Annotated in this window: 104 protein-coding genes and 1 pseudogene; 51 read left to right on the top strand and 54 right to left on the bottom strand. The window is 75.2% G+C overall.

The window, feature by feature from the left end:
• The 4 genes from ACI78Z_RS09375 to ACI78Z_RS09360 all read left to right on the top strand — a co-directional run.
• The coding region (locus ACI78Z_RS09375) for a hypothetical protein (RefSeq protein ID WP_457036254.1) at positions 1-603 on the top strand (603 nt) is incomplete at its 5' end.
• Positions 600-1,229 (top strand): signal peptidase I, encoded by a 630-nt coding sequence (gene lepB, locus ACI78Z_RS09370; protein WP_457036253.1) that lies wholly within the window; start codon positions 600-602, stop codon positions 1,227-1,229. The genes ACI78Z_RS09375 and lepB, both read left to right, overlap by 4 nt.
• 62 nt (positions 1,230-1,291) lie before the next feature.
• On the top strand, positions 1,292-2,422 hold the full coding sequence (locus ACI78Z_RS09365; RefSeq protein WP_457036252.1) for a spore photoproduct lyase family protein: 1,131 nt from the start codon (positions 1,292-1,294) through the stop codon (positions 2,420-2,422).
• Between the two features lie 102 nt (positions 2,423-2,524).
• On the top strand, positions 2,525-4,201 hold the full coding sequence (locus ACI78Z_RS09360) for a SpoIIE family protein phosphatase (protein WP_457036251.1): 1,677 nt from the start codon (positions 2,525-2,527) through the stop codon (positions 4,199-4,201).
• 21 nt (positions 4,202-4,222) lie between these two features.
• Here the strand turns inward: ACI78Z_RS09360 and ACI78Z_RS09355 are convergent, their stop codons facing one another.
• Both ACI78Z_RS09355 and ACI78Z_RS09350 read right to left on the bottom strand, forming a co-directional pair.
• Positions 4,223-4,909: a DUF6766 family protein gene (locus ACI78Z_RS09355; protein WP_457036250.1), complete on the bottom strand. Its 687-nt coding sequence runs from the start codon at positions 4,907-4,909 to the stop codon at positions 4,223-4,225.
• Positions 4,910-4,994: 85 nt separating this feature from the next.
• Positions 4,995-5,393, bottom strand: coding sequence for a hypothetical protein (locus ACI78Z_RS09350; protein WP_457036249.1), 399 nt, complete (start codon positions 5,391-5,393; stop codon positions 4,995-4,997).
• 153 nt (positions 5,394-5,546) lie between these two features.
• Between ACI78Z_RS09350 and ACI78Z_RS09345 the strand changes: the two genes are divergently transcribed.
• The gene (locus tag ACI78Z_RS09345) at positions 5,547-7,049 is read left to right on the top strand and encodes a phytoene desaturase family protein (RefSeq protein WP_457036248.1); all 1,503 of its coding nucleotides are present in this window, start codon (positions 5,547-5,549) and stop codon (positions 7,047-7,049) included.
• Between the two features lie 183 nt (positions 7,050-7,232).
• Here ACI78Z_RS09345 and ACI78Z_RS09340 read toward each other — a convergent pair whose 3' ends face one another.
• The 6 genes from ACI78Z_RS09340 to ACI78Z_RS09315 form a co-directional block, all read right to left on the bottom strand.
• A complete protein-coding gene (locus ACI78Z_RS09340; protein ID WP_457036258.1) occupies positions 7,233-8,183 on the bottom strand; it encodes a methyltransferase domain-containing protein in 951 nt (316 codons plus the stop codon).
• Positions 8,184-8,365: 182 nt separating this feature from the next.
• Positions 8,366-9,811 carry a hypothetical protein gene (locus tag ACI78Z_RS09335; RefSeq protein ID WP_457036247.1) on the bottom strand — a complete coding sequence of 482 codons (1,446 nt, stop codon included), beginning with the start codon at positions 9,809-9,811 and terminating at the stop codon, positions 8,366-8,368.
• Positions 9,808-11,322 carry a leucyl aminopeptidase family protein gene (locus tag ACI78Z_RS09330; RefSeq protein WP_457036246.1) on the bottom strand — a complete coding sequence of 505 codons (1,515 nt, stop codon included), beginning with the start codon at positions 11,320-11,322 and terminating at the stop codon, positions 9,808-9,810. Before ACI78Z_RS09330 ends, ACI78Z_RS09335 begins: the two co-directional genes overlap by 4 nt.
• Positions 11,323-11,411: 89 nt before the next feature.
• On the bottom strand, positions 11,412-11,579 hold the full coding sequence (locus ACI78Z_RS09325; RefSeq protein WP_012947303.1) for a DUF3117 domain-containing protein: 168 nt from the start codon (positions 11,577-11,579) through the stop codon (positions 11,412-11,414).
• A gap of 117 nt (positions 11,580-11,696) precedes the next feature.
• The gene (locus tag ACI78Z_RS09320; RefSeq protein WP_457036245.1) at positions 11,697-12,248 is read right to left on the bottom strand and encodes a DNA-3-methyladenine glycosylase I; all 552 of its coding nucleotides are present in this window, start codon (positions 12,246-12,248) and stop codon (positions 11,697-11,699) included.
• Between the two features lie 30 nt (positions 12,249-12,278).
• Complete coding sequence (locus ACI78Z_RS09315) at positions 12,279-13,184, bottom strand: DMT family transporter (protein ID WP_457036244.1); 906 nt, start codon at positions 13,182-13,184, stop codon at positions 12,279-12,281.
• 79 nt (positions 13,185-13,263) lie between these two features.
• Between ACI78Z_RS09315 and ACI78Z_RS09310 the strand changes: the two genes are divergently transcribed.
• The 3 genes from ACI78Z_RS09310 to ACI78Z_RS09300 are packed head-to-tail and all read left to right on the top strand — an operon-like array spanning position 13,264 to position 14,781.
• The gene (locus ACI78Z_RS09310) at positions 13,264-13,704 is read left to right on the top strand and encodes a DUF2243 domain-containing protein (RefSeq protein WP_457036243.1); all 441 of its coding nucleotides are present in this window, start codon (positions 13,264-13,266) and stop codon (positions 13,702-13,704) included.
• Positions 13,701-14,438, top strand: coding sequence for a cytochrome c oxidase assembly protein (locus ACI78Z_RS09305; protein WP_457036242.1), 738 nt, complete (start codon positions 13,701-13,703; stop codon positions 14,436-14,438). Before ACI78Z_RS09310 ends, ACI78Z_RS09305 begins: the two co-directional genes overlap by 4 nt.
• A 4-nt stretch (positions 14,439-14,442) precedes the next feature.
• A complete protein-coding gene (locus ACI78Z_RS09300) occupies positions 14,443-14,781 on the top strand; it encodes a hypothetical protein (protein WP_457036241.1) in 339 nt (112 codons plus the stop codon).
• 84 nt (positions 14,782-14,865) lie between these two features.
• On the opposite strand, the gene ACI78Z_RS09295 is transcribed toward ACI78Z_RS09300, so the two are convergent.
• The 4 genes from ACI78Z_RS09295 to dapE are packed head-to-tail and all read right to left on the bottom strand — an operon-like array spanning position 14,866 to position 17,664.
• Positions 14,866-15,333 (bottom strand): CoxG family protein, encoded by a 468-nt coding sequence (locus ACI78Z_RS09295; protein WP_457036240.1) that lies wholly within the window; start codon positions 15,331-15,333, stop codon positions 14,866-14,868.
• The gene (locus ACI78Z_RS09290; RefSeq protein WP_457036239.1) at positions 15,326-15,688 is read right to left on the bottom strand and encodes a DivIVA domain-containing protein; all 363 of its coding nucleotides are present in this window, start codon (positions 15,686-15,688) and stop codon (positions 15,326-15,328) included. Before ACI78Z_RS09290 ends, ACI78Z_RS09295 begins: the two co-directional genes overlap by 8 nt.
• Positions 15,689-15,703: 15 nt before the next feature.
• On the bottom strand, positions 15,704-16,543 hold the full coding sequence (locus ACI78Z_RS09285) for an LOG family protein (RefSeq protein WP_457036238.1): 840 nt from the start codon (positions 16,541-16,543) through the stop codon (positions 15,704-15,706).
• Positions 16,540-17,664, bottom strand: coding sequence for a succinyl-diaminopimelate desuccinylase (dapE, locus tag ACI78Z_RS09280; protein WP_457036237.1), 1,125 nt, complete (start codon positions 17,662-17,664; stop codon positions 16,540-16,542). Before dapE ends, ACI78Z_RS09285 begins: the two co-directional genes overlap by 4 nt.
• 231 nt (positions 17,665-17,895) lie before the next feature.
• On the opposite strand from dapE, the gene dapD reads away from it, so the two are divergent.
• Entirely contained in the window at positions 17,896-18,873 is a 978-nt protein-coding gene (gene dapD, locus ACI78Z_RS09275) for a 2,3,4,5-tetrahydropyridine-2,6-dicarboxylate N-succinyltransferase (protein WP_457036236.1), read from the top strand.
• Between the two features lie 93 nt (positions 18,874-18,966).
• Here dapD and ACI78Z_RS09270 read toward each other — a convergent pair whose 3' ends face one another.
• Positions 18,967-20,070 (bottom strand): alpha/beta fold hydrolase, encoded by a 1,104-nt coding sequence (locus tag ACI78Z_RS09270; protein WP_457036235.1) that lies wholly within the window; start codon positions 20,068-20,070, stop codon positions 18,967-18,969.
• 98 nt (positions 20,071-20,168) lie between these two features.
• Between ACI78Z_RS09270 and ACI78Z_RS09265 the strand changes: the two genes are divergently transcribed.
• Positions 20,169-21,101, top strand: a complete 933-nt coding sequence (locus ACI78Z_RS09265) for a hypothetical protein (protein ID WP_457036234.1) — start codon at positions 20,169-20,171, stop codon at positions 21,099-21,101.
• 13 nt (positions 21,102-21,114) lie between these two features.
• On the opposite strand, the gene dapC is transcribed toward ACI78Z_RS09265, so the two are convergent.
• Entirely contained in the window at positions 21,115-22,200 is a 1,086-nt protein-coding gene (gene dapC, locus ACI78Z_RS09260; protein WP_457036257.1) for a succinyldiaminopimelate transaminase, read from the bottom strand.
• A 32-nt stretch (positions 22,201-22,232) separates the two neighbouring features.
• Positions 22,233-22,559 carry a ferredoxin gene (fdxA, locus tag ACI78Z_RS09255; RefSeq protein WP_012947287.1) on the bottom strand — a complete coding sequence of 109 codons (327 nt, stop codon included), beginning with the start codon at positions 22,557-22,559 and terminating at the stop codon, positions 22,233-22,235.
• 157 nt (positions 22,560-22,716) lie between these two features.
• On the opposite strand from fdxA, the gene ACI78Z_RS09250 reads away from it, so the two are divergent.
• Positions 22,717-23,469: a GNAT family N-acetyltransferase gene (locus ACI78Z_RS09250; RefSeq protein ID WP_457036233.1), complete on the top strand. Its 753-nt coding sequence runs from the start codon at positions 22,717-22,719 to the stop codon at positions 23,467-23,469.
• Here the strand turns inward: ACI78Z_RS09250 and ACI78Z_RS09245 are convergent.
• The 7 genes from ACI78Z_RS09245 to ACI78Z_RS09215 form a co-directional block, all read right to left on the bottom strand.
• On the bottom strand, positions 23,426-23,839 hold the full coding sequence (locus tag ACI78Z_RS09245) for a hypothetical protein (RefSeq protein WP_457036232.1): 414 nt from the start codon (positions 23,837-23,839) through the stop codon (positions 23,426-23,428). The two genes, ACI78Z_RS09250 and ACI78Z_RS09245, sit on opposite strands and share 44 nt — an antisense overlap.
• Positions 23,836-24,720, bottom strand: a complete 885-nt coding sequence (mshB, locus tag ACI78Z_RS09240) for an N-acetyl-1-D-myo-inositol-2-amino-2-deoxy-alpha-D-glucopyranoside deacetylase (protein ID WP_457036231.1) — start codon at positions 24,718-24,720, stop codon at positions 23,836-23,838. Before mshB ends, ACI78Z_RS09245 begins: the two co-directional genes overlap by 4 nt.
• Before the next feature lie 42 nt (positions 24,721-24,762).
• Positions 24,763-25,908, bottom strand: a complete 1,146-nt coding sequence (locus ACI78Z_RS09235; protein ID WP_457036230.1) for an ABC transporter ATP-binding protein — start codon at positions 25,906-25,908, stop codon at positions 24,763-24,765.
• Positions 25,901-26,953, bottom strand: coding sequence for an ABC transporter ATP-binding protein (locus tag ACI78Z_RS09230; RefSeq protein WP_457036229.1), 1,053 nt, complete (start codon positions 26,951-26,953; stop codon positions 25,901-25,903). The genes ACI78Z_RS09235 and ACI78Z_RS09230 overlap by 8 nt, the downstream gene beginning before the upstream one ends.
• Complete coding sequence (locus ACI78Z_RS09225; RefSeq protein WP_457036228.1) at positions 26,950-27,900, bottom strand: ABC transporter permease; 951 nt, start codon at positions 27,898-27,900, stop codon at positions 26,950-26,952. Before ACI78Z_RS09225 ends, ACI78Z_RS09230 begins: the two co-directional genes overlap by 4 nt.
• Positions 27,893-28,816, bottom strand: a complete 924-nt coding sequence (locus tag ACI78Z_RS09220; RefSeq protein WP_457036227.1) for an ABC transporter permease — start codon at positions 28,814-28,816, stop codon at positions 27,893-27,895. The genes ACI78Z_RS09225 and ACI78Z_RS09220 overlap by 8 nt, the downstream gene beginning before the upstream one ends.
• 143 nt (positions 28,817-28,959) lie before the next feature.
• Positions 28,960-30,621, bottom strand: coding sequence for a peptide ABC transporter substrate-binding protein (locus ACI78Z_RS09215; RefSeq protein WP_457036226.1), 1,662 nt, complete (start codon positions 30,619-30,621; stop codon positions 28,960-28,962).
• Positions 30,622-30,969: 348 nt separating this feature from the next.
• Between ACI78Z_RS09215 and ACI78Z_RS09210 the strand changes: the two genes are divergently transcribed.
• The gene (locus ACI78Z_RS09210; RefSeq protein WP_457036225.1) at positions 30,970-31,140 is read left to right on the top strand and encodes a CsbD family protein; all 171 of its coding nucleotides are present in this window, start codon (positions 30,970-30,972) and stop codon (positions 31,138-31,140) included.
• Positions 31,141-31,193: 53 nt separating this feature from the next.
• On the opposite strand, the gene ACI78Z_RS09205 is transcribed toward ACI78Z_RS09210, so the two are convergent.
• On the bottom strand, positions 31,194-31,955 hold the full coding sequence (locus ACI78Z_RS09205; RefSeq protein ID WP_457036224.1) for a (deoxy)nucleoside triphosphate pyrophosphohydrolase: 762 nt from the start codon (positions 31,953-31,955) through the stop codon (positions 31,194-31,196).
• A 35-nt stretch (positions 31,956-31,990) separates the two neighbouring features.
• Here ACI78Z_RS09205 and ACI78Z_RS09200 point away from each other — a divergent pair, with 35 nt between their 5' ends.
• The 5 genes from ACI78Z_RS09200 to ACI78Z_RS09180 all read left to right on the top strand — a co-directional run bounded on the left by ACI78Z_RS09200 (position 31,991) and on the right by ACI78Z_RS09180 (position 36,232).
• Positions 31,991-32,473: an RrF2 family transcriptional regulator gene (locus ACI78Z_RS09200; protein ID WP_457036223.1), complete on the top strand. Its 483-nt coding sequence runs from the start codon at positions 31,991-31,993 to the stop codon at positions 32,471-32,473.
• A gap of 34 nt (positions 32,474-32,507) precedes the next feature.
• On the top strand, positions 32,508-33,059 hold the full coding sequence (gene cysC / locus ACI78Z_RS09195; RefSeq protein WP_457036222.1) for an adenylyl-sulfate kinase: 552 nt from the start codon (positions 32,508-32,510) through the stop codon (positions 33,057-33,059).
• A gap of 228 nt (positions 33,060-33,287) precedes the next feature.
• Positions 33,288-34,958 (top strand): nitrite/sulfite reductase, encoded by a 1,671-nt coding sequence (locus tag ACI78Z_RS09190; RefSeq protein WP_457036221.1) that lies wholly within the window; start codon positions 33,288-33,290, stop codon positions 34,956-34,958.
• A gap of 169 nt (positions 34,959-35,127) precedes the next feature.
• Positions 35,128-35,853, top strand: coding sequence for a phosphoadenylyl-sulfate reductase (locus ACI78Z_RS09185; protein ID WP_457036220.1), 726 nt, complete (start codon positions 35,128-35,130; stop codon positions 35,851-35,853).
• A gap of 76 nt (positions 35,854-35,929) precedes the next feature.
• Positions 35,930-36,232, top strand: coding sequence for a 4a-hydroxytetrahydrobiopterin dehydratase (locus ACI78Z_RS09180; RefSeq protein WP_457036219.1), 303 nt, complete (start codon positions 35,930-35,932; stop codon positions 36,230-36,232).
• A 67-nt stretch (positions 36,233-36,299) separates the two neighbouring features.
• On the opposite strand, the gene ACI78Z_RS09175 is transcribed toward ACI78Z_RS09180, so the two are convergent.
• From ACI78Z_RS09175 to ACI78Z_RS09160, 4 genes are all read right to left on the bottom strand, one after another.
• Positions 36,300-38,534 carry a PhoX family protein gene (locus tag ACI78Z_RS09175; RefSeq protein ID WP_457036218.1) on the bottom strand — a complete coding sequence of 745 codons (2,235 nt, stop codon included), beginning with the start codon at positions 38,532-38,534 and terminating at the stop codon, positions 36,300-36,302.
• Positions 38,535-38,677: 143 nt separating this feature from the next.
• Positions 38,678-40,852 carry a PhoX family protein gene (locus ACI78Z_RS09170; RefSeq protein WP_457036217.1) on the bottom strand — a complete coding sequence of 725 codons (2,175 nt, stop codon included), beginning with the start codon at positions 40,850-40,852 and terminating at the stop codon, positions 38,678-38,680.
• Positions 40,853-40,984: 132 nt separating this feature from the next.
• A complete protein-coding gene (locus ACI78Z_RS09165; RefSeq protein WP_457036216.1) occupies positions 40,985-41,377 on the bottom strand; it encodes a DUF3037 domain-containing protein in 393 nt (130 codons plus the stop codon).
• Entirely contained in the window at positions 41,374-42,228 is an 855-nt protein-coding gene (locus ACI78Z_RS09160) for a HipA family kinase (protein ID WP_457036215.1), read from the bottom strand. Before ACI78Z_RS09160 ends, ACI78Z_RS09165 begins: the two co-directional genes overlap by 4 nt.
• 36 nt (positions 42,229-42,264) lie before the next feature.
• Here ACI78Z_RS09160 and ACI78Z_RS09155 point away from each other — a divergent pair, with 36 nt between their 5' ends.
• Complete coding sequence (locus ACI78Z_RS09155; protein ID WP_457036214.1) at positions 42,265-42,810, top strand: DUF1990 family protein; 546 nt, start codon at positions 42,265-42,267, stop codon at positions 42,808-42,810.
• Here ACI78Z_RS09155 and ACI78Z_RS09150 read toward each other — a convergent pair.
• Entirely contained in the window at positions 42,774-43,289 is a 516-nt protein-coding gene (locus ACI78Z_RS09150) for an anthrone oxygenase family protein (RefSeq protein ID WP_457036213.1), read from the bottom strand. The two genes, ACI78Z_RS09155 and ACI78Z_RS09150, sit on opposite strands and share 37 nt — an antisense overlap.
• Before the next feature lie 205 nt (positions 43,290-43,494).
• Here ACI78Z_RS09150 and ACI78Z_RS09145 point away from each other — a divergent pair, with 205 nt between their 5' ends.
• On the top strand, positions 43,495-44,193 hold the full coding sequence (locus ACI78Z_RS09145; protein WP_457036212.1) for a monooxygenase: 699 nt from the start codon (positions 43,495-43,497) through the stop codon (positions 44,191-44,193).
• Between the two features lie 61 nt (positions 44,194-44,254).
• Here ACI78Z_RS09145 and ACI78Z_RS09140 read toward each other — a convergent pair whose 3' ends face one another.
• From ACI78Z_RS09140 to ACI78Z_RS09130, 3 genes are read right to left on the bottom strand one after another with little or no spacing between them, the layout of a single operon-like run.
• Positions 44,255-44,770, bottom strand: coding sequence for a GNAT family N-acetyltransferase (locus ACI78Z_RS09140; RefSeq protein WP_457036211.1), 516 nt, complete (start codon positions 44,768-44,770; stop codon positions 44,255-44,257).
• 47 nt (positions 44,771-44,817) lie between these two features.
• Positions 44,818-45,534 (bottom strand): FAD-binding oxidoreductase, encoded by a 717-nt coding sequence (locus tag ACI78Z_RS09135; protein WP_457036210.1) that lies wholly within the window; start codon positions 45,532-45,534, stop codon positions 44,818-44,820.
• Positions 45,535-45,554: 20 nt separating this feature from the next.
• On the bottom strand, positions 45,555-46,163 hold the full coding sequence (locus tag ACI78Z_RS09130; protein ID WP_457036209.1) for a sulfite oxidase-like oxidoreductase: 609 nt from the start codon (positions 46,161-46,163) through the stop codon (positions 45,555-45,557).
• 171 nt (positions 46,164-46,334) lie between these two features.
• Here ACI78Z_RS09130 and ACI78Z_RS09125 point away from each other — a divergent pair, with 171 nt between their 5' ends.
• The 3 genes from ACI78Z_RS09125 to ACI78Z_RS09115 are packed head-to-tail and all read left to right on the top strand — an operon-like array spanning position 46,335 to position 49,857.
• Positions 46,335-47,039: a succinate dehydrogenase cytochrome b subunit gene (locus ACI78Z_RS09125; RefSeq protein WP_457036208.1), complete on the top strand. Its 705-nt coding sequence runs from the start codon at positions 46,335-46,337 to the stop codon at positions 47,037-47,039.
• Between the two features lie 9 nt (positions 47,040-47,048).
• The gene (locus ACI78Z_RS09120; protein WP_457036207.1) at positions 47,049-48,995 is read left to right on the top strand and encodes a fumarate reductase/succinate dehydrogenase flavoprotein subunit; all 1,947 of its coding nucleotides are present in this window, start codon (positions 47,049-47,051) and stop codon (positions 48,993-48,995) included.
• Between the two features lie 22 nt (positions 48,996-49,017).
• Positions 49,018-49,857, top strand: a complete 840-nt coding sequence (locus ACI78Z_RS09115) for a succinate dehydrogenase/fumarate reductase iron-sulfur subunit (protein ID WP_457036206.1) — start codon at positions 49,018-49,020, stop codon at positions 49,855-49,857.
• A 135-nt stretch (positions 49,858-49,992) separates the two neighbouring features.
• Here ACI78Z_RS09115 and ACI78Z_RS09110 read toward each other — a convergent pair whose 3' ends face one another.
• Positions 49,993-52,188, bottom strand: a complete 2,196-nt coding sequence (locus ACI78Z_RS09110; protein WP_457036205.1) for a putative bifunctional diguanylate cyclase/phosphodiesterase — start codon at positions 52,186-52,188, stop codon at positions 49,993-49,995.
• Positions 52,189-52,534: 346 nt separating this feature from the next.
• On the opposite strand from ACI78Z_RS09110, the gene ACI78Z_RS09105 reads away from it, so the two are divergent.
• Positions 52,535-52,867: an ANTAR domain-containing protein gene (locus tag ACI78Z_RS09105; protein WP_457036204.1), complete on the top strand. Its 333-nt coding sequence runs from the start codon at positions 52,535-52,537 to the stop codon at positions 52,865-52,867.
• A gap of 10 nt (positions 52,868-52,877) precedes the next feature.
• On the opposite strand, the gene ACI78Z_RS09100 is transcribed toward ACI78Z_RS09105, so the two are convergent.
• The 3 genes from ACI78Z_RS09100 to ACI78Z_RS09090 form a co-directional block, all read right to left on the bottom strand.
• Complete coding sequence (locus ACI78Z_RS09100) at positions 52,878-53,498, bottom strand: hypothetical protein (RefSeq protein WP_457036203.1); 621 nt, start codon at positions 53,496-53,498, stop codon at positions 52,878-52,880.
• Between the two features lie 91 nt (positions 53,499-53,589).
• The gene (locus ACI78Z_RS09095; RefSeq protein WP_457036202.1) at positions 53,590-53,916 is read right to left on the bottom strand and encodes a PspC domain-containing protein; all 327 of its coding nucleotides are present in this window, start codon (positions 53,914-53,916) and stop codon (positions 53,590-53,592) included.
• A gap of 107 nt (positions 53,917-54,023) precedes the next feature.
• On the bottom strand, positions 54,024-55,055 hold the full coding sequence (locus ACI78Z_RS09090) for an aldo/keto reductase (protein WP_457036201.1): 1,032 nt from the start codon (positions 55,053-55,055) through the stop codon (positions 54,024-54,026).
• A gap of 121 nt (positions 55,056-55,176) precedes the next feature.
• Between ACI78Z_RS09090 and ACI78Z_RS09085 the strand changes: the two genes are divergently transcribed.
• Both ACI78Z_RS09085 and ACI78Z_RS09080 read left to right on the top strand, forming a co-directional pair.
• Positions 55,177-55,575 carry a DUF1761 domain-containing protein gene (locus ACI78Z_RS09085; RefSeq protein WP_457036200.1) on the top strand — a complete coding sequence of 133 codons (399 nt, stop codon included), beginning with the start codon at positions 55,177-55,179 and terminating at the stop codon, positions 55,573-55,575.
• A gap of 18 nt (positions 55,576-55,593) precedes the next feature.
• Positions 55,594-56,562 carry a zinc-binding dehydrogenase gene (locus tag ACI78Z_RS09080; protein ID WP_457036199.1) on the top strand — a complete coding sequence of 323 codons (969 nt, stop codon included), beginning with the start codon at positions 55,594-55,596 and terminating at the stop codon, positions 56,560-56,562.
• On the opposite strand, the gene ACI78Z_RS09075 is transcribed toward ACI78Z_RS09080, so the two are convergent.
• On the bottom strand, positions 56,563-57,531 hold the full coding sequence (locus ACI78Z_RS09075; protein ID WP_457036256.1) for a patatin-like phospholipase family protein: 969 nt from the start codon (positions 57,529-57,531) through the stop codon (positions 56,563-56,565).
• 76 nt (positions 57,532-57,607) lie between these two features.
• On the opposite strand from ACI78Z_RS09075, the gene ACI78Z_RS09070 reads away from it, so the two are divergent.
• Positions 57,608-58,117: a SixA phosphatase family protein gene (locus tag ACI78Z_RS09070; RefSeq protein WP_457036198.1), complete on the top strand. Its 510-nt coding sequence runs from the start codon at positions 57,608-57,610 to the stop codon at positions 58,115-58,117.
• A 50-nt stretch (positions 58,118-58,167) separates the two neighbouring features.
• Here the strand turns inward: ACI78Z_RS09070 and ACI78Z_RS09065 are convergent, their stop codons facing one another.
• From ACI78Z_RS09065 to ACI78Z_RS09055, 3 genes are all read right to left on the bottom strand, one after another.
• On the bottom strand, positions 58,168-58,995 hold the full coding sequence (locus tag ACI78Z_RS09065; protein WP_457036197.1) for an SRPBCC family protein: 828 nt from the start codon (positions 58,993-58,995) through the stop codon (positions 58,168-58,170).
• Positions 58,996-59,089: 94 nt separating this feature from the next.
• On the bottom strand, positions 59,090-63,142 hold the full coding sequence (locus ACI78Z_RS09060; RefSeq protein ID WP_457036196.1) for an nSTAND1 domain-containing NTPase: 4,053 nt from the start codon (positions 63,140-63,142) through the stop codon (positions 59,090-59,092).
• A 93-nt stretch (positions 63,143-63,235) separates the two neighbouring features.
• On the bottom strand, positions 63,236-64,687 hold the full coding sequence (locus ACI78Z_RS09055) for a hypothetical protein (RefSeq protein WP_457036195.1): 1,452 nt from the start codon (positions 64,685-64,687) through the stop codon (positions 63,236-63,238).
• A 607-nt stretch (positions 64,688-65,294) separates the two neighbouring features.
• Between ACI78Z_RS09055 and ACI78Z_RS09050 the strand changes: the two genes are divergently transcribed.
• The 5 genes and pseudogenes from ACI78Z_RS09050 to ACI78Z_RS09030 all read left to right on the top strand — a co-directional run bounded on the left by ACI78Z_RS09050 (position 65,295) and on the right by ACI78Z_RS09030 (position 69,679).
• A complete protein-coding gene (locus ACI78Z_RS09050; RefSeq protein WP_457036194.1) occupies positions 65,295-66,233 on the top strand; it encodes a patatin-like phospholipase family protein in 939 nt (312 codons plus the stop codon).
• Positions 66,234-66,403: 170 nt separating this feature from the next.
• Complete coding sequence (locus ACI78Z_RS09045) at positions 66,404-67,831, top strand: hypothetical protein (protein ID WP_457036193.1); 1,428 nt, start codon at positions 66,404-66,406, stop codon at positions 67,829-67,831.
• 387 nt (positions 67,832-68,218) lie between these two features.
• Positions 68,219-68,812 (top strand): carboxymuconolactone decarboxylase family protein, encoded by a 594-nt coding sequence (locus tag ACI78Z_RS09040; protein ID WP_457036192.1) that lies wholly within the window; start codon positions 68,219-68,221, stop codon positions 68,810-68,812.
• Positions 68,809-68,943 (top strand): annotated as a pseudogene (locus tag ACI78Z_RS09035) (sigma factor); the annotation flags it as partial. The gene ACI78Z_RS09040 and the pseudogene ACI78Z_RS09035, both read left to right, overlap by 4 nt.
• A gap of 67 nt (positions 68,944-69,010) precedes the next feature.
• Positions 69,011-69,679, top strand: coding sequence for a sigma factor-like helix-turn-helix DNA-binding protein (locus ACI78Z_RS09030; protein WP_457036191.1), 669 nt, complete (start codon positions 69,011-69,013; stop codon positions 69,677-69,679).
• A gap of 115 nt (positions 69,680-69,794) precedes the next feature.
• Here the strand turns inward: ACI78Z_RS09030 and ychF are convergent, their stop codons facing one another.
• The 6 genes from ychF to ACI78Z_RS09000 all read right to left on the bottom strand — a co-directional run bounded on the left by ychF (position 69,795) and on the right by ACI78Z_RS09000 (position 75,012).
• A complete protein-coding gene (gene ychF / locus ACI78Z_RS09025; protein WP_457036190.1) occupies positions 69,795-70,868 on the bottom strand; it encodes a redox-regulated ATPase YchF in 1,074 nt (357 codons plus the stop codon).
• 46 nt (positions 70,869-70,914) lie between these two features.
• A complete protein-coding gene (locus ACI78Z_RS09020) occupies positions 70,915-71,322 on the bottom strand; it encodes a nuclear transport factor 2 family protein (RefSeq protein WP_457036189.1) in 408 nt (135 codons plus the stop codon).
• 87 nt (positions 71,323-71,409) lie between these two features.
• Positions 71,410-72,045, bottom strand: a complete 636-nt coding sequence (locus tag ACI78Z_RS09015) for a response regulator (protein ID WP_457036188.1) — start codon at positions 72,043-72,045, stop codon at positions 71,410-71,412.
• A complete protein-coding gene (locus tag ACI78Z_RS09010; protein ID WP_457036187.1) occupies positions 72,042-73,283 on the bottom strand; it encodes a sensor histidine kinase in 1,242 nt (413 codons plus the stop codon). Before ACI78Z_RS09010 ends, ACI78Z_RS09015 begins: the two co-directional genes overlap by 4 nt.
• Positions 73,280-74,107: an ABC transporter permease gene (locus tag ACI78Z_RS09005; protein ID WP_457036186.1), complete on the bottom strand. Its 828-nt coding sequence runs from the start codon at positions 74,105-74,107 to the stop codon at positions 73,280-73,282. Before ACI78Z_RS09005 ends, ACI78Z_RS09010 begins: the two co-directional genes overlap by 4 nt.
• On the bottom strand, positions 74,104-75,012 hold the full coding sequence (locus ACI78Z_RS09000; RefSeq protein ID WP_457036185.1) for an ABC transporter ATP-binding protein: 909 nt from the start codon (positions 75,010-75,012) through the stop codon (positions 74,104-74,106). The genes ACI78Z_RS09005 and ACI78Z_RS09000 overlap by 4 nt, the downstream gene beginning before the upstream one ends.
• 186 nt (positions 75,013-75,198) lie before the next feature.
• Between ACI78Z_RS09000 and ACI78Z_RS08995 the strand changes: the two genes are divergently transcribed.
• The 7 genes from ACI78Z_RS08995 to ACI78Z_RS08965 all read left to right on the top strand — a co-directional run bounded on the left by ACI78Z_RS08995 (position 75,199) and on the right by ACI78Z_RS08965 (position 80,739).
• Positions 75,199-75,501 (top strand): hypothetical protein, encoded by a 303-nt coding sequence (locus ACI78Z_RS08995; protein ID WP_457036259.1) that lies wholly within the window; start codon positions 75,199-75,201, stop codon positions 75,499-75,501.
• On the top strand, positions 75,423-76,013 hold the full coding sequence (locus tag ACI78Z_RS08990) for an inositol-3-phosphate synthase (RefSeq protein WP_457036255.1): 591 nt from the start codon (positions 75,423-75,425) through the stop codon (positions 76,011-76,013). Before ACI78Z_RS08995 ends, ACI78Z_RS08990 begins: the two co-directional genes overlap by 79 nt.
• A gap of 63 nt (positions 76,014-76,076) precedes the next feature.
• Positions 76,077-76,379, top strand: a complete 303-nt coding sequence (locus ACI78Z_RS08985) for a hypothetical protein (protein ID WP_457036184.1) — start codon at positions 76,077-76,079, stop codon at positions 76,377-76,379.
• A 102-nt stretch (positions 76,380-76,481) separates the two neighbouring features.
• Positions 76,482-77,987: an AlkA N-terminal domain-containing protein gene (locus tag ACI78Z_RS08980; RefSeq protein WP_457036183.1), complete on the top strand. Its 1,506-nt coding sequence runs from the start codon at positions 76,482-76,484 to the stop codon at positions 77,985-77,987.
• Complete coding sequence (locus ACI78Z_RS08975; RefSeq protein ID WP_457036182.1) at positions 77,984-78,505, top strand: methylated-DNA--[protein]-cysteine S-methyltransferase; 522 nt, start codon at positions 77,984-77,986, stop codon at positions 78,503-78,505. Before ACI78Z_RS08980 ends, ACI78Z_RS08975 begins: the two co-directional genes overlap by 4 nt.
• A gap of 107 nt (positions 78,506-78,612) precedes the next feature.
• Positions 78,613-79,731: a DNA recombination protein RmuC gene (locus ACI78Z_RS08970; protein ID WP_457036181.1), complete on the top strand. Its 1,119-nt coding sequence runs from the start codon at positions 78,613-78,615 to the stop codon at positions 79,729-79,731.
• A 225-nt stretch (positions 79,732-79,956) separates the two neighbouring features.
• Positions 79,957-80,739: a DUF6542 domain-containing protein gene (locus ACI78Z_RS08965; RefSeq protein ID WP_457036180.1), complete on the top strand. Its 783-nt coding sequence runs from the start codon at positions 79,957-79,959 to the stop codon at positions 80,737-80,739.
• A gap of 78 nt (positions 80,740-80,817) precedes the next feature.
• On the opposite strand, the gene ACI78Z_RS08960 is transcribed toward ACI78Z_RS08965, so the two are convergent.
• The gene (locus tag ACI78Z_RS08960) at positions 80,818-81,780 is read right to left on the bottom strand and encodes a 4-hydroxy-3-methylbut-2-enyl diphosphate reductase (protein WP_457036179.1); all 963 of its coding nucleotides are present in this window, start codon (positions 81,778-81,780) and stop codon (positions 80,818-80,820) included.
• A gap of 117 nt (positions 81,781-81,897) precedes the next feature.
• Here ACI78Z_RS08960 and ACI78Z_RS08955 point away from each other — a divergent pair, with 117 nt between their 5' ends.
• The 4 genes from ACI78Z_RS08955 to ACI78Z_RS08940 all read left to right on the top strand — a co-directional run bounded on the left by ACI78Z_RS08955 (position 81,898) and on the right by ACI78Z_RS08940 (position 86,164).
• On the top strand, positions 81,898-83,358 hold the full coding sequence (locus tag ACI78Z_RS08955; protein ID WP_457036178.1) for a hypothetical protein: 1,461 nt from the start codon (positions 81,898-81,900) through the stop codon (positions 83,356-83,358).
• 213 nt (positions 83,359-83,571) lie between these two features.
• The gene (locus ACI78Z_RS08950) at positions 83,572-84,714 is read left to right on the top strand and encodes a DegT/DnrJ/EryC1/StrS family aminotransferase (RefSeq protein ID WP_457036177.1); all 1,143 of its coding nucleotides are present in this window, start codon (positions 83,572-83,574) and stop codon (positions 84,712-84,714) included.
• A 32-nt stretch (positions 84,715-84,746) separates the two neighbouring features.
• The gene (locus ACI78Z_RS08945) at positions 84,747-85,682 is read left to right on the top strand and encodes an NAD-dependent epimerase/dehydratase family protein (RefSeq protein ID WP_457036176.1); all 936 of its coding nucleotides are present in this window, start codon (positions 84,747-84,749) and stop codon (positions 85,680-85,682) included.
• A 5-nt stretch (positions 85,683-85,687) separates the two neighbouring features.
• On the top strand, positions 85,688-86,164 hold the full coding sequence (locus ACI78Z_RS08940; protein WP_457036175.1) for an acyltransferase: 477 nt from the start codon (positions 85,688-85,690) through the stop codon (positions 86,162-86,164).
• 9 nt (positions 86,165-86,173) lie between these two features.
• Here ACI78Z_RS08940 and ACI78Z_RS08935 read toward each other — a convergent pair whose 3' ends face one another.
• A complete protein-coding gene (locus ACI78Z_RS08935) occupies positions 86,174-87,265 on the bottom strand; it encodes a DegT/DnrJ/EryC1/StrS family aminotransferase (protein WP_457036174.1) in 1,092 nt (363 codons plus the stop codon).
• 159 nt (positions 87,266-87,424) lie between these two features.
• Here ACI78Z_RS08935 and xseA point away from each other — a divergent pair, with 159 nt between their 5' ends.
• Both xseA and ACI78Z_RS08925 read left to right on the top strand, forming a co-directional pair.
• Positions 87,425-88,645, top strand: coding sequence for an exodeoxyribonuclease VII large subunit (gene xseA, locus ACI78Z_RS08930; RefSeq protein WP_457036173.1), 1,221 nt, complete (start codon positions 87,425-87,427; stop codon positions 88,643-88,645).
• Positions 88,642-88,860: an exodeoxyribonuclease VII small subunit gene (locus ACI78Z_RS08925; RefSeq protein ID WP_457036172.1), complete on the top strand. Its 219-nt coding sequence runs from the start codon at positions 88,642-88,644 to the stop codon at positions 88,858-88,860. Before xseA ends, ACI78Z_RS08925 begins: the two co-directional genes overlap by 4 nt.
• Here the strand turns inward: ACI78Z_RS08925 and ACI78Z_RS08920 are convergent.
• Positions 88,848-89,441, bottom strand: a complete 594-nt coding sequence (locus ACI78Z_RS08920) for a DUF4245 domain-containing protein (RefSeq protein ID WP_457036171.1) — start codon at positions 89,439-89,441, stop codon at positions 88,848-88,850. The genes ACI78Z_RS08925 and ACI78Z_RS08920 overlap by 13 nt on opposite strands.
• A 121-nt stretch (positions 89,442-89,562) precedes the next feature.
• Here ACI78Z_RS08920 and glpX point away from each other — a divergent pair, with 121 nt between their 5' ends.
• A complete protein-coding gene (gene glpX, locus ACI78Z_RS08915; RefSeq protein WP_457036170.1) occupies positions 89,563-90,621 on the top strand; it encodes a class II fructose-bisphosphatase in 1,059 nt (352 codons plus the stop codon).
• On the opposite strand, the gene ACI78Z_RS08910 is transcribed toward glpX, so the two are convergent.
• Positions 90,614-91,282: a DUF1707 domain-containing protein gene (locus ACI78Z_RS08910; RefSeq protein ID WP_457036169.1), complete on the bottom strand. Its 669-nt coding sequence runs from the start codon at positions 91,280-91,282 to the stop codon at positions 90,614-90,616. The two genes, glpX and ACI78Z_RS08910, sit on opposite strands and share 8 nt — an antisense overlap.
• A 340-nt stretch (positions 91,283-91,622) precedes the next feature.
• On the opposite strand from ACI78Z_RS08910, the gene ACI78Z_RS08905 reads away from it, so the two are divergent.
• The 6 genes from ACI78Z_RS08905 (at position 91,623) to ACI78Z_RS08880 (ending at position 100,838) form a co-directional block, all read left to right on the top strand.
• The gene (locus tag ACI78Z_RS08905; RefSeq protein ID WP_457036168.1) at positions 91,623-93,041 is read left to right on the top strand and encodes a class II fumarate hydratase; all 1,419 of its coding nucleotides are present in this window, start codon (positions 91,623-91,625) and stop codon (positions 93,039-93,041) included.
• A gap of 102 nt (positions 93,042-93,143) precedes the next feature.
• Complete coding sequence (locus ACI78Z_RS08900) at positions 93,144-95,036, top strand: glycosyltransferase (RefSeq protein ID WP_457036167.1); 1,893 nt, start codon at positions 93,144-93,146, stop codon at positions 95,034-95,036.
• Between the two features lie 55 nt (positions 95,037-95,091).
• On the top strand, positions 95,092-96,408 hold the full coding sequence (locus ACI78Z_RS08895) for a citrate synthase (RefSeq protein WP_457036166.1): 1,317 nt from the start codon (positions 95,092-95,094) through the stop codon (positions 96,406-96,408).
• A 140-nt stretch (positions 96,409-96,548) separates the two neighbouring features.
• The gene (locus tag ACI78Z_RS08890) at positions 96,549-96,809 is read left to right on the top strand and encodes a hypothetical protein (protein ID WP_457036165.1); all 261 of its coding nucleotides are present in this window, start codon (positions 96,549-96,551) and stop codon (positions 96,807-96,809) included.
• Between the two features lie 115 nt (positions 96,810-96,924).
• The gene (locus tag ACI78Z_RS08885) at positions 96,925-98,904 is read left to right on the top strand and encodes an NlpC/P60 family protein (protein WP_457036164.1); all 1,980 of its coding nucleotides are present in this window, start codon (positions 96,925-96,927) and stop codon (positions 98,902-98,904) included.
• Between the two features lie 182 nt (positions 98,905-99,086).
• A complete protein-coding gene (locus tag ACI78Z_RS08880; RefSeq protein ID WP_457036163.1) occupies positions 99,087-100,838 on the top strand; it encodes a DUF222 domain-containing protein in 1,752 nt (583 codons plus the stop codon).
• 73 nt (positions 100,839-100,911) lie between these two features.
• On the opposite strand, the gene ACI78Z_RS08875 is transcribed toward ACI78Z_RS08880, so the two are convergent.
• The 5 genes from ACI78Z_RS08875 to csrA form a co-directional block, all read right to left on the bottom strand.
• Entirely contained in the window at positions 100,912-101,670 is a 759-nt protein-coding gene (locus ACI78Z_RS08875; protein WP_457036162.1) for a hypothetical protein, read from the bottom strand.
• Positions 101,667-102,011, bottom strand: coding sequence for a hypothetical protein (locus ACI78Z_RS08870; RefSeq protein ID WP_457036161.1), 345 nt, complete (start codon positions 102,009-102,011; stop codon positions 101,667-101,669). Before ACI78Z_RS08870 ends, ACI78Z_RS08875 begins: the two co-directional genes overlap by 4 nt.
• 140 nt (positions 102,012-102,151) lie before the next feature.
• The gene (locus ACI78Z_RS08865; protein ID WP_457036160.1) at positions 102,152-103,252 is read right to left on the bottom strand and encodes a flagellar biosynthesis protein FliA; all 1,101 of its coding nucleotides are present in this window, start codon (positions 103,250-103,252) and stop codon (positions 102,152-102,154) included.
• A 105-nt stretch (positions 103,253-103,357) separates the two neighbouring features.
• Positions 103,358-103,816: a hypothetical protein gene (locus ACI78Z_RS08860; RefSeq protein ID WP_457036159.1), complete on the bottom strand. Its 459-nt coding sequence runs from the start codon at positions 103,814-103,816 to the stop codon at positions 103,358-103,360.
• Positions 103,817-104,017: 201 nt separating this feature from the next.
• Entirely contained in the window at positions 104,018-104,353 is a 336-nt protein-coding gene (gene csrA / locus ACI78Z_RS08855; protein ID WP_457036158.1) for a carbon storage regulator CsrA, read from the bottom strand.
• Positions 104,354-104,407: the final 54 nt, after the last annotated feature.

Raw genomic sequence — 104,407 nt, 5'->3', positions numbered from 1 at the left:
GGCGCCGCGGCGTGGCAGCTGGCCGCGGCGCTGGGCCTGGCCGCGGCCGGCGGGCTGCACGTGGCCGCGGCGGTCGACCACCTCTCCTCCGGGGACCTGGCCGTCGGGTTCTTCCTGCTCACCGCCCTGGCCCAGGCCGGCCTGGCCGCCTGGCTGGTCCTCGGCGCCTGGGCCGGCACCCGCGCGAGCCGGCGGCTGGTGGCCATGGCACTGCTCGGCACGGTCGGGCTGCTGACCCTCTACGTCGTCGCGCACACCACCGGGCTGCTGGACTCCTTCGCGGTCCACGACGCCGCGCCGGCCGGCCACGAGCACGACGTCCCCGGCCGGGAGACCGTGGCGGTCGACCCGGTGACCGGCGTCGAGTTCGCCCAGGGCATGCCGCTGGGTTCCTCCGGGCCGGTGGCGATGGACGGGCTCATGGCGTCGTCCGGCGGGCACGGGCCCGAGGCGGTCGGCACCGCGGTGGTCGCCGCCGAGCTGCTGACCGTGGCCGCCCTGGCCGCCCTGCTGCCGGCGTCCTGGCGGGGTCGCGCGCTCGACGCCCTGCTGGTCCTGGGCGGGTCCGCGTGGGCGCTGTGGCTCACCGGCGTCCTCGGGTGAGGACCGCCCCTCGAACGGCCGCCGCGGTTCCCGGTGACCCCCGCACCGGGGACCGCGGCGGCGCCTCCCGGCACCGCGCCGTCCGTGCCGGCCTCACCCGCGGGGCGTGGCGCCGGCTGCGCGGCGCCGCCCTGTGGATCGCGGCCGGGGCGGCGCTGCTGATGGTGGCGGCGACGTCCGGCCTGCTCCCCCTGCAGCCGATGCGGGTCGACTCCGACAGCATGACGCCGACCGTCGCCCCGGGTGACCTGCTGCTCGTGCACCGCGGGCAGGGGCCGGTGCAGCGCGGCGACGTCGTCGCCGTGACCGACCCGCAGGGCGACGGGCTGCTGGTCAAGCGGGCCGTCGGCGTGGGCGGCGACGAGGTGGCCATCGAGGACGGCGTCCTGGTCGTCGACGGGACGCCGGTCTGCGAGCCGGCGATCGACCCGGCCCGGCTCGACGGCGTCTGGTTCGGCCCGGTCCCCGTGCCCGACGGTCACCTGTTCCTGCTCAGCGACTCCCGCGACGGGTCGGTCGACTCACGCGCCTTCGGGCCGGTGCCGGCCTCCTCGCTCGTCGGCACGGTGACCGCCCGGATGTGGCCCGACCCGGGCGCGCTGCCCTCCCCGTCGGCCGGCTGCTGAGGACCCGCTCCGACGCGCCGACCTGCGGGAACACCCGGTGGCGGGCCGGTGCTGCACCGGCCGTGGGAACCCCCGCCCTCTCCCCGTCCCCCGCCCTCTCGCCGTCCCCCGCCCGGCCCGTCTCCCCCGGCGACCTGTCCCGCCTGCTGCAGGTGCGCCAGGTCTATGCCGAGCCCGCCGCCCTCGCCTCACCCCGCGGGCAGCAGGTGCTGGCCCGCTTCGCCGGCGCCGAGGTGGTGGAGGTCCCCTCGCACTGGAAGATCCCCGACCTGCACGGGAACGAGGGGAACGTCGAGCGCTGGGTGCGGGTCAAGTCCGAGACGCTGGTGCTGGGCGTCAAGAAGTCGCTCACCGCCCGCCCCAACGGCCGCTCGGCGAACTGGATCGCCCCCTCGACGGCCAACGGCTGCGCGATGGCCTGCGCCTACTGCTACGTGCCGCGGCAGAAGGGCTACGCCAACCCGATCACCGTCTTCACCAACATCGAGCAGATCACCGGGTACCTGCGCCGCCACGTCGCGCGGCAGGGCCCCAAGACCGAGCCCGACCAGTGCGATCCCGCCGCCTGGGTCTACGACCTCGGCGAGAACAGCGACTGCTCGGTCGACGCGCTGGTCAGCGACAACGTCGCCGACCTCGTCGCGACCTTCGCCGAGCTGCCGACGGCGAAGGCCTCCTTCGCCACCAAGTACGTCAACCGGCAGCTGCTCGAGCTCGACCCGCGCGGCCGGACCCGCGTCCGCTTCTCGGTCATGCCCGAGGACGACGCCAAGGTGCTCGACATCCGCACCAGCCGGGTCGCCGAGCGGATCGCCGCGGTCGACGACTTCGTCGAGGCCGGCTACGAGGTGCACCTCAACCTCTCCCCCGTCGTGCTGCGCGAGGGGTGGGAGGCCGACTGGGCCGAGCTGCTCGACCGGCTGGACGACGAGCTCTCGCCGGCGGCCAAGGCGCAGGCGGCGGCCGAGGTCATCCTGCTGACCCACAACCGGGACCTGCACCAGGTCAACCTGGGCTGGCACCCGAAGGCCGAGGAGCTGCTCTGGCGGCCGGACCTGCAGCAGCCCAAGCGCAGCCAGAACGGCAGCTGGAACGTCCGCTACCGCAACGACGTCAAGCGTGCCGGGGTCACGCGGGTGCACGAGCTGGTCGCCGCCCACGCGCCGTGGCTGCGCATCCGCTACGCGTTCTGAGCCGCCGACCACATGTCGACATGTCGACATGTCGACGGCCCGTGCCGGGCCGCTGACGCAACGTGTGGTTTCCTGGAGGCCGGCCCAGCGGGAGGTGAGGGCGTGGCACTCGATCACGAGGTCGCCGTGACAGCGCCGTCCCTGCTGACCGCGCTGCCCGACACCGTGGTCGTCGCCGACGCCCGGGGCCGCATCACCTACGTCAACCCGCACGTACGGGTGCTCCTGGGGTACGAGCCGACCGCCGTGCTCGGCCAGCCCCTCGAGGTGCTCATGCCCGAGCGCTTCCGCCACGGGCACGGCACCGACTACTCCCGCTTCCTGGCCACCGGGCGCGGGGAGCTGGCGGGGCGCACCACCCAGCTGCCGGCGCTGCACGCCGACGGCCACGAGGTGACCGTCGACGTCACGCTGGCGATGGTGCCGCCGCCCGAGGGCGCCGGGCCGGAGCAGGCCGGGGTGGTCGCCGTCCTCCGCGACGCCAGCACCACGATCCTGCTCGAGCGGCAGCTGTTGGTCAGCCGCTACCTGACGGCCACGCTGCGGGTGACCGCGGCGCTCACCGAGGCGCCCGACGCCGACGTCGCCTTCCGCGATCTGCTGCCGACGCTGTGCACCGAGCTGGACTGGGACACCGCCACCCTCTGGGAGCCCGACGGGCACACCGGGCGGCTCGCCCACGCCGGCACCTGGACCGCACCGGGCGAGCGGCCCGGGGCGCTGCACGAGGCCTCCCGGCGGTACCGCTTCGCCCGCGGCGAGGGGCTGCCGGGGCGGACCTGGGCGCAGCGGACCCCGACGGTGATCGAGGACCTGTGGAGCGACCCGCGGTTCGTCCGCACCGAGGCCGCCCGCGCCGACGGCATCCGCACCGGTGTGGCCTTCCCCGTCGTCCGCGGGGACGAGCTGCTCGCCGTCTGCGAGCTGTTCTCCCGCGAGGAGCGGCCGGTGCCGGCCGAGCTGGTCGACGTGCTGGCCCACGCCGGCCGCCAGATCGGCCAGTTCCTCGGCCGGCTGCGCGCCGAGTCCGAGGTCCGCCAGCTCGCCGACACCCTGCAGCGCAGCCTGCTCCCCTCGCACCTGCCGGCCATCCGCGGCGTCGAGCTGGCCGCCCGCTACCGGCCCGGCGGCGGTGCCGGGCTGGTCGGCGGCGACACCTACGACGTCATGCCGCTGCACGACGGCCGCTGGATGGTGCTCATCGCCGACGTCTGCGGCACCGGCGCCGAGGCGGCCGCCGTCACCGCGCTGACCCGGCACACCGCCCGCGCGGCGGCCAGTCCCGCGATCGAGACCAGCGCCGGTCCGGCCGACGTGCTGCGCGCGGTGAACGCGGCGCTGCTGCGGGCGCAGACCGACGGGCCGCTGCGCTTCGTCACGGCCGTCTGCCTGGTCCTCTCCCCCGGTCCCGGCGGCGTGTGCGCGACCGTCGGCGTGGCCGGCCACCCGCTGCCGGTCCTCGCCTGCCCGGACGGGCCGCGGGAGGTCGGGGTGCCCGGCCGCCCGCTGGGCATCGCCCCCGACCTCGACGTCCCGGTGGTGGAGGTCGCGCTGCCCCCGGGGACGACGATGGTGCTCTACACCGACGGGGTGACCGAGGCCCGCGACGACACCGGTGCGCAGTTCGGCGAGGACGGGCTGCTGGAGGTGCTGCGGCGGGTGCGCGGCGGTGCCGAGGCCACGGTCGAGGCGATCACCGCCGCGGTCGAGGAGCGGCTGGACGCCTCCCGCTACGAGGCCGACGACCTCGCCGTCCTGGCCCTCGCCGTGCCGTACTGAGTGTGCCGCCGGGTGTCCCCGTCACCCTGTCTGGCCGGTGTCGGCGTGCGCGGCGCCCACCGGCTTGGACTCCGGTGAGCCGCGCTGCCGCAGGTAGACGGCGAAGATCGCCATCGAGCCGACGGCGAGCATCTCGGACTGCCAGTTCTGGAAGGACCGGTTCCAGAAGTCGGCCTCGCCGAGGTACCCCACCCAGCTGACCGGGTCCTGGCGCTGGCCGAGCTGCTCGGCGTTGTAGGCCGCCCAGCCGGCCACCGAGCTCGCCGCCCAGGTGAGCAGGAACAGCACCCCCATCAGCAGGCCGAGGGAGCGGGAGAACACCGCCGTCCGCCAGCCACCGGTGCGCGCCCAGGCCGGCGACTCCTCGGCGGCGTGCGCGCCGACCTGCTGCTCCCGGTCGGACTCCGTGCCCTCCTTGCCCGGCTCCTTGGACTCCGACGAGCCCCGCTGCACCAGCCAGACGGTGGCGAAGACGTAGAGGAAGAACTGCAGGTACTCCGACTGCCAGTTCTCCATGACGTCGACGCCGAAGGACGACGAGGTGACGTAGTCGAGGAAGGACACCGGGGGCAGCCCGTCGGCCACCTGCCGGGCGTTGAAGTCCGCCGTCCCGGCGACCGCCTGACCGGCGAGGGTGACGAGGAAGAGCCCGCCGAACACCAGGCTCAGCGCGTTGGCGCGGAGGAAGCCGTAGCGGGGCGCGGTCATCGGCCCGTCAGCCCCAGCGCCACGACGTAGGCGATCCCGAGCAGGATGACCGCCAGGTAGCCCAGGAAGACCCCGCGGACGCCCCTCACGGCCCCTCCACCTCGCAGTCGTAGGGCAGCTCGCCGCGCGGCTCGCAGGCCGCGGCGGTGACCCGCCAGCCGGCCGGGGTGTCGGTCAGGAACAGCGTGTCGCCGCTGAGCCGGACCTGCGCGTCGTTGCCCCAGACCTCCACCGCCTCGACCGCGCCCCCGGGCAGCGGGAGCCGGCCGATGACGTCGGGGCAGGGGGCCGACTCGTCGGACTCGAGGGTCTGCAGCGTCGACGGCGCGAGCAGCGCGCACCGGTCGCCGGGGGGTGCGGCGGGGTCCTCGAAGGCGCCGGCCACCCGGGCGACGTCGTCCTCCTCGAGGTCGGCACAACCCGTCAGCAGGGCCGTCACCGCGAGGCCCAGCCCGACCAGTCCTCGCCTCGTCGGGGTCGCCACGTGCGTCCTCCGTCCTCCCCCCTCGGCCTCCGGCAGTGCTCACCGGGACGACCGCCTACCCCCGCCCGCTCCGGCGGCAAACGGCCGTCACCCGAGCGGAGTAACGGGGAGTTGCCCCAGGGCTCGTCGGCTCGGTCGCCGTACCGTGGCGGCGTGGCACGGGTGGCGGTGGTGGGCGCCGGCCTCGGGGCCCTGGCGGCCGCCGCCCGGCTGGCCGCGCTCGGCCACGCGGTGACCGTGCTGGAGCAGGCGCCCCAGGTCGGCGGCAAGGTCGGCTGGTACGCCAGCGACGGGCACGGCTTCGACACCGGGCCGAGCCTGGTCACCCTCCCCCAGCTCTACCGGGACCTGTTCGCGGCCACCGGCGGGCCGCTCGAGGACGCCGTCGACCTGGTCCGCCTGGACCCCGCCGTCGTCTACCGCTTCGCCGACGGGACGCGGCTGGCCGTGCCCGGCGAGGCCACCGCTGTGCCCGGCGCGCTGGACGCGGCGCTCGGCCCGGGCACAGGCGCCCAGTGGGCGGCGCTCATGGGGCGGGCCGCGGAGATGTGGCGGGTCACCGAGCAGCCGTTCCTGCGCTCCCCGCTGGCCGGCGCGGCGACGCTGGCCCGGCTGGCCCGCAGCGGTTCCGACGTCGCGACGGTCGCCCCGTGGCGCACGCTGCGCGGCCTGGGGACGGCGTACCTGCGCGATCCGCGGCTGCGCACGCTGCTCGACCGCTACGCCACCTACTCCGGCTCCGACCCGCGGCGCGCCCCGGCGGTGCTCGCGACCGTGCCGTACGTCGAGCAGGCCTTCGGCTCCTGGTACGTGCGCGGCGGGCTGCGCCGGCTCGCCGAGGCGGTGGCCGGGCGGGCGGTCGAGCGGGGCGCCGTCGTCCGCACCGGGTGTCCCGTCGAGCGGGTGCTGGTGGAGGGGGGCCGGGCCGCCGGGGTGCGGCTCGCCGACGGCGAGGTGCGGCGGACCGACGTCGTGGTGTCCGGGGCGGACGCCGCGACGCTGTACGCCGACCTGCTGCCGGCCGCCCGCCCGACCCGGCGGGTCCGCCGCGACCTGGCCCGCAGCACGCCGTCCCTCTCGGGGTTCGTGCTGCTGCTGGCCCTGCGCGGGCGGACGCCGGGTCTGGCGCACCACACCGTCCTGTTCCCCGCCGACTACGACGCCGAGTTCGACGCGGTCTTCGGCGTGGGCCGGCACTGCGGGGCACCCCAGCCGGTGGCCGACCCGACGATCTACGTCAGCGCGCCCGACGACCCGGCCACCCGTCCCGACGACGACAGCGAGTCCTGGTTCGTGCTGGTCAACGCTCCCCGGCACGACCCCGTCGGCGGGGTGGACTGGAACGCCCCGGGGTTGGCCGACCGCTACGCGCAGCAGGTGCTCGACGTGATGGCCCGCCGGGGCCTGGACGTCCGCGACCGGGTGCGCTGGTGCGTCGTCCGGACGCCGGCCGACCTCGAGCGCGACACCCGCAGCGCCGGCGGCTCGATCTACGGGACGTCGAGCAACGGCGCCCGCGCGGCCTTCCTCCGCCCGGGCAACGCCGCGCCCGTGCCGGGGCTGTTCCTCGTCGGCGGCTCGTCACACCCCGGCGGCGGCCTGCCGCTGGTCGCCCTGTCCGCGGAGATCGTCGCCGGCCTCGTCGGCCCGGCCTGACCCTCCTCGCCGGGCTGCACCGCACCACCGGCGGTCAGGAAGGCGGTGGATCGGGCAAGGCCCGAGTCCTGCGGTGCTGTCGCCGCTCCTGCGGCGCTGCAGCCGCAGGCGCGCGCAGGAGACCGCGAGGACGGCGTCGGTCGGTGCCGGCGTGCGCAGGACGTGGGCCAGCGCGGCTCCCCTTCACGCGGGGCGGACGGCGGACACGGCGACCAGCGGCGTGCCGGGCGCGACGCGCCGCGGCGCGGCCGGCTCGAGCCCCGCCTCGGCGAGCTGGGCCACCAGGACGTCGGTGTCCGGGAGCTCCATGGCCCCCTCCTGCGCCCGGAGCAGCAGGTCGAAGTGGCGGCTGGTCAGCTGCGGCGTCACCGCGCTCGTGACGACCAGGAGGGTGCCGCCGCGCGCGAGCAGCTCGGCGAGGGAACGCAGCAGGGCGACCCGCTCCCCGACCGGCACGTAGTAGACGACGTTGGCGAGCAGCACGAGCTCGAACGGGTCCTCCGCGCCACCCGCCAGGTCCCGGACGTCGCCGCGGAGGACCCGCGCCCGCCCGGCCAGGCCCCGCTCGGCCAGGGTGCGCCGGGCCAGGTCGACCGCGTCGGCGTCGGCGTCGACCCCCACGCCCTCCGCGCCCGGCGCCGCCACCAGCGCCGTGGCGAGCTGCAGGCCGGCGCCACAGCCGACGTCGAGCACCCGCCGCGGGGCGACTGCGGCCACCGTCTCCCGGAGGACCTCGTCGACGAACGGCTCGAACGCCGTGGACACCCGGGCGATGACCCCGCCCTGCTCGACGACGTCCCGCCGTCGCGGGCCGCCGGCCAGCAGCGGCCCCAGCTCCCGGTACAGCTCGGTGTGGAACCCGGCGAACGCCTCGTGCGACGCCCGCACCAGGTCGTCGTCCACCACCGCGCGTCCCCGGGCGGTCAGCGGCCACCGCCCGCCGTCGTCCCGCACCAGGCCGGCCGCGGCGAGGACCCGGAGGAAGGCCGCCAGCAGGCCCTCCTCGGTCACGTCCAGCCGCCGGGCGAGGTCCGGCGTGGCCACCGCTCCCCCGGCCAGCGCGTCGAGCACGCCGGTGCGCAGCGCTGCCGCGCCGACGTTCAGCCGGACGGCGGCCTGCGCGTCGCGGGTCACCCGCAGCCGGGCACGCGCGTTCCCCGTCCGCAGGAGCGTGAGCAGGGTGCGCGCGAGAGACGGCCGGGCCACGGGTCCTCCTCGGAGTCGGCGGGTGCCCACTCTGGCGCACCGGCGGCTCCCGGGGGCCGCCCAGAGGCTCACCGTGAGCGTGCGAACGGTGAGGAGGACAGGGCGCTCCTTCAGCCGCGAGCGGCGCCGTAGCCGAGCAGCGCGGCCAGGCCGAGCGCGCTCCGGGGGGCGTACGCCGTCCGCCAGAGCCCGCCGTGCACCGCCGCGTGCGCCTCGTCCTGCCACGGGTGCTCGTGCGCCGGGCCGCCGCCGGTGTGCAGGTCGTGCACCAGCAGCGCGGCCATGAGCACGTTGGAGGTCGCCGGCTCGAACACCTCGACGCCGAACCGGTGCGCCCCCGCGTAGGCCGCCGCCAGGGCACGGTTCTTCACCACCGAGCGGGTGCGGGTGGGCGGGGCGACGTTCATCGACACCGTCGTCCCGGCGGCGCGGGCGACCGTCGCCCGCCACCGCTGCAGCCGCTTGGCCAGCGCGTAGTTCGGCCCCTGCTGGGGCACCAGGCTGTCGACGACGCCGGGGTCGCTCCCGGGCAGGTACGCCCGCTGCAGCAGCCGCCCGGCCGACAGCGTCCGCAGCGGCCGGCCCAGCAGCTTCGCCGCCCGCGAGCGCCGGGCGTAGGCGCGCACCGACTGCGCGACCGCGTCCGGCGGGACGGCGAAGACGTCGGTCGGCGTGGCGAGGAAGGCCAGCGCGACGTCGTCCCGGGCCGCGGCCACCCGGACGGTGAGCACGTCGACCGCCGTCGACACCCGGACGTTGGTGGCGCCGTCGGCGTACACGTAGTCGCCGAGCACCGGGCGCCCCGGCAGGTCGGTCACCCAGTCGGCGACGGCGGGTACCTCGGTGATCAGGTCGGCCCCCGCGCCGGCGTCACCGCCGACCGGGTACAGCAGCGTGCCGGCGCCGCGCCGGGCGGTGTCGAGCACCCGTTCCCAGAGCAGGGCACGCGGCAGGTCGACGCCCGCCACCCGCGCGCCCCAGCGCAGCAGCGCCGTCAGCGGGCCCATCTCCGCACCGGCGCCGAGCACGACGACGGTGCTGCCCGGGAGCGCCAGCCACTCCGGGTGCGCGGCGACGGTGCGCACCGCCTCGGCGGCCGAGGGCTCCACGATGCCGCCCTCGACCCAGGCGTCGAGCCGGCGCAGCAGCGCGTCGCCGCGCAGCCGCTCGCCGTGGAAGGGCAGCGACAGCTCCCGCTCGGGCTCGGCGGTGCCGGTGACCTCCGCCGTGGCGAGGGCCCGGCCGGCGGGCGCGGCCACCAGGTCGGTCAGGCCGGTCTCCGCGCCGTCCGGGCCGGCCACCCGCATCCGCCGGTGCAGGGCGCCCAGCCCCGCGTCGGCGATGGCGAGCGCCGCCTCCCGCGAGGTGAGCCCGGCCTCCACCAGCCGGCGGAAGTGCGGCAGGTACCCGGCCCGCCAGTTGGTCTCCCGCTCGGCGGCACCGGCGCCGGCCGGGTCGACCGGGCGCAGCGCGTCGGCGACCACGGACCGGCCGAGGGCCGCGGTGCTGCGCCGCCCGTCGGGACCGGCCGGGAAGACGACCCCGGCGTCGGTCACCGGTCGACCACCGAGGACCCGTCCACCGGCGCGCCGGCCTCCAGCCACCGCAGCAGGATGCGGGCGCCGAAGCCGGTGCCGCCCTTGACCACGTCGCCGTCGTCGGACCCGGCGCGGGCGGGCCCGGCGACGTCGAGGTGCGCCCACGGCAGGTCCCCGGCGAAGGGCCGCAGGAACAGCGCGGCGGTGGTGCCGCCGGGGTTGCCCGGCGCGTTGTTCGCGTCGGCGACCGTGCTCTCCAGCAGGTCGGCGTGCTCCTCGGCCAGCGGCATCCGCCACACCGGCTCGCCGGCGTGGCCGGCGGCGGTGCGCAGCGCGTCGGCCAGCCCGTCGGTGGTCGCGTACAGCCCCGCGGTGCGGGTACCGAGCGCGACCTTCATCGCCCCGGTCAGCGTGGCGACGTCGACCAGCACCGTGGCGCCCAGCTCCAGCCGCGCCCACGCCAGCCCGTCGGCGAGCACCATGCGGCCCTCGGCGTCGGTGTTGAGCACCTCGGTGGTCCGGCCGCCGACGTGCCGCACCACGTCGGCCGGGCGGTAGGACGAGCCCGAGACGGCGTTCTCCGCGGCCGGGACGACGGCGGTGACCGCGACCGGCAGCTCCAGCCGGGCCGCGGCGTCCACCACGGCGAGGACAGCGGCACCCCCGGCCATGTCGGTCTTCATCTCCCGCATGCCGGCGTTGGGCTTGATCGAGATGCCGCCGGTGTCGAAGGTGATGCCCTTGCCGACCAGCACGGGGTGCCCCCGGCGGGGACGCGGCGGCCGGTAGCTCGCCACCACGACCCGCGGCGGGGAGGCCGAGCCGCCGCCGACGGCGAGCACCCCCCCGAAGCCGCCGGCCCGCAGCTCCTCCGGGCCGAGCACGGTGACCGTCACGTGCCGCAGCCGGCCCAGCCGCTCGACGGCCCGGTCGGCCAGCCAGGCCGGGTCCTTGGTGTTGCTGGGGGTGTTGACCAGGTCGCGGGCCCAGGCGACCGCGCGGCCGGTGACCTCGCCCGCGCGCGCGGCGGAGGTGACCGCCGGGTCCGCGCCGTCGGCGGCGACCACCGCGACCGTCGCCAGCCGCGGCGGGTGGGGTGAGGAGGTCTCGCGGAAGCGGTACCCCGCCAGCAGCGCGGCCTCGACCGCGATGCGCACCTCCTCGGCGCCCGCCGGGGCGGCCGCGTCGTCCAGCGGCAGCACCAGGCGGCGCGCGCCGTGCTCGGCGAGGGTCTGCGCGCGGCGGACGGCGGTGGCCACGTAGCCGCGCAGGTCCGGCAGCGTCGCGTCGCCGACCCCGACGGCGACCACGCTGCGGGGGCGGCGGCCGGGCACCGGCAGGTTCGTGACGTTCCCCGGCCGGCCGGTGTTGCCGGTGTCGGCCAGCGCGCCGGCGAGCAGCCGGGCGTCGACCGGCGCACCCGGCGCGGTCAGCCACCCGGGCAGCGCGGCGCCGCTGCCGACCGGCACGGCGAGGACGTCGTCCTCACCGAGGTCGGGGAGCTCGGCGAGGACCTCGACCCGCGGCAACGGCGCGGCCCCGGTCGCCGGCGTGCTGCCGGCGGCCGGGGCCGTGTCGCCCTGCGCGGGGCTGCCCGGGGGCAGCTGCGCTGCGGTGTTCAGCTGGTCGCGCCCTTCAGTGCCTCGGAGAGGGCCGCGGCCTCGTCGGGCGACAGCTCGACGACGAGGCGGCCGCCGCCTTCGAGCGGCACGCGCATGACCAGGCCGCGCCCTTCCTTGGTGACCTCGAGGGGACCTTCACCCGTGCGCGGCTTCATGGCCGCCATGCGTGCCTCCTTCGTCGGCCGTGCGCGGCCCGTGGGCTGCGCACGGCGTCGTCGATGCTGTGAGCTCCACCGCCCATGATCCCGTATCCCCGGCGCAGGTCCAACCCGAGCCCCCGTTCAGGTGCCTGCGCGGAAGCAGGTGGCGACGTGGTCGTCGACCATCCCGGTGGCCTGCATCAGGGCGTAGGCGGTCGTCGGGCCGACGAAGACGAAGCCGCGGCGCTTGAGCTCGCGGGCCATCGCGGTCGACTCCGGGCTGGTCGCCGGGACGTCGGCGAGGGTGGCCGGGCGGGGCCGCGGGCCGGTGGGTGCGAAGGACCACAGCAGCGCGGAGAGCCCCTCCGGGACCTCCTGCGCGGCCCGGGCGTTGCCGATCGCGGCGGCGATCTTGGCGCGGTTCCGGACGATGCCGGCGTCGGCCAGCAGCCGCACCTCGTCGTCGGCACCGAACCCCGCCACCGCGTCGATCGAGAAGCCGGCGAACGCGGCCCGGAACGCCGCGCGCTTGCGCAGGATGGTGATCCAGGACAGCCCGGACTGGAACGCCTCCAGGCAGAGCCGCTCGAAGAGGGCGTCGTCCCCGTGCAGCGGCGTCCCCCACTCCTCGTCGTGGTAGGTGACGTACTCGGGCGCGCTGTTCCCCCAGTCGCAACGGATGCGCTCGTCCACGGCCGGGACGGTAGCCGCGGCCACCGACACTCAGGGGACGGCGACGTCCACGTCCCCCAGCTCCGACCGCTCGGGGCGCACCCGGCTGCGGCGGGTGGCCAGCACGCAGCCGACGACGATCACCGGCAGCCCGACGGCGAGGCCGAGGGTGAGGGGCTCGTCGAGCAGCAGCACGCCGAGCAGCACCGCCACCGCGGGGTTGAGGAAGGTGATGACCAGCGCGCGCTGCGGGCCGACCTCGCGGATCAGCGCGAAGAACAGCGCCAGCGCGACCGCGGTGCACACGACCCCGAGGACGAGCACGGCCAGCAGCGCGTCGCCGGGCGCCCGCGCCGCGTCGTCCAGCCGGGGGACGGCGAACGGCGCGTAGACCGCCGCCGTCACGGTGAGCGCGATCGCGCTGGCGGCCACCCCGGGCACGTCCGGCAGCGCGCGGCTGACGACGAGCGGGGCGGTGGCGTACCCGACGACGACCAGCCCGACCGCGAGCAGCGGCAGCGGCGCGATCCCCTCGACGTCGAGGCCGAGCAGCACCGCGATGCCGGCGACGCCCAGGGCCATGCCGAGCAGCCGCACGCGGCCCAGGCGTTCCTCCTCGCCGCTCAGCCGGCCGGCCAGCGCGGCGACGAACGGCACCCCGGCGACGAGCAGACCGGTGAGCGAGCTGGACAGCGTCTGCTCGGCGTAGGCCAGCAGCAGCCACGGGCCGGCCATCTCCAGCACGGTGAAGGCCAGCAGCGGGCGCCAGCGCCGCAGCGCGGGGCGCAGCTGCCCGCGGGCGACGGTCCACGGCAGCAGCAGCGCCGCGCCGAGCACGCACCGGCCGAAGACCACGACCACCGGCGGGAGGTCCTCGACGGCCACCTTGATGAGCAGGTACGGCACGCCCCAGATCAGGGACATCGCCAGGAACAGCACCCAGCCCCGTCGGCTCACCGCCGTCCCCCGCCGCACTGGCTCACCCCGCCATCCTGCACGGGCGTTTCCCGGCCCCGGCAGCGGGCACCGGTCGGCGGTGACCCCCGGACGACGCCTGGCGGCCTCGGGGCTGCTGCTCGGCGCCGGCCTCATGGGCTCGGTCGACGAGATCGTCTTCCACCAGCTCCTGGCCTGGCACTCCTTCTACGACCGCGCGAGCGGGACGGTGGGCCTGGTCTCCGACGGCCTGCTGCACGCGGCGACGCTCTCCGCGGTGGTCGCCGGGCTGGCGCTGCTGGCCGACCTGCGCCGCCGCGGTGCGTTCCCCGCCCTCCGGTGGTGGGCGTTCGTGCTGCTGGGCGCCGGGGCCTTCCAGCTGTGGGACGGCGTGGTCGACCACAAGCTGCTGCGGGTGCACCAGGTCCGCTACGGCGTCGACCTCACCGGCTACGACCTGGCCTGGAACGCCTCCGCCGTGCTGATGCTGGTCGCGGGCGCGGCGCTGCTGCTGCGCGCCCGCCGCCGTCCGGCCCGGTGAGCGCCCTGGTCGCCGCGCTGCTGGTCGCCGGCGCGCTGTACGTGGCGGCCGGGTGGCGCACACCCTGGCCGCTGCGGCGGACGGCGGCCTGGCTGGCCGGCCTGGCCGCGGCCGTTCCCGGCGTCGTCCTGACCGCCACCCACGGCGACCTGCGGGCGCACATGGCCGGGCACCTGCTGCTGGGCATGGTGGCGCCGCTGCTGCTGGTGCTGGCCGCCCCGGTCACGCTGGCGCTGCGGGCGCTCCCGGTCACGGCGGCCCGGCGGCTGGCCGGCCTGCTGCGGAGCGCGCCGCTGCGCTGGGCGACCGACCCGCTGGTCGCTGTCCCGGTCAACGCCGCCGGGCTGTGGCTGCTCTACGGCACCGGGCTGCACGCAGCGGCCGCCCACCGCCCGGCCCTGGGTGCGGCGGTGGCGCTGCACGTGCTGGTCAGCGGGTACCTCGCCACCGCCGCGGTGCTGGCCGTCGACCCGGCGCCGCACCGCCGCGGGGTCGGGGTGCGTGCCGCCGCGCTGGCCGCCGGGGCGGCCGCCCACGACGTCCTGGCGACGTGGCTCTACACCGCTCCCCCGCCCGGGATGGCGCACGCCGCGGAGGGCGCCCGGCTCATGTGGGACGGCGGCAGCGTCGTCACGCTGGTCGTCGCCGCGGTGCTGTGGCGCCGCTGGTACACCAGCCGGGACGCCGTCCGCGCCGCGGGAGCGCCCGCGGTGGCCGCCGCCGGGCCAGGCTGAGCGGGTGGACGCCGCCGACCGCCTCGCCGCCCTCGTCGACAGCCTCGCCGCCGAGCCCGACGTGACGCCGCCCGACCCCACCGCCCCGCGCCGGTTCGGCTCCCGGGCGCTCAAGGTCGACGGCGCGGCCTTCGCGATGGTGGTGCGCGGCGCGCTGGTGCTCACGCTGCCCGAGGACCGCGTCGCCGCGCTGCTGGCCGACGGGCGTGGCGCACCGTTCGGCGGCCGCGGCCGGCCCTACCGCGAGTGGGTCGCGCTGGCCGACGGTGAGCCGGCGACGGACCTGCCGCTGGCCCGCGAGGCACTGGCCTTCGTCCGAGCCCGGCGCGACGCGGTTCCCTGATCGGCCGGCACCGAGTGGCGGGTTGCCGTGGTCACCCGCCGCGGATGACCACGGCAGGTCACCACTCGGCGGCCGGCCCGGACCTCAGCGGATCGTGCGGCCGGTGTAGCGGCGGGCGAAGTCGGCGAAGCGCTTGAGCGAGAGGCGGACGCCGGCCACCGCGGCCGGCTTGACCAGCGGCCAGCCCAGCCGGCCGAGCGGCCCGAACGGCAGCCACAGCTGCTCGGTCCAGGTCACGAGGGAGCCCGCGCCCTGGGGGGTGACCTCGAAGGTGCCCGGCCCGCGCACGATCCGGCCGGTGTGCTGGACGACGGCGCGCCGGGGCGGGTCCCACTCGGTGATCACCATCGTGTCCAGCACGCCGCGGCGCCGTCCCCCGACGGGCAGCCCGGTGCGTGCCGCCATCCGCCCGCCGACCGCGTGCGGGTCGCCGCCGGTGACCTCGACGTCGGTCAGCAGCATCCACTCGCCCTGCCGGGTCCAGTCGGTGAGCGCCGCCCACACCTGCTGCGGCGGCGCGTCCACGACCACCGTCTCCACCAGTTCACGCATCGGGTCGTGCTCCGTTCCCGCCCGCCGGGGCGTCGTCCGCACCGGGCGCGCGCCCGGCCTCCTCCAGCCGGGCGCGCAGCGCCTCGACCTCCCCCTCGCGCTCCTCGAGCGCCCGGGCCAGCTGCTCGAGCAGCCAGTCGACCTCGGTCATCCGGTAACCCCGGACGGTCACCGACATGCGCACCCCGCGGACGTCGTCCGCGGTCACCGGCCGGTCCTCGGGCAGCTCCAGCGGCGAGCGGTCGGGGTCGGCCGGCGGCTGGGTCTCCCCGCGGCCGAGCAGCACCGAGCCGCCGAGGAACAGCAGCCCGCCGACCACCGCGACGGTGAGGACGAAGACGACCGCCTCGAGCACCCCGACCTCAGGCCCTCACGCGTCGCTCGGCGCGTCGTCGACCGGGAAGGCGCGCATCCCGCCGCCGTTGTCCCCGGCCTGCCGCGCCTTCTCGGCCTCCTGGACGATCCGCACGACCTCGTCGACGTCGTCGGTCACCGTGAACAGGTCCAGGTCGGTGTCCCTGATCGTGGCGGCGGGCACCATCGTCGTCCGCAGCCAGTCGACCAGCCCGGACCAGTACTCCGAGCCGAACAGCACCACCGGGAAGCGGGTCACCTTGCGTGTCTGCACCAGGGTGAGCGCCTCGAACAGCTCGTCGAGGGTGCCGAAGCCGCCGGGGAGGATGACGAAGGCCTGCGCGTACTTCACGAACATCGTCTTGCGCACGAAGAAGTAGCGGAACGCGATGCCGACGTCGACCCACTCGTTGAGCTCCTGCTCGAACGGCAGCTCGATGCCCAGGCCCACCGAGAGCCCCCCGGCCTCCGACGCGCCGCGGTTGGCCGCCTCCATCGCGCCCGGGCCGCCGCCGGTGATGACCGCGTATCCGGCGTCGGCCAGCGCCGCGCCGATCGCCACGCCGGCGGCGTAGTGCGGCGAGTCCTGCGGGGTGCGGGCGCTGCCGAAGACGCTCACCGCACGCGGCAGCTCGGCCAGCAGCCCGAAGCCCTCGACGAACTCGCTCTGGATGCGGAGCACCCGCCACGGGTCGGTGTGCACCCAGTCGGTGGGACCGCGGCGGTCGAGCAGCCGCTGGTCGGTCGTCGTCCCCTGGTCGCGGGGGTCCGGCTCGCCGCCGCGCAGCATCACCGGACCGCGGTGGCGGGTGGGCCGCGGCTTGCGGGCGTTGGCGGGCTCGGGGGTGGTCGTCATGCGCGCTCCTGGCTGGTGGGCGTCGACAGGTAGGCGACGAGTGCGTCCTCGGCCGGCTGCAGCCGGTCGACGAGGACGTGCTCCTCGCGGGTGTGGGCCAACTGGGGGTCGCCGGGCCCGTAGTTGACGGCGGGGATGCCGAAGGCGGCGAACCGGGCGACGTCGGTCCAGCCGAGCTTGGCCCGCGCCGGGCGGCCGACGGCCGCGACGAAGGCCGCGGCCGCGGGCTCGGACAGGCCCGGCAGCGCGCCCCCGGCGTTGTCGGTGACCGTCAGGGTGGCGCCCGCGGCGATCGCCTCGGCGAACACCTCGCGGACGTGCGCCTCGGCGGCGTCCTCGTCGCGGTCCGGCGCGTACCGGAAGTTGACCGTCAGCGCGGCCTCGTCCGGGATGACGTTGCCGGCCACGCCCCCGGAGATGCCGACGGCGTTGAGGCCCTCGCGGTAGCGGCAGCCGTCGATCTCCACCTCGCGGGGCCGGTACGCGGCCAGCGTGGCGAGCGCCCCCGCGAGTCCGTGGACGGCGTTGACGCCCAGCCAGCTCCGCGCGCTGTGCGCACGGCGGCCCGTGGTCTCCAGCCGGGCCCGCAGGGTGCCCTGGCAGCCGGCCTCGATCTCGCCGTCGGTGGGCTCGAGCAGGATCGCGAGGTCGCCGTACAGCCAGCCGCGGCGCTCGCGGGCGACCCGGCCGAGGCCGTTCTTGACCGCCTCGACCTCCTCGTTGTCGTAGAGGACGAACGTGAGGTCGTGCGCGGGCTCGGCCCCCGGGACGCCGAAGCGCCCGGCCAGCCGCAGCACCACCGCGTCGCCGGCCTTCATGTCGCTGGTGCCGCAGCCGTAGAGCCGGCCGGTGGCCTCGTCCAGCCGACTGGGGACGTTGTCGGCGATCGGCACGGTGTCGAGGTGGCCGGCGAGGACCACCCGGGTGGGCCGGCCCAGGTTGGTCCGGGCGAGGACGGCGTCGCCGACCCGCTCGACCTCGAGACCGCCGAGCGCCCGCAGCGCCGCCTCGACGGCGTCGGCCAGGGGGCCCTCGCTGCCCGACACCGACGGGGCGTCCACCAGCGCGCGGGTGAGCGTCAGGACGTCGGCGGCGGGGTCGATCGGGGGCAGGTCGGTCACGGCGTCCGAGCCTACGGGCGGCGTCGGGGCCGAGCCGCCGCAGCGCGCGGACACCCCCGGCCCGTCGCCCGCCGTTCACCGGAGCGGGGGACGGACCGCCAGGTGCGTCCCCCGGACGTCGACCCCTGCCCCGCCTGGTGGGCAGCGGCGGAGCGACGCGAGGGCGACACGGCGCCGGGCGCCCCGACCGAGTCGGCAGGCCGCCACCGGCGCTCGGTAGCGTCGTCCCCCGTGACCGCTCCTGCTCCGTCCTCCGCCGTCGCCGCCGGTCTGGCCACCATCACCCGTGCCGGGACGGTGCTCGACACCTGGTACCCCGAGCCGCGGCTGGGCGCGCCCGAGGGGGCGCCGGCCGGCACCACCCGGCTGGGGGCGCTCGAGATCTCCGGGGAGCTCGGCCCGGACTACGGCGGCCTGGTGCGCAGCGACGAGTCCCGCGGCGTCGAGGTGGTCGCCGTCCGCACGGTCATCGCGGACCTGTCCGCACCGCCGGCCGACACCCACGACGTCTGGCTGCGGCTGCACCTGCTCTCGCACCGCCTGGTGACGCCGCGCAGCATCAACATGGACGGCGTCTTCGGCCTGCTCACCAACGTCGCCTGGACCAGCGCCGGCCCGGTCGAGGCCGCGTCGTTCAACCCGCACCGGCTGCGCGCCGCGCACGGGCAGGTCACCGTCTACGGCGTCGACAAGTTCCCGCGGATGGTCGACTACGTGATCCCCTCCGGCGTCCGCGTGGCCGACGGCGACCGCGTGCGGCTGGGCGCGCACCTCGCCGAGGGGACCACGGTCATGCACGAGGGCTTCGTGAACTTCAACGCCGGCACCCTGGGGCCGTCGATGGTCGAGGGCCGGATCAGCGCCGGCGTCGTCGTCGGCGCGGACAGCGACATCGGCGGCGGCGCGTCGATCATGGGCACCCTCTCCGGCGGCGGGAAACAGGTCGTCTCGGTCGGCTCGGGCTGCCTGCTGGGCGCCAACGCCGGCATCGGCATCTCGCTGGGCGACGACTGCGTCGTCGAGGCCGGCTGCTACGTGACCGCCGGATCGCGGGTGACCCTGCCCGACGGCTCGGTGGTCAAGGCCGCCGAGCTCTCCGGCCGCGACGGGCTGCTGTTCCGCCGCAACTCGGTCTCCGGGGCGCTCGAGGCGCTGCCCCGCACCGGCACCTGGGGCGAGCTCAACGCCCAACTGCACGCCAACACCTGAGAGGACCACCCTTTCCCCACCGCTCGGCCCCCTCCCGAGTCCCGCCGCGTGGGTAGGAGGACCCCCTCCTCCCCTCCAGAGGGCCGAGCGCGCTCAGGCGTCCCCCGGCACGGCTGCCGGGACGTCGAGGTGCTCCAGCAGGGCGACGACGAACTCCTGCGGCCGCTCGACGTGCGGGGAGTGCCCGACATCCGGCAGCACGACCTCCCGGTAGGTCCCGCCGCCAGCGGCGTAGCGGTCCAGGACGGCGCGGGTCTGGGCGACCATCGGCTGCGGTGGGCAGACGTCGGCGCCCGGCCAGCCCGGCACCGCGCCCAGCGCGCCCAGGTGCGCCAGGTCGAACATCGACGCGTCGGAGACGATGGGGTCGGCGTCCCCGCGGATCCACAGGATCGGCGGCTTGCCCGGCAGGTCGGTGATCCGGGAGAGGTCGAACACCGTCGGTGCCACCGTGTTGAGCACTCCCCGCTCCCCCGGCGCCACGCCCGGCCAGGTGACCGAGGTGGCGGCGTCCCCCGGGTAGTTGTCCTCGCCGGTGCGGGTGGAGAGCATCGAGGCGACGAACACGTCCTCCAGCTGCGGGTCGATGGGCAGCGACCCGGGCGCCACGTAGAAGGCGCGCAGGATCGACCGCGGGCTGGTCGGGCGGTCGGCCGTGGTGTCGCCGGCGGCGATCGCGGCCACGAACTCCGGGTTGGCCGCGCCCGCCCCGGAGCCCGCGCCGTCCTCCGACAGCAGCCGCCCCTCCGGCCCGGTGGTCCCGCCGAAACCGTATGGGGAGATCGGCGCGACCAGCGCCACCGACGCGACCCGCTCGGGCCGGTCGAGCAGGTACTGCAGCACCACGCCGGCACCCATGCTCCAGCCGACCAGGTGCACCCGGTCGAGGCCGAGGGCCTCGACGAGCGCGGCGACGTCGTCCGCCCAGTCCCGCACCCCGCGCCGCGCGTCGATCGGCAGCGGGTCGGTGTCGCCGTAGCCCCGCAGATCGACCGCGAGCGGTCGCACCCGACCGGTCTCTGCCAGGGCGAGCACGGGTTGCTGCCAGAACAGCGCCGAGCTGACGTTGCCGTGCACGAAGAGCACGGCCTCCCCGGGCCCGGCCGGGTGGACGCCCTCGGGGTGCAGCACATTCTGGGTCAGCCGGGCGGTGGGCACCCGGGTCGCGGTGGTGCCGGGCAGCAGCGTGTCGCTCATGCGGTCTCCTCGCAGGTGGCTGGGCGGGACACCGTAGCGACGGACACCTCCCCGCGGCAGCACCGAGTTGCCAGGAACCGCACATACAGTCGCCGGCGATGAGCAGCACACGCGGCGCGACGGCGCGACGGACGCCGACCGCCCGACGGCCGCCGGCGCGCCGCCCGACCACCCGACGCCGGCCCGCCGCCAAGCGCGGGAGCCAGGGGGCGCCGGCGGGGACGTGGCGCTCCTGGCTGCCGCTGGGGCTGGTCGGGCTCGTGGTCCTGGGGGTGGTCGCGCTGGTGCGCAGCATCGAGGGTCCGGAGCCGGTGGTCCTCACCGGGTCCTGCACCGTGGCCGGCACCGACCTGACGCTGACCGCCGAGCAGGCCTCCTCTGCTGCGACGATCGCCGCGGTCGGCCGCGCCCGCGGCCTGCCGGAGCGGGCCGTCGTCATCGCCCTGGCGACGGCGCAGCAGGAGTCGACGATGCGCAACCTCGACTACGGCGACCGCGACTCCCTGGGCCTGTTCCAGCAGCGCCCCTCGCAGGGCTGGGGCACCCCCGAGCAGGTCCGGGACCCGGTCTACTCGGCGGGGAAGTTCTACGACGGCCTCGTCCGGGTCCGGAACTGGGAGTCCCTGCGGCTGACCGACGCCGCCCAGCGCGTGCAGCGCAGCGGCTTCCCGGAGGCCTACCAGAAGCACGAGCCCCTGGCCCAGCAGCTCACCGCGGCGTTCTCAGCGCCGGAGCCGGGCCGGCTGACCTGCCGCTACGAGGCCCCGGTCCGCGGTGGGCGCCTGAGCGCGCGGGTCACCGCCGCCGCAGCGGTCGTGGAGGCCGAGCTGGGCGCGACGACCACCGAGCGCTTCGGCGCGGTCGAGGTCGACCCGGCGGCCGGCTGGCCGACGGCGACCTGGGCGGTCGCGCACGCCGAGCGGTTGGGGCTGCGGTCGGTGTCCTTCGCCGGGTCGCAGTGGACCCCCGGCGGCGGGTGGGCGCCCTCGGACGCCGGTGACGGCGCGGTGCGCCTGGAACTGGCCCGCTGACCCCGGCGTCCGCTCAGCCGGCCAGGCGCTCCACGGCGGCGTCCACCCGCTCGTCGGTGGCGGTGAGCGCCATGCGCACGTGCCGCCCGCCGGCCGGGCCGTAGAACGAGCCCGGGGCGGCGACGATGCCGCTGTCGGCCAGCCAGTCGATCGTCGTCCAGCAGTCCTCGTCGCGGGTGACCCACAGGTACAGCCCGGCCTCGGAGTGGTCGATGCGGGCACCGGCGGCCCGGACGGCGGCGGCCAGCCGGTCGCGGCGGGCGCGGTAGCGCTCACGCTGCTCGTCGACGTGCGCGTCGTCGGCCAGCGCGGCGGCCATGGCGGCCTGCACCGGCGTGGGCACCAGCAGGCCCAGGTGCCGGCGCACCTCCCACACCTGGCGGACCAGCGCCGGGTCGCCCGACAGCAGTCCGCCCCGGTAGCCGGCCGCGGTGGACTGCTTGGACAGCGAGTGCACCGCGAGCAGCCCGGTGTGGTCCTCGCCGGCGATCTGCGGGTGCAGCAGCGACCGCGGCTCGACGTCCCAGCCCAGGGTGACGTAGCACTCGTCAGCGACCACCGGCACGCCGTGCGCCCGGCCCCACGCAACCCAGGCGCGCAGCTCGTCGTCGGTCAGCACCCGGCCGTGCGGGTTGCCCGGGGAGTTCAGCCACACCAGGACCACACCGGCGGCGTCGTCCGGCGGCGTGTCGGTCCGCCGCACGCCGAGACCGGCCAGCACCGCGCCGACCTCGTAGGTCGGGTAGGCGACCTCGGGGATGAGCACCGTGCCGGCGCCGCGGAGGCCCAGCATGGTGGGCAGCAGCGCGACGAGCTCCTTGGAGCCGACGGTGGGGACCACCGAGGGGACGGCGCCCAGCGGGTCGGTCAGCCGCACGCCGAGCCGGCGCTGCAGCCAGCCGGCCGCGGCGCTGCGCAGCTCGGGCGTGCCCAGCGCCGTCGGGTAGCCGGGCGCGTTGCCCGCGGCGGCCAGGGCGCCGGCCAGCACCTCGGGGGTGTCGTCGACCGGCGTCCCGATGGAGAGGTCGACGACCCCGCCGGGGTGGCGGGCCGCCTTGGCCCGCGCGCCGGCGAGGGAGTCCCAGGGGAAGTCCGGCAGCCGGCCGGCCGCCGTCCCCGTGGCCGTGGTCGTCAGTGCCCTTCGCCCTGCGGCGGGAGGGCGGCCACCAGCGGGTGGTCCTTGCCGATCTTGCCGGTCTTGGCCGCGCCACCGGGGCTGCCCAGGTCGGAGAAGAACTCCACGTTGGCGTTGTAGAAGTCCTTCCACTTGTCCGGGACGTCGTCCTCGTAGTAGATGGCCTCCACGGGGCAGACCGGCTCGCAGGCACCGCAGTCGACGCACTCGTCCGGGTGGATGTAGAGCATCCGGTCGCCCTCGTAGATGCAGTCCACCGGGCACTCGTCGATGCACGCCTTGTCGAGGACGTCGACGCAGGCCTGGGTGATGACGTAGGTCACAGTGGTTCCCTCCCGGGGACGTGCGGGGCTGCTCCGCCGGCTCTGCGGCCGGTCGTACCGACCTTGAGTATGGCCCGTGCGGCTCCCGTGAAACGGAACGGGTGGCCCGGTGGCCCCCACCGGGTGGTGCCCGTCCCGGCCACGCAGGATCGCAGGCGTGGGACAGCGCCGGTCACCCCTGGACGTCGCAGGCCTCGAGCTCCTGGCCGCGCGCGGCTGGCGCGGCACGGAGGAGGGCGCGCTCGGCGACTGGCTGCTGCGGGCCGGGGGCGGCTTCACCGGTCGCGCCAACTCGGCGCTCGTCGTGGGCGACGCCGGCCGGCCGTTGCCGGAGGCGGTGGACGGCGTCACCAGCTGGTACGCCGACCGCGACCTGCGGCCCTGCGCCGTGCTGCCCGGCCGCCAGGCCCGTGACGCCGACGCCGCCCTCGCCGCGGCCGGCTGGGAGCGGGACGAGGACGTGCTGGTCCTGACCGCCCCGGTGACGCTGGCCGCGGCCGACGGCGTCCCCGTCGCCCTCTCCCCCGAGCCGGACGACGCCTGGCTGGCCGGCTACCGGTACCGCGGCCGGCCGCTGCCACCGTCCGCCCGGGCGGTGCTCACCAACGCCGAGGACGTCGTCTTCGCCTCCGTGCGCCGCGACCCGCCGCTGGCTCCGCCGGCCGCCGTGGCCCGGGGGGTGGTCACCGACGGGTGGCTCGGGGTCGCCGCCGTCACCGTCGAGGAGCGGTACCGCCGGCAGGGCCTCGCGACCGCTGTCATGGCCGCGGTGCAGCGCTGGGGCGCCGAGCGCGGCGCGCGGTGGCTCTACCGGCAGGTGGCCGCCTCCAACGCCCCGGCGCGGGCGCTCTACCGGGCGGCGGGCCTCATCGAGCACCACCGCTACCACCACCGGTACGCACCGGTCTGACGCCGTCCCGCGGCGCGGCGAGCACCTTGCCGACGGCGAAGGCCGCGGCCACCACGCCGGCGATCAGGAAGGCCAGGGACAGGAGGCCGAGGACGCCGCTGCCGACCAGCAGCAGGTCGCCCTCCGGCCGGCGCAGGCTCGCCCCCACCGCCACGACGAGCCACACCAGCGCCGGCAGCACGGCCGCCGGCCGTGAGCCGGTCAGCCGCGCGGCCAGGGCGACCAGCAGCAGGTTGCCGGCGACGGCGGCCGCCACCGACACCGGCAGGGGGACGCCGAACACCCGCAGCGGCAGCCAGAACACCTCGACCAGCGCCAGCCACGCCGCCAGCACGGTGACCAGCAGGGCCGCCGACAGCTGCCGGATCACGCGTCCAGGCCGGCGAACAGGTCGTCCTCCCAGCCGTCGGCCGTGCCGCGCTCCCCCTTCACCAGCCGGTAGTACTCGGTGCCGAGGACCTCCTGGCCCAGGTTGTTCGACAGGGCGAAGAAGGGGCCGTCGACGGTGATCTGGGTGGCGTGCGCGCGCATCGCGGCGTCCTTGCGGCCGGCGTGCGCCCGCCCGTCGACGGCCGCGGCGACCAGCTCGTCGGGGACGACGAACGGCACGTCGTCCACCTCGCCCAGCGAGTCGAACGGCGAGGCCTCCCCCAGCGCGGCCATGGCCTCGATGCCCTGGTGCATCACCGAGCGCGGCACGCAGCACCAGTAGACCTTGGCCACCTCCCACGCCGCGCCGAGCTCCGGGCGGTAGGCGGGGTCCGCGGCGGCGGCCACGGCGCCCATCGCGACCCGGTGCGCCTGGATGTGGTCGGGGTGGCCGTAGCCGCCGTGCTCGTCGTAGGTGACCAGCACCTGCGGCCGGACCTCCCGGACGACGGCGACCGCGTGCGCCACCGCCTCGGCGAGGTCGGCGTTCCAGAAGGCGCGGGGCTTGGCGTTGGCCGGCGTCCCCATCATCCCGGAGTCCCGGTAGCGGCCCGGGCCGCCGAGGAAGCGCCAGTCGGTGACGCCGAGCGCCTCCATCGCCGCCCGCAGCTCGCCGATCCGGTAGCCGCCCAGCTGGTCGGCGTGCTCGGGGGCCAGGAGGGCGAGCTCGGGGACGAGGACCTCGCCCTCCTCACCCAGCGTGCAGGTGAGCAGGGTGACCTGGGCCCCCTCGGCGACGTAGCGGGCCATCGTGGCGCCGTTGTTGATCGTCTCGTCGTCGGGGTGGGCGTGCACCAGGAGCAGGCGGCGGGAGGGAGTCACGGGAGGATTCTCCCCGGACTCCCTCGACGGGCCGCGAGTCCGTCACTCGGTCGGGACGACCGTGCGGGCCTCGGCGAAGTGGCAGGCCGAGGGGTGGCCCTGGCCGCGGTCGACCAGTGCCGGGGCCTCCTGGGCGCAGATGTCCTGGGCCTTCCAGCAGCGGGTGCGGAACCGGCAGCCCGACGGCGGGTTGGCCGGGCTCGGCACGTCGCCCTGGAGCAGGATCCGGTCCTTCTGGCCGCGCAGGTGCGGCTCGTGCAGCGGCACCGAGGACAGCAGCGCCTGGGTGTAGGGGTGCGACGGCGAGCCGTAGACCTGGTCGTCGGTGCCCTCCTCCACCACGCTGCCGAGGTACATGACCGCGACCCGGTCGGAGATGTGCCGGACCACCGACAGGTCGTGGGCGATGAACAGGTAGGACAGGCCGAACTCGTCCTGCAGGTCCTCGAGCAGGTTCACGACCTGCGCCTGCACCGAGACGTCGAGGGCCGACACCGGCTCGTCGCAGACGATGACCTCGGGCCGCAGGGCCAGTGCCCGCGCGATGCCGATGCGCTGCCGCTGCCCGCCGGAGAACTGGTGCGGGTAGCGGTTGACGTAGTCTGGGTTGAGGCCGACGCGGTCGAGCAGTTCCTGGGTGCGCTGCAGCCGGCCCTTCTTCGGGGCGACGTCGGAGTGCACCGCCCAGCCCTCGGAGACGATGTCGCCGACGGTCATCCGGGGGTTCAGCGAGGCGTACGGGTCCTGGAAGATGATCTGGACCTCGCGCCGGTAGGCCTTGAGCGCGCGGCCGCTCATCCTCGCGACGTCGCGGCCCTTGTAGAGGATCTGCCCGTCGGTCGGCTTCTCCAGTGCCACCAGCAGCTTGGACACCGTCGACTTGCCGCAGCCGGACTCGCCGACCAGGCCCACGGTCTCGCCACGGCGCATGGTCAGGTCGACGCCGTCCACGGCCCGGACGTGGCCGACGGTGCGCTTGAAGACGATCCCCTGGGTCAGCGGGAAGTGCTTCTTCAGGCCTCGGATCTCCAGCAGCGTCTCGCCGGGCGTGGCCGACGGGGACGCGGTGCGGGACGCGGCGGTCGCCCCCGTCGCGGCCTCAGGCAGCGCCGACCGGTCCGACTCCGCGCTCCGGTCCGCTCCTCGCTCGTTCCTCGCTGCGGTGCTCCCGGAGCTGTCGTCAGACACCGAGGACCTCCTCGCTGTAGTGGCAGGCCGCCTCGCGGCCCGGGACGACCAGGCGCAGCGGCGGGTCGTCGGTGGCGCACTCGCGGCCGGGCGCCGCCGCGGCACCGAGCCGGCGGCGCGAGCACCGCGGGTGGAAGGGGCAGCCGCTGGGGATCGCCGCCAGGTTCGGCGGCTGGCCGACGATCGGCTGCAGCCGGCCGCCCTTGGCCTCCACCTGGGGCACCGAGCTCATCAGACCGTCGGTGTAGGGGTGCGCCGGGGCGCTGAAGACGTCGTCCACGGTGCCGCGCTCGACGATCCGCCCGGCGTACATGACCGCCACGTTGTCGGCGACCTCGTTCACCACGCCCAGGTCGTGGGTGATGAGGATCAGGCCCATCCCGGTGTCGCGCTGCAGGTCCTTGAGCAGGTCCATCACCTGCGCCTGCACCGTGACGTCGAGGGCGGTGGTGGGCTCGTCGGCGATGAGCACGCGCGGGTCGAGGGCGATCGCCATGGCGATCATGACCCGCTGGCGCATGCCGCCGGAGAACTGGTGCGGGTAGTCGTTCACCCGGGACGCGGCCCCGGGGATCCGCACCCGGTCCATCAGCTCGATCGCCCGCTTCTTGGCGTCCCGCCGCGACATCCCACGGTGGGCGCGGAACATCTCGCCGATCTGGAAGCCGACGCTGTAGACGGGGTTCAGCGAGGACAGCGCGTCCTGGAAGATCATCGAGATGCCCGGGCCGCGGACCTTCCGCTGCTCCTCCCGCGACATGGCCAGCAGGTCGCGGCCCTCGAAGTGGATCCCGCCGCCGGTGATGACCGCGGGGGGGCTGTCGAGGATCCCCATGATCGCCTGCGCCGAGACCGACTTGCCCGAGCCGGACTCGCCGAGGATGGCCAGCGTCTCGCCCTCGGCCAGGCTGTAGCTGATGCCGTTGACGGCGTTGACCACACCGGAGCGGGTGCGGAACTCGACGTGCAGGTCGTCGACCTCGAGCACGGGCGTCCCCACGCCGGTGCCGAGCAGGACGGATGCGGACGGTTCGGGTCGGGTCATGCGCGCTGCCTCGGGTCGAGGGCGTCCCGGAGGGCGTCGCCCATCATGATGAAGGCCATCACGGTCAGGGTCAGGACGAGGCTCGGGAAGAGCACCAGGTGAGGTGCGGTCCGCAGCAGGTTCTGCCCGGCGTCGATCTGCAGCCCCCACGAGATCGCCGGGCGCTGCAGGCCCACGCCGAGGTAGGTCAGCGTCGCCTCGGCGGCGATCAGGACCCCGATGGTGATCGTCGCGTAGACCAGCACCGGCGCGACCGCGTTGGGCAGGATGTGCCGGATGAGGATCCGCGGGCTGGAAGCCCCCATCGCCCGGGCCGCCGCGACGTAGTCGGAGCTCTTCACCGCGATGACCTGGGAGCGGACCAGCCGCATCGCGGTCATCCAGCCGAACGCCGCCAGCGCGATCGCGACGGCGAGGACGCCGCGGCCGAGGATCCCGCTGCGCAGGACCACCAGCGCACCGAGGATCAGCGGCAGCCCGTAGAAGATGTCCGCCACGCGGGAGAGCAGGCCGTCGGCGAAGCCGCCGGAGTAGCCGGCGACGGCGCCCACGACCACTCCCAGCACCAGCACGACCAGCACCGCGGTGACACCGATGACCAGCGAGCTCCGGGCGCCGTAGACGACGTTGGCCAGGTAGTCGCAACCCTGCTGGTCGAAGCCGAACCAGTGCTCGGCCGAGGGGGTCGCCCGCGAGTTGGCCAGGTCGCAGTCGCGCGGGTCCGCGCCACGCGCGAACAGCTGCGGGAAGACCGCCATCAGGGTGAAGACCAGGCCGAGCACGGCACCGATCCAGAAGAGCGGGTTGCGCCTGAGCTCGCCCCAGGCGTCGCTCCACAGGCTGTTCTGCCGGCTGCTGGTGACGTCGACCGAGGGGCTGGCCAGGCCGGTCTGCGTGCCTGCTTCCACCTCGTCGCGGCGCAGGTCCAACTGCTGCTGGTCAGTCATAGCGGATCCTCGGGTCGAGGACGGCGTAGAGCACGTCCACCACCAGGTTGAAGAAGATGTAGAAGAACACCAGCAGGGTCACGATGCCGACGACCACCGCGCCCTCCTGGGCGCGGACGGCGTCGTAGATCTCCCGGCCCACGCCCGGCAGGTTGAAGACCGACTCGGTGACGATCGCGCCGCCCATCAGCGTGCCGATGTCGGCCCCGATGAAGGTGATGACCGGGATCAGGCTGTTGCGCAGCGTGTGCCGGACGACCACGGTACGGCCGGGCAGGCCCTTGGCCCGCGCCGTCCGGACGTAGTCGGCGCGCAGGTTCTCCGCGAGGCTGGTCCGGGTCAGGCGGGCGACGTAGGCCAGCGATCCGGAGGCGAGCACCAGGCCCGGCAGGAGGTAGCTGTACCAGCCCTCCCGGGTGCCGGCGATGGGGAACCAGCCGAGCTTGAGTCCGAACAGGTACTGCGAGACGAAGGCCAGCACCAGGATCGGGATGGAGACGACCAGGGTCGAGGAGACCAGGACCAGGTTGTCGAAGAAGCTGTTGCGCCGGATCCCGGCCAGGACGCCGGCGACCAGGCCGATGAGCACCTCGAAGGCGATCGCGACGAGGGCCAGTCGGATAGTGACCGGCAGGACGCGGGCGATCGTCTCGCTCACCGGCCGGCCGGAGAAGTCGGTACCCAGGTCGCCCTGCAGCAGGTCGCCCACGTACTTGACGTACTGGACACCCAGCGGGTCGTTGAGGTTGAAGTCGTCGCGCAGCTGCGCGACCACCGCCGGGGACAGCGGGCGGTCACCGGCCAGGGCGCGGATGGGGTCGCCCGGCAGGGCGTAGACGAGCGCGAAGATTAGGAAGGAGGCGCCGATCAGGACCGGGATGGCGAGCAAGAGGCGGCGCGCGACGTAGCGGCCCATGTTCCCCCTCGGGTGTGTGCGCGGCCGCGCGGGCACGGCGGCGCCGGTTACATCGTGCGCGGTGGGGGCCGCTCGTGCCGCCGGGGGCGACTGTCCTGGACCGGACGGCGCCCCCGGCGGGTGGTGCGGGCCCTACGGGTGGATCAGTTGACGGTGACCGCGGCGACGTCGATGCGCTGGAACAGGTCCAGCGCCACGTTGCTGACGTTCTCCGAGTGGACCGTCTGGATCTCGGTGAAGAACATCGGGGCCATCGGCATGTCCTGGAGGAGGATGTCCTCGGCCTGCTGGTAGAAGGCCACGGCCTCCTCCGGCGTCCCCGCCTGGTCGCCCTGGGTCAGCAGCTGCGTGACCTGGGGGTTCTCGTAGAACGTGTAGTTCGAGCCGGCCGGCGGCTGGGCCGCGGCGGTGAACAGCGGGGTCAGGTAGCTGTCCGCGCTCGGGTAGTCGAAGCTCCAGCCGTACCGGAACGGCCCGGTGAAACCGCGGGACTCACCCAGGGGCAGGTACTCGGCGAAGTCCAGGTTGCCCTGCAGGGTGTACTCGACGCCGAGGTTGTCGCGCAGCTGGTTGCCCACGGCCTCCATCCACGCGTCGTGGCCGGCGCCGGCGTTGAACCACAGGTCGATCGGCTGGCTCCGGTCGAAGCCGGCCTCGTCGAGCAGCTGGTTGGCCTGGTCGACGTCCAGCGTGCAGTAGGTGCAGATGCCCTCGCGGTAGCCCTCGACCACCGGGCCGATGAAGGAGTCGGCCGGCGCGCGGGTGCCCTCGAAGATCGCCTGCGAGATGGCCTCCCGGTCGACGGCCATCGAGATCGCCTGCCGGACGCGCGGGTCGGCGAAGCGCTGGTCGTAGGTCGGGAAGCCCAGGTAGGTGATCTGCGACGAGGTGGTCTCGATGAAGCGCTCACCGAACTCGGACTCGGCGGTGGCGATGGCGTCCGGCGGGATGACGTCGACGATGTCGAGGTTGCCGTCCTGGACGTCGGTGTAGGCGGTGTCCACCTCGGCGTAGACGCGGTACTCGACGCCTTCGGCCTGCGCGGCCTGCTCGCCCGCGTAGTCCTCGTAGCGGGTCAGGGTGATGCCCTCACCGGGGACGAACTCCTCCTCGGCCTGGAACGGGCCGTTGCCGACCGGCTGGCGGCCGAAGGCCTCCGGGTCCTCGAAGAAGGAGTCCGGCAGCGGGTAGAAGGGGTTGTACCCGGTGATGGTCGGGAACTGCGAGAACGGCGAGCTGAGCGTCACCGTGAAGGTGGTCTCGTCCACGACCTGGAGGCCGCTCATCTCCGTGGCGGCGGGCTCACCGGCCGGCTCGCCGGTCGCCTCGTCCACGGGGGCCTGCAGGTCCTCGTAGCCGGCGATCCGGGACAGGTAGCCGGCACCGCCCTGGGCGTTCGGGCTGTACGCGGTGTAGTTCCACGCGTCGACGAAGGACTCCGCGTCGACAGGGGTGCCGTCGTGGAAGGTCCAGCCGTCCTTCAGGGTCACGGTCCAGGTGGTGTTGTCCGTGGACTCGATGGACTCGGCGACGCCGGTGGAGTAGTCCACCTCGCCCTCGGCCGTGTAGCGCACCAGACCGGTCCACAGCGAGTTGACGACCTGGTCGCCCTCGCTCTCGGTGGTGTTGCCCGGGATCAGCGGGTTCTGCGGCTCACCGATGTACATGCTGAAGGTGCCGCCACCCTCGCCGCCACCGCCGCCTTCGCCGGACGCGCTGTCGTCGCCGCCGCCACAGGCGGACAGCGCCATCGCGCCGGACACACCGGTCGCGATGAGCGCAGCAGAGCGCTTGCTCAACCTCACGTGCAATGCCTCCCTCGTCCCGCTCTGCGGGGGGAACGGACTGGTTCGCCGGCAGCCGGGCGTCCGTGGACGGGCGGCCGGGGTCGTGCGGACAGTGACCGGGCCAACCCGGTACGCGGGGACCCTAGGCGCGCTCCGCGAAGGCCGTCCACGACCGTCACCGACTTGTGACCTCGGCTCAGGATCTCACAGGGTGGAATGACACTTGCGTGCGCCCGGGGGTGCACGTCTACTGCAGGACCTCCGCCGAATTCCGCCGGAAACCGGACGTCTTCCGCTCCTGGGCGGCCGCACGTGTCAGCTCGACCGTTCCCGGGTACCTCGCCAGGACCGACGAGAGGAGTCGACATGAGCGGCATCGACAAGATGAAGAACAAGGCCGAGGAGGTCTCCGGCAAGGGCAAGGAAGCCGTCGGCGACGCCACCGGCGACCGCGACCTCAAGGCCGAGGGCCAGGCCGACCAGGCGTCGGGCAACCTGAAGCAGGCCGGCGAGAAGGTCAAGGACGTCTTCAAGTAGAGGACCCCGCGCCGTGGGCGCCGTCCCTGCCCCGGGACGGCGCCCACGGCGCGTCAGAGCCGGGCGAGCAGGGTGCGGACAGCGGGCAGCAGCGGCCGGTCCGCGGGGATCCAGTCCAGCGACTCCAGCTCGTCGGCGGCGAGCCAGCGCAGCTCGCTGTGCTCGTGGGCGGTGACCTCGCTCCCTGGCTCGACGCGGGCCCACCACACCCGCAGGGTCGAGGCGCCGGGCAGCCCGCCGGCGACGACGCCGTCGAGCACCACCTCACCCAGGAACGCCTGCGGGACGACGGTCACGCCGAGCTCCTCGCCGATCTCCCGGACCAGCGCGGCGAGCTCGTCCTCCCCCGGCTCCACCTTGCCGCCGGGGAACTCCCAGCAGCCGTCGTAGGGACCGCCCGACCGCTGGGCGACGAGCACCCGGTCGCCGTCCACCAGCGCGGCGCCGACCACCTGGACGACGTCGAGGGCGGCCCGTGCCGCCGCGGCGGCGTAGCCGTCGAGGTGGGCCCGCATCGCGCGGCGCACCCGTCGGCGCAGCAGGGGGTCCACCAGCCGCCCGAGCGGGCGCGGCAGCGCGGTCGCCCAGTCGACCTCCTCCTCGACGAGGGTGCCGGCGCCGGTGGCGGTGAAACGGCGGGAGTGGGTGAGCCAGCGCCAGCCACGGCCGGGCCCCGCGGCGTACACGTCCCGCAGCGGCCGGACGGACACGAGCTCGTCCAGCGGCGCCGGCCAGGGGCGGCCGAGGGCGCGCGCGACGTCGAAGGCCACGGTCAGCGGCGCCTCCACCAAGGTGGTGAAACGCAGCCGGGACACCCTGCCACCCTCGCAGACGGGGCAGACTGGCCGGCGTGCGCATCACCGCCCGGGTCGACTACGCCGTCCGTGCCGCCGTGGAACTGGCCGCCGCGGCACCGGGGGCCCTGACCTGCGACCGCATCGCCGCGGCCCAGGGCATCCCCTCCCGGTTCCTCCAGTCGATCCTCAGCGACCTGCAGCACGCCCGCCTGGTCACCAGCCAGCGCGGCCGGGAGGGCGGCTACCGGCTGGCCCTGCCGCCGTCGGAGGTCTCCATCGCCCGGGTCATGCGGGTGGAGCAGGGGTTCCTCGCCGAGGTCCACGGCCAGCGTCCGGAGGACGTCGAGTACTCCGGCACCGCCGTCCCGCTGGCCTCGGTGTGGGTGGCCGCCCGCGAGGCCTACCGCCGGGTGCTCGAACGGGTCACCCTGGCCGACGTCGTCGCAGGCTCGCTGCCCGCGGAGGTCGCGGAGCTGGCCGCGCTCGAGGAGGCCTGGCGCTCCTTCAGCGACGCGGCCGTCGGGCAGGGTCGGTAGCCGCCCCGGCTGCGCGCTGGGCGAGACTGGCCGCATGTCAGCTGCGCAGCGACCCGGCGTCACCGTGTTCCTCACCGGCCTCTCCGGGGCGGGCAAGTCCACGATCGCCGACGCGCTGGTCGCGGACCTGGAGGCCGAGGGCCGGCCGGTGACCGTCCTGGACGGCGACGTGGTGCGCACCCACCTGTCCAGCGAGCTGTCCTTCTCACGCGAGGACCGCGACCTCAACATCCGCCGGATCGGCTTCGTCGCCGGTGAGGTGGTCAAGCACGGCGGCACGGCCGTGGTCGCCGCGATCGCGCCGTACGAGGCCGCCCGCGAGGAGGCCCGCGCGCTGGTCGAGCGGCACGGCCGGTTCGTGCTGGTGCACCTGTCCACGCCACTGGAGGTGTGCGAGGGCCGCGACGTCAAGGGCCTGTACGCCCGGGCCCGCGCCGGGCAGATCACCGGGTTCACCGGCATCGACGACCCCTACGAGCCGCCGGCGCGCGCCGAGGTCGTCATCGACACCTCGCGGACCCCGCTCCCCGAGTCGGTCGCGCGCATCCGGACGGCCATGGACGGGGTCTCGGCGCCTGTTACCTGAGTCACACCCCTGCGATCCGGCCGGGTGTGGGACCATGGGAGCGTGACCGGTCGCGCCCTGCTCCTCGTCGCGCGCCGTCACATCGACCTCGCGCTGGTCAGCAGCGCGGTCTGTCGCCCTGCGCGCTGACCTCGGTCCCCCGCAGCGGCCGCTGCGCCTCCCGATCTGGCAGCGCCCATCCCGTCCGGTCTCGGCGCCGCGGCGGACGGCGCAGAAGGAAGTGCCACCGTGACGACCCCCCGCACCAGCAGCAGGCCCCAGCGTGGCCAGGGCCAGTGGGCGCTGGGCTACCGGGAGCCGCTCAACCCCAACGAGCGGATGAAGAAGGACGCCGACGGCCTCACGGTGCGTCAGCGGGTCCTCGACATCTACGCGCACACCGGCTTCGGCGGCATCGACCCCTCCGACCTGCGCGGCCGGATGCGGTGGATGGGCCTCTACACCCAGCGGGCCCAGGGCATCCCCGGCGGCAAGACCGCCGTGCTGGAGCCCGAGGAGCTCGAGGACTCGTACTTCATGATGCGCGTGCGGACCGACGGCGGGTCGCTGACCAGCGCCCAGCTGCGGACCATCGGCGGCATCAGCACCGAGTTCGGGCGCGACGTCGCCGACGTCACCGACCGGCAGAACATCCAGTACCACTGGATCCGCATCGAGGACGTCCCCGAGATCTGGCGCCGGCTCGAGGAGGTCGGCCTCACCACGACGGAGGCCTGCGGCGACACCCCGCGCGGCATGCTCAACTGCCCGCTGGCCGGCGTCCTGGAGGACGAGGTCCTCGACGCCACCGAGGTCATGGCGCAGACGGTGGCGAAGTACGTCGGCAGCCCCGAGTTCAGCAACCTGCCGCGCAAGTGGAAGACGTCGATGTCCGGCTGCGTCGACCACTGCACCGAGCCGGAGATCGACGACGTCTCCTTCGTCGGCGTGCGCAACGCCGAGGGCGAGGCCGGCTACGACCTGTGGGTCGGCGGCGGCCTGTCGACCAACCCGATGTTCGCGCAGCGCGTCGGCGTCTTCGTGCGGCCCGACCAGGTGACCGAGGTCTGGGCGGCCTGCACGTCGATCTTCCGCGACTATGGCTACCGCCGACAGCGCAACCGGGCCCGCATCAAGTTCCTCATGGCCGACTGGGGCCCGGAGAAGTTCCGCCAGGTGCTGGAGGAGGAGTACCTGCACGTGGAGCTCCCCGACGGCCCCGCCGCGGCCCCGCCGAAGCACGAGTCCCGCGACCACGTCGGCGTCGCCCGGCAGAAGGACGGCACCAACGCCGTCGGCTTCGCGCTGCGCACCGGCCGGATCACCGGCAGCCTGCTCACCCGGATCGCCGACCTCGCCGACGAGTACGGGCAGGGGCGCACCCGGACGACGACGCAGCAGAAGATGGTCATCCTCGACGTCCCCGACGAGCGGGTCGAGGACCTCGTCGCCGCGCTGGCCGAGCACGACCTGCTGGTGCGGCCGAGCGCCTTCCGCCGCGGCACGATGGCCTGCACGGGGCTGGAGTTCTGCAAGCTCGCGATCGTCGAGACCAAGCAGCACGCCCAGGACCTCTACGCCGAGCTGGAGAAGCGGCTCCCGGACTTCGACGAGCCGATCGGCATCAACGTCAACGGCTGCCCGAACAGCTGCGCCCGCTTCCAGACCGCCGACATCGGCTTCAAGGGCTCGATGGTGCGCGACGACAGCGGCGAGATGGTCGAGGGCTTCCAGGTGCACCTGGGCGGCCACCTCGGTACCGAGGCCGCCTTCGGCCGCAAGTTCCGCGGCCACAAGGTGACCAAGGCCGAGTCCGCCGACTACTGCGAGCGGGTGCTGCGCGGCTACCTCGAGCGCCGGGAGCCGGGCGAGCGGTTCGCCGCCTACGTGGCGCGGGCCGAGGAGTCCTGGCTGCTGTGACCGACGAACCCGCAGGTCCGAGCGGAAGAACGCGGGACCTGCCCGTGTTCTTCTGCCCGTACTGCGGGGACGAGGAACTGACCCCGCACGGGGACGGGAGCGAGTGGCACTGCGCCGCTTGCCTGCGGACCTTCACCGTCCGGCTCACCGGGACAGGAGTGCACCAGCCATGACGACCGCCGTCCGGCCCACGCCGGAGCTCGCCACTCCGGAGGTGGCAGCCGCGGCCGACGCCCGCTTCGAGGGCATCGCCGACCCCGTCGAGCAGGCGCTCGCCGTCCTGCGCTGGGCCGGCGAGACCTTCGGGGACGACTTCGCGGTCACCTCCTCCATGGCCGACGGCCTGCTCGCGCACCTGGCGTCGCGGGCGGTTCCCGGCGTCAACGTCGTCTTCCTCGACACCGGCTACCACTTCGCCGAGACCATCGGCACCCGCGACTGGATCAGCGGGGTCATGCCGATCACGCTGGTCAACGTGCGGCCCGAGCAGACCGTCGCCGAGCAGGACGCCGAGCACGGCGCCGAGCTGCACCAACGCGACCCCGACCTGTGCTGCTCGCTGCGCAAGGTGCAGCCGCTGGCCGAGGCGCTGTCCGGCTACGTGGCCTGGGGCTCGGGCGTCCGCCGCGACGAGTCGCCCACCCGCGCCGGCACGAAGGTCGTCGACTGGGACGCCAAGCGCGGCATGGTGAAGGTCAACCCGCTGGCCGCGTGGACGCAGGAGCACGTCGACGCCTACATCGCCGAGCACCAGGTGCCGGTCAACCCGCTGCAGGAGATCGGCTACGCCTCCATCGGCTGCGCGCCGTGCACCCGCCCGGTGGCGCCCGGCGAGGACCCGCGCGCCGGTCGCTGGGCAGGCCGCGGCAAGACCGAGTGCGGCCTGCACCTCTGATGAAGGACCTCGTGCCACCCCGCGACGCGCTCCGCGCGCCGCGGGGAGCTGGGACGACGCCGTCGAACGCGGCAGGATGACCGCCGTGCCGCGACCGCCCCGCCTCTCCGCCGACGAACTCGCCGCCGCGCTGTCCGGGCTGACGTCGTGGTCAGGGGACGGCGCGGGCATCCGGCGCGCCGTCCAGCTACCCGGGTTCCCGGACGCCGTCGCCGCGCTCGTGCGGATCGCGTTCGTCGCCGAGCAGATGGACCACCACCCCGACGTCGACCTGCGCTGGCGCACCCTCCACCTGACGCTGGTCACCCACTCCGCGGGCGGGGTCACCGAGCTCGACGTCGAGCTGGCCCGCCGGATCGACGCCCTGTTCCCGGCCTGACCGGCGGTTTCCCCGGAAACCGCCGGCCGTCAGGCGTCGGTTTCCGCGGAAATCGCCGACCCGGTGCTCAGCTGCCGATGCGGCCGCCGTCCTCGCGGGCCACCACCACCACGCTGGGCCTCGGGAACGGCCGCTCGGGCAGCCGGTCGGGCCAGGTGCTCGACGGGGTGTCCCGCGTCGAGCCGGTGGTCTCCCCCGGGTGCTGCACCGACACGAACACCGACCGTCCGTCCCGGGGGATCATCGGGCCGCTGCACTCGGCACCGATCGGCACGGTCAGGAACGCCTTGAGGTGCCCGCGCTCGGGCCCCTCGGTCGGGACGGCGAAGAGCCCGTCGTTGGTCCCCCCGATGGTGCCCGCCTCCTGGTTGCGGGTGGACAGCACGGTGCCGTCCGTGGAGATCCACAGGTTCCCGGCCGGGTCGAACTCCAGGTTGTCCGGGCAGGACATCGCACTGACCTGCGACTTGTCATAGCCGGCGAAGTACGTCCCGGGGTCCTCCGGGTTGCCGGCCAGGATGAAGACCCGCCAGGCGAAGGTGTCCCCGGCGATCGAGCCGGTCTCCTCCCACTCGATGACGTGGCCGTTGCGGTTGCCCGGGCGCTCCTCGTAGGTGCCGTCCTCGGGGTCGAAGGCGAACGACCGGCTCACCGGGTTCGCCTCGTCCGCCCCGGGCCGGCCGTCCTGGCCGGTCCGGTTCGAGTTGTTCGTGAGGGCCGCGTAGACGCGCCCGTTGACCGGGTTGACCTGGATGTCCTCGGGCCGGTCCATCTTCGTGGCCACCTGCCCGGGGTCGACCACCACCGGGTTGGCCGGGTCGGGGAAGTCCCCGTCGGCGTCCAGCTGCTTGCCCACGCGGTCGGCGGCCAGCCGGGTGAAGGTCAGGACCCAGGCGACGTCCTTGCCGGGGATCATCGAGCGGCCGTCCTTGACCAGCGGGACCCAGGTGCCGGTGCCGTCGAACTCCCCGTCGCCGGGCAGGGTGCCGCTGCCGTCGATCTCGGCCGCCGGCGAGTCACCGGAGAAGTGGGCGACGTAGAGGTCACCCTCCTCGAGCAGCGTCATGTTGTGCGCCCGGGCCTCGCAGCCGTCCCCCTCCCGGTACGTCCCCTTCGACACGAACTTGTAGATGTAGTCGAACCGCTCGTCGTCGCCGGAGTAGGCGACGACCCGGCCGTCCTCGGCGATGCGGACGTTGGCGCCCTCGTGCTTGAAGCGCCCCAGCGCGGTGTGCTTGCGCGGGGTCGACGTGGGGTCGTGGGGGTCGACCTCGACGATCCAGCCGAAGCGGTTGACCTCGTTGGGCTCCTGGGCCAGGTCGAACCGCGGGTCGACGGCCTCCCACCGCCGGCCGGCAGCGTCCTCGGCGCTGACGCTGTAGCGCCCCAGACGGGGCTCCCGCGGGTCCTCGGGAATGGGGACCGACGTCCCGAAGTACTGGTTGAAGTTCTCCTCGCCGTGCAGCGTGGTGCCCCAGGGGGTGATGCCGCCGGCGCAGTTGTTGAGCGTGCCCAGGACGGTGCGGCCCTCCGGGTCGGCGGTCGTCCGCAGGTACTCCGACCCCGCGGCGGGACCGGTGACCCGGAAGGGCGTCGCGGCGGTGATCCGGCGGTTGCGGTCGCGCTCGGGGGTCGGCAGCCACACGCCCGAGTCGCCCTGCCGCTCGATCTGCACCACGGAGATGCCGTGGGCCATCATCGCGACGCGCTTCTGCTCGTCGGTGGTGGGCGCCTCCTCCTCGGGGACGCCCGAGAACATCAGCTGCTCGTTGGTGTACTCGTGGTTGACCACGAGCAGTGCGCGCCGGCGTCCGAGCGGCAGGAAGCCGATGAAGTCGCAGTTGTAGCCGAACTGCGTGGCCTGGGCCTCGGCGGTCTGGGCCTCGACGTCGAAGTCCGGCGCGCCCTCCTCGACCGGGTCGCCCCAGCGGATCACGACGGCCGAGCGGTACCCGGCGGCGACGACGAGCTCGTCGAGGAAGTTCTGCTCGACCGGCTGGAAGGTGAGGGCGCCGTCCCCGGTCGTCCCCTGGCGTCCCGGCGTGGCCGCCGTCGGTTCCGGGAACAGCGGGGTCGCCGCCACGACCAGGGCCCCCGTCCCGGCCACCTTGAGCAGGGCACGCCGGCTGATGACCGTTTGGACGACGGACTCGAACGTGGGGTTGTCGGTCCGGTTCGGCACGGCCGCGTCGCAGGCGTTGCCGCACTTGTAGTAGCAGGTCGCGTGGCTGCGACTGCCGTGGCGGACCGAGTGCAGGAGGGGCAGGAAGAGGCGGCGGCGGGGGGTGGACGGCTCCGTCATCGGGGTCCCTCGGCTCTGGTGGACGTCGATGCCCGGACGCTAGTGGGCCGGGCCGACGCCCGCAGAGCGCGGGCGCCGGCCCCGTCGGCCGCCCTGCGGGGCCCATCGCGCGCTCGCGAAGGGCCGGGGCAGAGCGGTCCTGATCAGCTGCCGACGCGGCCGCCGTCCTCCCGGTACACGACCGCCACGCTGGGCCGCGGGAACGGCCGCTGCTGGAGGCGGTCCGGCCAGGTGCTGGCCGGGTCGTCCCGCGTCGAGCCGTCCAGCTCACCGGGGTGCTGCACCGCGACGAACACCGAGCGGGCGTCGGTGGTGATCATCGGGCCGCTGCACTCGGCACCGATCGGCACGGTCAGGAACGCCTTGACGAAGCCGCGCTCGCGGCCCTCGGTGGGGACGGCGAACAGCCCGTCGTTCGTCCCCGCCGCGGTGCCCGACTGCTGGTTGACCCGGGAGAGCGCGGTGCCGTCGGTGGAGATCCACAGGTTGCCCGCCGGGTCGAACTCCAGGTTGTCCGGGCAGGAGATCGCGCTGACCCTCGACTTGTCGAAACCGGCGAAGTACGTCTCGGGCTTCTCCGGGTCGCCGCAGACGAGGAAGACCCGCCAGGCGAACGTCTGCCCGGCGATCCCGTCGGTCTCCTCCCACTCGATCACGTGGCCGTTGCGGTTGCCCGTGCGCAGCTCGTAGACGCCCGTGTCCGAGTTGAACGCCCAGGACCCCGTCAGCGGGTTCGCCTCGTCGGCTCCCGTCGTCCGGTTGGAGTTGTTGGTCAGCGCGGCGTACACCCGGCCGTTGGCGGGGTTGACCTGGATGTCCTCGGGGCGGTCCATCCGGGTGGGCGCGAGCGAGGCGTCGGCCGTGCCGACCTCGTCGGCGGCCAGCCGGGTGAAGGTCAGCACCCAGGCGACGTCGCGGCCCGGGACCTTCGACTGCCCGTCCACGACCAGCGGGATCCAGCGGCCGGTGCCGTCGAACTCCCCGTCGGAGGGCAGCCGCCCGCTGCCGTCGATCTCGACGGCCGGCGAGTCGCCGGTGAAGCGGGCGACGTAGAGGTCGCCGTCGTCCAGGAGCGTCAGGTTGTGCGCCCGCGTGGCCTTGTCGGGGCCCTCCCGGTACTCCTTCCGCGAGACGAACTTGTAGATGTAGTCGAACCGCTCGTCGTCGCCGGAGTAGGCGACGACCCGGCCGTCCTCGGCGATCCGCACGTTGGCGCCCTCGTGCTTGAACCGGCCCAGCGCGGTGCGCTTCTTCGGCGTCGACCGCGGGTCGTACGGGTCGACCTCGACGACCCAGCCGAACCGGTTCGCCTCGTTGGGCTCCTGGGCCAGGTCGAACCGCGGGTCGACGGTCTCCCAGCGGCGGCTGGCCGGTCCGGTCGTGCCGATCCCGTAGCGCTTGTACCGGCCCTCGGGGTCGGTCACCGGCCCCGTGGCGCCGAAGTACTGGTTGAAGTTCTCCTCGCCGTGCAGCGTGGTGCCCCACGGGGTCATGCCGCCAGCGCAGTTGTTCAGCGTGCCGAGCACGCGGCGCCCGGAGGGGTCGGCCGTCGTGCGCAGGTACTCCGAGCCAGCCGCCGGGCCGGTGAGCTCCATCGGCGTCGACGTGGTGATCCGGCGGTTGCGGTGTCCGGTGCGCACCGGACGCCACTCGCCGCCCGTGCCCGCGCGCTGCACCTCCACGACCGAGATGCCGTGGGCCATCATCGCGATCCGCTTCTGGTCCGGCGTGAGCGCCTCGAGGCTGGTGAAGCCGGAGAACATCAGCTCCTCGTTGGTGTACTCGTGGTTCACCACCAGGAGGGCCCGCTGGTCGCCGTCCAGCGGCAGGAAGCCGATGTAGTCGCAGTTGTAGCCGAACTGCGTCGCCTGCGCGTCCGGGCTCTGCCGGTCGACGTCGAAGTCGCGGGCGCCGCGCTCGACCGGGTCGCCCCAGCGCATGACGACCGAGTACCGGTAGCCCGCGGCGGTGACGAGTTCGTCCTCGAGGTTCTGCTCGACGGGCGCGAAGGTCAGCGCCCCGCCGGTGCCACCACTCCCGGGGCGGCCGGGGCGGGTCCGGTCGCCCGCGGCGGCCGCGCCGACCGGTCCGGCGACGACGACCAGCGCGCTCGCGCCGGCGGCCTTGAGCACGCTGCGGCGGCTGAACGCGGTCTGGACGACGTCGGCGAACGTCGGGTGGTCCGTCTGGTTGGGGATCGCGGAGTCGCAGGCGTTCCCGCACTTGTAGAAGCAGGTGGTGTGGCTGCGGCTGCCGTGCCGCTTGCGGTCCAGGAACGGCAGCAGCGCGCGACGGGGGGAGTTCGGGGTGTCCAGCATCGGGTCCCTCGGTTCGAGCGGGCGGGGCGCGCGCGACGCTAGGTAGCCGAAGCGACCCGGGTGTGGCCGGCGGTGGACCTGCGCGTGAAGCCGCAGGTCACCTGCCGTTCACCGCGGCGGGGTAGGTGCCCCTCAGGCCTCGACGGGGAGGACGAGCAGCCGCAGCAGCCGGTCGGCCTCGGCGTCGGGGTCGTCGGTCAGCCCGGTGTGCACGGGCCCGGCCTGGACGACGGTGCTGCGCGGCGCGGTGAGCCAGCGGAACCGCGAGCCCAGCGCCTCCCGGCCGGCCGCGCCCGAGGCGGGGTCCGCGGCACACACGTCGGCCGCGGCCTGCAGCGCCCGCCGGATGGCGTCGGCGTCGGCGGTCGGGTCGAGGGCGTGCAGCCGGTCGGCGTCCAGGTGCACCCGTGAGCCGAGGTAGTCCCGCTGCCGGCAGTACACGAGGACACCGGCGTTCAGCGACTCCCCGCGCTCCACCCGCGGCACCACCCGCAGGACGGCGTACTCGAAGGTGTCCCGGCTCACCGTTGGGTGACCCCCTCCGGCGGCGGGGGGCCCAGCCACGCCGGCCGGTTCTCCCCGCGCGGGGCCTTCCGGCGGGCCCCGCCCTCGGCCGCGAGGGCCACCAGCGGCGGCAGCCAGGCGTCGCGGGCGGCCAGCCGGGCCCGCAACTGGTCGACGTAGCGCCCGCGGACGTCGTCGGGGGCGTCGTCCGCCGACGGGCCTTCCAGCCAGTCGTCGGGCACCTGGCGCAGGACCTCCTCGAGCAGCGGCCGGGTGACCCGCCCGCCGAGGGCGGCGTCGGCGGCCCGCACGTCGGGCGAGCACTCCACCAGCGCGTGCTGGGCGGCGTCGTAGGGCCGGGTCACCGCGGCCGGGGCACCGGGCCAGTTGTGGTGGAAGGTCAGCGTGGCCCCGTGGTCGATCAGCTGCAGCCGGCCGTGCCAGAACAGCATGTTGGGGTTGCGCCAGGAGCGGTCGACGTTGCCCACGAGGGCGTCGAACCAGAGCACCCGGCCGGCCAGCTCGGCGTCCACCTCGGCGACGCCGGCCTCGAAGTCCAGCGCTCCGGGCAGGTAGTCCAGCCCGAGGTTGACCCCGGCCGAGCGCTGCAGCAGCTCCTGCACCTCGACGTCGGGCTCCCCCACCGCCAGCTCCGGCGCCACGTCGACGGTGACCAGCGCGGGCACCGGCAGCGACAGCGCCCGGGCCAGCTCACCGCAGACCACCTCGGCGACCAGCACCTTCACGCCCTGCCCGGCGGCCCGCCACTTGACCACGTAGGTGCCCAGGTCGTCGGCCTCCATCAGGCCGGGGAGCGAGCCACCCTCGCGCAGGGGGGTCACGTAGCGGGTGGCGGTGACGGCGGGCAGCACAGTGGCCGCGACACTACCGGCGGGCAGACTGGCGACGTGGGCCTCCTCCGTGCGACCGACCCCGCCGCCCTCGCCGGTGTCCCGTTCACCTACGCCGAGGTGGGGGCCACGCGGGACGCCGAGCTGCCCGCCGGCTACGACACCGTGGAGCGCTCGGTCGTCGTCGGCTCCGGGACGGCGGACCTCGAGCGGGCCGCGGCAGCGGTGTTCGACTGGCGGATGCAGCGCGGCGTGGGCCTGCGGGTGCGCGCCACCGGGCCGGCGAGCGAGCCGGGGACCGTCGTCGTCCTCACGGCGGGGCTGCCACGGCTGGGCTACGACATCCCCTGCCGGGTGGTGTGGGCGCAGCCGACCGGCGACGAGCGCGGCTTCGCCTACGGCACGCTGCCGGGCCACCCGGAGAGCGGCGAGGAGGCGTTCGTCGTCCGGCTGGAGCCCGGCGGGGACGTCGTCTTCACGCTGCGGGTGTTCGCCCGGCTGGCCTCGCCGCTGGCGCGCCTCGGCGGGCCGGCGAGCACGCTGGTCCAGCGGCTGGCGACCGCGCGCTACCTGACCACCATCCGCCGGGCCGCCCGCGGCTGAGGCCGCCCGCCGAGGGCCGACGCCGCGGCCACGGTGGCGAGGATCCCGAGGGCGACGCGGAGGTGGTGCCAGCGCGCCCAGGTGCCCAGCAGGTCCCTGGTCTCGGCATCGGTCAGCGTCCCTCCGGTGAACCGGGCGTTGGCCGGCTCGTTCACCGTGACGGTGACGGTCACGACCCCCACCGTGGCTGCGGCCGCGAGCGAGGCCGGGCCGGGACGGCGGGAGGCGGACGCCTCCGCGACCGCCGCGGCGACGCCGGCCGTCGCGGCGCCGGCCCCCAGCGGCACCATGAGCGCGCGGATGCGGGGCGCGTTCGCCGTGAACCAGCGGCGGAACTCCTCCGGCGGGACGCTGCGCCAGAACGGCAGGAGCACCACCTCGATCAGGACCATCCCCCCGGCGAGGAGGCCGACGAGCACCGCGGTGAGGAGCGCGAGCGGCCGGGCACGTCCGGCCGGGGTGTGCTGCAGCGATCCCATGGAGGCCCCTCCTCGGTCGTGCCGACGGCAGCCTAGCCAGCGCCGCCGCCCTCCGGGCCGGATCCGGCACCCGCCCGCGCGAGCGCCACTGCCCAGCCGGTCGGGACGGCGGGGTACGGGTCCTCCCCCACCCGTAGGGCGGGCAGTGCCCGGGAGAGTGCCGGGGCCCGCGGCGCGGCCTGCCTCCGCCGGGGAGGATCGGCCCGTGACCACACGACGGCTGGCGACCCTGCACGTCTGGGGCGTGCCCGGCCGGTCGGTGCCCGCCGCGCTGCTGCGGATGGCGGCCGGCCGGCGTCCGCTGCGCCGCACCCCCGGGCTGCGGTTCGCCAAGCTGCTGGGCACCGGCAGCGGGCGGACCTTCACCGTGCGCGACGCCGACCCCCGCCGCTGGGCGCTGCTGGCCGTGTGGGACGACGAGCGGTCGGCCGCCGCCTTCGAGACGGGGGAGGTCGTGCGCGGGTGGCAGCGGATCGCCGAGGAGCAGTGGAGCGCCCGGATGCGGCCGCTCGCCGCCCGCGGCCGGTGGTCACGGGAGGAGCCGTTCGGCCGGCCCTGGCCGCAGCGTTGGGACGGCCCGGTCGCCGCGGTCACCCGCGCCCGGCTGACCCCGCGCAAGGCGGTGACGTTCTGGCGCGCCGTCCCGCCGGTCTCGGCCGACCTGCACGAGAGCCCGGGGCTGCGCCTGGCCCTGGGCATCGGCGAGGCGCCGCTCGGGCTGCAGGGCACCTTCAGCGTGTGGGACTCCGGGGCCGCGCTGAACTCGTTCGCCTACGACCGAGCCCCGCACGCCGCCGTGGTCACCCGGACGGCACAGGAGGGCTGGTACGCCGAGGAGCTGTTCGCCCGCCTGGCGCTGCTGTCGGCCGAGGGCACCGTGGGCGGCCGCGACCCGCTCACCTGACCGGCCCCGTCCAGGGCACCGCCCCGAGCGTGCGAGGGGTGGGGAGGACGGGGTGCTCTTCCTACAGCCGGCAGGTCAGGTGCAGCTCGTCGCGGTCGTCGCCCGGAGCCACCCGGATCGCCCCCGGCATCCGGCCGAACTCGCGGTACCCGAGCCGGGCGTAGAACGCCTCCAGGCCGGTGCCGCCCCGCGCGGTGAGGTGCAGGAACTCCAGTCCCCGCGCACGGGCGATGTCGTGCACGCCGGCCATCAGCACCCGGCCGAGGCCCCGGCCCTGCTGCTCGGGGCGCACCTGCACGCGCAGCACCGTGGCCCAGTGCCGCCGCAGCGGGCTCACCGACAGGGACAGCACGGCGAACCCGGCGACCTCGCCGTCCACCCGCAGCAGGGCGATCACCTCGCGCCCCTGGCGCACCCGCTCGACGACCGCGTCCAGGTAGGGCGCGAGCTGGGCCTGCGTCACCGGCGGGACGAAGCCGACGGACCCGCCGGCGTTGGTCACGTCGGTCCAGCAGGCGAGCAGCTGGGCCCGCAGCCCGTCGTCGACGGCCTCGACCGCGCTGACCTCGGTGTGCACGGCCCCATCCTCCCGGGGCGCCCGCTGCTGTCCCACGTCGGCCGGGCTCACCCGCTGGGGCCGAAGCGCTCGATCCGGACGTCGGTCGCCGGGGTCCCCAGCTCCAGCAGCAGCTGGCTGGCGGCCTCGGCGAACCCGGCCGACCCGCACACGTAGCCGGTCCGGCCCGGCTCCCACAGCGGCACGAGGTCGGCGGCGGTGAGCCGGCCGGCACTCCGGGCGCCGCGCGGCTCGCGGGTGGTGACCACCAGGGCACCGGCTGCCAGCAGCTCGTCGGCGTACGGCAGCTCGGCGAGGGTGCGGGTGGAGACGGCGATCCGCAGCAGGTCGGTGCGGCCGAGCTCGCGGGCGGTGCGCAGCATGGCCACCAGCGGGACGACGCCGGTGCCGCCGCCGACCAGCAGCGCCGGCCGCTCGCCGTCCCACACGAACCAGCCGCCGATCGGCCCGCGCACCTCGAGCTCGTCGCCGGGCTCGACGACGTCGGCGAGGTGGGGGGAGACCTCGCCGTCGGCCAGGCGCTCGACGAACAGCTCGACCTGCGGGTCCCCCGGCGGGGAGGCCACCGAGTAGGACCGCTGGGCGCGGTAGCCGTCCTCGGCGGTCAGCCGGACGACGTAGTGCTGGCCGGCCAGGTGCGGCACCCGGTCGGCGACGTCGAGCCGCAGCTGGACGGCGTCCTCGACGGGGTGCCGCACGTCGGTCACGGTCGCCGTCCGCCAGCCGCCGCTGGGCGCCAGGGGCCGGTGGGGCAGCTCGGTCACCACAGCTCGGTCACCACCGCTCAGTCACCCTGGTACCGCTGCTCGCGCCAGGGGTCCCCGCGGTCGTGGTAGCCGTTCTGCTCCCAGAACCCGGGCTGGTCGCGCTGCAGGAGGGTCAGCCGGGTGACCCACTTGGCGCTCTTCCAGAAGTAGAGGTGCGGCACGAGCAGCCGCACCGGGCCGCCGTGCTCGACCGGCAGCGGCCCGCCGTCGTACTCCCAGACCACCCACGCCTTCCCCCCGGTGACGTCCTCGAGCGGCAGGTTGGTGGTGTAGCCGGTCTTCGACGTCGCGACGACGAACTGCGCCTCGGGCGTCGGGCGGGCCGCCTCGAACAGGGTGTCGACGCTGACCCCGGCGAACCAGGTGTCGAACTTCGACCACGTGGTGACGCAGTGAATGTCGCCGCGGAACTCCGAGCGGGGCAGCCGGTGGGCCTCGTCCCAGGTCCACGTCGTCGGGGTCTCCACCCGGCCGTCGACGGTGATGCTCCACGTCTCGGGCGTGATCCGCGGCGTCGGCTCGGCGGTCAGAACCGGCCAGTCACGACCGACGTCGTACTGCCCGGGGGGCAGCCGCGGGTCGCGCTCGCGGCGCCGGCCGAGGAATCCTCGTGTGGGTCCAGCCATGCCGTGCTCCTCCCCCACCGGGGCGCCCCCCAACCCCGCGGAGGGTGTCGCGCCGCCCACGCGGGCGCGCACCATAACCGCTCCGACCGGTAAGGGCACCCTTACGAGAGCTGAGTCACCCCGCGTTCACTTGGTCGCAAACCTCGGGGAGGCCTACCTTCGGTGGCTGTGGTGACGGCGACGACGCAACCCGGCCAGCGCAGAGCGCCCAAGGCCGCGAAGACGAGTTCGGTCTTCAAGAAGGTCGTGATGGCGGTCAGCGGCATCATCCTGGTGCTGTACCTGATCGCGCACATGATCGGGAACCTGAAGGTCTTCGCGGGCCGCGAGTCCTTCAACAGCTACTCCCACTGGATCCGCACGATCGGTGAGCCCGCGGTCCCCGCGCAGACGACCCTCACCATCATCCGCATCGTGCTGCTGGTCGCCGTGATCGCCCACATCTGGGCGGCCATCGCGCTCTGGCGGCAGGCCAAGCGGGCGCGGCCGAACGGCTACGTCACCAAGAAGGCGGTGGCCCAGAGCTACGCCTCGCGGACCATGCGCTGGGGCGGCGTGATCGTCGGCCTGTTCGTCGTCTACCACATCCTCGACCTCACGATGGGCGTGGCGAACCCCGAGGGCCCCGGCAGCACGCCCTACGACCGCCTGGTCGCCGGCTTCTCCAACCCGTTCATCACGGCGGTCTACGTGATCGCCCTGGTCCTGCTCGGCATGCACCTGCGACACGGCATCTGGAGCGCCACGCAGACGCTGGGGCAGAGCAACAAGCGCCGGGAGAAGACGGTCAACCTCTTCGCCCTGGTCTTCTCCGTGGTGCTGATCGGCGGGTTCCTGCTCGTCCCCTTCAGCGTCCTCCTCGGGCTCGTGGACTAAGGAGCTCCCATGCCTCTCGACCTCTTCACCGTCGGCGACCCGATCGCCGACACCAAGGCGCCGACCGACGTCCCGATCGCCGAGCGGTGGAGCACCCGCCGGTTCCGGGCCCGCCTGGTCAACCCCGCCAACCGCCGCAAGCGGACCGTGATCGTCGTCGGCACCGGCCTGGCCGGCGGCTCGGCGGCCGCGACGCTGGGTGAGGCCGGCTACCGGGTCCAGTCCTTCTGGTTCCACGACAGCCCCCGCCGGGCGCACAGCGTCGCGGCGCAGGGCGGCATCAACGCCGCGAAGAACTACCGCAACGACGGCGACAGCGTGCACCGGCTGTTCTACGACACGGTCAAGGGCGGCGACTTCCGCTCGCGGGAGAACAACGTCCACCGCCTGGCCGAGGTCAGCGTCAACATCATCGACCAGTGCGTCGCCCAGGGCGTGCCGTTCGCCCGCGAGTACGGCGGCCTGCTGGACAACCGCTCCTTCGGCGGCGCGCAGGTGTCGCGCACCTTCTACGCCCGCGGCCAGACGGGCCAGCAGCTGCTCTACGGCGCCTACCAGGCGCTGGAGCGGCAGATGGCGGCCGGCACGGTCGAGCAGCACGCCCGGCACGAGATGCTGGACCTGATCGTCGTCGACGGCCGCGCCCGCGGCATCGTGGCGCGCAACCTCATCACCGGCGAGGTCAGCACCCACTTCGCCGACGCCGTCGTCCTCGCCACCGGCGGGTACAGCAACGTCTTCTACCTCTCCACCAACGCCAAGGGTTCCAACGCGACGGCGATCTGGCGGGCGCACAAGCGGGGCGCGTACTTCGCCAACCCCTGCTACACGCAGATCCACCCGACCTGCATCCCGGTCAAGGGCGACTACCAGTCCAAGCTCACGCTGATGAGCGAGTCGCTGCGCAACGACGGCCGGGTCTGGGTGCCCAAGGAGCGCGGCGACACCCGCGACCCGCGGGACATCCCCGAGTCCGAGCGCGACTACTACCTCGAGCGGATCTACCCCTCGTTCGGCAACCTGGTGCCCCGCGACATCGCCTCGCGGCAGGCGAAGAACGTCTGCGACGAGGGCCGCGGGGTGGGCCCGGGCGGGCTCGGCGTCTACCTGGACTTCGGCGACGCCATGGAGCGGCTGGGCCGCCCGGCGATCGAGGCCAAGTACGGCAACCTCTTCGACATGTACGCCCAGATCACGGGCGAGGACCCCTACGAGACGCCGATGCGCATCTACCCGGCGGTCCACTACACGATGGGCGGCCTGTGGGTCGACTACGACCTGCAGTCGACGATCCCGGGCCTGTTCGTCATCGGCGAGGCCAACTTCTCCGACCACGGCGCCAACCGCCTGGGCGCCAGCGCGCTGATGCAGGGCCTGGCCGACGGCTACTTCGTGCTGCCGAACACGATCGGCGACTACCTCGCCGACGGCCCGTTCCCGGCACTGGACGACAGCCACCCGGCCGTCGCCGAGGCGCTGCAGAGCACGCAGACGCAGGTGCAGAGGCTGCTGTCCATCGACGGCAACCGCACCCCGGCCTCCTTCCACCGCGAGCTCGGCCGGCTCATGTGGGACCTCTGCGGCATGGAGCGCTCCGAGGAGAGCCTGCGCAAGGCCCTGGACCGGATCCCGGAGATCCGCCAGGAGTTCTGGACCAACCTCAAGGTCTCCGGCGACGCGGACACGATCAACCCGACGCTGGAGCACGCCGGCCGGGTGGCCGACTTCATCGAGCTCGCCGAGCTCATGTGCGTGGACGCCCTGCACCGCGCCGAGAGCTGCGGCGGCCACTTCCGGGCCGAGAGCCAGACCCCCGAGGGGGAGGCGCTGCGCGACGACGACAACTTCGCCTACGTCGCCGCGTGGGAGTGGACGCCGGAGGGCGCTCCCCCCGTCCTGCACCGGGAAGACCTCGAGTACGAGTACGTCCACCTCGCCCAGCGCAGCTACAAGTGACGACGACCCAGCGGAGCTACGAGTGACAGCCACACGTGAGGGCGCGAGCTTCGCGTCCGGCACGGCGACCGACCCCGCCATGGCCCCCCACGGCATGACGCTGACGCTGCGCATCTGGCGCCAGAAGTCCGCGGCCGACAAGGGCCGCATGGTGACCTACCAGGTCGAGGACATCTCCCCGGACATGTCGTTCCTGGAGATGCTCGACGTCCTGAACGAGAAGCTGATCCTCGCCGGTGACGACCCGGTCGTCTTCGACCACGACTGCCGCGAGGGCATCTGCGGCAGCTGCGGCCTGATGATCAACGGCACCGCGCACGGCCGGGGGATGTCCGACGTCCCCACGACCACGTGCCAGCTGCACATGCGCAAGTTCAAGGACGGCGACACGATCGACATCGAGCCGTGGCGCGCCACCGCGTTCCCGGTGATCAAGGACCTGTCGGTCGACCGCGGCGCCCTGGACCGGATCATCCAGTCCGGCGGCTACATCAGCGCCCCCACCGGCACCGCGCCGGAGGCCCACTCGATCCTGGTGCCGAAGAAGGACTCCGACGCGGCCTTCGACGCGGCCACCTGCATCGGCTGCGGCGCCTGCGTGGCGGCCTGCCCGAACGCCTCCTCGATGCTGTTCACCGCGGCCAAGGTCAGCCACCTGGGCCTCCTGCCCCAGGGCCAGCCCGAGCGCAACGAGCGGGTGGTCAACATGGTCGCCCAGCAGGACCGCGAGGGCTTCGGCGGCTGCACCAACATCGGCGAGTGCTCGGCGGCCTGCCCCAAGGGCATCTCGATGGAGAACATCTCCCGGCTCAACCACGACCTGCTCGGCGCGCTGCGCGCCGGCGCCCGGCCGAAGAGCTGACGAAGGACCCCAGCACACCGAACGACCGCCGGAGGGCGGGGACCCGCGACCCGGGTCCCCGCCCTCCGGCGCGTCGGGGGACGGGCCGACGGCGCCGACCCGCGCCGGCCCCGCTGCGCGGGCCGGGGGCGCGCCTCAGCCGACGGGGATCGCCGCCGTCCTGGCCTGCAGCCACCGCTCCAGCTGCCCGGGCGGCAGCGCGCGGCTGAGGTGGTGCCCCTGGACGACGTCGCAGCCGAGCGCGGCGAGCGCGTCGACGGTCGCCTGGTCCTCCGCGCCCTCGGCGACGAAGACCAGGCCCAGGGCGTGCGCGAGCTGCAGCGTCGAGGTCACGATGACCGCTGACCGGGCGCTGCCGGTCATCGCGCTGACGAACGTGCGGTCGAGCTTAAGCTCGGTCACCGGGAGGCTGGCCAGGTACGCCAGGCTGGAGTACCCGGTGCCGTAGTCGTCGATGGAGACGCCGACGCCGGTCTCCCGCAGCCCGGCGAGCACGCGGACGGCGCGCTCCCGGTCGGCCATCAGCAGGCTCTCGGTCACCTCGAGGACCAGCGCGCACGCCGGGACCCCGTGCCGGGCCAGCAGCCCGGCCACCTCGTCCGGGAAGCCCTCGTCCACCAGGTTCGACGGGCTGACGTTGACCGCGACGACCAGCTCCCGGCCCCCGTCGGCCCACGCCCGCCGCTGGGCCAGGGCGGCGTCGAGCACCCGGCCGGTCAGGGAGGCCATGAGCCCCGCGGACTCGGCCAGCTCGATGAACGCGTCGGGGAACAGCAGGCCGCGCTCGGGGTGCTGCCAGCGCACGAGCGCCTCGACCCCGTCGACCCGGCCGGTCGGCAGGCTGAGCTTGGGCTGGTAGTGCAGCACCAGCTCGCCGTCGTCGACGGCCCGGCGCAGCTGGGCGATCGCCTCGAGGCGGTGCCGGCCGGAGCCGTGCTGCGCCTCGTCGTAGACGACGGGGCCGCTGCGGCCGGCCTTGGCCGCGTACATCGCGAGGTCGGCCATCTGCAGCAGCTCCTCGGCGTGCCGGGAGTGCCGCGGGCCGAGCGCGATGCCGACGCTGGCGTCCACGCTGAGCTCCAGACCGCCGAGCCGGAAGGGTCGCTCGAGGGTGGCGCACAGCCGCTGCGCGAGGGCGAGCGCCCCGTCGTCCCCCAGGCCGGCGGCGAGGACGACGAACTCGTCGCCCCCCAGACGGGCCAGCAGGTCGCCGGACCGCAGGTGGGCCGCCAGCCGCGGCCCCACCTCGCGGAGCAGGGCGTCGCCGACGCCGTGGCCGAGGGAGTCGTTGATCTCCTTGAACCGGTCGAGGTCCAGGACGAGCACCGCGGTGGCGCCCCCGGCGGCCATCCGCGCGTCGGCGGCGCGGAAGGACTCGAAGACCTGCCGGCGGTTGGGCAGGCCGGTGAGCTCGTCGGTCCGCGCCTGGTGCCGGCTGTCGGCGAGCGCCCGCACCTCGGAGAAGGTCAGCGTGCCGCGGGCGAGGGCAGCCACCACGGCGGCGAAGGCCAGCCCCCCGGCCACCGGGTCGCCCTCCTCCGCGTAGCCCACCAGCAGCAGGACCAGCGCGGCGAGCGCGCACAGCCCCGGGACGACGAGCGCCCGGACGCCGCGCAGCTCGTCGGAGGTCCGCGGCCGGGGCCCCCGGCAGGCGGCCAGGCCGTAGCAGAGGAAGGCCAGCCCCCAGCCGATGTCGAGCGGGCCGCCGACGGCGTAGGTGCCGTGCGCGACCTGGTAGGCGTACAGCGTGTCGGTCAGCACGAACAGCGCCGTCCCGGCGGTGAGCCACCACCACGCGGCCCCGGCCCCGCGGCCGATGACGACCAGGGCGCCGGCGATGAGCACGAGCAGCAGCAGGTCGGCGATCGGGTAGACGGCGATGAGCACCGCGCCGCGCAGTGCGGTGTGGAGATGAGCCCCGATGGCGAAGGCCGCCGCGAAGGCTGCGGCGGTGAGCCCGGTGACGACGGCGTCGAGCCACATGCTGGAGGTCAGCCGCCGCACCCGTGTGCGGAGCATGCGGTACAGCGCGGCGCAGGCCAGCGGGTGGAAGCCGACGAAGGCCAGGTCGAACCAGGCAGGCCGGACGACGGGGCCCGGCGCCGCGTCGGCGAGGGCGTAGCCCAGGGAGCCCACGGTGTAGGACCCCACGGCGCCGGCGAACAGCAGCCAGACGCCCCGGTCCTCGCGGACGGTGACCGCCCGCAGGACCAGCAGCCCGGTCAGGCCGACGATGAACACCCACTTGCCGCCGACGGCGAGGGTGGCGAGGACGCCGTCGACGCCCAGCCCGTGGGCGGCCAGCGACAGCACGTAGACCGACGCCAGCACGGCAGCGCACCCGCGGACGCCCCGCAGCGACCGGTCGGCCGGCCGCCGGGTGCGTGCGCGGCGCGCGGCGCGCGGCGCGCGTGAGCATCCGGACCACGGGGACAGCATCGGCCAGCCGCCTGCGGGGCTTCAGCCCACCGGCCCGAGGCCCGGTCCTGCCTCACCCGGCGGAGGGCAACGGTCACGCGGCGTCGATGTGCTGCCACTCCACCCGATGACGGACGCCGTAGCCGTGCCGCGGCGCCACGCGACCGGCTGGTTATGCTCCTCCGCGACCCAGTCGGGCGTCGAACAGTCGGCACCGGGCGACGGGAGCCGACGAGCGGCGACTGGTCCTGGGGGATCGATGACGACCGGCACGCCGACGCCGGGGCACGACGTGTCCGCAGCGCCCGTCCCGCGGGACCCGGGGCTGCGGCACGGGGACGCGGTGCGCTCCCTCAGCGCCGAGGTCGACCGGCTGCAGCGCAACCTGGACAGCGTCCGCGAGCACTCGGAGAACCTGCAGGCGGCGCTGGAGAGCAACCGGCGGATCGGCATGGCCATCGGCATCCTCATGGTCACCCGCCGGCTCACCGACGAGGCCGCTCTCGAGTGCCTGCGTCACGCCAGCAACACGCGCAACCGGAAGCTGCGCGAGGTGGCCGAGGAGGTCATCTACCAGGGCACGCTGGACTGACCGCCGGCGCTCAGCGGCTCTGCAGCGCGTCCAGCGCGACGGCCATGGACGCCGCGACACGGAAGTCCAGCCGCGGGTCGGGCACCGTGACGGTGTACCGGTCCCGGACCGCCTTCTGCCGCTCGCTGGTCATCACCGGCGCGCCGGTCGCGGTATCGACGAAGTCGAAGTGGAAGACGAACGGCACCCACACGTCGCCGAGGTAGGGGATGAAGTCCCAGACCCGGCGCAGGATCGCGATCGACTGCCGGCGCTCCCGGCCGACGGCGTTGATGCCCGGGGCCGACAGGTCCCAGGTCGAACGCAGCAGGCTGGCGCCGAACTGCTTGCGGAAGTACCCGAGCGGGTTGCCGTACTCGTCGAAGACGTCGTGCTCGGCGGCGACGTCGAGCCGCTGCCGGGCCTTGAAGCTGAAGACCGGGCGGCTCCGGGAGGGGTCGGCGTAGAAGACGACCTCCTCCCGGAGCTTCATCCGCTTCTGCTCGGCGAACGCCAGCAGCGGCCCCTCGGAGCCGTCGGGGTTCATCCCGATGACCTCGTAGCGGTTGACCATCACGGTGATCCGCTGCTTGACGTAGAAGGCCGGCACCACCATCGAGGCGGGCTGCTGCGGTCCGGGCGCGTAGGTCACGTCGGGTCTCCCGTGCTGGTCGGCGGTGGGGGCTGGAGCGCCATCGTGGCCCATCGGGACGCCGTCGGTGCGGCCCGACGGCACCGGGCCCTCAGACACGGTCGGTCGGCGCCGGGCCGGACCGGGTGCCGACCAGGGCGGCGTGCAGCCGGTCGACCAGCCCGTCCAGCACCGAGGGACGGCGGTCGGCGGGCAGCGGCGCGGAGGGCAGGAGGACCCACAGCAGCAGGTAGACGACGACACCGGCGCCGCCGGCGAGGGTGAGGCCGATGGCGCCGACCCGCCAGAGCACGGCGTCGATGCCGCTGTACTCGGCGAGGCCGCCGCAGACTCCGCCGAGCCAGCGGTCGGTGCCGCTGCGGCGCAGCTCCGGGCGGACCGGCGGAGGGGTGGGCTGGTTCGGGATCGCGTTGGTCATGGGGACGAGCGTGGTCCTCCCCGGGCGCCGCGGGAACCGGGGAACGCCCGGATCGCTCCCCCGTTCCCGCGGTCAGGGTCGTCCCTAGTCACGGCTCCGGGGGGAGGTCAGGAGCCGGCGGGCGTCCGGCTGCGCTGCTCGGCGCCGACGTCCCCGTAGGGGTAGTCGGCGCGGCCGGGATCGCTGACCGCGTCCAGCCGGGCGAGGTCGTCCGGCTCCAGGGTCACGTCCACGACGCCGAGGTTGTCCCGGAGCTGGTCGGTGGTGCGGGCGCCGAGGATGACCGAGGTGACGGCGGGCCGGGCGGCCAGCCAGGCGAGCGCGACCTGCGGCATCGACACCCCGCGTGCCTCGGCGACGCCCTGGACGACCTCGAGCACGTCCCAGGTGCGCTGCCGGGAGCCGACCCGGTCGTAGGCCTCCATGCCGCGGCCGGGGTCCTCCCCCAGCCGGGTCGCGCCCTCGGGACGCTGGTCGCGGGTGTACTTGCCCGACAGCCATCCGCCGCCGAGCGGGCCCCACGGCAGCAGGCCCAGCCCGTTGTGCCGGCAGGCGGGGACGATCTCGAACTCGACGTCCCGCACGAGCAGGCTGTAGCTCGGCTGCAGGGTCACCGGGACGGCGAGGTGCCGGTGCTCGGCGAGGTCCACGGCCTTCTGCACCTGCCAGGCGGTGAAGTTGGACAGGCCCGGGTAGCCGATCTTCCCGGCGGAGACGGCGTCGTCGAGGAAGCGCAGCGTCTCCTCCAGCGGGGTCAGCGGGTCCCAGGCGTGCAGCTGGTAGAGGTCGACGTGGTCGACGCCGAGCCGGCGCAGGGAGTCGTCGAGGGCGCGGCGGAGGTGGCGGCGGGAGGTGCCGAGGGCGTTGGGCTCCCCGCCCATCGGGAAGCGCGCCTTGGTGGCGAGGACGACGCGGTCGCGGACGTCGGCCGGGCGGGCGGACAGCCAGCGCCCGGTGATCTCCTCGGCCGCGCCCGCGGAGTAGACGTCGGCGAGGTCGACCAGCGTGCCGCCGGCCTCGACGAAGAGGTCGAGCTGCTCGTGCGCGCCCGCCTCGTCGGTCTCGGCGCCGAAGGTCATCGTGCCGAGGGCGAGGGCCGAGACCGAGCAGCCGCTGCGGCCGAGCGTGCGGTACTCCACGACGGTGCTCCTTGTCCCCGGGGTCCTGGGCGACGGTGCCGCAGGACGCCGGTGATCACCACCGGAGGCCGGGTCGCCTGGTCTACTGCTGGGCCTCCGGCGCGCTCATCGAGGAGGAGCCGTGCGCATCGTCGAGGACCTGCCCGCGATCGGTCTCGCCACCGCAGCAGCCGTCGCCACGAGCGGAGGGTGGTACGCGGCGTTCTCCCGCCGGCTGGCGCGGCTGGACGACGCCTACGCGGAGGACACCGCGGCGGCCGGCTGGATCGTGCCCGTCGAGCTGGCACGGAGCGGTACCGTGGCGGTCACCGTCTCCGCCCTCGCCGCCCGCACCGGGGTGAGCCGCCCGGGCGAGGCGGTGCGGCTCGGCCTGGCGCTGTGGGTGGCGTTCCCGGTCGTGCTGCTCACCGGGTCCGTCGTCCACGAGAAGGTGCCCTGGCGGCTGGCCGCGATCCACGCCGGCGACTGGCTGGCCAAGCTGCTGCTGGTGTCGCTGGTCGTCAGCGCCCGCCGGCGCTGACGTCCGGGAGGGGGCCGCGTGCGACGCATCGTGTGCCGGGAGTTCGGCCCGGTCGACCGGCTGGCGCTGGTGGTGGAACCGGACCCCGCCCCCGGTCCCGGCGAGGTCGTCGTGGCCGTCGAGGTGGCCGCCGTCAGCTTCGTCGACGGCCTGATCGTGCAGGGCCGCTACCAGCTGCGGCCCCCGCTCCCCCACACGCCGGGGTCCGCGGTGGCCGGCCGGGTGCGCGCGATCGGCGTGGACGTCGACACCGTGTCGGTGGGCGACCGGGTCGTCGTCCTCTCGATGGGCGGCGGCGGGTACGCGACCGACCTGGTGGCACCGGCCTCGGCGGTGTCACCGCTGCCGGACGGCGTCCCCGCGGCCGTGGCCGCCACCGCGGTCGAGAGCTACAGCACGCTGGCCTTCGCCCTCTCGCGCCGGGTGCAGGTGCGTCCGGGCGAGTGGGTCCTGGTGCTGGGCGCGGGCGGCGGCATCGGCCTGGCCGCGGTGGACGTCGCCCGGGCAGCCGGTGCCCGCGTGGTCGCGGCCGCGTCGACCGAGGCCAAGCGGGCCGCGGCGCGCGCGGCCGGCGCCGAGGTGACCGTCGACTACACCGACCTCAAGGACCGGGTCCGCGAGCTGACCGGCGGCGGGGCGGACGTCGTCGTCGACCCGGTGGGCGGCCCGGTGGCCGAGGCGGGGCTGCGGTCGCTGACCGCCTACGGGCGGTTCTGCGTGGTCGGCTTCGCCGGCGGGGAGATCCCCCGGCTCCCGGCCAACGTCGTGCTGCTGCGCAACCGCACGGTCGTCGGCGTCGACTGGGGCGACTGGGCGCGGACCGAGCCCGAGGCGGCGACCGCGCTGGTGTCCGAGGTCCTCGGCCGGATCGCCCGCGGTGAGCTCCGGCCGCCGGAGCCGACCTGCCTCCCGCTCGAGCGGGCGGCCGACGCCCTCACCCGGCTGGCCGGCCGCGACGTCGTCGGGAAGCTCGCGCTGGTCCCCTGATCAGCGGCCGGCGGCCGCCCGGATGAGGTCGGCGACCTCCGGGGTGGCGGCGTGCGCGCCGGCCGCGAGGAAGGACTGCGAGATGACCTCGTTGAGGTTGCGCCGCGACATCATGTCGTTGCCCATGGCCCGCTGCTCGGCCGCACCGGGCGCGAAGACGACCGTGCGGACGCCCGCGCGCTGCAGCGCCCTGACCTCGTACCCCAGCAGGCGGGCGGCGTGCCGGCGGGACGCGGCGTAGACGTCCGGGAACCACCCCGCGGGGCCGCTCATCGGGGAGATGACGATGACGAGGTCCAGTCCGCGACCGCGGAGGACTGCGGCGTTGGTCGGCGAGTGCACGCCGCCGTCGACGTAGGCGTGCCGACCGATCTGGACCGGGGCGAAGTACCCGGGCACGGCGCAGGACGCCGCGATCGCCTGGTGGACCGGGACCTCCGGCGTGCCCGGTCGGCCGAACACGATCCGGCGCCCGTCGCGGCGGCGGACGGCGCAGACCCACAGGTCGGGCTCCGGCCACCGCGGCCCCTCCAGCTCGCGGAGGGCGGCCAGCTGCTCGGCGATGTCGTGCCGGCCGGGGGCGATGAGGGCCATGCCGGCCGCCAGCGGCCGGAACTGCCACGGTCGGGTCAGTGCCCGCTGGATCATGTGCCGCCCCGGCGGCCGCAGGGGCCGGCGCAGCACGTGCAGCGGGTTGAAGGGGGCGAGCTCGGGGACGGGGACGCCGGCCACGTGCCGCAGGACGTCGCCCTCGTCCGACAGCGGGGCCTTCACCGTCCAGGCGGCCAGGTCCTCGGCCGAGACGCCCAGCCGCAGCAGCGTGCCGGTGATGGACCCCGCCGAGGTCCCGACGATGACGTCGGCCCTGCGCGCGTCGAAGCCGAGGTCGTGCTCGAGCACCGCGAGCACGGCCGAGTGGTACGCCTGCCCCACGACGCCGCCACCGCCCAGCACCACGCCGACGCGCATCACGCGGCGAGCCTGCCAGGCGCCCGGCCGGGTCCGCGACCAGCCCTCGACGCGCGCCCGGTGCCACACTCGGCCGGTGCAGCGCCGACTCCTGCTGGTCCGCCACGCCGAGGCCGCCGCGGGCCCGGTCGACGCCGACCGGCCGCTGACCGGGCAGGGCGCACGGGACGCCGCGGCGATCGGCGCCTGGCTCGCGCAGGCCGGGCCGGTGCCCGACCGGGTCGTCGTCTCCCCCGCCCTCCGGGCGGGCCAGACCTGGGAGCAGGCGCGCGCGGTCCTGGACCCCGGCACCCCGCCCGTCGTCGACGCGCGGGTCTACGACAACACCGTCGAGGCGCTGCTCGCGGTGGTCCGGGAGACGCCCGACGAGGTGCGGACCCTGGTCGTCGTCGGCCACAACCCGTCGGTCCGGGACCTGACGGGCGTCCTCGACGACGGGCGCGGCGGTCCGGCGGCCCGGCGGCACGTCGAGTCGGGGTTCCCGGCCGGCGCCGTGGCGGTGTTCGACCTCGCGACCCCGTTCGCCGCGGTGGGTCCCGGCACAGCGACGCTGAGCGACGTCAGGGTGCCCGGGTCGCGCGGTTGAGCTCGGCCGGTGGAGGCGCCCCCCGGTGCCGCCTCCACCGGCCGGCGTCCTCAGGTGCGGCTGCCGCCGCCGATCATCGGGTCGTCGCCGCCGTCCCGCACGCCCTGCTCGACGCCCTCCGTGGACGACGGAGCCGTGTACCCCGCCGGGTCCGACTCCTGGGTCAGCGCGTCGTCCCGCACCACGTCGGCGGGCGGCTGCGGGACGACGGTCACCTCTTCGGGCTGGCGCACGCCGCCCTCGGGCTGCTGCGGCGTCTCGTCGCTGCCCGTCGACGAGGACGCCACGGCCGCGCCCGCGGCTGCCGCGGCACCGGCCACGGCCGCGACACCGGCGGCGACGGCCTTGCCCGACACCCCCGCCTTGCCGCTGTCGCCGTGCGAGCCGACGGCGTCCCCGACACCGGGCGTACCGACGTCGAGGCCCTCGTTGATCGTCCCCCGCCAGGCACCGGTGGCGTAGCCCTCGCTCTCGATGAGCCGCTTGAACCGCTCGAGGTCGGAGGTGACCTGCCGCTCGACGATCCCCAGCTTGTCGCCGACCTGCTCCACGGCGCCCTCGGGCTCGTACTCCAGGGTCAGGTACACGATCGTCGAGCTCGGCCCGGCCGCCTCGAAGCGGACCGCACCGGCGTTCGTGGCCCCGCTGGTGGCCGCCCAGGCGACCTTGCGGTCCGGCTCCTGCTCCAGGATCGCGGCGTCCCACTCCCGCCGGACGCCGGCGATCTCGGCGATCCAGTGCAGGTGCCGGTCGTCGAGCTGGCGGACCTCCTTGACCCCGCCCATGAAGTGCGGGAAGTCCTCGAACTGCGTCCACTGGTTGTAGGCCTGGTTCACCGGGACGTCGACCTGGACTGACTTCTCGACCTTGGTGGTCACCGCTGGTCCTCCTCGTCGCAGACAGCCGCTTGCTACGGAGCACCCGCGCTACCCCGGGTGGCAACGGGTGATGCACGTGCCCGGGCTCCGGTGGTCAGCGGGCACACGTGTCGAGGTGGTCCAGGTCCTCGATGTAGCGGTCCCACTCCTCCGGGTCGAGTCCGCGGCCGGTGATGGCGCAGGCCCTCTCGGCCGGCCGGTCCCGCAGCTCCCGGAGCGGGCCGAGGTCCCACAGCCTGACCGCTTGGTCCCAGCTCCCGCTCACCAGCGTCGCGTCGTCGGCGAAGGCCACCGCGTTCACCGATCCCCCGTGCCCGTCCAGCGGCCGGCCGAGCGGACGGGGCCGGTCCCGGTCGGTGAGGTCCCACAGGGCGACCGCGCCGTCGGCGCTCCCGCTGGCCAGGGTCCGCCCGTCCGGGGCGAACGCCACCGAGGACACCCGGCTGGTGTGCGCGGTCAGCACTTGCCCCAGCCGACCGGGGCGGTCCGGGTCCGCGACGTCCCACAGCAGGACCGTGTGGTCGGCACCCCCGGCCGCCAGGGTGCGCCCGTCGGGGGCGAAGGCCACGGAGGTGACCGGCCCGGCGTGGTCGGTCAGGGCGGGACCCAGCCGGCGCGGCCCGGTCCGGTCGGTGAGGTCCCAGAGGAAGACCGCGTTCTCCGAGCCGCCGCTGGCCAACAGCCGTCCCTCCGGCGCGAACGCCACGGAGGACACCTGGCCGGTGTGCCCCTCCAGGGGGTCGGCGAGCGCCCGCGGGCGGGCGGGGTCGGCGACGTCCCACAGGCGGACCGTCCCGTCGGCACCGGCGCTGGCGAGCAGGTCCCCGCCGGAGCTGAAGGTCACCGCGTTCACCGGCCCGAAGTGACCGGACAGCGGCTCCCCGGACGGCCGTGGCCGGGACGGGTCGGTGAGGTCCCACAGGGCCACCGCCCCGTCCGGGCCGGCGGTGGCCAGCGTCCGGCCCTCCGGGGTGAGGGCCACCGGGCGCGCCCCACCGTCCGGGTGGGCGGGGATCCGGCCGGCCTCCCCTGGTCGGGCGCCGTCGCGCGCCGCCCACACCCGGACGGTCCCGTCGGTCGCGCCGCCGGCGAGCACCTGCCCCTCCCGGGCGGAGGACACCGCGTACACGTCGTCGGTGAGCCCGGTCAGGGGCTCGCCGAGCGGCCGTGGCCGGACGGGGTCGGCGAGGTCCCACAGGACCACCGTGTGGTCCGCGCTCCCGCTGGCCAGCGTCCGCCCGTCCGGGGCGAAGGCCACCGCGTACACGTAGCCGGTGTGCCCGGTGAGGGGCTCGCCGAGCGGCTGCGGGTCGGCCGGGTCGGCGACGTCCCACAGGCGGACGGTCCGGTCGGCGCTCGCGGTGGCCAGGGTGCGGCCGTCGAGGGCGAACGCCAGGGAGTACATCTGGCTGACGTGGCCGGCGAGGGGCTGCCCGAGCCGCCGGGGCCGGGCCGGGTCGGCGACGTCCCACAGCAGGGCCGTGCCGTCGGCGCTCGCCGTGGCCAGGACGAGGCTCCCGGGGGCGAACGCCACCTCCCACACTGCGTTCCGGTGTCCGGTCAGGGGTTCGCCGATCGGCCGTGGGGCGGCCCGGTCGGCGACGTCCCACAGCCTGACCGCGCCGTCGAACCCGGCGGAGGCGAGCGTGCGCCCGTCCGGGGAGAAGTCCACCGTGGTCACGCGGTCGCTGTCGGCGGGCAGCGGGTCCCCGAGCCGCCGGGGCCGGGCCGGGTCGGCGACGTCCCACAGCAGGACCGTGCCGTCGGCGCTCCCGGTGGCGAGCGTGCGCCCGTCGGGTGAGAACACCGCCGCGTGCACCTGGTCGGTGTGGCCGGCCAGCGGTCCCCCGAGCACCTGCGCCCGGGCCGGGTCGGTGACGTCCCAGAGGACCACGGTCCCGTCCGCGCTGCCCGAGGCCAGGACGTGCCCGTCCGGGGAGTACGCGACCGAGTAGACGTAGGTGCGGTGCCCGTTCAGCGGCCGGCCGGCCGGGCGGGGGTGGGCCGGGTCGACGACGTCCCACAGCACGACGCTCCCGTCCATCCCCCCGGTGGCGAGGGCGCGCCCGTCCTCCGTGAAGGCCACGGACACCACGTCGTCGTCGTGCGGCAGGGTCCGGGCGTACAGCGTGTGCGTCAGGGTCTCCACCAGGCCGGACCGGGCCTCCGGACCGGGACGGACGGCCTCCGCCGCGATGCCGAGCAGCATGGCCGTGCGCGGGGCGGTCGTCCGCGCCGCGTCCGCCTGCGCGACGAGCTGGCGGGCCACCGCCTCCCGCTGGTTCCGCTCCGCAGCGTCCCGCTGGACCATCGCCACGGCCGCCCCGGCGAGCGCGAGGACCAGCAGCACCGAGAGGACGACCGTGCTGCGCCGGCGCCGGTGCCGGTCACGCCGGATGCTGGACCGCAGGAACTCGCGGGCCCGCGCGCTGAGCTCGACCCGGTCGGCTACCAGTGTCCCGTGCGGGCGCCCCCGCTGCAGGCGCGCCCCCGTGTCGGCGAGCGCAGCGGCCAGTTGACCGCGTTCCCACAGCCGGGACGGCGGCTCGTCGGCGGCCGCCCACTCCGCGGCGGCCTGCTCGACCGCGCGCCGTGCCCGCAGCGCGGTGGACGCGGCGTCGATGGCTGCGTGCAGCGGCGGCCAGGCGGTGAGGAAGGCCTCGTGGGCGACGCCGACGACCACGCGGTCGTCCTCGCGGTCGGTGGTCAGCAGCCGCCGCGCGACGAACGCGTCGAGCTCGGTGGCCACCTGGTCGGGCAGCTCGTCGCGGGGGACGCGCCACCGGGTGGGGCGGCCGTGTTCGTCCACGGTGACCAGGCGGAGCAGCTCCTTGACCACCTGGTCGCGGCTGCGGCCGGTGGCGGCCGTCGCGTCGGCGAGAGCGCCCTCGGCCTGGCGGGTGAGGGCCCCCTGGACACCGCCGAGCTGCTCGTAGCGGCTGGTGGGCAACCGGCCGCCGCGACCGATGCCCTCCGCGAGCTCGGCGAGGGTGTAGGCCAGCAGCGGCAGCGCCTCGCCGCTGTCGGTGTCGGCCACCAGCCGGGTGACGAGGTCGTCGTCCACCTCGATGCCGGCCAGCCGGGCGGGCTCCTCGACCACCGCACGCAGCGCCTCCCGGCGCAGGGGCTGCACGGGGTGGATCCGCTTGGGCAACGCGGTGAGCTCGGGGTCGGTCAGCAGCGGCTCGAGGAACTCCGGCCGCAGGGTGGCGACCAGCTGCACCGGCCCGGTCAGCGCCGGCCGCAGGAGAGCGGCGAAACGGGACCGCTCGGACGGCGCCGTCTGGGTCAGCACCTCCTCGAACTGGTCGGCGACGACGAGCAGCCGGCGCCGGCGGTGTCCGGGGACGGCCAGGAGCAGCTCGTCGGCCAGCTCGGTCAGGCCCCCCTCGTCGAGCCGCCGGCGGACGTCGGCCAGCGACCAGTCCCGGCCGAGCAGCCGTGCCGCGGCCGAGATCTCCCGCGTCAGCGCGCCGACCGGATCGGTGCCGGGCAGGAACGGCGACAGCGTCCACCACTCGGGCTCCTCGGCCACCACCGGCAGCAGGCCGGCCCTGACCAGCGAGGACTTGCCGCACCCCGAGGGACCCACCACGAGCAGCGCGCTCCCGTCGGCCCGCTCGGCCGGTGACCTCAGCAGCGCGGCCAGCTGCTCGACGTCACGCTCCCGGCCGAAGAAGACCCGGTGCTGGTCGACGTCGAAGGGCCGCAGCCCCGGGAACGGCGAGCGGTCGTCCGGCCAACCCCGACCGCCGGCCGCATCCAGCCGGACCAGCGCTCCGGCGAGCCCGGCCCGCGCCCTGTCCTCGTCCTCCGTGGCGTCGACGTGCTGGAGGGCCGTCAGCAGCGGGTGCCGGACGCCGGGCTCGGCCAGGACCGGGACCAGACGGCTGCCCCGTGACCGCGCGAAGACGACCTCGGCGGTGCACCACACCGACCGGGTGTAGGCGGACGTGACGACGCAGACCACCGCGTCGGCCCGGCGGAGCTGTGTGAGCAGCCGCTGCTCCCACTCCTCGCCGGCGGCGATGCCGTCCTGCAGGTCCTGGTCGAGGAAGACGTCGTGCCCGGCGGCGCGCAGCCACCCGTGCACCGTGGCGGCCAGCCCGCCGTCCGCGCTGGCGTGACTGAGGAAGACCCTGGCCACTCCTCCCCCTCACCGGCTCAGCGCTCACGCTGCGAGGTCGCGCCGGCCGCGGACCGCCACGACCCCGTGTGCGGGATCGTCACAGCCGCGCGCTCACGGGGTGCCCTGCTCCTCGGGCACGGTCTCGTCGTCCGTATCCGTCGTGTCCGTGTCCGTCGAGTCGGAGTCGGTGCTGTCCGAGTCCGCCGTGTCCGGATCCGCCGTGTCGGAGTCGGTGGTGTCCGAGTCCGTCGAGTCCGTGTCGGTGGAATCCGTGTCGGTGGAGTCCGAGTCCGTCGAGTCCGTGTCGGTGGAGTCCGAGTCCGTCGAGTCCGTGTCGGTGGAGTCCGAGTCGGTGTCGGAGTCCGTCGAGTCCGTGTCGGTGGAGTCCGAGTCGGTGTCGGAGTCCGCCGAGTCCGTGTCGGTGGTGCCCGAGTCGGTCGAGTCCGTGTCGGTGGAGTCCGAGTCCGCCGTGTCCGTGTCGGTGGAGTCCGAGTCGGTGTCGGAGTCCGTCGAGTCCGTGTCGGTGGAGTCCGAGTCCGCCGTGTCCGAGTCGTCGGTGTCCGAGTCCGTCGTGCCGTCGGTCGCCGCCCCGGATGCGTTGTACGGCGGTCGTTGGCCCTCGGGCGTCGGTGGGAGCGTCTTGGCGAGTTCCTCCCGGCAGGCAGCGACGTCGTCGGAGGCCTCGTCCTCCTCCGCGCACTCGGCGACGGCTTCGAACTCGTCCTCCACCACGTCGGTCCCTCGCGGCAGGGGGACCTCCGTCTCCCCGGTATCCCGGTTCTCGGTCGCCGCCCGGATCTCCTCATCGGTGAGGAACTCACCTCGCGAGTTCTTGAGGAGGAAGGCGCTCCCGCAGCCGCTCCCTCGGAGCACGAGTCGCGGGGGGACGGCCGCGTCGTCCCAGTCGGCCTCACACGCCCCGTCGCCCGTGGGCTCCTCCGTGCTGTAGACCGCCCTCTGCAGTGCTGCGGCGAGGAACTCACGGGCGATCCTCTTGCACTCCTCGACGTCCTGGACGGGCTTCGTCGCCTCCGGGTTCTCGGGGTCGGGGCGGTCGGGGTCCTGACAGTCCATGTAGAGCCCTCGGAGGGCCGCTTCCAGGTTCTGCGTCCCCTCGAACTTGTTGAAGTCCGGGTCGTTGGGGGATGGCGGCGGAGGGAACTGCTCGGCCGGCTGCTCCCCGTCCGTCGGCCCACCTCGGGGTGACGACGGTTCCCCGGGGGGATCGACCGTCCTCGGGTCGATGCCGGCGCTGTCGGGCAGCAGTCCGTCCGGTGGCAGGACCGCCGGATCGAGAGGCCGATCGTCCGCGTCGACCAGGTGGAAGGTGCTCACGCAGTCCGCACCGGCCAGGACGAGGTGGCCCGCTTCCCAGTCGGCGCGACATCCGGCGTTGCCGTGGTCGACCAGCCGGACCGGTGCCGATGCGAAGAACTGCTGGACGGCGTCCCTGCAGCCTGCCCGGTCCGTCGTGGCGGGGTCGTCGCACCGCTCGTAGAGGATGGCGGCGGCCGCCTCCGCGGTCCCGGCACCCGAGATCGACTCGAGGAACTCGTCGTCCAACGGATGGGCACCCGCACCCGGCGAGCCCGCATCGGGTTGCGGCAGAGCCGGCGCACCCTCGGCCGACCCGGGACTGGACGCGCACGCCGCCACCACCAGCGAGGCGGTGATGAGGGCCAGTGCGGGGCGGGTTCGCTCAGACCTCAGCATCGCTGGTCCCCCCGGAACGGAGACGGTGTATGAAGCGACAGACGCTCCTCCGCCAGGGCTGATACGTCCACGGGCCGACCGCCCCGCGGCGCGGCGGTGCACGGGCAGGGGGCGTCCTGCCCGTGCCCGTCAGCGGTCGTGGACCAGCAGACGCGCACGTCAGCGGGCGGGTCCACCCGCCGAGTCAGGTGCCGCCGTCCGTCGGACGCGCACGAGAGTGCTCGTGACCCGGTGACGCGACGGTGACGCGACGGTGACGGCTCGCGCCCGAGTCTCCGTTCGCTCCCCTGGCTCACCGATCGCCCCGGACCGGCGGTCGGCCGACGTCGTGGGCAGCTCCCGTGTCCCGGACGCCACGGCAGCGGAGGAGGTGCGCCCCGGGACCGGACGACGGTCGTTCCCGCTCGGCCGGGGTACGGCAGGAGGACCGAGGGACGGGTGGACGGAGGGGCCGGCGGTGGCTGAGGTCGCGATCGCGTGTCAGGGCGGGGGCAGTCACACCGCCTTCACCGCCGGTGTGCTCCAGCGTCTGCTGGCCGCCGGGAACCACTCGGTCGTCGGGTTGTCCGGCACCTCCGGTGGGGCCGTCTGCGCGCTCCTCGCCTGGTACGGCCTGCTGACGGGCGGCGCGGCCGAGGCCGGCCGGCTGCTCGAGCGCTTCTGGGACGCCAACAAGGCGACGACGCTGCGGGACAGGGCCGCCAACGCGTGGCTGGTCGGCCTGGCCCGGCTGGAGGGCCGGGTGGTGACACCACCGCTGGTCAGCCCCTATGCGTACCCGGAGTACGCGAAGGCCGCGCTCACCGAGCTGCTGACCCGGCACGTCGACTTCGACCGCGTGGCCCGGCTGCAGGAGGAGCACGGTGCGGACGGACCGCTCCTGCTGGTGGGCGCCGTCGACGTCCTCACCGGCGAGCACCGGGCGTTCTCCAGCCGGGCCCGGGAGATCACCCTGGACGCCGTCCTGGCCTCGGCCGCCGTGCCGCCGCTGTTCCGGGCCGTGCGCGTGGGAGGCAGCTACTACTGGGACGGCCTGTTCAGCCAGAACCCGCCGGTGCACCAGCTCCCCGACGCCCGCCCGGAGGAGATCTGGGTGATCCGGATCAACCCGCGCGCCCGTGCGCGGGAGCCGAAGACCGTCGCCGACATCGCCGACCGCCGCAACGAACTGGCCGGCAACCTGTCGCTGCAGCAGGAGCTGCGCTTCATCGAGAAGGTCAACGAGTGGGCGGAGCGCCTGGGCGACCCGTACCGGCACATCGAGGTCCGGGAGATCGACCTGGACCTCGACCTCGACCTCGCCAGCAAGCTCGACCGCAGCCCCGCGTTCATCAGCCGGCTCGTCGAGGAGGGGCAGCGGGAGGCGGCGCGCTTCCTCGCCACCGTGCCCGGCTGAGGTCCGGTCCCGGCCCGGCACGTCACGACCGCCGGCGCGGTGAGCGGCGGGCCGGGGATGGTGCCCGGAGCGGCTGGACGGGTTGGCACGCCACCGGCTGGGTAGCTGCGGGCGACGGCCGTCGACGCGGCGGCCCGGTCGCCCGGGCCGCTCACGACAGGGAGCAACCAATGACACTGCCCGATCGGGACGCGGCGAGGGACTGGGTCGGCAGGACGGTGGTCGACCGCGACGGGGCCGAGATCGGCGTGTGCGCCGCCCTGTTGGCCGACGAGGCGACCGGGCGGCCGGAGTGGTTGTACGCCGAACGTGACGAGGCCACCGTGGTGGTCCCGCTGCTCGACGCGACCGGGAGCGGGGACCGGGTGCAGGTCGCGGTCACCCGGGCCGACGCCGAGGGGGCACCCCGGTTCGGTCCCACGCGCGAGCTGTCCCAGGACCAGGAGGCGGCGCTCTACCGGCACTACGGGATCGAGTACTCGACGGCCACCTCGGACAGCCTGCTGCCGGCCGCCGACGCCGAGTCGACCACGGCCCAGCCGACGGGGCCCGAGCCGACGGAGCCCCAGCCGACGGAGCCCCAGCCGACCGCGCCGAGCGGGCCGGAGCCGACCGGGCCCGCACCGGACGCCGCCGTGGGGCAGCCCCTCGCGAGCGCCCCCGCACGACGCGGTCGCGGGGTGGCAGGCGCCGTGGCCGTGCTCGCGGGCCTGGCGGCAGCCGTCGTCGCGGCCGTGCGCCTGCGCCGGGGGGCGCCGTTCGGGTGGGAGCGCCTCCTGCGACGCGGCGCTCCCCCGCCCAGGCCGGCCGCGCGCCGTGCCCTCGACAGCGCAGCCGCCGCCGGCGCTCGGGCCGTGCAGGCCGCAGCGGCGGCGGGACCCGTGCTGGAGGCCTCGGGCCGTACGGCGGCGGCAGCAGCGTCCGCGGGCGCCCGGGCAGCGAGGACCTACACCGACGTGGCCGCGGCCCGGCTCGCGCCGCTGCTGGCCACGACCGGGCAGGCGGCCTGGCGCGCCGCCCGCACCGGCACGGACGCGGCCGTGCGGGCCACCGACGCAGCCCTCCTCGCGGTCGGCGCAGCCGTGCCGCGGGTCGCCGAGGGCGCCGTCCACGCCGGACGGACGGGGCTGCATGCCGCGCTCACGGCGGGCACTGCGGTCCAGGCGGTGCCCCACGTGGCCGCCGAGACCGGGGAACGACTGGAGAAGGGCTGGAGGAGACTCATGGGCAGGTTGTCGTTGGGGCTCGGCTTCGGGGTGGGGTACGTGCTCGGCGCGCGCGCCGGACGGGCCCGGTACGAGCAGATCAAGCAGGCCGCGGCCGAGGTCGTGGAGCGGCCGGAGGTCCAGCAGGCACTGGAGCAGGTGAGGGCCGCCGCCCCGGCTCCGCTGCAGAGCAGCATCGACAAGCTGTCCGGGGGTGGATCCGGCCGCCCGAGCAGCCGCACCGGCACGGTGGACGTCGGGGCGGTCGACGACACCGTGACCGCACCCCCGCCGGTGCCGGGCACGGGCGGGCCCGCCGGGACGGACGCGCCGCTGCCGGACCCGCTCATCCCACCCACCAAGTCGGACAACGGCCCCACCGGACGACCGTGACCCGGGCGCAGCCGTAGCGGCCGCTCGGTCCCGACCGCCGTCGCGCCGGCCGCACCGGTCGAGGACCGTGACGCCGTCGTCCTGCCCTTCCCCCGCCCGGTGGTCGAGCAGCCGGCGGCGCCGGTCCGCTGCGACGCAACGGTGGCCTGACCAGGGCGGGGGCGCCGTGCGGCGCCTGCGCCACCGCCGGCGGCCGCTGCCACCACCCGCTGGCGGCCTGACCCCGTCGCCGTCCACGTTCCCGCAGGAACGTCCCCCGCCCGGAACGGCTGCCGTGCGCGTGCTCCGGTGGCACGAGGCTGCCCCCGGCTGGACCCCGCCGCGGGTGTCACACCCGGGTCGCGGCCGGTGTCTCCATGTCGACACCAGCAGACACCTGGAGGAGACATGGCGAGCAGCACGCGGGTTCCCCCGACCAACATCACCGGCATCTACGGGACCTTGCTGAAGAAGATCAGCCGGAAGGTGTTCGGCCAGGTACCGGAGGGTGCCGCGGTGATGTGGCACCACCCGGCCGTGCTCAAGGACTCGATGTCCTTCGGTCGCAAGGTCGACTCGTGGAACCGGCTGGACCCGAACCTCGCGTCGTTCGCGGCGATGGCCGCGGCTGGGGCGATCGGGTGCAGCTTCTGCCTCGACCTCCACTACTTCATGACGCACAACCGCGGGCTCAACGAGGCCAAGGCGCGGGAGGTGCCACGGTGGCGGCAGTCCACCGCCTTCACCCCCCTGGAGCGGAGGGTGATGCAGTATGCCGAGGCGATGAGCCAGACGCCGCCGGCCGTGACCGACGAGATGTCGTCCGCTCTGCTGGAGGAACTGGGGGCGCCGGCGCTCGTCGAGCTGACCGCCAGGATCGCCTTCATGAACTCGAGCGCCCGCGGCAACGTCGCGCTCGGCATCCGTTCGCAGGAGTTCTCGGCGTCCTGCGGACTGCCGCCGCTCGCGGTCCGGACGGCGGACGACGTCGCCTCGGCATGACCGACGACCCGTTCCTCGCCCACCGCAGCCTGCTGTTCACCGTCGCCTACGAGGTGCTCGGCTCGGCCGCCGACGCCGACGACGTGGTGCAGGAGACCTGGCTGCGGTGGGCGGACGCGGATCGGACGGCGGTGCGCGACCCTCGGGCGTACCTGGTGCGGATCGTGACCCGCCAGGCGCTCAACCGGGCTGCGCACCATGGCCCGCCGCCGCGAGGACTACGTCGGCGAGTGGCTGCCCGAGCCGTTGCTGACCAGTCCGGACGTCGCCGAGGACGTCGAACTGGCCGAGAGCGTCTCGATCGCCATGCTGACCGTGCTGGAGACCCTGGCGCCCACCGAGCGCGCGGTCCTGGTGCTGCACGAGGTGTTCGACGTGCCGTACGACGAGATCGCCGCGGCCGTCGGCAAGTCAGCAGCGGCGGTCCGGCAGATCGCACACCGGGCGCGAGCGCACGTGGCCGCGAGGCGTCCGCGGATGGCCGTGAGCCGCAGCGAGCAGCAACAGGTCGTGGAGCGGTTCCTCGCCGCGCTCACCGCCGGTGACCTGCAGGGCCTCATGGACGTGCTCGCGCCCGACGTGGTCGCAGTGGCGGACGGCGGAGGCCTTGCACCCGCCGCCAAGCGCCCGATCACGGGGCGGAAGCGGGTCGCCGCGGCCCTCTCCCACTTCGCCGAGCTGGTGCCCCCCGTGGAGATCACCACGCCGCTGGTCAATGGCGCGGTCGCCGCGCGGATCGACCCGGGCGGCGAGTTCGACACGGCGATCACCTTCGTCGTCGAGGACGCCCGGATCACCCGCATGTACGCCGTGCGCAACCCGCGCAAGCTGGGCAGGCTGGACACGGTGGCCGAGCTGCGGCGGTGACGGGCATCCGTGGCCTGTCCCTCGGGGAGCGGGCGTGGAGCGTCACGGGGTGCTGATCATCGGCGGCGGCAACGCCGGCATCTCACTGCGCCGCGCGACCGGTCCACGGCGCGGCTCACACGTTGAAGCGGAACTCCACGACGTCGCCGTCCTGCATGACGTAGTCCTTGCCCTCCATGCGCACCCAGCCACGGGCCTTCGCCTCGGCCATCGAGCCCGCCTCGACCAGCTGGTCGAAGGAGACGATCTCGGCCTTGATGAAGCCGCGCTGGAAGTCGGTGTGGATGACGCCGGCGGCCTGCGGGGCGGTCGCGCCGACCGGGATGGTCCAGGCGCGGGCCTCCTTGGGGCCGGCGGTCAGGTAGGTCTGGAGGCCGAGGGTGGCGAAGCCGATGCGGGCCAGCTGGTGCAGGCCGGGCTCGTCCTGGCCGATGCCGGCGAGCAGCTCGGCGGCCTCGTCCTCGGGCAGCTCGGCGAGCTCGGCCTCGATCTTGGCGTCCATGAGGATGGCCTCGGCCGGGGCGACGAGCCCGCGCAGCTCGGCGATGAGCTGGTCGTTGGCCAGCTCCTCCTCGTCGACGTTGAAGACGTAGAGGAACGGCTTGGTGGTCAGCAGGGTCAGCTCGCGCAGCGGCTCGGGATCGACACCGGCAGAGAACAGCGTCTTGCCCTCGTCGAGCACCTTCTGCGCGTCGAGGGCGGCGGCCAGCAGCGCCGCCCGCTCCTTGTCCTTGCGGGACTCCTTCTCCAGCCGCGGGATCGCCTTCTCCAGCGTCTGCATGTCGGCGAGGACGAGCTCGGTGTTGATCGTCTCGATGTCGTCGGCGGGGCTGACCTTGCCCTCGACGTGCACGACGTCGGGGTCGGTGAAGACCCGGATCACCTGGCAGATCGCGTCGCTCTCGCGGATGTTGGCGAGGAACTTGTTGCCCAGCCCCTGCCCCTCGCTGGCGCCGCGCACGATGCCGGCGATGTCGACGAACGACACCGTCGCCGGGATCGTCTTCTGCGAGGAGAACAGCTCCGCGAGCCGGCCCAGGCGGGGGTCCGGCACGCCGACCACGCCGACGTTGGGCTCGATCGTGGCGAACGGGTAGTTCGCCGCCAGGACGTCGTTCTTGGTCAACGCGTTGAACAGCGTCGACTTGCCGACGTTGGGCAGCCCGACGATGCCGATGGTGAGACTCACGGGCGTCCAGCCTACGGGGCGGCCGGATCGCGGTGCCGCCCGTCGGTCAGTCCGGCTGGGACCACCGCTGCTGCAGCGCGACCACTTCGTCGTCAGGGACGCCGACGGAGAAGTGCGCGTGGACGATGCGCCACCTGTCGTCCTCCCTGCGGACGACGGCGGTCACCCGGCAGTCCATGCCGCTCCCGTCCGGGAAGCCGAAGCGAGGCTCGTCGACCACCCATCCCAGGGTGCCCTCCTCCCAGCCCCGCGCGTCCCGGCTCTGGAGCGTGACTCCTTCGGTCTCGAAGCCGAAGCGCATCGCGGCACGGTCGGTGATGTTCTCCCCCGGCGCGGTGCCGATCACGAGCTCCGCCTCGGTCGAGACGACGTCGTCGAACCGGTCGACGTCCCCTCGGGTGACGCCGTCGCAGAACGCGCGCCACGCATCGACGGCAGCCGGCGACTCCTGCATGCCACTCGCCTCCCTGGTCGGCACGGACGAGGCCCCAGCAGTCGAGGCGGCCAGTCAACACCCCCACCGGCCCGCGCAGGCCGCCCGTCAGCCGCCGGGCGGGGGCAGCAGGCCGCGCTCGACGGCGACCATCACCGCCCGCGTGCGGTCGTCGACGCCGAGCTTGGCGAACACCCGCAGCAGGTGGGTCTTCACGGTCGCCTCGCCGATGAACAGCTCGCGGCCGATCTCGGCGTTGGTCAGCCCGCGCGCCACCCCGGCCAGCACCTCCAGCTCCCGCGCGGTGGGCGCCTCGACCGCGGGCGCCCGCAGGTGCGACACCAGCCGGGCGGCCACCGGTGGGGCGAGCACCGTCTCCCCCCGGGCGGCGGCGCGGACGGCGTCGGCCAGCTGGGGCAGCGGCGCGTCCTTGAGCAGGTAGCCGGTCGCGCCGGCGGCGACGGCGCGCACGATGTCGGCGTCGGTGTCGTAGGTGGTGAGCACCAGCACCCGGACGCCGGGGTGCGTGCCCGCCAGCTTCTCGGTCGCCGTCACGCCGTCCATCCGCGGCATCCGCAGGTCCATCAGGACGACGTCGGGCTCCAGCGACGCCACGAGCGCGAGCGCCTCGAGGCCGTCGCCGGCCTCGCCGACCACGGTGAGGTCCGGCTGGGCGTCGAGCCAGCCGACCAGGCCGCCCCGCACCACCGGGTGGTCGTCGACCACCAGCACCCGCGTGCTCACGTGCCCGGCACCCGCACGGTCACCCGCGTGCCCGCGCCCGGCAGCGACGCGACGTCGACCTCACCGCCGACCTGCGCCACCCGGTCACGCAGCCCCTCGAGGCCGGAGACGGACACCGCGGTGGGGTCGAAGCCCACGCCGTCGTCCTCCACGTGCACCGACACCTGCCCGCCGACCCGCGACAGCCGCAGCACCACCGCCGTCGCCCCGGCGTGCCGGCGGACGTTGGTCAGCGCCTCCTGCGCACCGCGCAGCAGCACCACCTCCTCGTCGCGCCGCAGGCCCGGCCCCTCCCCCAGCGCCCCGGTGTCCACCCGCACCGCCAGCCCGGTCTCCCGCGCGAACCGCTCGGCCAGCCGCTGCAGCGCCTCCACCAGCGTGGACCCGTCGAGCGCCACCGGCCGGAACGCGGCCACCACCGCGCGGGCCTCGGCGAGGTTGTCCCGGGCCACCTCCTCGATGACGGCCAGCCGCTCGCGGGCGGCCTCCGGGTCCGCGGGGAGCAGGGCGTCGGCGGTCTGCGCCAGGACGACGATCGAGGTGTAGCCCTGCGCCAGGGTGTCGTGCACCTCCTGCGCCAGCCGCTCCCGCTCGGCCAGCACCCCCCGCTCGCGCTCGGCGGCCGCCAGTTCCGACCGGGTGGCCTCCAGCTGCGCGATCAACGAGGCCCGCTCGGCGCTCTCGCGCAGCACGCGGCTGATCCACACGCCCAGCGCCAGGCTGAACGCGATGCCGATGCCGGTCTCGAGCACCACGTCGCCGGCGTCGCGGCCGGACTCCGCCGTGGCCCGCAGCACCGGCCCCGCGGCGCTGGCCAGCCCGAGCAGCAGGGTCCACGAGATGCCGGTGAGGTTGCCCTGGACGGCGAACCAGACCTGCGGGTAGGCGAGGAAGAGCAGGAACAGCAGCCCCGGGGCCAGCCAGCCGAGCAGGCCGAACGCGGCGACGAGCACGACGAGGTAGGCCACCGCCCTCCACCGGGCCCCGGCCCTGATGGCCGGCACGCCGAGGACGGCGTACGCGACGGCCAGCGCGGCCAGCACCGCGAGGGCGGGCGCCCGCCGCGCGCCGTCGACGGCGTCCCCCACCGCCGCGGAGACCACCGCCAGGCCCCAGACGACGGCGGAGATGACGTGCACGCCGACGACCGTGGTCCGCCACCCGCGCTCGGGCAGCGGCTCGCCGCCGTCGTCCTCGGGCGGGACGACGGCGGCGGCCAGCCGGCGGGTCAGGCTCATGCCGCCCGGCGCCAGCGGAACGCGCGGCTGCAGACCGCGAGACCGACGACCACCCACACCGCGAGCACGAGGGCGATCATCCCGTGCTCCCAGCTGCCGGCGGGCTCCGCGGCGGCCGCGGCGTCGGGGAGGAACACCGAGCGCATCCCCTGCACCATCCACTTCAGCGGGAAGACCGCCGCCACCTCCTGCATCCACGCGGGCAGCTCCGAGAAGACGAAGAAGACCCCGGAGAAGAACTGCAGGACGACGGCGAACGCGCTGATGCCGTTGCCCACCGCGCGGCTGCTGCCCGTCGAGGCGACCGCGATGCCGAGCACCGTGCCCGCCAGCGCGCCGCCGAGTGCCACCCAGGCGAAGGTCAGCCAGCGGCCGGCCCCGTCGGGCATCGGCACGTCGTAGGCGGTCGCCGCCACGGCCAGCAGCACCGTGAGCTGCAGCACCGTCGTCACGAGCACCTGACCGGCCTTGCCGAGGAAGTAGCCGAGCGGCGGCGTGCCGATGACCTGCAGCCGGGCCAGGTCGCCGCGCTCGCGCTCCTCGGCCAGCGCCGTCCCCACCGCCTGGAAGCTGGTCAGCATGATCCCGGTGGCCGCGATCCCGGCGAGGAAGTACTGGGCGAACGGCACCCCGCCCGGCCGGTCCTCGCCGGCGAAGACCGACGCGAAGATCACCAGCATCACGATCGGGTAGGCGAACGAGAACACGACCTGCGCCGGGTCGCGGACGAACAGCCGCAGCTCCAGCGCCGTCCGGGCCAGGCCGATGGACAGGGCCGACGGCGGCGCCGGCCGCGTGGGAGCGGGGGTCAGGACGGCGGTCATCGGGTCTCTCCCTCGGGTGTGGCGCCGACCAGGGACAGGTAGACGTCGTCCAGGCCGGGCCGGGTGACGGTCAGGCCGGGCACCTCGCCGGCCGGGTATGCGGCGAGCAGGTCGCGCAGGACCGCGGCCGGCTCCTCGGTGACCACCTCGCGGGGGACGCCCTCGTCGGTCCAGCGGACGGTGGCCCTCCGGCGCAGCGTGGCGCCGAGCTCGTCCGGCGGCGCGACGTCGACCAGGCGCCCGTCGGCGAGCACGCCCACGCGGTCGGCCAGCGCGGCGGCCTCGTCGAGGTAGTGGGTGGTGAGGACGACGGTGGTGCCGCCGGCCTGCAGCCCGCGCACCAGCTCCCAGAACTGCCGCCGCGCGACCGGGTCCATGCCGGTGGTGGGCTCGTCGAGGAACAGCAGCTCGGGCCGGCCCTGGACGCCGAGGGCCACCTCCAGCCGGCGCCGCTGGCCGCCGGACAGCCGCGCCACCCGCGTGCCCACGACCTCGGTGAGCCCCACCGCCTCGACCAGCGCGGCGGTGTCCTGTGCGACCCCGTGGTAGCGCGCGAAGTGGTCGAGGGTCTCCCGCACGGTGAGCGCGTCGCCGACGCCGGTGCTCTGCGCGACGACACCGATGCGGTCGCGCCAGGCCCGCCCGGCGCGGCCCGGGTCCTCGCCGAGGACGACGACCTCCCCGCCGTCGCGCCGGCGCACGCCCTCGAGCACCTCGACCGTCGTCGTCTTGCCCGCCCCGTTCGGGCCGAGCAGCGCGAAGACCTCGCCGCGGCGGACGTCGAGGTCGACCCCGTCGACCACGGCTCGCCCGCCGTAGCGCTTGACCAGTCCCCGGACGCGGACCGCGGGGGGATCCGCCGGCGCCGTCGTGCCGGGAGCCGGTGCCGCCTGTGTCGTCGTCATGGCCCAACCCTGCTCGCCGGCGGTGCCTGCGCGGGACAGCCGATGCGCCGGTCCGCCGTCCACCGATCGGTGGACGGACCTGGACCCCACCACACCATTGGACTGATTCCACGTTCGACGCGAGCGCTCGGGTGACCCGTGTCACGGGCGACCGGGCGTGATGTCGTCGAGTGCGAGGGGGTCGGCGTGTCCGCTGGACCACGTCGGGTCGGGATGGCCGTGGTCGGCCTCGGAGGAGCGGTCGCCACGACCGCCGTGGCGGGGCTGGAGCTGCTCCGCACCGGTGGCGGCGCCGCGACCGGGTTGCCGCTGGCGGGGCTGGAGGTCGAGGGCCGCCCCGTCGAGGGGGCGACCGGCCTGGCCGGCTACACGGGCCTGGTCGTCGGGGCTGGGACCTCGACGGCGGCGACCTGCGCAAGGCCGCTGAGCGGCACGGCGTCCTCGACCACCACCAGCTGGAGCAGGCCGGGGCGTACCTGTCCTCGGTGACCCCGTGGCCGGCGGCCGGGGACGCGGACTTCTGCCGCAACGTCACCGGCGGCAACGTGGTGCTCGCCAGGACCCGCCGTGCCCAGGTCGACGCCGTCCGGGCCGACCTGGTGCGCTTCCGCGCGGAGCAGCGCCTCGACGGGCTGGTGCTGGTCAACCTGGCCTCCACCGAGCGCTGGCCGGACCCGGCGGCGCCCGCGCTGCAGACGATCGAGGCCTTCGAGGCCGGGCTGGACGCCGACGACCGCGCCATCACCCCGGCGATGGTCTACGCCTACGCCGCGATCGCCGAGGGCGCCGGCTACGTCAACTTCACGCCGCCCGGCGGGCTCGCTGAGGTGCGCCTCCCCCAGGACCTGCACCGGCGCGCCGACGCCTGCGCCTGCTACCCCACCCAGCTCGGCTTCCAGTTCGGCGGCGTCGAGCGGATGCGCGCCGCGCTGGCCGGCCTGCCCGAGGTGCTGCTGGCGGGCGAGCGGGCGCGGGAGGTGCTGGCGTCGGTGGTCGCGTGACCGGCGTGCTCCTCCCACGGCCGACCCCTGACGCGCGGCGCCTCGTCGGCCTAACCTCTCGGAGTGGCTGACGACGACCTGCAGCGGCTGGTGCGACGCCGCCTGCTCGAACTGGGCGGGGACGCCCAGGACGCCTCGCGCCGGTCCTGCTGGGCGGTCGCCGCGCAGACCATCGAGCGGATGGCCCACGGCCGGCACCGCCGGCCGGTGAGCGAGCGGCTGGCCGAGGCCCTCGCCCGGGCCCTCGACGTGCCGGAGAACCGCGTCCGCCGGGTGGTGGGACTGCCACCCGTGGCGGACCCCCGCGCCGACATCCGGACGGGACCCCACCTCCGGGTCGTCCGCGAGGACGGCCGGCTCTCCTAGACGCGCGCGCCGGGGCGGCGGCACCCACCCGGGACGTGCCGGGCGCACGGCAGTGTCCGGAAACCGCCAGTTCCCCGCCCCCGCGGCTGTCATGCTCGTCGCGTGACCCCGCCGCTGGACGCCGAACGGTGCTACCGCGCGGTCGCCAGCCGGGACGCCCGGTTCGACGGCTGGTTCTTCACCGCCGTCGCCACCACCGGCATCTACTGCCGCCCGTCCTGCCCGGCCCGCACGCCGCTGCCGCACAACGTCACCTTCTTCTCCACCGCGGCCGCCGCGCAGGGCGCCGGCTACCGGGCCTGCCGCCGCTGCCGCCCCGACGCCGTCCCCGGGTCGCCGGAGTGGGACACCCGCGCCGACGTCGTCGCCCGGGCCGTGCGGCTGATCGGCGACGGCGAGGTCGAGCGCTCCGGCGTCCCCGGGCTGGCCGCGCGGCTGGGCTACTCCGAGCGCCAGCTGCACCGGCTGCTGGTCGGCGAGCTCGGCCTCGGTCCGCTCGCGCTGGCCCGGGCGCAGCGCGCCCAGACCGCCCGACTGCTCATCGAGACCACCGACCTGCCCATGGCCGACGCCGCCTTCGCCGCCGGGTTCGCCAGCATCCGGCAGTTCAACGACACCGTCCGCGAGGTCTTCGCCGCGGCCCCCACCGAATTGCGCCGCACCGCGCCGGCCGGGCCGCCCGGCACGCCCGGCCGGCTGACGCTGCGGCTGGCGGCCCGCGCCCCGTACGAGGCCGCCGAGGTGCTGCTGTTCCTCGGCGTGCACGCCGTCCCCGGCCTGGAGGAGTGGGACGGCACGACGTTCTCCCGCGTGCTCGACCTGCCGCACGGGCCCGGCGTCGTGCACCTGTCCCCCGCCCCGGACGGCGGCTCCGCGGTCACCGCCCGGCTGGACCTGCGCGCGCTGCGCGACCTGGGGACGGCGGTGGCCCGCTGCCGCCGGATGCTGGACCTGGACGCCGACCCGGCCGCGGTCGACGGCGTCCTCGGCGCGGACCCGGCACTGGCCGGGCTGGTGGCCGCCGCGCCCGGACGCCGGGTGCCCGCCTCCCCCGACGCCGACGAGCTGGCCGTGCGCGCCGTCCTCGGCCAGCAGGTCTCCCTCGCCGGCGCCCGCACGCTCACCGCCCGGGTGCTGCTGGCCGCGGGCACGCCGCTGCCCGAGCCGGTCGGCACGCTGACCCACGCCTTCCCCCGCCCGGACGCGCTCGCCGGGGCCGACCTCACCGCCGTCGGCCTGACCGGCGCACGCCGCCGCACGGTGCACGCGCTGGCCGGGGCGCTGGCGTCCGGGGCGGTGACGCTCGACCCCGGTGCCGACCGCGCCGAGGCCGGCCGGGCACTGCGCGCCGTCCCCGGGATCGGCCCGTGGACCGCCGCACTGGTGGCCCTGCGCGGGCTCGGCGACCCCGACGTGTGGCTGCCCGGTGACCTGGCGCTGCGCCGCTCCCTGGCCACCCTCGGCAGCTCCGACACCGATGCCGCGACCCGCTGGCGGCCGTGGCGGTCCTACGCCGTGATGCACCTGTGGGCACTCGCCGTGCCGATCCTGTCGACCCGCCCCACCGCCCACACCCGACCCGTCGCCGCCGATCGGAGCGCCTCATGACCCCGCTTCCCGCCCGCTCCGCCACCGTCGACACCCCGCCGGGGCCGTTCACCGTGGTCGTGGACCGCGAGGGCGCCGTGCTCGCCAGCGGCTGGACCGCCGACGTCGCCGACCTCCTCCCCGTCGTCCACCGCTCGCTGCGGCCGGTCTGGGTCGAGCCGGTCGAGCACCTCCCCGTCCTCGACGCCGTGACCGCGTTCGTGGACGGCGACGTCACCGCCATCGACGAGGTCCCGGTGCGGCAGCGCTCGGGCCCGTTCCTCGAGGACGCCTGGGAGGTGCTGCGCACCGTCCCCGCCGGGACGCCGGACACCTACGCCGCCTTCGCCGCGCGCTGCGGGCGCCCGGCGGCGGTGCGCGCGGCGGCCAACGCCTGCGCGCGCAACGCCGCGGCGCTGTTCGTCCCGTGCCACCGGGTGCTGGGCTCCGACGGCGGGCTCGGCGGTTTCCGCTGGGGGACGCCGGTCAAGCGCTGGCTGCTCGACCACGAGGCGGCCCACGCCCCGATGCCCGCCTGAAGAAGGACCCCCCTTCCCCCCCACGCCTCGCACGCTCGGCGCGGGCCCTTGAAGGGCGGCCGTGTGTCGGCCCGCAACTGTCGGACCCGTCCGGCAGGCTCCCCGGGGTGGACGCCGCCTCGCTGCTCACCGGTCTGCTCGTCGGCGCGCTCCTGGCCACCGCCGTCACCCTCGGCGTCGTCGCGCTGGTCTCCCGCAACCGGCCGGCCGACGACGGCCTGGAGCCGGTGCACGAGTCGCTGGACCACCTCCACCGGCTGCTGGCCGGCATCGAACGGGACCGCGCCACCGCGCACGGCGAGCTCCGCGAGCAGATGGGCACCGTGGGGCAGACCTCGGCGCTGCTCCGGCAGGAGACCGCCGCGCTGGTGACCGCGCTGCGCACCCCGCACGTCCGCGGCCGCTGGGGCGAGGTCCAGCTGCGCCGGGTGGTCGAGGTCGCCGGGCTGCTCGAGCACTGCGACTTCGTCGAGCAGCCGTCCGCCACCAACGACGCCGGCGCGGGCGTCCGGCCGGACCTGGTGGTCACCCTCTCCGACGGCCGCCAGGTGGTCGTCGACGCCAAGGTGCCGTTCACCGGCTACATCGAGGCGGTGCAGGCCGAGGACGTCGCGGTGCGCGCCGAGCGGATCGCCGCGCACGCCCGCCAGCTGCGGGCCCACGTCGACGCCCTCGCCGCCCGCCGCTACCCGACGGCGTTCCGGCCGGCCGCGCCGTTCACGGTGCTGTTCGTGCCCTCCGACGGGTTCCTCACCACCGCGCTGGAGGCCGAGCCCGGGCTGCTGGAGTACGGCTTCGCCCGCGACGTCGTGCTGGCCACCCCCAGCACCCTGCTCGCGCTGCTGCGCACCGTCGCCTACTCGTGGCGGCAGGAGCGGCTGGCCCGCGACGCCGACCAGGTGCTCGAGGTCGGCCGCCGGCTGCACGCGCGGCTGTCCACCCTCTCCGGCCACCTGACCCGCCTGGGCTCGGCGCTGTCGTCGACCCTGACCCGCTACAACGAGACCGTCGGCTCCTACGAGGGGTCCGTGCTCGTGGCCGCCCGCCGCTTCGACGACCTCGGGGTCGCCGAGTCGCCGGTGCCCACGCCGCCGCCGGTGGAGGCCACGGTGCGCACGCTGCGCCCGGCCGACCTCCCGCTGCCCGGGGACCTGCCGCGCCGCACCGGCCTGGCCCCGCAGGACGACGGGCCCCCGACCGTGGAGCGCGACGGCACGAGCGGGTGAGGCCGGCGGGCGCGATCCCGGCCGCCCCCGTCGTCGCGCCCGTACCGTCCCGCCACAACCGTCCCGCCGGTCACACCCGGTGTGCGTCCGGAGCTGCCGTTTTGGCAGTTCTGCACAGCGCGCTTCGGTGCCGTCCTCCCTCGCGGCCGCTCCGGCCGTGGCTACCGTTGCTCTCGACAGGGACCCCCGCGCGGAGGTCCGCCACGAGGGGACGGGAGGTCCGCCATGGCCACGGTGAGCACGGCCGACACCTGGCGCGATACCGGGCGGCGCTCCGCCCGTCCCGAGGCGGCGGACTACGTCTCGCGCATCGGCCGCCCGCCGGTCCCCCCGCCGCCCCCGCGGCTGAGGTCGACCGAGCTGCCGCCGTTCCCCGAGGACATGGCCCGCGCCGCGCGCGGCGGGGACGATCGCCCGGTGCCGCCCCGCCCCTCCCCGGACCGGCCCGCCCGCCCCTCCCGGGACGCCGGGCGCAGCCGTCCGGTCCCCCCCGACGCCGACCGTCCGCGGGTCCGCGACGACCACCCCCGCGACCTGCACCGGTCCGAGGAGCACGCCGCCGACGACCACCGCCGCGGTCCCCGGCCGCCCGAGCCGCGGGCCGCGTCCCGCCGTCCGGCCGGCCGGGGCGCGACCGCGCAGGCGCCCGAGAGCGGCAGCCGGCTGCGCGGCGCGGTCGCCGTCCTCGCCGTCTTCCTCGTCACCCTGGGCGCGGCGGCCCTCGAGTCCTGGATCGGCACCGGCCTCGGCCTGGTCACGCTGGGGGCGCTGACCGCGGCCAGCGCCGTGGCCACGCTGCTGGTGCGCCGCCGCGACCTGCTCACCCCGGTGGTCGCCCCGCCGCTGGTCTACATCGCCGTCGCCGTGCTCAACACCGCGCTGGCGCCGTCGGCTCCGCTGAACCTGACGGCACTGGCCGCCCTGCTCATCCGCGGCTTCCCGGCGATGGCGGTCGCCACCGCCGCCGCCGCGGTCGTCGCGCTGATCCGCTGGGCCGCCCGCCGCTGAAGGACGCCTTCGACAGCACGGCCCCCTCCCGGGACCGGGAGGGGGCCGTCGTCGTCTCAGGCCTGGTGGGCCCGGCGCTCAGGCAGGCTCCTGGGCGCGCTTCGGGCGCAGCTCGTGCGGCAGCGCGAACACCAGCCGCTCCTCGGCGGCCTTGACCGTCTCCACGTCGGGGTAGCCGCGCTCGGCCAGCCAGTCGAGCACCTCGCTCACCAGCACCTCGGGCACCGACGCACCGCTGGTGACGCCGACGGTGCCCACGCCCTCGAGCCAGGCGGGGTCGATCTCGGAGGCGAAGTCGACCAGGTGCGAGGCGCGGGCGCCGGCCTCCAGCGCCACCTCGACCAGCCGCACCGAGTTCGACGAGTTGGTCGACCCGACGACGACGACCAGGTCGCACTCGCCGGCCATCTGCTTGACGGCCTGCTGCCGGTTCTGCGTGGCGTAGCAGATGTCGTCGCTGGGCGGGGACTGCAGACCGGGGAAGCGGGTCTTCAGCTGGTCGACCGTCGCCAGGGTCTCGTCGACCGACAGCGTGGTCTGCGACAGCCACACGACCTTCTCCGGGTCGCGCACCTGGACGCTGGCCACGTCGTCGGCACCGTCGACGAGCTGGATGTGCTCGGGCGCCTCGCCGGAGGTGCCCTCGACCTCCTCGTGCCCGCGGTGGCCGATGAGCAGGATGTCGTAGTCGTCGCGGGCGAACCGCTTCGCCTCCTGGTGCACCTTGGTCACCAGCGGGCAGGTCGCGTCGATCGTCCGGAGCTGCCGCGCCGCGGCCTCGGCGTGCACCGCCGGCGAGACGCCGTGGGCGCTGAAGACGACGACCGAGCCCTCGGGCACCTCGTCGGTCTCGTCGACGAACACCGCCCCGCGCCGCTCCAGCGTCGCCACCACGTGCTTGTTGTGGACGATCTGCTTGCGGACGTAGACCGGGGCGCCGTGGATCTCCAGGGCGCGCTCGACGGCGACCACCGCCCGGTCCACGCCGGCGCAGTAGCCCCGGGGATCGGCCAGCAGGACACGTCCGCGCTGATCAGCCATGGGCCCATGGTAGGTGGGCGCCGCCCGGCGGTCCGGGGAGGAGACGAGTACCACCATCCGGGGGCCCGGGGCCACCAGAGGGGTGTCGGGCGCGTCGATTCGGGGCAGGGTGGGGCCATGTCGCGTGAGATCCCACAGGTCGTCCGTGCGGTGGTCGGGCTGGCCGCCACCGTCATCGATGACACCCTCCAGCTGCCCCGGACGCTGCCGGGCCTGCCGGTCCGGGTGATCGGCCTGGCCATGCAGGCCACGATGAAGGTGCAGCAGCACTACGCCGGCCTGGTCGCCCGCGGCGACGAGGTCTTCACCGGGTTGCGCGGCGAGGCCGAGCCGGGGCTGGCGACCTTCGACGAGGACCTGCCCGAGCCGGCCGCCGGCCGCACCTCCGCCTTCGACCGCGCTCCCGCCGGGTTCGACCAGCCGACGTCCTTCGACCGGGCGTCGGCGCCGGTCGACGACGAGGAGGTCGCCGAGGAGGTGGCCGCCCTCATCGACGACGAGGTCTCCGGCCTGCCCGCCGAGCCGGCGCCCGAGGAGGTCGTCGAGGCCCTCGCCGACATCACCGACGAGGTGGCCGCCGCCGGGCTGGACCTCGACCGCGCCGAGCCCGGGCTCTCCACGGAGGACGCCCTGGAGAGCGCGCTGCTCGAGGCCGACGGGGCCCCCGACAGCGCACTGGTCGACGGCGGCACCGGGGACACCGGCGTCGTCGACACCGACGAGATCGCCGAGAGCCCCACGACCCCGCCGGCGTCCCTGCTGGACGCCGACGCGACCGAGTTCGACGTGCACCCGTCGGCCACGGCCGAGGCGCCGGCGCCCAGCGACCCTGGCGGCTCCCCGGTCGGCGAGGCGGCCGGCGCCCCCGACGTGGCCGGCGAGGTCGACGTCATCACCCCGGACGGCGAGGTCGCGACCGTCGAGGGCACGGTGACCGACGAGGGCGTCGCCGCCCCCGAGGCGCCCGCGGAGGAGACCCCCGGCGCACCGGCGCAGGCCGACCGCCAGGGCACCCGGGTCGACGAGGCGCTCGGCACCGAGGCCAGCGAGGCCGACACCCGCCCCTCCACGGAGGGCACTGCCGCCGGGGACGACCGCGACGCCACCGGCCGCGGCGAGGAGGTGGTCACCGCCTCCGGCGCGGCCGTCGACGACGCGCTCGGCGCCGGGGACGCCGCGGCGACCCCCGAGGCCGGCACCGTGGCGGCTCCCGCGGCCGACGCCGTGGCGGCTCCCGCGGCCGACGCCGTGGTCGCCACGGACGAGGGCGGCACCGAGGTGGCCGCGGCGACCGGCGTCCGCACCGACGTCGACGAGTCCGCGTCCGCCGACGAGGCCGCGGACACCACGGGCGCCGCGGCGGCCGGTGCGGCACCGGTCGAGGGCTACGACAACTTCACCATCGCCCAGCTGCGCGGCCGGCTGCGCGGCTACCAGCTGAGCACCGTGGCCGACCTGGTTGCCTACGAGGAGGCCACCCGGGCCCGCGAGCCCTACCTGCGCATGTTGCGCAACCGGCTGGAGAAGCTGGAGCGCCAGGCGGTCGAGGACAGCCCGCTGGCCCCACGCGGCGCCTGAAGGAGCGCACCGCCCCGGACCGGCCCGGCCCCGCCACCTCGGCGGAGCCGGGCCGGTCGTCGTGGAGCCCCTTCCCCGGCGTCCCGAGCCCCGCCCACCCCGCGAGCCACAGGACGCTGCAGCCACCCCGTCGCTCCCCGGGCCGCCGCCCGGCCCCACGTACGCTCACGGACGGCCGTGACCGTTCCGGCCACCCGTACCGACAGGAGCTCCATGTCCGTCCAGCCCCGGGACGTCATCGCCCTCGGGCAGCCGACGATCGGCGAACCCGAGCTGCGCGCCGTCGACGAGGTGTTCCGCTCCGGCTGGCTCGCCGGGCAGGGGCCGGCCGGCCGGCGGTTCGAGGAGGCCTTCGCGCACGCCACCGGCACCCGGCACGTCCTGCCGGTGAACAACTGCACCGCGGCGCTGCACCTGGCCACGACCGCACTGGGCCTCCGGCCGGGCGACCAGGTGGTCGTGGCCGACCACACCTTCCCGGCGACCGGGCACGCGGTGGTCTACGGCGGGGGGACGCCGGTCTTCGCCGACGTCCGCCCCGACACGTGGACGGTGGACCCGCAGGCGGTCGAGGCGGCCGTCACCGAGGCGACGGTGGGGATCATCGCCGTCGACACCCTCGGGCAGCCGGCCGACTACGCCGAGCTCGAGGCGATCGCCGCGAAGCGGGGCCTGTGGCTGGTCGAGGACGCCGCGTGCTCCGCGGGTGCGACCTACCGGGGCCGGCCCGCCGGCAGCTTCGGCGACGCCGCGGCCTTCTCCTTCCACGGCCGCAAGGGCATCACCGCCGGCGAGGGCGGCGCGCTCACGACGGACCGGGCGGACGTCGCCGAGCACGCCCGCAGGGCCCACAACTTCGGCATCGAGGGCGCGCTGTCCCGCGAGGGGACCGCCGGGCTGCCGGTCCCCCGCTTCGAGACGATCGGGCACAACTACAAGCTCTCCGACATCGCCGCGGCGATCATGCTCGCCCAGCTGGACCGGCTGCCGGACCTGCTGGCCGCGCGGCAGGCCGTCGCCGAGTCCTACGAGCGGCTGCTCGGCGACCTCGACCTGGTCACCCTGCCCTCCACCGCGGCCGACCGGACCCACTCCTGGCAGACCTACGCGCTCCTGCTCGACCCGGGCGTCGACCGGGACCGGGTCGCCGTCGAGCTGCGCGGCCGCGGGGTGCAGTGCACCTTCGGCACCTACGCCTCCCACCTGCAGCCGGTGTACGGCGTGACCGACCCGTGCCCGGTCTCGGCGGACGTGTTCCGCCGCTCCCTGGCCATCCCCATGCACGCGAACCTCACGGAGTCCCAGGTCGAGCGCGTGGCCGCGACGGTCCGGGACGCCGTCACCTCCGCCCGGTGACCCCGCCGGCCGCGCCCTCCAGGAGCCTGACCATGCCCTCGACCGTCCTCGTCACCGGAGGCGCCGGCTTCATCGGCTCGCACGTCGTCCCGATGCTCCTCGAGCGCGGGTACCGGGTCCGGATCCTGGACAACATGTCGCGCGGGGACCGCGACACGGTGGCCGCGTGGGTCGCCACCGGCCGGGTCGAGCTCGTCGAGCAGGACGTCCGCTACGGCGGCGCCGTCCACAACGCGATGCGGGGCTGCGACTCCGTCGTCCACCTGGCCGCGGTGTCGGTCAACAAGAGCCAGGCCGACCCGTACGAGAGCATCGACATCAACGTCGTCGGCGGCAACAACGTGTTCGCGGCGGCGGCCGACCTCGGGGTGCGCCGGGTGGTCTTCGCCTCCAGCGCCTCGGTCTACGGCGACCCCGAGACCCTCCCCATGACCGAGGACGGCCCGGTCGACCCGCTCACCCCGTACTGCATCGCCAAGCTCAACGGCGAGCAGCTCCTCGGCTTCTACGCCCGGCGGTCGGCGATGACCTGGATCGCACTCCGGTTCTTCAACGTCTACGGGCCCGGCCAGAAGCCGACGGCCTACTACACCTCGGTGATCAACCACTTCGTGAAGCGGCTGCGCAACGGGGAGCCGCCGGTCATCGACGGCCGGGGCGAGCAGTCCATGGACTTCGTGCACGTGCACGACGTCGCCCGCGCCGTCGTCCTGGCCCTCGACGTGGACGCCGACAGGGCCAACGTGCCGATCAACGTGGGCACCGGCATCGACACCACGGTCGCGGAGCTGGCCCGCACGCTCATCGGCGCGGTCGGCATCAACGTCGAGCCGCAGTTCAACCCGCGCGACGTGCTCGTCTCCCGCCGGGCCGCCGACACCACCCGGGCCCGGGAGGTCCTGGGCTGGGAGCCGATGATCGACCTCGCGACCGGGATGAAGGACCTGGTCGAGAACGAGATCGACTGACGGCCGTGTCCCGCCCGCCCGTCCCGCACGACGGCAGCGCCCTGCCGGCCAACCCCTGGAACCCGCACGCGTGGGTCGTGGGCGAGCCCGACATCGGCGAGGGCACCTGGATCGGCGCCTTCACCGTCATCGACGGCTCCGGTGGGCTCACCATCGGCCGGGGCTGCGACATCTCCAGCGGCGCGCAGATCTACACGCACTCCTCGGTCCGCCGGTGCGTGTCCGGGCGGACCTCCCCGGAGGTCGAGCGCGCGCCGGTGCGCATCGGCGACCACGTCTTCATCGGCGCCGGCGCGGTCGTGACCATGGGGGTCAGCATCGGGGCCCGCAGCGTGGTCGGCGCCGGCGCGGTCGTGACCCGCGACGTCCCGCCGCACACCGTGGTCGCCGGGGTCCCCGCGCGCCCGACGGCCACCGTGCACGTCCAGGACGGCGCGGTGACCTTCCGCCCGCTGGACGCCGACGCCCGGCCGGCGCCGTAGGGGGCTCCCTCAGGCGCCCAGCACCCGCCGCACCGACGTGACGATCGTGTCGAGGTGCTCACCGGTGAGGTGCTGGTGCACCGGCAGGGACAGGCAGCGGCGGGCCACCGACTCGGCCACCGGGACCTCCTCGACCACCACCCGCGGGTGGTCGCGGTAGCAGTCGTGGCCGAACGCGGTCCGCGGGTAGTACACCCCCGCGCCCACGCCCGCCGCGGCGAGGTCGGCGACCACGCGGTCGCGGTCCACCGACCCGTCGAGCAGCACGGTGTACTGGTGCCACACGTGCGACCGGCCCGGCAGCTCCCGCGGCACCGTCAGGCCGGGGACGTCGCCGAGCCCGGCCGACAGCCGCCGGGCGTTCTCCCCGCGCCGGGCGACGATCTCGCCGAGACGGCCGACCTGCGGCAGCCCGACGGCGGCCTGCAGGTCGGTCATGCGCCAGTTGTGACCGGGGACCTCGTACCGGTAGCGCTGCCGCATGCCCTGGTTGCGCAGCAGCCGCAGCCGGTCGGCGACCCCGTCGTCGTCCGTGGTGACCATCCCGCCCTCGCCGGTGGTCAGGTTCTTGGTCGCGTAGAAGGAAAAGCAACCGGTGCCGAAGGAGCCGGCCGCCCGGCCCCCGTACGCGGCGCCGTGCGCCTGCGCGGCGTCCTCGACCACGTGCAGGCCGCGCTCCCGGGCCAGCTGCGTGATCGGCCCCATGTCGGCGGTCTGCCCGTAGAGGTGGACGGGCAGCAGCACCCGCGTGCGCTCGCCGACCCGCGCGGCGACCAGCGCCGGGTCGACGGCGAAGTCCTCCTCGCGGATGTCGGCGAACCGCACGGTCGCCCCCGCCTCGAGGACCGCGTTCAGGGTGGCGGCGAAGGTGAACGGCGAGGTGACGACCTCGTCGCCGGGCTCGAGGTCCAGCACCTGCAGCGCCGCCACGAGGGCCGTCGTCCCGTTGTTGACGGCCACGGCGTGGCGGACGCCCACCACGTCGGCGAACGCGTCCTCCAGGCGCTGCACCATGGGGCCCTGGGCGAGGACGCCGGACCGGATCACCTCGAGCACGAGGGGCTCGGCGTCCCGGACGTCGACCACGCTGATGGGGATCACGAGGACTGCTCCCGTTCGTTCACGACGACCGAGCCGGGGCACCGACCGGCCGCTGCGACAGCAGGAACACCCCTGCGGTCGGAGTGTCGCAGACGCCCGGGGGCTCCCTGCCGGGGGTTCTCCCGGAGGGTGCCGGTCCCCGTCCGGCAGGCTGGGGGCATGACCGCCCCCTCCACGCCGGAAGCCCCCTGGCCGGTCCGGACGGTGGCCCGCAAGGTCGCCGAGTGGATCGGCCGGCTCGGCGAGGTCTGGGTGGAGGGGCAGGTGGCCCAGCTGTCCCGGCGCGGCGCCGCGACGGTCTTCCTCACCCTGCGCGACCCGGCGGCCGACCTCTCGGTCCCGGTGACCTGCAGCCGGGACGTCGCCGACCGCCCCGGCCTGGAGCTCGCCGAGGGCGCCCGGGTCGTCGTGCGGGCGCGGCCGGACTACTACATCCCCCGCGGGTCCTTCTCGCTGCGCGCCACGGAGATCCGCGCCGTCGGCCTGGGCGAGCTGCTCGCCCGCATCGAGCGGATCCGCCGGCTGCTGGCCGCCGAGGGGCTCTTCGACGCCGCCCGCAAGCGCCCGCTGCCGTTCGCCCCCGCCGTCGTCGGGGTGGTCACCGGCCGCGACAGCGCCGCCGAGCGCGACGTCCTGGTGACCGCCCGCCGCCGCTGGCCGGCCGTCCGGTTCGCCGTCCACCACAGCCTGGTGCAGGGGCCCATGGCGGCCGCGTCGGTCATCGAGGGCCTGCAGCGGCTGGACCGGGACCCGCAGGTCGAGGTCATCGTCGTCGCCCGCGGCGGCGGCTCGGTCGAGGACCTGCTCCCCTTCTCCGACGAGGGCCTGGTGCGCGCGATCGCGGCCTGCCGGACGCCGGTGGTGACCGCCGTCGGCCACGAGACGGACACGACGCTGGTCGACCACGCCGCCGACGTCCGGGCGGCCACCCCCACCGACGCCGCGCACCGGGTGGTGCCGGAGATCGGCGAGCAGCGCCGGCTCGTCGACGGGCTGCGGGCCCGCGCCCGGCACCTGGTCGGCGCGCGGCTCGAGCAGCAGGAGCGGTGGCTGGAGAGCATCCGCAGCCGGCCCGCCCTGGCCGATCCGCAGCGGCTGCTGCACGGCCGCGCTGACGACGTCGAGCAGCTGCGCACCCGCGCCCGGCGCAGCCTGACCCACCGGCTGGAGGGGGCCGAGCGCGACCTGGAGCACGCGCGCGCCCGGGTCGCGGCGCTCTCCCCCGCCGCGACGCTGCAGCGCGGCTACGCGGTCGTACAGCGGGCCGACGGCTCGCTGGTCCGCGAGCCCGGCGAGGTGGCCGACGGGGAGCGGCTGTCGGTGCGGGTGACGGGGGGCCGGCTGCCGGTGCGGGTCGCCAGGGAGGATGGGGAACCGTGAGCGAGACCCCGACCGAGCAGCCGACGACCACCTACGAGCAGGCCCGCGAGGAGCTCGCCGACGTCGTGCGGCGGCTGGAGGCCGGCGGGCTGACCCTCGAGGAGTCCCTCGGCCTCTGGGAGCGCGGCGAGCAGCTGGCCGAGCTGTGCCAGCACTGGCTGGACCGGGCCCGCGAGCGGCTGGCGAAGGCCGCTCCCGGCGATCAGCCGGAGTAGGGCCGCACCGATCCGGCGACGGTCTCCAGCTCCGCGTCGGACGCCGACCCGGTGACCAGCACGGTGACGCCGCCGGCCGCGCGGGAGAGCACCGTCTCGCCGCGCTCCGTCGTCCCCCGCGTCCAGGTCTGCCCGCCGAGGTCGACGGTGCCCTGCTCCTGGGCGCCGTCGAGGACGGCGTCGACCGCGTCGGCGCGGGCGTCGTCGCTGACCACGAAGCCGGCGTACTCGGCCGACGGGGTGAGGTAGCCGATCTCCAGCGTGACCGGGTCGCCGGCGTCCGCGCCGCCGGCGTCGGTGCGGGCGCTGGTCGGCCGGTAGCCCTCGGGCAGGCCGGCCGGCGCGACCACCGGGTACCCGGCGCGGGCGGCGGCCACCTGCACGGTGCTCGCGGGGTCGACCTCGCGGACGGGATCGACCCCGGACTGCTTGAACGTCATCCAGCCCACCAGCGCCAGGCAGATCAGCACGATCGGGACCAGCGACCGCAGCATGTTGGCCGCGCTCATCCGGTTGGCCCGCTCGACCGCCGACGAGGGTGCCTGCGCGGGAGGCTGACTGATCGGGCCGGCTGAGCTCACCCCCCTAGGATGACAGGACTCACCGCCCCGCCCCGCCACCCAGAGTCCGCGGCCCCCTCCAGGGCACCGCCCCGAGCTTGCGAGGGGTGGGGAGGAGGGGGTCCTTGCACAGGAGGTCCGCGTGTCCCTGCCCCTGCCCGACGGCTCCGCGACCCACAGCGGAGGCAGCTTCAGCTCCGACCGGCCGGCACCCGACCGCAACCTCGCCATGGAACTGGTCCGCGTCACCGAGGCCGGCGCGATGGCCGCCGGCCGCTGGGTCGGCCGCGGCGACAAGAACGGCGGCGACGGCGCGGCCGTCGACGCGATGCGCTCGCTCATCGGCACGGTGAGCATGAAGGGCGTCGTCGTCATCGGCGAGGGGGAGAAGGACCAGGCCCCGATGCTCTTCAACGGCGAGCAGGTCGGCGACGGCAACGGTCCCGAGTGCGACGTCGCGGTCGACCCCGTGGACGGCACCACCCTCATGGCCAAGGGCATGCCCAACGCCATCGCGGTCATGGCGGTCGCCTCGCGCGGCGCCATGTACGACCCGTCGGCGGTCTTCTACATGGAGAAGATCGCGGTCGGCCCGGCTGCGGCCGACGTCGTCGACATCACCGTCCCGGTCGCCGAGAACATCCGCCGGGTGGCCAAGGCCAAGCGCATCTCGCCCGGCGACGTCACCGTCTGCATCCTCGACCGCCCCCGCCACGAGCAGCTGGTGCACGAGGTGCGGGAGGCCGGCGCGCGGATCAAGTTCATCACCGACGGCGACGTGGCCGGCGCCATCGCCGCGGCCCGCGAGGGCACCGGCGTCGACCTGCTCATGGGCATCGGCGGCACGCCGGAGGGGATCATCGCCGCCTGCGCCCTCAAGTGCATGGGCGGTGCGCTGCAGGGCCGGCTCTGGCCCAAGGACGACGACGAGCGGCAGAAGGCCCTCGACGCCGGCCACGACCTCGACCGGGTGCTGCAGATCGACGACCTCGTGCGCGGCGACGTCTTCTTCGTGGCCACCGGCATCACCGACGGCGAGCTGCTCCGCGGCGTGCAGTACCGGTCCGGCGGGTGCACCACGCAGTCGCTGGTCATGCGCTCGAAGTCGGGCACGATCCGGCTGATCGACAGCCTGCACTCGCTGGAGAAGCTGCGCGCCTACTCCGCGGTGCCGTTCGACCGGTCCGACGGGGTCAGCTGAGCGGCGGCGCCGGCGGCACCGGGGGTGGAGGGGGCGGCACGTGCCGCGCGGCGAGGCGGTCCACCAGCGCCCGCCACCGGCTGGCCGACTCCCCCGGCGCCAGGCTGCGCAACCGCAGGTCGCCGAACACGCTGCGCGCGTGGACGACGATCCGCGGGGTGCCGGCCAGTCGCGGCACCGGCGCCAGCTCGGTCCTCCGGTCGCCGAAGAACGTGCGGCCCTGCAGCTCGGTGTCCACCCCCTCGGCGACCACCACGTCGACGTCGCCGAACACCGTGCCCAGCGTGGTGTCGACCCGGTCGGCGTCGGTGCGCAGCCCGCGCAGGTCCAGCCGGACGTCGCCGAATACGGTGGACGCCCGCCGCGGCGCGTCCGCCGTCCCGGCGATCCTGATGTCGCCGAAGACGAGGGAGACCTCCTCCGGCGTCCGCTTCCCGACGATCTGCACCGGCGGCGGGGCGTCGGGCGGCAGGTCGGCCACGAGCGCGGCCAGGTCGTCGAGCGTGCCGGCGGCGTAGGCGGCCTCGACCCGGTCGCCGAACTCCGACAGGTCGATCCGCCCCTCGGCGACCGCCCGCTGCAGCCGGGTCACCGTGGCCTCGCGGTCGGCGTCCGAGGCGCGCACGGCCGGCGGCCGGCCGGGGACGGCGTCGGGCTCCACCCGGCCGACCGTAGCGGAACCGGCCGGTGCCGAGGACCGGTCGGCTGCCGGGCTCACTCCAGCTCGGTGCAGCAGGCCACGGCCAGCGGCTTGACGCGGCCGCCGCAGGTGCTGGCGTGGCGCTCGTACTCCGAGAACGGCGCGGACTCCGTGTAGAGCATCCGACGGCTGCTGCGGCGGGGACATGCGCTCTCCTCCGACCTGGGTGGACGTCCCATGCGCGGTCCGCCGTCCCCGCCCGGGGCGCTCCCACGTCGGAGCCGCCCCGACCGCCACCTCGCGGGCATCTAGGGTCCCTGTCGGAGCACTGTCACCAACCACCACACCGGGAGCTGCAGCAATGCCCGCTGAGACCCAGGCCGCACAGCAGGACGGCACCGACTACCGCATCGAGCACGACTCCATGGGCGAGGTCCGGGTCCCCGCGTGGGCGAAGTGGCGGGCGCAGACGCAGCGCGCCGTCGAGAACTTCCCGATCTCCGGCACGCCGATCGAGCGCGAGCTGATCGCCGCGCTGGCCGCGATCAAGGGCGCGGCCGCCGCGGTCAACGCCTCGCTGGGCGTGCTGCCGCAGGAGACCGCCGACGCCATCTCCACCGCCGCTGCCGAGGTGGCGAGCGGGGCGTGGGACGAGCACTTCCCCATCGACGTGTTCCAGACCGGCTCGGGGACGTCGAGCAACATGAACACCAACGAGGTGATCGCGTCCCTGGCCACCGAGGCGCTCGGCTCGCCGGTGCACCCCAACGACCACGTCAACGCCTCGCAGTCGTCCAACGACGTCTTCCCGTCGGCGATCCACGTGGCCGCGACCAAGGCGATCGTCAGCGACCTCGTCCCCGCGCTGGGGCACCTGGCCGGCTCGCTGGAGCGCAAGGCCGAGGAGTTCGCCGAGGTCGTGAAGAGCGGCCGCACCCACCTGATGGACGCCACCCCGGTCACCCTGGGCCAGGAGTTCGGCGGGTACGCCGCGGCGGTGCGCTACGGCATCGAGCGGCTGCAGGCCTCGCTGCCGCGGATCGGCGAGCTGCCGCTGGGCGGCACCGCGGTCGGCACGGGCATCAACACCCCGCCCGGGTTCGCCGCGGCGATCATCGAGCGGCTCGCCGCCGAGCTGGACCTGCCGCTGTCCGAGGCGCGCAACCACTTCGAGGCGCAGAGCTCGCGCGATGCCCTGGTCGAGGGCTCCGGGCAGCTGAAGACCATCGCCGTCGGCCTGGTGAAGATCGCCAACGACCTGCGCTGGATGGGCTCCGGCCCGCGCACCGGCCTGGCCGAGATCCAGCTGCCCGACCTCCAGCCCGGCAGCTCGATCATGCCCGGCAAGGTGAACCCGGTGATCCCGGAGGCGGTCATCCAGGTGGGCGCCCAGGTCATCGGCAACGACGCCGCGGTCACCTTCGCCGGCACCACCGGCGTCTTCGAGCTCAACGTCACGCTGCCGCTCATGGCCCGCAACGTGCTGGAGTCGATCCGGCTGCTGACCAACGTCAGCCGGATCCTCGCCGACCGCTGCGTCGACGGGATCGTCGCCGACGTCGACCGGTGCCGGGTGTACGCGGAGTCCTCGCCGTCGATCGTGACGCCGCTGAACAAGTACATCGGCTACGAGGAGGCCGCGAAGGTCGCCAAGCAGTCGCTGGCCGAGCAGAAGACGATCCGCCAGGTCGTGGTGGAGCGCGGCTACGTCGAGCAGGGCAAGCTCACCGAGCAGCAGCTGGACGAGGCCCTCGACGTCCTCTCCATGACCCACCCCTGAGCCCCGGGCGGTCCGGGCCGGGGGTCACGGCCCCGGCGGGCCCTGCCGATACCCCCCGTCGTGGACGGGGGTGGCCCCGGCCCGACCGTTGGAGGCCCATCCGTGCACCGTCCCCTCGCCCACGCTCCCGCAGTCCTCGCCGCGAACCGGCGGAACTACGAGCTCCTGGTCGAGCTGGCCCGGCACTACGCCGACCGGGGCGACACCGAGCACGTGCTCCGGACGGCGACGCTGGCCGCCACCTACGCCTGGCTGGCCCCGGTCGGCCTGCTCAGCGACACCCGCGTCGAGCGCGCCGTCGTCCACGCCGTCCGGGGCTCCGGGCGGGTGACCGTCGACGGCGACCGCCGTGCGGGGCGGGTGCTGCACGTGCTCACCGAGGCCTACTCCACCGGTGGGCACACCCGCCTGGCGTGGCGCTGGATGGCCCGCGACGAGCGCACGAGCGACGTCGTCCTGACCAACCAGCACGGTGCCGTGCCCGACGAGCTGGTCGCCTCCGTCCGCGCCACGGGCGGTGAGCTGCACGAGCTGCAGGTGACGGCCACCGGGCTCCTGGACCGGGCCCGGCAGCTGCGGCAGCACATGGACCGGGCCGACCTCGTCGTCCTGCACGTGCACCCCTACGACGCCGTCGCGCTCGCGGCCGCCAACCTGCCCGGTCCCCGCCCGCCCGTGGTGCTCGAGAACCACGCCGACCACGCGTACTGGCTCGGGGTGGCCGGTACCGACCTGCTGTGCGACCTGCGTCCGCAGACCCGGGCCGTCGACGTCGGCCTGCGCGGGGTGCCCGCCGACCGGATCGGCGTCCTGCCGCTGCCCGTCGACGAGCTGCCGTCGCCGGCCGGCGACGCGCTCCGCCGGGAGCTCGGGATCCGCCCGGACGCCGTCGTGGCCCTGACCGTCAGCGCCGACTGGAAGATGGCCCCCGCGTGGGGACGCGGCATGCGCGACGTCGTCGAGCGGGTCCTGCGCTGGTCCCCGCAGCTGTGCGTCGTGCTCGTCGGCGCCACGCCGAGCGAGGACTGGTCCCGGCTGGACAAGCGGTACCCGGGCCGGGTGTTCCCGGTCGGGAAGGTGCCGGACCCGGCTCCGTACTTCGCCCTCGCCGACGTCTACCTCGACTCCTACCCGACCCACTCGTCGACGTCGGCACTCGAGGCGGCCGTGCTCGGCCTCCCCGTCGTCGCGCTGGCGGACCTCTCCGAGGACGACCCCGCGTCCATCCTGCAGGCGGGGTCGCCGGGGCTCGCCGGGCTGCCCCGCGTGGCGACCGCCGAGAAGTTCGCCACGACCGTGCGCCGGCTCGCCGCGGACGCCGACCTGCGGCGGCAGGCCGGTGCGGACGCCCGTGCCGCGGTGCTCGCGGTGCACGACGGCCCGGCGTGGCGCGCCGGGCTGGAGTCCCTCTACGCGAAGGCACGCGCCCTGCCGGCCACGGACGTCGACGACCTGGGCGACTCCCCGACCGACGACCGGTACGGCGCCATGGTGCTCAGCGCGGTGGCCCCGGAGACCGCCAGCCCCGATCCCCGGCACATCGCCCGGGGGCTCGGGCCCCTGTACGACGACCGGATGGAGGCGGACCTGCTGGCGGGGCTCTCCCGGGGTGCGGAGTCGCCGTTCCTGGTCCGCGTGGCGCCCGGGTGGGGGCGACACGAGGAGTGGACCAGCCGCCTGCTCGAGCTGTGCAGCGCCCACCCCCGGCTCGCCGTCAGCCTGCCCTTCCTCCCCGGTGACGACCTCGAGGGCACCGGCACCGAGACCACCGTGCTCGCGCTGCTCGCCGGCATCGGCCGCACCGCCGCGGACTGCGGGGAGATCAGCGTGGACGCCCTGCGCCCGCACCACACCGGCCCGGAACTGGCGGGCGACGCGCCGTTCACCGACGAGGTGCTCGACTGGCTGGCCCGGCTGATGACCTCGCCGCTGTGGTCGGCGCCGGCCGGCACGGACGGCGGTCACCCGGTGCACGCCGTTCCCGCATCCGCGTGAGGAGACCGCCTCGTATGGGCCCTACCCGCCAGTAGCTGGGTAGCGTCCCGTGCTGATGAGCGAGACAGCGAGCGCACCCGCGGCCGGCAACCCCGACGCATCCCTGCGCTATCCCGGTGGAGAACTGCCCCTGCCCGTGGTCCCGGCCACGGAGGGAGCGGACGGACTGGACACAGGCAAGCTGCTGGCGACGACCGGACGGGTCGCGCTGGACATCGGCTTCGTCAACACCGCGTCGTGCACCTCGGCGATCACCTACATCGACGGTGACGCCGGGATCCTGCGCTACCGCGGCTACCCGATCGACCAGCTCGCCGGGAAGGCCAGCTTCGTCGAGGTCAGCTACCTGCTGATCTACGGCGAGCTGCCCACCGCCGACCAGCTGGCCGGCTTCGACTCCCGGCTGCGGCGGCACACGCTGCTGCACGAGGACCTCAAGCAGTTCTTCAAGGGCTTCCCGCGCGACGCGCACCCGATGCCGGTGCTCTCCTCGGCGGTCAGCGCCCTGTCGACCTTCTACCAGGACTCGCTGGACCCGTTCGACGAGCGGCAGGTCGAGATCTCGACGCTGCGCCTGCTGGCCAAGCTGCCGACGATCGCCGCGTACGCCTACAAGAAGTCCGTCGGCCAGCCGTTCCTCTACCCGGACAACTCCCTCGGGCTGACCGAGAACTTCCTCCGGATGACGTTCGGCTTCCCGGCCGAGCCCTACGAGGTCGACCCGGACCTGGCCGCGGCGCTGGACATGCTCTTCGTGCTGCACGCCGACCACGAGCAGAACTGCTCGACGTCGACGGTGCGCCTGGTCGGCTCCTCGCAGGCCAACCTGTTCGCCTCCATCTCGGCCGGCATCAACGCGCTGTTCGGCCCGCTGCACGGCGGGGCCAACCAGTCGGTGCTGGAGATGCTCGAGTCGATCCAGCGCGAGGGCGGCGACATCCCGGCGTTCGTCGAGCGGGTGAAGAAGAAGGAGCCCGGCGTCAAGCTCATGGGCTTCGGGCACCGGGTCTACAAGAACTACGACCCGCGGGCGGCGATCGTGAAGCAGACCGCCGACACCGTGCTCGACAAGCTCGGCGGCGACAACGAGCTGCTGGACCTGGCCCGCCAGCTGGAGGAGATCGCGCTCTCCGACGACTACTTCGTCGAGCGCAAGCTCTACCCGAACGTCGACTTCTACACCGGGCTGATCTACCGGGCGATGGGCTTCCCGACGCACATGTTCACCGTGCTGTTCGCCCTCGGCCGGCTGCCCGGCTGGATCGCCCAGTGGCGCGAGATGATCAACGACCCGGCCACCAAGATCGGCCGTCCGCGGCAGGTCTACACCGGGGCCACGGAGCGCCCGTTCGTGCCGATCGACCAGCGCTGAGCCCGCTCCGCTGCCCCCTCGGGGCAGCGGGTCCTCACCACCTCGGGGTCCCGTCGTCCGCCCGGACGGCGGGACCTCGGCGTTCTCGGGCAGCATGGACGCCGCGCCACCACCCGCACCGTCGCGCCGTAAGGAGTCCCATGGCCGAGTCCTCCCCCGAGGACGAGCTGGTCCTGCCTCCGGTCCCCCTGGCCACGGGCGGAGCGGTCCGCGTCGGCGGCACCGGCCGCCGGGTGGCCCGGGTGGAGCTCATCGTCTCGACCGAGGACGGCGAGGAGGTGCGGATCCCGCTCGAGCACCACCACGGGGGTTGGTGGCCCCCGGCCGAGCGCACCGCGCCATCGGCGGGCGTGTACGCCGATCGGGTGCCACCTGCGGATCACCCTCACCCGGAGGGGTGAGCCCGCCTCCCCCCTCCCTCCGGGGACTCCCCCGAGCCGTCGATACGAGGCCTGAGCGCACCGCGGCAACCCGCGGCGCCGGCCACGTACGACGAGACCGCCCGGGGGACCCGCAGTGCCCGCACCACGCACGACGGTCCCTCGCACCACCGCCCGTCCCGCCGCCGGCCGGCGGGCCACCGCGCCGCGCAGCAGCACCGCCCGCCCGCCGCTCACCGCCTCGGAGGCGCAGGCGCTGCGCGCCGTGCTCGCCGCCCGCGCCGCTGCTGACCCGGACGGCGCTGCCGCGGCAGCGTCCCGCCGCTCCCCCGCCGGGCGCCCGTCGGCCCCGGGCCGCCGTCCGGCCACCGGCACCCGCGTCCGGAAGGGGAGGCGCACGAAGGCGCCCGCCCGTCGCGCCCCCCTCCGCCGGCCCGCTGCCGACGGCCGCCGCTGGCGGGTCCGGCTGTCCCTGGCCGCCGTCGGGCTGGTGCTGCCGGTCCTGGCCGGCCTGATGGCCCCGGGCACCCAGGCGACCGGCACCGCCGCCGAGCCGACCGACGCGACCGGCCTGGCCCTCGCCGCTCAGGGCTCGCTGCTCGACGCCGCGACCCGCTACCGCGGCCTGCAGCAGAGCCTCGCCGCGCGGCAGGCCGAGCTGACGGCCGCCCGCGCCGCCGAGCACTCCGCGCAGCAGCAGCTGGCCGCCGCGCGCGCGACGGTCGGCACGGGGGCCGCCGCGCTGTACCGGTCCCCGAGCGAGGTCCGCACCCCCCTGCTCCGCCTCGACGTGCGGGCGGCCGGGGCCACCTCCGACGTCCTCCACCTGGCGGCGCTCGCCGATCAGGCCGCCGACGACCTCGCGGTCGACGTCGTGCAGGCCGAGCGCGCCGCGGTCGCCCTGACCCTCGCCACCCGCCGCGTGCAGGTGGCCGCGGCCGCCCTGGCCACCGTGGAGGAGCAGGCCGGCGCCGTCCTCGACGAGGTGCGCGCCGAGGTCGGCGGGCTGCGGACCGACGTGGCCGCCGAGCTCGCCGCCCTGGGCACGGGCCGGGCCGCCGCAGCGCAGCAGGAGGTCAACCAGCAGGCGCTGCGCCGCTGGCAGGACCACCTCGCCGTGCTGACCCTCGCCGGCATCGAATCGCCGCCCGCGGCCGCCCTGACCGACCCCGCGGCCCTGCCGGCCGGGCTGTCCCCCGCGCTGGACGGCGCCGGGCAGCCGATCCCCGGCATCGCCTGGGCCGTGGCCGGCAACCGCCCGGTCACCGTGCTCCCGGCCGAGACGGTCGCCGCGGTGAGCGCCGCGCTGGCCCAGCTCGGCAAGCCCTACGTGCCCGGCGGGACCGGCCCGGAGGCCTACGACTGCGGCGGCCTGGCCGCCACCGCGTGGCTGCTCGGGGGATACGGGATCCCGACCGTCGCGGTCGACCAGTGGACCCGCGGCGCCGCCGTCCCGCTGGCGCAGCTGCAGATCGGTGACCTGGTGTTCGCCGACGGCGGCAGCGACGTCGGGATCTACCTCGGCGAGGGCCAGGTCGTGGCCGCGTCGGCCGCCGGCTACCAGGTCGGCGTCCGCCCCATGACCGACGCTGCCGCCGCCGTGCGGGTTCCGCTCCCCTCTCCCGCGCAGCCGAACGCCGCGCTGCCCCCCGGCACCGCCGGTCGCGGGCCCTGCGGCGCACCGCCCGCGCCGGTCGGCCCGGTCAGCCCCGCGTGGGGTGGCTGGTCGAACGGGAGCATCCCGACGACCGCCCTCTGCTCGATCGGCCGTGGCCACGCCCTGCGCTGCGACGCCGCGGCCGGCTACACGGCCCTGGCCGACGCCTACCGCGCCGCCTTCAGCAGCCCGCTGTGCATCACGGACTCCTACCGGTCGCTCCGTGCGCAGGTCACCGCCTTCCGCGCCAAGCCGGCACTCGCCGCGGTGCCGGGGACGTCGAACCACGGGTGGGCGCTGGCCGTCGACCTCTGCGGCGGCATCAACACCGCCGGCACCGCGCAGTCGGCGTGGATGGCGGCCAACGCCGGCCGGTTCGGCTTCGTGCAGCCGGACTGGGCGCGGCAGGGCGGCGAGAAGCCGGAACCCTGGCACTGGGAGTTCGGCCACCTGGCATGACGCAGGGCTGCCCCTCGCCACTCGGGACCGCAGCCGTCCCTCGCGTCGACGTCGTGCTCGAGTCGATGTCTCCCCCGGGTCCGATCAGCCCCGGTGGCACCATGCGCAGCGGCACGACGGCGGTTGTCCACAGGGAACGTCTCCGCTGGTCAGAGCCGCGCGGCACTACTACGATCGAACACGTGTACGGACGCCGGTGGATGCAGGGAGGCGACTCGCTGGTCGAGTCGCGACTGCTCCGCGTGGTGCTCGACCAGACGGCCGCACGCGCTCGCCACAGGTTCCGCACACCGGTGACGGTGGTGCCCGAGGAGACGTCCTTCCGAGACCTCACGACCGCGCAGGCGCCGACGGTGCTCGGTCGGTTGATCGAGGACGGCGCCGCGCTGCTGGACGTCGCGGTGGCCGCACACCGGGCCTCCGGTCGAGCGGCAGCGAAGCAACTGCGGGCGCTGGCCGCGTTCGCCCGGCACCGCCCGGCCGGCTCCTTCGACCGGGCACCCGGCGAACCGGGGGCGGCGTCGCCGGCCTCCCGAGCGGTGCGGCCGGAGGTCCTGACGACCGTGAGCGAGTGGGCGGCCGACGAGGTGGCCACCCGACTGCAGCTGACCGGCTCGGCAGCACAGGACCTGCTCGTGCTGGCGGTGACGCTGGACGAGCAGCTCCCGGCAACCCTGACCGCATGGGAGGAGGGGCGGATCGGGCGCAAGCACGCCGAGGTGCTCGCCGAACTGCTGCCGCTGCTCACCCACCCGGCGGCGCGCGCGGAGGTGGAGGCGCGGCTGCTCGCACGGGTCGGGTCGAAGACACCCAGCCAGCTGCGGGTCGCCACCCGCCGGGCGGTGCTGAGAGCAGACGCGAACGCCGCGCTGCGCCGGGCCGCCGCAGCGGTGCGGGAGCGCGGGGTCCGGCTCTACCCGGGGAGGGACGGGACCGACACCCTGTCACTCGCGCACGCCGGCCCCGTCGCACGGGCCTGCTACGACGCGCTGGAGCGGTACGCCGAGGCGTGTCGCACGGAGAGGGACACGCGTACCAAGCAGCAGCGGATGGCCGACTGCCTCGCCGACCTGATCCTCCGGCCCGGCGAGAACGGCCTGCCGCCGGTACAGGCCCAGCTCACCATCACCGCGGCGGCAACGACGCTCCTCGGCGGTGACGAGCCCGGCGAGGTCGACGGCGAACCCCTGCCGGCCGAGGTCATCCGGGAGATCGCCTACGCCCTGGGCCTGCTCCCCAGACCCACCAGCGTGACGGCAGACGCAGCCGACAGCACCATCTCCTCGGACGAGACAGGCCCCGGCCCGGTCGCGGCCGCCGGGCACGCCGACCCTCGATGGGACGGCCCGACGGACGCCCCGAGCAGCGACCGAGCTGCGGCCGATCCCGAGGACACACCCGCAGAGCTGGCCGACCTCCTGCTCACCAGACGGATCACCGGCACCACGCTGGCCGCCCGGCCGCAGATCGCCGTCACCCATCCCCTCACCGGCGCGCTGCTCGCACTGACGGATGCCACCGCGATCCGCCGAGGCGACCCGATCGGCCGGCCGGGGCAGACGCTCGCCTATCGGGCCGACGTCCGGATCGACCGCTTCGTCCGTGCCCGGGACCGGCGCTGCCGCTTCCCCGGCTGCCGCGCCCGGCCCCGCAGGTGCGACCTCGACCACCGGGTGCCCTACGACCGAGGCGGCCCCACCAGCCCCTGCAACCTGTGCTGTCTCTGCGAACACCACCACCGCCTCAAGACCCTCGCCCCCGGCTGGGCCATGGCCCCCATGCCCGACGGCGGTATCCGCTGGACGGTGCCCGGCGGCCACCAGGTCACGACCCATCCCCCCGCGTACGGCACCGACGACGACCAGCCACCCGACCCGCCGGCCACCGCCTCGGCGGGGTCGACCTCGCACGCCGACGACCCACCGCCGTTCTAGACGCACCGACCGGCACCAGTGGTCGAGAGGCGTGCGACCACGGCCCGGACCGGGACCGGCGGCCCCGTCCTCCTCAGATCCAGCGCAGGCGGGCGATCTGCCGCCAGGGCAGTCGCTGGCACGCCTCACCGGTCTCCCCGGCGAGCCGTGCGGCCACGCCCGCACCGGCACAGGCCAGCGGAGAGTGGGGCGTGACGACGACGTGCGGGTCCTGCAGGTCGAGGCCGGCCGCGGCGATCCGGTCCAGCAGCAGGTGCGGGGCGACGAGCACGGCGGAGGCGAGCACCGGGACCTCCGGGTGCGTCCACAGCGCCACCGGGCCCTCCACCCGCAGGGAGCCCCCGACGACGGCAGCACGCTCGCCCGCGGCCGCGCGCACGTGCTCCACGGCGCGCCGGTCCAGGTCGGCCGACGGAGCCCAGGGCACCGTACGGTCCCCGCGGCGGACCACGACGCGCCAGCCGACCGCGGTCTCGGTCCGGTCGGTCCAGTCGAGCACCGCGATGCCGGCCTCGGCGGCCACCGCGTCGGGGACCGGCCGGCCGAGCACCCAGGCCGTCAGCGCGGCCGCCAGCTCCTCGGGCGTCGAGCCGACGCGGGCGTCGGTCATGTCCTCCGCCAGGTCGCGCAGCGGCGTGCGCACCCGCCGCTCGTCCTCCTCGAGGACCACGACCGGGCCGTCGGCCCGGTCCTCGACGAGGGCGATCCGCAGCCGCCGGGTCGCCATCGCGGGCAGCACCTGCTCCGCCGTACCGCGCAGGTCGGCCACCGTGACCGGCACGCTGCGCAGTCGCTGCAGCAGCCCGGCACCGGCGAACAGGCCCCCGCTCACGGGCGGTCCTGGCACAGCGCGGCGCGCAGGCCCGACGCGAGGTGGGTGAGCGTCAGCACGCTGGTCAGTTCGCGGGAGGAGAGCCGCACCGGCAGCACGTCGGCCGCCCAGCCGGTCACCCGGCGCACCCGCGCGGCCGAGCGCGGCCACAGGGCGTCGCGCGCCGCGGCCACGTGCAGCTCGGTGAGCACGTCGGCGAGGTGGACGGCGGCCACCGGGTGCACCTCGGCGTCCTCGAGGGCGCCGCGCACGACGGTCGCCAGCTCCTCGCGCTGGGCCGCGGTGAGCCAGTGCGGGACCAGGACGTCGGGCGCGGGTCCGCCCGGGGCGAGGGCGCTCACCGCGCCCCTCCCGCGGCGGGGGCGAGCACCGCAGCTCGGCGGCGGCGGGCTCCCCTGCGCTCTCTCACGATCTCAGATATCGGCAGGCCGGCGCGGCGGTGGACCCGTACCGCAACGGTTTCCCGCTGGGCTGGAACCGGTCAGTCGGCGAGCTCGGCGAGCCGGTGCTTGAGGGCGCGCTCCACGCGGTCGGCGTGCACGTTCATGTTCCGCACCGAGGTGCCCAGGTCGGCCGACAGCTGCGTCTTGGTCCGGCCGCCCCAGGTGGTCAGGTACCACGTGGCCCAGCCCAGGACGTTGGGCTGACCGGCGCGCTGATCGGGCCGCGCGTCGGGGTCGGGCGCGCAGGCCGCGGTCAGGGCGTGCGACAGCAGCGTCTGCTCGGCCTCGCCCATGATCTCGTCCGGCGCCTCGCTCGTGTCCGGGAGCATGACCTCGGTGGCGTCCGGGCCGACGCCGTCCAGGGACTGCAGGTTGCGCAGCCCGTTGAGCGTCGCCACCGTCTGCGAGTTGCGCCGCAGCGTCGCCACGCTCTGCCCCATGTAGGCGGCCAGCTCCTTCTCGCTGGGCCGGCGCTGGTGCTCGGCGAGGAAGGCCGCGACCGCCTTCTGCTGCTTGTTCTCGGTGTCGGCCGCGGTGCGACCGTGGGCGTTGCGGCCCAGGTCGTGCACCCACTTCGACAGCTGGGTGGCGAGGAACGCGCCGAAGGGGACGCCCTTGCCCTCGTCGAACTGCCCGACCGCCTTGAGGATCCACTCGCTGACCTGCTGGGTGAGGTCGTCGGGGTCGGGCAGGTGGAGCCGGATGGTGCTCATGTTCCGCTGCAGCCGCTTGAGGCTGATCGGGAGGTAGTGCCGGCACAGGTCGTCGAGGAAGGCCGGCGGCAGGTCGCGCGGCGCCCGGCGGCGCACGTCGGTCTCCGCCCGCAGCCCGACGGTCGCCGTCCCGCGCCCGGCGCACCACGCCTTGATCCACTCGGCGAGCACCTGCGCGGTGCCGCAGGCGCCGTCGACGCGGTACAGGCCCTCGCCCTCGTCGTAGCTGACGGTCACGCCGTCGGGCAGGTCACGCCGGAACCCCTCGAGGGGCAGCTCGCGGTCGGCGCGGAAGTGCACGCGGTCGCGCGGCGCGATCGGCACGAGGGCCCAGCCCTCGGCCTCGGGGATGCCGCCGAACACCAGCGGTTCGCGCTGCCGGGTGGTGGGGGCGTCGTCGACGGAGGTGGCAGGGGACTGGTTCACCGGGACTCCTCGGCGCTGTGGGGAAGACGGCGCTGTGCGGATGACGTGGCCGCGACGGATGGCGGGGGCGGCCCCGTCCAGAGGCCCGCCCTTGACAAGGGCCTCCTACCGCTCGGCCGGCGAGGGCTGCCGCGGCGCGGGGACGACGACCTCGACCACCTGGGCGCTCTCGAGACGGGCCACGAGGTCGGCGGCCGCGGCGCGCTCGGCCTCGCCCGGCTCCACCGCGTAGACCGGCATGTGGTCGTACAGCGTCGTGAAGAGCGAGCTGACGAACGCGTAGGCGGCCTGCGCCTGCGGCGAGAAGCGGGCGACGGCGGCCCGCGGGCCGAGCTCGACGCCGACGGTCACGCGCACGACCCGGTCGTCCTTGCTCAGGCCGGTCAGGGTGAAGGACACCGCGGGGTGCGCGCCGGCCAGCTCGGCCAGCGCGGCGAGGCACCGCCGGGTCGACCCACGGCGGGGCCGCAGCTGCACGTGCACGACGACGGTGTCGGTCTCCGCGCCGGAGCCGACGACCGTGGCGACCTGGTCGCCGATCTCGGTGGTAACGCTGTGCTGCATCGTGATCGCCCCCTGTGACGTGCTTGGGGGCAACTCTCGCGCATGACCGACCCGGCGACCGGCACAACTCTCGCTGTGCGATGCGCAATGTCAGGGCATCTCTTCGGCAGGTCTTGCCCGTGTCGATCAGTCACCGGAGCGCGGCTGTGCGGTGCTCGGCAGGTGTCCACAACGGCCCGGGGCCCTGGCCCGCCAGTTGTGTCAGCCGGCGGGGTCCTCCGTGACCTGACCGTGACCGGCGGGGGCGGCCGCGGCGGGCCGGTCCCGCGTGACCGGCTCCTTGGCGGGACCGGGCCCGCCCGCGTCGGCCGTCGCGGGGGCGAAGGCGGCCAGCGCGCCGAGCGTGTCGGCGGTGACCTGCGCCGCGAGCAGGTTCGCCTCGGCGATCTGCCGGTAGACCTCCTCGCGGTGGATGGTCACCTCCCGCGGGGCCTTGAAACCGAGGCGGACGGTGCCGCCGCGGACCTCGACGACGTGGACCTCGATGTCGTCACCGATGCGGATCGTCTCGCCGACGCTGCGGGTGAGAGTGAGCACTTCGAACCCCTCCGTGGGTGTGTGGTGGCCGTCCGTGGCGGGGGGGCGGGTGGG

Source organism: Geodermatophilus sp. SYSU D01176 (genome assembly GCF_054050015.1).
Note: the sequence above shows the minus strand (reverse complement) of the source record. Positions and strands in the feature narration are given on the sequence as shown.

Bases quoted from the DNA above. Each gene is read 5' to 3' on its own strand.
- ACI78Z_RS09355 (WP_457036250.1), bottom strand. From the start codon at position 4,909: ATGACCGCGCCCCGCTACGGCTTCCTCCGCGCCAACGCGCTGAGCCTG.
- ACI78Z_RS09325 (WP_012947303.1), bottom strand. From the start codon at position 11,579: ATGGCGGCCATGAAGCCGCGCACGGGTGAAGGTCCCCTCGAGGTCACC.
- ACI78Z_RS09295 (WP_457036240.1), bottom strand. From the start codon at position 15,333: ATGCGTGAACTGGTGGAGACGGTGGTCGTGGACGCGCCGCCGCAGCAG.
- ACI78Z_RS09285 (WP_457036238.1), bottom strand. From the start codon at position 16,543: ATGACGACCACCCCCGAGCCCGCCAACGCCCGCAAGCCGCGGCCCACC.
- ACI78Z_RS09270 (WP_457036235.1), bottom strand. From the start codon at position 20,070: ATGAGCGACACGCTGCTGCCCGGCACCACCGCGACCCGGGTGCCCACC.
- ACI78Z_RS09265 (WP_457036234.1), top strand. From the start codon at position 20,169: ATGAGCAGCACACGCGGCGCGACGGCGCGACGGACGCCGACCGCCCGA.
- ACI78Z_RS09230 (WP_457036229.1), bottom strand. From the start codon at position 26,953: ATGACCCGACCCGAACCGTCCGCATCCGTCCTGCTCGGCACCGGCGTG.
- ACI78Z_RS09225 (WP_457036228.1), bottom strand. From the start codon at position 27,900: ATGACTGACCAGCAGCAGTTGGACCTGCGCCGCGACGAGGTGGAAGCA.
- ACI78Z_RS09220 (WP_457036227.1), bottom strand. From the start codon at position 28,816: ATGGGCCGCTACGTCGCGCGCCGCCTCTTGCTCGCCATCCCGGTCCTG.
- ACI78Z_RS09210 (WP_457036225.1), top strand. From the start codon at position 30,970: ATGAGCGGCATCGACAAGATGAAGAACAAGGCCGAGGAGGTCTCCGGC.
- cysC (WP_457036222.1), top strand. From the start codon at position 32,508: ATGTCAGCTGCGCAGCGACCCGGCGTCACCGTGTTCCTCACCGGCCTC.
- ACI78Z_RS09185 (WP_457036220.1), top strand. From the start codon at position 35,128: ATGACGACCGCCGTCCGGCCCACGCCGGAGCTCGCCACTCCGGAGGTG.
- ACI78Z_RS09180 (WP_457036219.1), top strand. From the start codon at position 35,930: ATGACCGCCGTGCCGCGACCGCCCCGCCTCTCCGCCGACGAACTCGCC.
- ACI78Z_RS09175 (WP_457036218.1), bottom strand. From the start codon at position 38,534: ATGACGGAGCCGTCCACCCCCCGCCGCCGCCTCTTCCTGCCCCTCCTG.
- ACI78Z_RS09170 (WP_457036217.1), bottom strand. From the start codon at position 40,852: ATGCTGGACACCCCGAACTCCCCCCGTCGCGCGCTGCTGCCGTTCCTG.
- ACI78Z_RS09150 (WP_457036213.1), bottom strand. From the start codon at position 43,289: ATGGGATCGCTGCAGCACACCCCGGCCGGACGTGCCCGGCCGCTCGCG.
- ACI78Z_RS09130 (WP_457036209.1), bottom strand. From the start codon at position 46,163: ATGGCTGGACCCACACGAGGATTCCTCGGCCGGCGCCGCGAGCGCGAC.
- ACI78Z_RS09120 (WP_457036207.1), top strand. From the start codon at position 47,049: ATGCCTCTCGACCTCTTCACCGTCGGCGACCCGATCGCCGACACCAAG.
- ACI78Z_RS09105 (WP_457036204.1), top strand. From the start codon at position 52,535: ATGACGACCGGCACGCCGACGCCGGGGCACGACGTGTCCGCAGCGCCC.
- ACI78Z_RS09095 (WP_457036202.1), bottom strand. From the start codon at position 53,916: ATGACCAACGCGATCCCGAACCAGCCCACCCCTCCGCCGGTCCGCCCG.
- ACI78Z_RS09075 (WP_457036256.1), bottom strand. From the start codon at position 57,531: ATGCGCGTCGGCGTGGTGCTGGGCGGTGGCGGCGTCGTGGGGCAGGCG.
- ACI78Z_RS09045 (WP_457036193.1), top strand. From the start codon at position 66,404: ATGACACTGCCCGATCGGGACGCGGCGAGGGACTGGGTCGGCAGGACG.
- ACI78Z_RS09040 (WP_457036192.1), top strand. From the start codon at position 68,219: ATGGCGAGCAGCACGCGGGTTCCCCCGACCAACATCACCGGCATCTAC.
- ACI78Z_RS09030 (WP_457036191.1), top strand. From the start codon at position 69,011: ATGGCCCGCCGCCGCGAGGACTACGTCGGCGAGTGGCTGCCCGAGCCG.
- ACI78Z_RS09020 (WP_457036189.1), bottom strand. From the start codon at position 71,322: ATGCAGGAGTCGCCGGCTGCCGTCGATGCGTGGCGCGCGTTCTGCGAC.
- ACI78Z_RS09010 (WP_457036187.1), bottom strand. From the start codon at position 73,283: ATGAGCCTGACCCGCCGGCTGGCCGCCGCCGTCGTCCCGCCCGAGGAC.
- ACI78Z_RS09005 (WP_457036186.1), bottom strand. From the start codon at position 74,107: ATGACCGCCGTCCTGACCCCCGCTCCCACGCGGCCGGCGCCGCCGTCG.
- ACI78Z_RS09000 (WP_457036185.1), bottom strand. From the start codon at position 75,012: ATGACGACGACACAGGCGGCACCGGCTCCCGGCACGACGGCGCCGGCG.
- ACI78Z_RS08975 (WP_457036182.1), top strand. From the start codon at position 77,984: ATGACCCCGCTTCCCGCCCGCTCCGCCACCGTCGACACCCCGCCGGGG.
- ACI78Z_RS08965 (WP_457036180.1), top strand. From the start codon at position 79,957: ATGGCCACGGTGAGCACGGCCGACACCTGGCGCGATACCGGGCGGCGC.
- ACI78Z_RS08960 (WP_457036179.1), bottom strand. From the start codon at position 81,780: ATGGCTGATCAGCGCGGACGTGTCCTGCTGGCCGATCCCCGGGGCTAC.
- ACI78Z_RS08955 (WP_457036178.1), top strand. From the start codon at position 81,898: ATGTCGCGTGAGATCCCACAGGTCGTCCGTGCGGTGGTCGGGCTGGCC.
- ACI78Z_RS08950 (WP_457036177.1), top strand. From the start codon at position 83,572: ATGTCCGTCCAGCCCCGGGACGTCATCGCCCTCGGGCAGCCGACGATC.
- ACI78Z_RS08945 (WP_457036176.1), top strand. From the start codon at position 84,747: ATGCCCTCGACCGTCCTCGTCACCGGAGGCGCCGGCTTCATCGGCTCG.
- xseA (WP_457036173.1), top strand. From the start codon at position 87,425: ATGACCGCCCCCTCCACGCCGGAAGCCCCCTGGCCGGTCCGGACGGTG.
- ACI78Z_RS08905 (WP_457036168.1), top strand. From the start codon at position 91,623: ATGCCCGCTGAGACCCAGGCCGCACAGCAGGACGGCACCGACTACCGC.
- ACI78Z_RS08895 (WP_457036166.1), top strand. From the start codon at position 95,092: ATGAGCGAGACAGCGAGCGCACCCGCGGCCGGCAACCCCGACGCATCC.
- ACI78Z_RS08890 (WP_457036165.1), top strand. From the start codon at position 96,549: ATGGCCGAGTCCTCCCCCGAGGACGAGCTGGTCCTGCCTCCGGTCCCC.
- ACI78Z_RS08860 (WP_457036159.1), bottom strand. From the start codon at position 103,816: ATGCAGCACAGCGTTACCACCGAGATCGGCGACCAGGTCGCCACGGTC.